The organism is Chitinimonas sp. BJYL2 (assembly GCF_027257935.1).
GTDB lineage: Bacteria > Pseudomonadota > Gammaproteobacteria > Burkholderiales > Chitinimonadaceae > Chitinimonas.
This window is the reverse complement of sequence record NZ_JANZKW010000003.1, coordinates 284,101-399,443: the sequence shown is the minus strand read 5'-3', so window position 1 is coordinate 399,443 and position 115,343 is coordinate 284,101. Positions and strand designations below refer to the sequence as shown.

Sequence of the window (115,343 nt, the reverse complement as noted above, 5' to 3'; positions counted from 1 at the left end):
CCTGCAACAGCTGTTCGACGCCACACCGGGACTGGTGCGGCAATTCCGGCGGCTCATGGCCGGGTTCGGCTTCGTACGCTGCAGCGATGCGCTACGTGCTTATCAGCGCGCCCTCGGCAAACTGGGGCCCAGCCGGCTTGCCGCTGTACTGGCTACCCTAGGCGATGTGCATGCCTCACCGACACTGGCCATCGCCTTTGATGGCCAGACCTGCTGGCCGGAGGAAGCCAGCGGTGAGCACTGGCGCCCGCTAGCCAGCCTGGCGCAGCTCGATCGCGAGCTGCTGGCGCTGGCCGGTGCCAGCCACCGCGCGCCCGAACCCGGCCTGCCGCTTAGTACCGCCCTCGACCCGCATCGCGCTCGCTTCGACAAGCTCAATCCACGCTGATCCGCCAAGCGCCCGGCTTTGTTAAACTGGTGGTCTTTCTCCCCTACTGATTCGAGACACCATGGCCCAGTACGTCATGTCCATGCTCCGCGTGAGCAAGATCGTTCCGCCCAAGCGGCAGATCATCAAGGATATTTCCCTCAGCTTCTTCCCTGGCGCCAAGATCGGCCTCCTGGGTCTGAACGGTTCGGGTAAATCGACCGTGCTGAAAATCATGGCCGGCGTGGAAAAGGAATACGAAGGCGAAGTCCAGTGGCTCCCCGGCATCAAGATCGGCTATCTGGCACAGGAGCCCGAACTCGATGCTGCCAAGACCGTGCGTGAGGAAGTCGAAAGCGGCATGGGTGAAGTCATGGCGGCGCAAAAGCGCCTCGAAGAGGTCTATGCCGCTTATGCCGAACCCGATGCCGATTTCGACAAGCTGGCGGAAGAACAGGCCAAACTCGAAGCCATCATCGCTGCCGGCGCCAACGACAATGTCGAACACCAGCTCGAACTGGCTGCCGATGCGCTGCGCCTGCCGCCTTGGGATGCCGTGATCGGCCACCTCTCTGGCGGTGAAAAGCGCCGTGTCGCGCTCTGCAAGTTGCTCCTGAGCAAGCCCGACATGCTGCTGCTCGACGAACCTACCAACCACCTGGATGCCGAATCGGTGGAATGGCTGGAACAGTTCCTTGTGCGCTTCCCCGGCACCGTGGTGGCCGTTACCCACGACCGCTACTTCCTCGACAACGCCGCCGAGTGGATTCTGGAACTGGACCGCGGCCAGGGCATTCCCTGGAAGGGCAACTATTCCAGCTGGCTGGAGCAGAAGGACGAGCGCCTGAGCCAGGAAGGCAAGTCCGAAGCCGCGCGCCAGAAGGCGATGAAGCAGGAACTCGAGTGGGTGCGCCAGAACCCCAAGGGCCGCCAAGCCAAATCCAAGGCGCGTATCGCCCGCTTCGAGGAACTGAGCTCCTTCGAACACCAGAAGCGCAATGAAACCCAAGAAATTTTCATCCCCGTTGGCGAGCGCCTCGGTAATGAAGTGATCGAATTCGATGGCGTGTCCAAAGGCTTTGGCGACCGCCTGCTGATCGACAACCTGAGCTTCAAGGCGCCTCCCGGTGCCATCGTCGGCATCATCGGCCCCAACGGCGCCGGTAAATCGACGCTGTTCAAGATGATCGCGGGCAAGGAACAACCGGATAGCGGCACGGTGAAGATCGGCCAGACGGTGCAGATGGCCTTTGTGGAACAAAGCCGCGAAGGGCTCGAAGGCAACAAAACGGTATTCGACGATGTGGCCGGTGGCCACGAGATGATCACCGTGGGCAAGTTCGAGATGAGCAGCCGCGCCTATCTGGGCCGCTTCAACTTCAAGGGCGGCGACCAGCAAAAGCAGGTCGGTACGCTATCGGGCGGCGAACGCGGCCGCCTGCACCTAGCCAAGACCCTACTCAAGGGCGGCAACGTACTGCTGCTCGATGAACCGTCCAACGACCTTGATGTGGAAACCCTGCGAGCCCTCGAAGACGCGCTGCTGGAATTTGCCGGCACCGTGTTCGTGATCTCCCACGATCGCTGGTTCCTTGACCGGATCGCCACCCATATCCTGGCGGCCGAAGGCGATTCGCAGTGGGTGTTCTTTGACGGCAACTATCAGGAATACGAAGCCGACAAGAAGAAGCGCCTGGGTGAAGAAGGTGCGAAGCCGAAGCGGATTCGTTACAAGCCGATCAGCCGTTAATCAGCCCTTTGGCGATGCCGGTCGGAGTCTCCGGTATCGCCAACATATAACCATATGAAGTCTTGGAGGAAAGCTTTGAATCGAATTGCACTAATTGCGCTCATAAGCGTCGGTTTTCTAAGTGGCTGCGCATCTGGCCCCAAAATGGCGGAAATCAAAGACAAGATTCCACCAATTGCAACCGGCAAGGGGCGCATCTATTTCTATCGCGACAACAATATGGTCGGTGCAGCTGTCCAGCCGAATATCAGGGTTAACGAAGAGGTTGTGGGGAGTTCCAAACCCGGTGGCTTCTTTTTTGTGGATAGACAGCCCGGCAACTACACGGTAGCCACTTCAACTGAAGTGACCCGAAGCACACATGTCGCACTGGAAGCAGGCAAGAAAAAGTACATCAAAACAAGCATCTCTATGGGCTTATTCGTCGGACACGTTACACCAAATGAAATTACCGAAGCTCAGGGTGAATTGGATCTGAATGGCCTTGCCTATACAGGTGACCCGACGCTACTGCTTGCGCCGAATCAGACGCCGATACAGAGCAAGGCTATAGCTTCGGCGGAACTCATTGTGAACACCCAGCAGGCCAGCCGCATGCCCGTTGCACCACAGGCAGAAATGCCGGCACCGTCCACCGTGGCAACTCTTACCCCTTTGGATGCGGCGCCACGTAGCGAACCTGCTCCACCACCGGTGGTGTCGTACTCCATCAAGGACCGGAAACTGGGTACTTGGTCCTATGAGGCGGAACAGTTCGCCAACAGCAAAGGCTGCAAAAGCGGCAGTTCTGGTGCTTGGTTGATCGGCAAGGCTGATTACGTTGAGCACTATCAAGTAGCTTGCATCGATGGCAACAAATTCACGGCGGTTTGCGACCAAGTTGCGTGCCAAGCAGGTTAGGCAGGGCAGAGGGAGCCTACGGTTAGTTACACGCAGGCTCGCTTCTAAGCTAGCTGATTGCCACGTTATTCACTTTCCCTCGGACTCGACGATCCTTCGGATAAAGCCACCAGCCCGCGCCTGCTCTCAAAACAACGCGCCTCCCCCGTATAAGGGTCCTTGAACGCCAAAGTACGAGCCAGCAGCTGCAAAGGCCGGCTGAAATCATCCCCTTTATCCGGCAGCAGTACCGGATACCAGGGGTCGTGAAGAATCGGGATGCCCAAAGCCGCCATGTGCGCGCGCAACTGGTGTTTTCGCCCGGTATGGGGCGAGAGCCGATAGTGGGCCAGTTCACCATGCCGGGCGATCAGTTCAACCAGCGTCTCGCTATTAGGCTCCCCGTCCACCTCCTGCATGGAAAAAAAACCTTGGCCTTCTTCAAGCCGGCTACGGTGGACGAGTGGCAATGCCAGCGCCTCACGCCAAGGCGCAACGGCCTCGTATACCTTGCTCACTGCACGGGCTTCGAACAGCTTCTGATAGGCGCCACGGCTAGGGGGATGCAGGCAAAACATGGCGACCCCCGCTGTTTCCCGATCCAGCCGATGACAGGGCGTCAACTCAGGGAGGTCGAGCTGATGCCGCAGCCGCGATAACAGCGTCTCGCGCAGGTGCCGCCCTGCAGGAATCATGCTCAGGAAATGCGGCTTATCAACCACCAGCAAACGCTCATCACGGTGCAGGATGTGCGCTTCGAATGGCACGGGCGTCTCATCCGGTACTTCGCGGTAGTACCAGATGCGGCTACCCGCCACATAAGGCGCATCGAGCCCCTGCGGCCGCCCTGTCTCGTCCACCAGTTCGCCGCGCTGCAGGCGTGCGCGGAGGATCTCTTCTCCCACATGGGGGAACCGGGCGATCAGGTAGGTCAGCAGATCAGGCCAGGACTCGCAGGGTAGCCACAAGAAGCTGGGCGCGACACCGTCGCGGTGAGGAAGTGGCGAACTCACGCCCTTGCTCCGTCTCTCGTCAACAAGGCCGCGAGTTTACCGTTTGCGCGATCCAGGCGGCGGGCGTTTCGCCGCGTGGTGATGGTCAATCACACGATGAAACGCCCGTCGCTTGCCGGATGCTCAGTAAGGTAGCCCGGTCAGCTGGGTAAAGCGCGCCCGCGCTGCCGCATCAGCCTGATGGTCTTTGAGCAGATGGTGCTCAAGCAGCATGTATTGCTCAAGGCGCAAGCCCAGGTCGGCAAATACCGGGCGCAGATCGTAGGGGGCGGGTTGATTGATGATCCGCTCCAGCAGCGCGGTGGCGTCATACCCTGTGGTGCTGCGGATAACCCGAAGCAGGTCGGCAAAGTCATAGCGCTTGCCGGCTTGACCGAACTCGGCATGCATCGCCCGCATCACATCCGGCAGCCCTTGCTTGCCCTGCGTGGCCTTGCGTAACTCCACATCCAGCGCCAGCGCAGCAATGCTGCCACCGCCATACACCAGCAGCCAGTTACGATGCTTGTCGGCTGCGGCCGCACTGATGGGCATGGTCAGTCCCTGTGCCTGGCGGGCCACGCTCTGGCCGCGGCTGAGGTTCTCGAACCACTGCATGAGCGCCTGCCGACTGATCAACTCGTTGCGAGCCATGGACGTGAGCGTCAGATAGTCCGTGACACCCTCCTTGAACCACTCCTCGTGCCCATCCTTGGGAACGAGCGTCAAGCCGTTCCAGAAGTGCAGGAGCTCATGGGCCATCACGCGGCCCCAGATCGGCAGGGTTTGCCTTTCGGCAGTGCCATTGATCAACTGGCTGAAACTGCCCGAAAAGGCACCACCATCGCCACTCGCACCGGCGTTGACCACCACCAGATAGCGCTTGGACTGTGGCGGCCCGCCGAACAGGGCAAGATAGCTGTCCAACTGCTTCTGGAACAACTCACGGAACAGCGAGCGAGCTGGCCAATAGGGCTTGCCCAGCACCATCTGCACCTCCATCCCGCCGGACTTCAGCGTTTCGGTGCGTGCCGTGCCCATGAAAATCACGTTATTGGCCAGTGCCTTGCGGGTTTCGGCGATAAAGACATCGGGGCTGGCTGTAGCCTGCCACGGGGTGTGCGCTTGCCACCCGGCAGGCAAGTCAAAGGTGACCCGCGTCTCGCCCAGCATCTTTTCCCCCGGCGCCAGGAACAAGGCGTACCCCGAGGCCAGAATGCCCTCATCGGTGCGGTACAGGACTTCCTCTACACCACCAGGCCATGCGTAACGATCATGCTCCAGGCGGATGTCGTAGCGATAACGCAGGCGGCGATCCCCCTGCAGGGCAAACTCGCCCTCACCCAGATTCTTGGTCGCCACCGGTTGCCCGGCGCCATCCACCACGGTCAGGTTCTCCATCAGGTCCGCCTGGCCGTTGGGCAGGTTCGGCAATGGCTCGACGCCAAAGAACATCAGGGTATGGCCTGCCACCCAGACATCCGCCTCGATATGCGCCTTTTGCGCCTTGGCATCGATTCTGACCTTGTAATGATTGGCCTGCTGATCCCACGCCCACACCGGTTGGGATAGCAGCAGACCCACGAGTGCTGCAGCAATGTGGTGATACATCGGAACTCCTGATGACGGTAACAGGCGCCCAAGCGGCCCCTGTCTGTGAATGAGTCCTATAAACATACCAATAAGTATGCTTATTGAGCAAGGCCGTCCATCATCCGTGCACAGCGCATTGTGCGCTGGCGTAAGTACAACATTCACCAGTCAAGCGCATGCTTGGCTTGTGAATTAGCGCAATTACTCTAGGATTCCGTCGCAACCGGAACATACCGGTCTTGTTTTCCTTGCCAACGGCAAGGAATGCGTCGGGCAGCACAGGGGAGTTGTTCCAGTCGGGCCAGAGGAAACTGCCGGAACCATGCGGCAGCGAAGACGGCGTCATGCCGTCTTATGCCCATCTCTGTGAAATGCCTGCTTCGTCTCACCCACCCACAAGGAGCGTGCAGCATGTTGCAGCGTTATCGCCTTATCCTCGTTGGCCTGCTGGCCAGCCTGGCCTTGCCGGCCTTTGCCGCCAATTACACCCTCTGGATCAACGGTCGTACCGGGGGCGGCCAGATCGGCAACTACGACAGCTTTACCTATTGGGGCCCGGCCAGCACGGCCGCAGGCGTCAACAAGAAGGCCGTGAACTGGGATGGTCGCAGCCGGATTGCCGACCAGAACCACCTCGTGCGTAACGCACTCGACTGTTTCTGCACCGGCGGCAACTGGTGTTACGTGGCTGTGCACAGTGCCGGTGACCTGATGATGGGTTACACCATGGCCAACTACGGTGGGTCGACCCGGACCAAGATGACACCGAGCCCGAACGCCTCCGGCGTGTGCAGTGCCTCGGGTGCCGGTACGCAAACCGGCTGGAACATCAAGTGGGTCAACGTGGCCTCCGGCGCGGCTGGCGGTTCGGAACTCTCCGATGTGGGTTCTTGGGCCGTATCGGAACCGCTGGTACAGGATCTGAAAACCACGACGGCACGTGCGATGTACAACCACAACACCACGCGAGGTGTCTGGTTCTACATGTTTGCCGGCGCCAAGGGCACACTGTATTCCAGCATTCTCCCGGGTCAGGATGACGAAGCGGTGGCCTATCACTCCACCGGTGGCGTGTCCGGTACTTCGGGCGCAGGTTTTTGCAATCCGTCCGACTGGTTCTGCAATGATCTGACCTTGGGCACCGCAGCCAATGAAGGTGGTCGCACCAAGTGGAGTTACCACTCGGTGAAGTTCCGCGATAACAACGAAGCCTACAACCACTACGCCAACGGTAACTGGGGCGGCATCATCTCGGTGGTTCGTAGTGACGTTGTCACCAATGCCCAATAAACCACCGAGCGGCCCGGCAGGATCGGGCCGCCTCGCCACGGTGTCCAGCCTGATGCTGGCCGCCGTGGCGGTGGCGGGGCTGATCTGGCTGATCTGGCCGGCAGATACCTCACCGCCTCCGCAGGCGAGCCATAGCACCGCCACTGGTTCAGCCAAGGACAGCATGGAGATGCTGAGCGCAGCCCCCAGCGCCGCCACGATTGCCGCGATGACCCCTGCAGAGCGCGCCGCTGCACTTGCTCATTGGCGCGAACGGCTCGAACGCGCCCAAGCCACCTTGGACAGCTATCGCCAGACCACGCAGTATCCTTTTGACTCCCGCCCCGCCAGCGAGCATGAGGATCAACTCCAGCCCAACCGTCCCGTCGAGGAAGAGCAGGCGCTCCACGACGGCAACGGCAATGTTGACCCGACTGTACAGATCATCACCAGCCAAAGCCGCGTCTATGTCGCCAGTGGCGAAGCCGTGCTGTTCACCATCACAGCCCGCCAGCGAGATGGGCAAACCCTGCCATTGGCCGTAACCGAAGCCACCGCCCGTGCCATGCCGCATGCCGGCAGCGGTGCCTTGCCAGCCATGGTCGTCGCCTTCAACGATCAGGGGCAGGCAGGCGACCTGCGTAGCGGGGATGGCATAGCCTCGGCCCTGCTGGTGCCAGCGCAAAGTCCGCTCGCGCAGTTCGACGGCACCATCCGCCTTCAGCTGGCGTATCAGGCCGGTGACCGTAACGGGCGCCATGCTTTCGACATCATCTACACGCCCCAGGTGCCCGCTGTCTGGGCGGGTAGCTTCAAGGACACCATCGAGGCTGGCTCCCTGGTCTTGCGCATCCCTGTCGATGTCCGGCAGGCGGGACGTTTCATCATCAACGCACGGATTGACGACGCAGACGGCAAACCGTTGGCCTTGCTGACCTTCAACGACATGCTCGATAGCGGGCCCCAGCAGTTGAAGCTGTCCCTGTTCGGCAAGCTGATCCGTGATCTCAAGCCCCGCTTCCCCCTAAGCGTAAGGGATGTGGATGGCTATCTGCTGCGAGATACAGGCTTTCCTGACCGAGTCCTCATGCCGAGATTAACGGGGCGCGTTCATCAGACCGCCAGCCATGCCCTGACGAGCTTTGCCAGCAGCGAATGGCAAAGCGAAGAGCGTGACCGCTACCTCAAGGAGTACGGCAAGGATGTTGCCGAGGCGCAGACTCAGGTGGAGGCCCTGAGCCAGATCGACTGCCAGGACGAGCGTAACAAGGATGACCCGGCCTGCCGGCGTGCCTGAGCGTACCGCCAAATAAAACGGGGAGCCTCAGCTCCCCGTTTTTGATGGATGCTCGCGCTGTATCAGGCGGCCTGTTGAATACCAGCAACCACCCAGCCACTCTTGCCCGACTTGCTCAAGTGCCAGGTTTCCTCGAATCGTTCGGCGCTGGCATCGGCAGACTCGCGAATCAAGCCATGGAAACGTACGCTGGCGATTTCGCGGTTGCTCTCACGGGCGTAATCCACCAGCTCCGCATCCAGCTGAACCACATCGGTCACATTGGCGCTGGAGCCGCGTTCTGCCAGCTGCATCTTGATTTCCGCAAACATCTCGGGCGAGGTGAACTCGCGCAAATCATCCAGATCAGCCGCATCATAAGCTGCCTGCAAACGCACGAAGTTGACCTTGGCGACGCGGACAAACGCCTCCACATCCAGCTCTGGCGGAAATGCGGTGAGTGCATCGGCACTGAACGCACCCGTGTCATTCACCGAACCATACTGCTGGCGATAATCCTGCTGGCGATAGTCTGCCGGGGCGACCGGCGCATTACCGGCACCAGCCGGCGCATATTGAGCCGGCGCTGCGGCGGCAGGACGCATGCGCGCCATCACGAAGCGGATCAGGAAGAAGGCGCCCACGGCCAGCAGGGCCATCATGGCGAAATTGGCCATGCCTTCACCCATGCCCAGGTGCGAGAACAAGGCGGCAAGGCCAATACCGGCAGCCAGACCCGCCAGCGGGCCCATCCAGCTGCGCTTCTGTGCGGGCGCAGCTTGCTGGCCCTGCTGCTGACGCTGCATGGGCTGATCAGCCTGACGCTGCGGCGCGCTACGCTGCATGCCCGACGATTTGCCACCGCCGAAGCGCTTGGCCTCCACTTCGACGCTCATCACGCCAAAGCTGACAAAGAAGGCAAACAGGAATACGAGAACACGTTTCATGATGGGCACAGGCTCCAGTTGGTTTCGTGCGTTTAGATCAGGTCAAATCCCGTAAAGTTCAAGCCATGCCAGACAAATTACCGCTTACGCCCTCGCCATCCACCCGGCAGCTTCTGTTCGGCGTGGACTTTACCAGTCGCCCCGGCCGCGGCAAACAGATCACGGTGGCACAAGGCGACCTGACCGATGCCGGCGTACGGCTCGACAGCACCTCGCGGCTCGACAGTTTTGCTGCCTTCGAGGCGATGCTGGCCACGCCCGGCCCATGGACAGGCGGCTTCGACTTCCCCTTCGGCCTGCCGCGCGAATTCGTCGAACAACAGGGCTGGCCCACCTGCTGGCCCGATCTGATCCGCCATTACGCGAGTCATGGCCGATCCGACCTGACCTCACTGTTCCGCAACTTCTGCAACGCGCGTCCCGCAGGTAACAAGTTTGCGCACCGCGCAGTAGACCGGCTCGCGCGCTCCAGCCCTTCGATGAAATGGATCAACCCGCCAGTTGCATGGATGCTGCTCGAAGGGGCGCCGAGGCTGCTCGCCGCTGGCGTGAGCCTGCCCGGATTGCATGCCGGTGACCCGGCGCGGATCGCACTCGAAGCCTACCCGGCCCTGCTCGCGCGGCAGATCATCGGCAACGCCAGTTACAAGAACGACGACCCGGCCAAACAGACGCCTGCCCGCGCAGAGCACCGCCTCGCCATCGTCAATGCGCTGTGTGGTGATGTACCGCCACTGGGACAAAAACTGCTGCTCACCCATAGTCAGCGCACAGCCATCATCGACGATGCCAGTGGCGATCTGCTCGACGCCGTGCTTTGCCTGCTGCAAGCCGCTTGGGCCGCTACACAGGTCACCTACGGACTGCCGGCGCAGATCGACCCGGTGGAGGGCTGGATCATTACGGTGCCTGCCGCGTCAGTTTGAGCCGCTCTAGGTCAAAACCTTGCTGTTGCGCGATGGCACGCGCTGCAGCCCAATCGGCCGGCGGCAACTGCGGTGTGCGCGACAGGATCCACAGATAGTCGCGATTCGGGTTGCCAACTACAGCCCAGCGGTAGTCCGGATCGAGCCCGATCACCCAGTAAGGGGCAGAGAACGGCCAGAAGAAACTGACCTTGAGCTGCGCATTGCCGGTGCCGGCCACTACGCCGGCCTTGCCTGTCACCTCCGAAAAACTGCCATCCTCCTTGCGGCAGCGATTGCGCACTGAAACCCGGCCGTCCTCCAGCAAGCCATATTCAGCCGTGGTATCAGCCACGCACATGCGCTGGAAAAACATGGGATAGCTGGCAACTTCGTACCAGGTGCCCAGATACCGTTTGAGATCCAGCAAGGCGACAGACTGGACAGGCGCAGCCAGCACCGATGCCTGCAGGCCATGGCAAGCAAGTAGTAAGAGCAGCAAACGTTTCATGATGGTTGCAAACAGCCCGGTGGAGAAAGCGACCAGCTTACCCCCTGCGACCGCCAAGCGGCTGGCCTAGCGTTTGTTCAGGCCCGTGCTTGCATTGGTGCCGCTTCGGCCAAGGCCAACCTGGCGCGGTACACCTCGCCGATCAGCAAAATGGCCGGACCGGCCAGTTGCCAGCTCGCGGCCAGGGGCAACTCGGCCAGCGTCATCGCCCACTCGCGCGATTGCGGCAGCGAGGCGTTCTCGATAATCAGCAAGGGGGTATCGGCGCGCAGGCCGCCGGCCAGCAAGGCCGCAGCCACTTCGGCGGCCTGCTTCACGCCCATGTAGAGCACGGCGGTATCGGCAGCGACCACCGGGCGAACCCAGTCGCTCGGATCTTCGCCATGGCCCACACGGGCGGTGGCGAACAATACATTGCGCGCCAGACCGCGGCTGGTCAGCGAGATGCCGGCATCGGCACTGGCAGCCAAGGCCGCGGTGATACCCGGCACCACTTCATAGGCAATGCCGGCTTCATCCAGCGCGTGCAACTCTTCCTGCGCCCGACCGAACAGCATCGGGTCGCCCCCCTTGAGGCGCACCACGCGCTGATATTTATGCGCCGCATCCACCAGCATCTTGTTGATGAACTTCTGCTGCATCGAGGCCTGGTCGCAACGCTTGCCCACATCAATCAAGGTGGCTTGCGGGCAATAGGCCAGCATCTCGGGCTGGACCAGCGCGTCGTACAGCACGCAGTCGGCCGCTTGCAGCAGACGCATACCGCGCACCGTGATCAGGTCGGCCGCGCCGGGACCGGCGCCAATGAGCCAGACCTTGCCCGAAGTCATCTCAGGCACTCCGGCGGCGGAACAGCGGCAGCGGCTGATCCGCCGCGCCCTGGTAATACTCGGTGAAGTCGTCGAGGCCCTTGGCGGCTTCTTCGACATCCTTGTCGGCACGCACTTCAAACGCATCGAAACCGCAGCGCTTCAGATAGAGCATGGTGTCCTTGAACACATCACCGACGGCACGCAGCTCGCCGGTAAAGCCATAACGCTCACGCAGCAAACGGCCGATACTGAAGCCGCGACCGTCGGTAAACGCAGGGAACTCGACAGCGATGATGGCGAGCTGGGCCGCATCCGAGCCCAAAGCTTCGGGTTCGTCGTCCGGCGCGAACCAGATACCGACATCGGCTCGGCCAATCAGCTCGTCGCGACGTTCGAGCCATTCCTTGAGCGGCAGCAGGCTGTGCGGCGGAACGGCATCGTCGGCCGCCTCGGCCAGTCGCAGCCAGTGGTTGGCAATGATCTGGCGCTGGCCCGTGGCGCGATCCAGTTTAACGATATGGGGCGCCTTAACCATGGGCACGCTCCTTGGCATAGATACGGGTCTTGAAGGGCTCCATGCCCACGCGATCGAATACATCGAGGAAGCGTTCGTCATCCTGACGATGCTCCACGTATACGTCGATGATCTGCTTGACCACACCCGGTACATCGTCCTGCGCAAAGCTCGGGCCGATCACCTTGCCCAAGCTGGCGTCGTGGCCCTGACGGCCGCCGAGCGAGACCTGGTACCACTCGGAACCGCTCTTATCCACGCCCAGGATGCCGATATGGCCCACATGGTGATGGCCGCAACTGTTCATGCAGCCGGAGATATTGAGGTCGATCTCGCCCAGGTCGAACAGGTAGTCCTGATCGTCGAACACGCGCTGGATGCCCTCGGCAATCGGAATCGACTTGGCATTGGCCAGGTCGCAGAAGTCGCCGCCGGGGCAGCAGACGATATCGGTAATCAGGCCGATGTTGGGCGTGGCAAAACCGAGCTTCTTGGCGGCTTCCCACACAGCAAACAGATCAGACTGCTTCACATCGGCCAGGATCAGGTTCTGCTCGTGGCTGACGCGGATTTCACCGAAAGCGTACTGGTCGGCCAGATCGGCCACGGCATCGAGCTGTGCGTCGGTCGCATCGCCCGGTGCCACGCCAGTGGCCTTGAGCGACAGGGTGACGGCCGCATATCCGGGCACCTTGTGCTTGAACACATTGCGCTCTACCCAGCGGGCGAAGGCCTTGTTCTCGCTGCGTAGCTGGGCAAAGCCGGCGTCCTCAGCCGGCAGGGTTTCGTAAGCCGGGGCGGTGAAGAAGGCAGCATTGCGGTCGATTTCGGCCTGAGTCAGCGTCATCGGGCCATCCTTGAGATGTGCCCATTCGGCTTCGACCTTGGCGGCAAACGCGGCGGGCGTCATCGCCTTGACGAGGATCTTGATGCGCGCCTTGTACTTGTTATCACGACGGCCATAGCGGTTGTAAACGCGCAGCACGGCGTCCAGATAGCTGAGCAGGTGCTGCTGTGGCAGAAACTCTCGAATCACGGCACCGACAATGGGCGTACGGCCCAAGCCACCACCGACGATGACCTTGAAGCCGACTTCGCCGGCCTCGTTGTGCACCACATGCACGCCGATATCGTGCACCCAGGTCGCAGCGCGGTCTTCGACCGAACCGCAAACGGCGATCTTGAACTTGCGCGGCAGGTGGGCGAATTCAGGGTGGAAGGTAGACCACTGGCGGATGATTTCGCACCAGGGACGCGGGTCGATGATCTCGTCATGGGCCACGCCGGCAAACTGGTCGGTGGTGGTGTTGCGCACGCAGTTGCCACTGGTCTGCACCGCGTGCATCTGGACAGTGGCCAGATCCGCGAGGATATCGGGCACATCTTCCAGCTTGGGCCAGTTGTACTGGATGTTCTGGCGCGTGGTGAAGTGACCATAGCCCCGGTCGTACTTGCGGGCAATGTGCGCCAGCATGCGTACCTGCTTGCTGGTGAGATGGCCATAAGGCACCGCCACCCGCAGCATGGGTGCATGGCGCTGGATATAAAGGCCGTTCTGCAGGCGCAGCGGGCGAAACTCTTCGCCGGTCAGCTCGCCCGATAGAAAACGGCGGGTCTGGTCGCGGAACTGGGCGACGCGCTGGTCAACGATGCGCTGGTCGTAATCGTCGTAGATATACATGGGAAGCCATCTGGTTTGCCGGCACTGCGGGCGCAGTACCAGCCATGATCAAGGCAGGCAGATTAGCAGCGCGGGTGGGCGCAAAGAACAATTCTTTGCATCTATTCATATCGCGCCGCCCGCATATAACCCGATCATCCATAAGCATTGACGAGCATTCGCGTTTACTTCTGCAAAGTGCCTCAAAACAGGTAGCGGTTTATAATTGCGCGTTTACCCCATTCCGGACTACGCGGGCCGCAGCGATCCTGCCTCTCTCCCGCGCGATAGAAAGCACCATGGCCAAGCTCGACGTCAACACCCCCCAGCCCATCCAGCTCAAGGATTACACGCCCCCCGCCTTCCTGGTCGACAAGGTCGACCTGACTTTTGATCTGGAGGAGACGGGCACGCGGGTGACCTCGCGCTTGGTGCTGCACCGCAACCCCGCACATCCCGATGCGCGCGCACCGCTGAGCCTGCACGGTCGCGAGCTGGAGCTCGAATCGATCAAGCTCGATGGCGAATCGCTCGACGGTAGCCGCTATGAGCTTGATGGCGAAGAACTGACCGTGTCGGCCATGCCCGACAACGCCATCCTCGAAATCGTCACCCTGATCCATCCCGAAACGAATACCAGCCTCAACGGCCTGTACCGCTCGGGTGCCAACTTCTACAGCCAGTGCGAGGCCGAAGGCTTCCGCAAGATCACCTATTACCTTGATCGCCCAGATGTGATGGCACGTTTCACCACCACCATCGTCGCCGACAAGAGCAAGTGGCCGGTGCTGCTCAGCAATGGCAACAAGGTCGGCGAAGGCCAGCTTGACCGCAACCGCCACTGGGTCAAGTGGGTCGATCCGTTCAAGAAACCGGCTTATCTGTTTGCGCTCGTCGCCGGCAAGCTCTCGCTGCTGGCCGACAAATACACGACCGCATCGGGCCGTGAAGTGGCACTGGAAATCTTTGTCGAGCCGCAAGACCTCGACAAGTGCGCCCATGCCATGGAGTCGCTGAAAAAGTCGATGCGCTGGGACGAGCAGCGCTTTGGCCTGGAATATGACCTCGATACCTACATGATCGTCGCCGTGGGCGACTTCAACATGGGTGCGATGGAGAACAAGGGCCTCAACATCTTCAACACCAAGTTCGTGCTGGCTCGCCCCGATACCGCCACCGATGTGGACTTCGACGGCATTGAGGCCGTGATCGCGCACGAGTACTTCCATAACTGGACCGGCAACCGCGTGACCTGCCGCGACTGGTTCCAGCTCTCGCTCAAGGAAGGCCTCACGGTTTTCCGCGATCAGGAATTCTCGGCCGATATGGGCAGTCCCGAGGTGTGCCGCATCGAGGCCGTACGCGCATTGCGCACCCACCAGTTTGCCGAAGATGCCGGCCCGATGGCGCACCCGGTACGCCCCGAGAGCTATATCGAAATCAACAACTTCTACACCGTTACCGTGTACGAAAAGGGTGCCGAAGTCGTGCGCATGTACCAGACCCTGCTGGGCCGCGATGGCTTCCGCAAGGGTATGGACCTGTACTTCAAGCGCCACGATGGCCAAGCCGTGACCTGCGACGACTTCCGCGCCGCGATGGCCGACGCCAATGATTACGATCTGAGCCAGTTCGAGCGCTGGTATCAGCAGGCCGGCACACCGGTGCTCAACGTTCGCGGCCAGTACGACGCCGCCGCGCGCCGCTACACATTGACCGTCTCGCAAAGCTGCCCCGCCACACCGGGCCAGACTGAAAAGCTGCCCTTCCATATCCCGCTGGCACTGGGCCTGGTCGGCCCCGATGGCAGTGATCTGCCACTGCGCCTGCAGGGTGAAAGCGAAGCCATCAACGGCACGCGCGTGCTATCCGTCAAGGCGGCGAGCGAGACGTTCGTGTTCGAGGATGTGGCCGTCGAGCCCGTGCCTTCGCTGCTGCGCAATTTCTCGGCCCCGGTGAAGCTGGACTTCCCGTGGACGCGCGCCCATCTGGTGCACCTGCTGGCCCACGACAGCGATGCCTTCTGCCGCTGGGAAGCCGGACAGACGCTGATGCTGCAAGACCTGCAAGGCCTGATCGACGCTGCCCGCAACGGTGGCGCACTGACGCTCAACGACGATTTTGTCGAAGCCCTGCGCGCCCTGCTGGCCGACGACACGCTGGACCCGGCACTCGTGGCCCTGATGCTGACCCTGCCGGCAGAAACCTATCTGGCCGATCAGCAGACCGAAATTGATCCCGATGCGATCCGTGCAGCCCGCGAAGCCATGCGTCTGGGTCTGGCGCGTGCCCTGCGCAACGAGTTCAAGGCGGTCTATGCCCGCCTGCAAGACAGCAGTCCCTACACCTTCGACGCCGCCGCCGTAGCCCGCCGTTCACTGCGTAACACGGCGCTAAGCTATCTGGCCGAGCTGGACGAACCCACCCTGCTGGAACTGGCCGAAAAGCAGTACGCAAGCGCCGACAACATGACCGATGCCCAAGCCGCCCTGATGGCCTTGGTCAACTGGCCTGAAGGCGATGCCGCGCTCGATGCCTTTGCCGCCAAGTGGGCCAATGAAGCGCTGGTCATGGACAAGTGGTTCGCCCTGCAAGCCATGAGCCGCCGTCTGGGTACGGTGCAACACGTTAACGCCCTGATGCAGCATCCGGCGTTCTCGATGGCCAACCCCAACAAGGTACGCTCGCTGATCGGCAGCTTCGTGCACAACAATCTGGCAGGGTTCCATGCTGCCGATGGCAGCGGCTACGAGTTTGCCGCCGACGCTGTGCTCAAGCTCGACCAGCTCAACCCGCAGGTGGCAGCGCGCATCGTGGGGTGCTTCAACCGCTGGAAGAAGCTCGAACCCATACGCCGGGCTCGCATGCAGGCCGCGCTGGAACGCATTGCCGCGCAAGTCGGTTTGTCACGCGATGTGTACGAGATCGTTTCCAAGAACCTGCAGTAAGCCCGATCCACGCTCAAACCGTTGATCCGGGACCTGACCGGCCACACTCCGGCGGGTCAAATGCGAGGCTGCACTTGCCGTGCAGCCTCGCTGTAGTCTAGTGTTCAGGCGAATCAACCATGATCGGGCCACCTTGCCCGCCCCCGCCGAATGCAACCGCCCATCCTGCTGGTCGAAGACAACCCTGACGACGAAGCGCTCACGATTCGTGCCTTCAGCAAGAACGGCATCCAGAATCCGATCACCGTTGCGCGCGACGGGCAGGAAGCCGTCGATTATCTGTTTGGTCAGGGCTTGCACACCGGCAAGAGCAAGCACGATCGGCCCGTGTTGATCCTGCTGGATATCAAGCTCCCCAAGCTCAATGGTATCGAGGTCTTGCGGCAGATCCGCAGCCACGAACAGACCCGCCTGATTCCGGTTGTCGTCCTCACCACCTCCAAGGAGGAGGATGACCTCGTCAAAAGCTACAGCCTGGGCGCCAACAGCTATATCCGCAAGCCGGTCGACTTCATGCAGTTCATGGAAGTCGTGCGTCAGGTCGGTCTTTATTGGCTGATGCTCAACGAACCGGTCCAGAACTGAGCACCATGGATAGCGCGGCCCAGGTCAAACAAGCCCTGAGGGTGCTTGTTGTCGACGACTCCGAAGACGATGCACTGCTCAATATCCTGGCGCTGAGGCGCCAAGGATTCAGTGTGGATTTCCAGCGCGTCGATCGCGCCGATGCCATGCATGCAGCCTTGTCGGGACAGCACTGGGACCTGGTGCTGTCGGACTACTCCATGCCGCGTTTCTCGGCACAGGAAGCGCTGGCCATCTTCCAGCAGCATGGCCGCATCATCCCTTTCATTGTCGTTACCGGCACCATCGGCGAAGAGTCCGCCGTGGCGATGATGAAGGCCGGGGTCAACGATTTCATACTCAAATCCCACCTCAAGCGTCTGGCCAGCGTGGTGGAACGCGAGCTGCGCGAAACCGACAACCGCCGCGCCAAACGCCAGGCCGAACTGGCGCTCAGAGAAAGCCAGGAACGTTACGAGCTGGCCATTCGCGGCGCGAACGACGGGCTGTGGGACTGGAATATCCGCGAGGACACCCTCTACCTGTCGCCGCGCTGGAAGGCGATGCTCGGCTACCGTGAAGACGAGCTGGTCAATGCACCCACCGATATCTGGATGAGCCTGGTTCATCCGGATGAACGCGACAGCATGCGCGCGCGCTTGATCCAGCATTTGCGTGGCGAGACCCCGCACTTCGAGACCGAGCACCGCATGCAGCATCGTGACGGTAGCTGGATCTGGATGGCCACCCGTGGCATGGCCTTGATGGACAAGGAGTCGGGGCGCGCTTACCGGATGGCTGGTTCGCTCACCGACATCAATGAGCGCAAGCGGGCCGAAGAGCAGATGCTGTATGACGCCCTGCACGATACCCTGACCGGCTTGGCCAACCGCCCCATGTTCACGGATTTTCTGGGGTTTGCGCTGGGTCACTCCACCCGCGACCCCAACTATCTCTGCGCGGTGCTGTGCCTGAATCTGGAACGATTCCGGTATATCAACGACAGCTTCGGCCATGCCACCGGGGACCAGATTCTTCGTGTCACGGCCGAGCGACTCGTTCGCATACAACGCGCTGGCGATGTGGTTGCCCGCTTTGGCGGCGATGAATTCGCCATCCTGCTCGACAGCATCGACGATCCGACCGAAGCCCTGCGGCAGACGGAAGTGATACTCGCCGAGCTGGGCAAGCCGATTGACGTGGAAGGCCACGAAATCTACCCCGGCGCGCGGGTCGGCATTGCGCTATCCAGCGGCGGATATGCCCATCCCGAAGAAATGATCCGCGATGCGGATACCGCCATGCACCGCGCCAAGCAACGCGGTGCGGGCAAGTTCGAAGTCTTTGATCGCACCATGCAGGGCACCATGCTGCGGGCGCTCAAGATGGAACAGGAAATGCGCCGGGCGCTGGCGGCGCGCGAGTTCCGTCCATATTTCCAGCCCATCGTCGACCTGAACTCCGGCGAAATCGCGGCGTTCGAGGCCCTGGTGCGCTGGTTGCAGCCCGATGGCAAGCTGGTCAGCCCGGCCGAATTCATTCCGCTGGCCGAGGAAATCGGTCTGATCAACGCCATCGGCAAGCAAATGCTGGAAGATGCCACCCAGCAGATCGCCCGCTGGCAACAGGCCTTTCCTGATCGCGTACTGCGGGTCAGCGTCAATCTCTCGGGCAAGCAGTTCAATCAGCCCGATCTGGTCGCGCAGGTCGACAATGCCATTGCCCAAGCCGGCATCGAGCCGCACCTGCTGGAGCTGGAAATCACCGAGAGCATCTTGATGGACAGCACCGATGCCATCATCACGATGCTGCAATCCATCCGCGCCCGTGGCATGCAGATCCTGATGGATGATTTCGGCACCGGTTATTCATCGCTGTCCTACCTGCACCGTTTCCCCTCGAACGTGCTCAAGATCGACGGGTCTTTCGTGCGCCAGATCACCGAAGATCATTTCAGCCGCGAGATCGTCCGCGCCATCATCCTGCTGGCCCGCAACCTGGGTATGGGTGTGATTGCGGAAGGCGTCGAAACCGCCGAGCAACTACAGGTGCTACGGGATCTGGAATGCACCTTTGCCCAGGGTTTCTACTTTGCCCGGCCCTTGCCGGCCGAGGAAGCCACAGCCCTGATTGCCAGCGGCCGCAGCTGGTAAGGTGGGTCAAGCCGCCTGCAGCGCCGCCAGATGCGCTTGCAGGTGCAGTGCCTGTAGCCTGTCGTAATCTGCCGACGCCAGCACGCCATAGGCAAAATGCGGTGCCAGTGGCTTGCCCGCCCGTATCGCCGCCTCGAACGTCTCTATCGCCGCGAGCAAACGGGTGACCGCCCCGGCCAGTGCGACGCCCTCCACGATTACCGGCGCCCCGGGAATGGGCTCGTGCAAATCATGTGACACCCGGTTACGCCACAGGAACACCCGCGCCGCACTCTGCCCCAGCGTCTGCCGGAACCAGCGCGGCTTGAGGCGGGGGTAGCCCGTCAAGGCATACTCGATACTCTGCGCACAGTGCACCAGCGCCACCTGAGGCGACATTCCACCCGCCGTAGCGCGCAGGTTCTGCAAGGGCAAGGCCGCGAGTCTGGCCCGCATGTCTGCCAAGGTCAGCGGTGGGTCTGCTGCGTACACGGGCAAGGTGGCAAGCGCCATCGAGGCCATCCCCCAGCCCAGCAATCGACGCCGGGACAATCGGTATGTGCGCGGTGCCATCTCAGTACGCGATGCCCAGGCGGCGATAAATGAAACCCAGCAGCCAGGCCGGCCCGACAAGCAGGAACTTGATGTCATCAAAGAAAGAGGGTTTCTTGCCCTCGACCTTATGGCCCACAAATTGGCCCACCCAGGCCAGCACGAAAATCAGCACGCTGATTTCCAGCACATGCGGCATCTGGCTCAACACCACCAGCATGGCACCCGCCACCAGCAACATGCCTGCCGCAATGGGCAGGGAAAGCCGGATGTAATAGACCAGCGCAAACACGGCAAAACCCAGCGCCAGCCAAGGTGTGGCTGCCCAGAGCAGACCCAGCAGGCTGAAAGTGATCAGCGGCACGCACACCCAGTGCACCCGCTTGTTGAAGGCGTTTTGGTGGCTCTCGCCGTAACGATCGAACAGGGTTTGTATGGCGCTCATGGCGGTCTCCTCTTGGTTTGTGGAAACCACTGTAGCGCGCAAGGCAGGGCCACGCTTGAACGATTGTGCAGCGGATGGTGCGCGATCAGGCAACGATGGTAATGCGGCTCAGCGTAGAGGGAACAACGCCAAAGGTGGCATGAAACACCCTGCTCATATGGGCCAGATCGGCAAAACCAGCATGGTGTGCGGCCGTAGTCAGGTTGGCGCCGGTAGCCAGACGTGCCACCGCGTCGAGCAAGCGCATCCACAGCAGATAGCGACGCAGGGGTAAACCCGTGTGCAGGCTGAACAACTGACTGAAGCGGCGTTGCGACAGCCCCAGCTCGGTAGCCGTGCTGGCAGCGTCGCGCTCGGGATCAGCCGCCAGCCACGCCAGCGCCTGAGCGATCCGGGCATCATGCGCGGGTGCGCGCTCGAAACCCGGCAACCAGCCTTGCTGCCATTGCTGCACCAATGGCTCGCACAAGTCCAAGGCACGCGGGATCTGCCAGGCATCGGTCAATGCCTCGCAGAGGCCGGGATCAATCACGGGTTCGGGCGGGCGTTGGCGCCAAGGCTCCAGAATGCGCTGCGCCGGATCAATGAACAAATGCGCGATCAGCGCACCATTGGCGGCAATCTTGTGCTGCTGGCCGGGCCACAGGATGGCCGCACGGCAGGGCTTGAGTTCTGCCCCGTCGCGGGCCAGCCGGAACTCGCCTTCCAGCGCCACGCTCAGCTGAATCGCATGGTGCGCATGCGGTGTGGAATCGGTATCCACGCCCAGCACCAGCGCCCTGCCCCGCCACAGATACATCCGTCCCTGTCTCATGACTTCAGTATAGAAGCCCCACCACAACGGCAATACGGGAATGCGCGGACCTCGCCGAGGAACCCGTTGATGCCTTGGGTCGGCTAGACCTGCCCAAGAAACCAGTTGACGATATAGAAGTGGTCCTCGAACAGCTGCTCTTCCATGCGGTTGAACTCGAACAAGGGCACCCACTTGGCCTGATCGGCGTCATCACTGCCGCGCACGCGCGGCAGGCCGTCACTGGTGGGCGCCAGCTCGATCAGGAAAGCATGGGTAATCGTGCGGCCACGCAAGGATCGCTGCGGATGATCGAACACGCGGCTGCTGCGCACCGAACCAGCCAGCACCGGTGCAGGCACCTTGAGGCGGGTTTCTTCCTTGAGCTCACGGATCACCGCATCCTTGACGCGCTCGTCCGGGTTCACGAAACCACCGGGCAAGGCCCACAAGCCCTTGCCCGGCTGCGAGCGACGCCGCACCAGCAGCACATGGCCCGAGTGGATCACCACGGCATCCACCGTGACAAACGTGGGCGGATACGGTGCAGCGGCCCAGCTTTGCCGGTAACGCTTCACGAACAGGTATTCATCCTGCAGCTTGGCGAATGTCTCGCTGGCACGGAAGGTATTGAGCCAGCCGAACACGGGCTCGGGCACCAGTGCCGCGCAGGCCGGCCAGCCACCTTCACGTTCGGGATCGAAAAACGCATGGCGGATGCGCGAGGCGTGCACATCGGGCAGCTCGGGCGCCTCAACGCGTGCCCATTGCGGGAACAGTTCCAGGTATTCGGCATTCCCCTTGCTGGCACCCCGCGGCGGCCCGACGATGCCGATACGGAACTGCGCCTGACGGCTGCCCACATCGGACGTATCCACCGCAATCACCCGGTCTACCAGGTTCTGCACCTCGATCAGCCACTGCTGATCGTTGTACATGCGGTCCGAAATACCGACCACGAACACGCGCGATTGCTGCTCCTCGCTGAGCGCCAAGCGCACCATGGCCTCGCGGTCTTCCACCGTGAACGGATGCATGGGGTTGCGTGCCTGCCGTGCCGAGCCACACAGCACAACAACCTTGTCAGCGCGCTCCAGCGCGTGTTGCAGGGTCCACAAATGGCCATTGTGGAACGGCTGGAAGCGGCCGATGAAAATCAGGTAGTCGAATTCGCGCATGGGTATTCCGGGCCTCGCCCAGTGGATTCGGCGGCCGCAGGCCGCCTGATCGAAGAGGCGAAGTGTAGTTCAGGCCAAGTGCCGCTTCATCTGCTTAGTTTGGTGGCAAGGCAGCCAAGGCGGCATCGAAATCATACTGACCCACCGCAGCGCCCAGGCGCTCGAACACGTCGGCGGGCAGGGCCGCACGCAGGCAGTCCGCCTGGCTATCCCAGTACTCCAGCGCCTCACCGTCGCAATCCTCCAGCAAACGCCTGAGCTTCTGCAGCACTTCGCCGGCCCCGGCACTGGCTGTCACCGGTTTGTCCTGCAAGGGCAGCAAGGCGGTGATCGCCGTCACGGTCTCGGCCAGCGCGGTACACACGGCCGTATAGGCCGCCCCAGTCGCCCTCCGCGCCTGCACCAGCGTTTCTGCTTGGCCTGCCGCATCGTAAAGCGCCAGCGCGCCAATATTGCCGGACACGCCCTTGAGCGTATGCAGCAAAGCAAAAGCTGCGTCGAAATCCTCGGCGGCCAGATGCCGCTGCAAGTCAGCACCGGCGTCCGCATAGCGTGAGGCAAAGCTTTGCAGGACCGCTCGATAGCGCTCGATCTTGCCGCCTGTACGGCGCAACCCGTCAGCCATATCCAGCCCCGCTAACGGAGTGGGCGGCATAGCCATCGGAACAACCGCGCCCAGTGGTGCGGCGTCCGGCATGGATTCGGACGCCGACCCCTCGATACCCAGCTGTTCACGCCAGCGAGCCAGCGTACCGATGAACACGGACGGATCAATCGGCTTGGTCACATGGTCATTCATGCCGGCCGCTTCGCAGCGCTGCTTTTCTTCCTCCATCGCGTGCGCGGTCATGGCAATGATGGGGATATCAGTCCAGCGTGGGTCGGTGCGCAGTTGGGTGGTCGCTTCGATACCGTCCATGACCGGCATCTGTACATCCATCAGTAGCAGATGCACCGCGCCCGTTTCGGCGGCCTGCATATGGTTGATCGCCTCTTGGCCATTACCGGCGACCACGACGCTGGCACCGGCCTCCTGCATCAGTTCAACGGCGATCTGCTGGTTGATTTCGTTGTCTTCCACCAACAGAACCCGCAAGCCAGCCAGTAGCGTACCGGCACGCTGAATCGTAGCGCCCGTGACCAGCGTACCGCCGCCCAGACCAACCAAAGCATCCACCAGTGAAGACTGGGTAACCGGCTTGCTGATGAAGCCATCGAGCTGCAACGGGCCGATTTCGGCGCGCACATCATCACCGCCAAAGGCGCTCACCATCACGATATGGGGCGCACCCTCCGCCGGGGTGCGCAGGCGCAACTGGCGAGCCAGTTCAATACCGTTGATGCCCGGCATCTTGCAGTCGATCAACAACAAGGGATAAGGCGTGATCGCGGTATTAACAGCCTGCAAGGCTGCGGCCGCCGAATCCACCGCATCGGCCTCGATAGCCAGCCCTGCCAGCATATCGACCAGCACCTGGCGGGCCAGAGCGTTATCGTCCACCACCAGCGCACGCTGGATGGGCAGGTGGTTATCGATGGGCTGTGGCTGTGGCGCGGCGTCGGCAATATCCAGCGTGGCGGTGAAGTAGAAGACCGAGCCTTTGCCCGGCTGCGAGCGCACGCCGATTTCCCCGCCCATGGCCTCGACGATGCGCTTGCTGATGGTCAGGCCCAGACCCGTGCCGCCGTACTTGCGCGTGGTCGAACCGTCGGCCTGGGTAAACGGTTGGAACAGCTTGGCGCACTGGGCTTCGGTCATGCCGATACCCGAATCGCGGATGGCGAAGTACAGCGTGACCGTCTTGTCTTGGCGCGACTGCACACTGACCGATACATCAATCTCGCCCTGCTCGGTGAACTTGACCGCGTTATTGACCAGGTTGATCAACACCTGGCCCAAGCGCAGCGGGTCGCCATTGAGCCACTGCGGCACATCAGGTGCCGCGCGCAGCAGATATTCCAGGCCCTTGTCATTGGCGCGGCCCACGGTCACCGTGGACACCTTGCTGAACACCTCGTCGAGCAGGAAGGGCGTGTTCTCCAGCTCCATCTTGCCGGCTTCCACCTTCGAGAAATCGAGGATGTCATTGATGATGCGCAGGAGCGAGGTCGCGGCACCGTGGACCTTGTCGATATAGTCACGCTGCTTGGCGTCCAGCGCGGTTTTCAGCGCCAGATACGACAGGCCGATGATGGCATTCATGGGGGTACGGATCTCATGGCTCATATTGGCCAGGAATTCACCCTTGGCCCGTGTTGCCGCTTCAGCGCGCTCCTTGGCCAGACGCAGTTCCTCTTCAGCCAGATCGCGGCTTTCGTTCGCCAGCACGATCCACCAGGTCACAATGCTGGCCAGCACCGCAAAGCCAAAAAACGCCCGCAAGACATAGGTCTGGAACAAAGCCTGCATGGCGGGATCAGCCAGCTTCGATAGCGCAGGCAAAGTCATCCACAGGGTCGCGGCCGACAACACCAGCATCACCGTCCAGATCAGCCCGAAATTGGCCACACGCAGCACGCTGCGCTGCGACAACTCGCCCCGCCACAGCCAGCGCAGGCCTCGCCCCACGGCTTCATGGTAATGGTCACGCAGGCTCTTCACTTGCGGCTTGCACTGGTCCTTGCACTGGCTCTCCAGGGTGCAGCACAGCGAGCAGATGGTGGCTTCATGGAAGGGACAATAGGTCGCGTCGTGCTCGGGGTAATGCTGCGTACACACGCCACAGGCAACCGGGGTTTCCGACTTCAGCCGGTAAAAGGCTGGGCGGGCGATGTAGTACTTGCCATCCGTCCACCAGGCCACCAGCGGCGACAATACAAAGGCAACCACAGCAGCCACGAGCCAGGAATAGGCCTCGGCATACGCACCCAGCAAACCGCTGAACGCGACAATGGAGGCGAGCGAGGCAAGGCACATGCTGACCACGCCCACCGGGTTGAAGTTGTACAGATGGGCGCGCTTGAACTCGACAATCGGCGGGCTAAGGCCAAGCGGCTTGTTGATGGCGAGATCGGCGACCACCGCACATATCCAGGCGACCGCGATATTCGAGTACAGCCCGAGTACGCTGTTGACCGCGGCAAACAGGTCCAGCTCCATCAACAGCAAGGCAATCGCACTGTTGAACAGCAACCAGACCACCCGCCCCGGGTGCGAATGGGTGACGCGCGAAAAAAAGTTCGACCAGGACAGCGAGCCCGAATATGCGTTGGTGACATTCACCTTCATTTCAGACACCACCACGAACAGCGTGGTCAGCAGCAGTGCCAGCGAGGGATTGGCTACCACGTACTGGTAGGCGGTATTGAAGAACTGCACCGGCTCCTTGGCGTCGGCAATGGCCATGCCGGACATGACCGCCAGGGCTGCCAGCATGGCCCCGCCCAGCTGCTTGATATAGGCCATGGCAATCCAGCCAGGGCCACCGAGCAACATGTTTGCCCACCAGCTGACGCGGTTCTCGCGGGTGCGCTCGGGCATGAAGCGCAGGTAGTCCACCTGCTCGCCTATCTGGGCAATCAGCGAGAAAGCGATGCCGGCGGCAATGCCGAAGTGGTACCAGTCGAACGCATTGCTATGTGAGACCTGGCCCTTCACGCCGGACATCGCACTGATCGCGGTGGGCTCATGCCACAGGACGTAGGCAAAGGGCAGCGCCAGCAGCACCAGCCAGAGCGGCTGTGTCCATTTGTGAAAACGATTGATGGAGGTCACCCCGTAGAACACGATGGGCAACACGACCAAGGAGCAGACGATATACCCCAGCCACAGCGGCATGCCGAAACACAGCTTCAGCGCCTGCGCCATGATGGCCGATTCAAAGGCCAGGAAGATAAAGCAGAACGAGGCGTAAATCAGCGAGGTAAAGGTGGACCCCACATAGCCGAATCCCGCGGCGCGGGTCAGCAGGTCCATGTCGATATTGTGGCGGGTGGCGTAGCGACAGATCGGGAAACTGACCCCGAATAACACGATGGCGGTCAGGAACAGCGCCCACATTGCATTCTGGAAGCCGAAGTCCAGCAGCAGCAAGGCACCAATCGCCTCGTAAGACAGCGCCGAGTTGGTGCCTATCATGGTCACCCCCAAGACGGCAGGCGACCACTTGCGAAAACTCGCCGGCGAGTAGCGCAAGGCGTAGTCCTCGATGGACTCGGTCGCGACCCACTGGTTGTACTGGCGGCGGACTTTCTCGACGGAAGCAGCTTGCGACATGGCGCATCTTTCGCATTCAGGTATGCCATTGTCGGCACGCCCGTCACGATGTGATGGCCTTTTCGCACCGGCGTCGCCAGAGTGTTGCGGTAAAGCCGCGCCAGCATTCATGCCGCTTAGGGACAAGGCAGCTCAAGCCATCTGCCACAAGCCGTTCTCGCCGGATATCTACTCTCAACGCACAGGTCTGCTGGATCACAACCACCAACAGATCATGCTTTGCGCCCAAAGCCCATGAAAAAGGGCAGTCATTGACTGCCCCCTGGATTCAACCCGGCCCGCTTCAAGCAGGCACGGGTACCGGCTGCGCCAACTTGGCCGCCTGCATCTGCGCCTCGCTGAACGCCAGCATGCGCTCGATCGGCTGACGCGCGGCATCCATCTGCTCGGTTGTCAGGTAATCGATCACCGTGCCCTCGCCGGCCTGTGCACGCTGCACGCGCTCGACATTGTTCATCTTCATGTACGGGCACTGGTTGCACTGGCAACCGGCGTAGATCGGCGCCTGCACGATCTTCAGGTCGGGCCGGGCCAGGCCCATGTTGTAGAGGATGCCGTCTTCGGTGGCCACGAAGATCGTGGCATCGGGTTCGCGGTCAAACGCCTTCACCCAGTTGAGCATGCCGCTGGTCGAGCCCACGTAATCGGCCTTCTTCAGCACAGGCAGCGGGCTTTCGGGGTGGGCAATCAGGTACTTGGCGCCAGCCACGGCGGCCATGCCTTCATTGAGGGCGGATTCGTTGAATTTGTCGTGCACCTCGCACACAGCCGACCACAGCGGCATGTCATAGCCATACTGGAAGTTCAGGTAGGCGCCCATATTGCGGTCAGGCGAGAAGATGACCTTTTTACCCTGGGCATACAGGTGGGCAATGATGTCGTCCACATTGCGGCTGGTCACGATCCAGTCGCTCAGCGCCTTGTGTTCGGCCGAGCTGTTGATGTAGCTCACATGCACATGGTCGGCATGCTTGGCACGCCAGGCGGCAAGGCGTTTGATATCGGTTTGCGTGACCAGCGAGCAGGTCGAACCCGCATCGGGCAGGATCACCGTGGCGTTCGGATTCAGGATCTTGGCGGTCTCGGCCATGAAGCGCACACCGGCAAAGACGATGATGTCGGCCTGGGCATCGCGGGCATAGAGCGAGAGTTCGAGGGAGTCGCCGACCTTGTCGGCCATTTGCTGGATTTCCGGCGCGGTGTAGTAATGCGCCAGCGTGACGACACGCTTGGACATGGCTGTTCCTTCCATGCGGAACCCTGGGGTTCCGGACGCCACCTCTGTGGTGGCCAACTGAGCCCGCAATCCGCGGGCGGTGGGTGCATCGCCGGCGGAATCCCCGCCTTGTTGCAGCGCGACACAGCGCCACCATAGCAAAATCAAGGACTTTTGACCATCCACCGGCCGACGGATCGCCGCACGGTACCCGACTGGTGTAGGGTAAGTGTCAAAGCAAAACGGTGAACCACCATGTCCCTGCTCTCTTTTGACGACGCCCTCACACAACTGCTGAACCGTGCGCACAGCGTCACGGGCGAAACCAGCGTGGCCTTGAGCCACTGCGACGGCCGCGTCCTCGCACACGATGTGATCGCCCCGCTGGCCGTGCCCGGCTTCGATAACAGCGCCATGGACGGCTACGCGCTGAACCTGCGCGATCCGGCCCAGCCACCGGCCAGCCTGCCCGTGGTCCAGCGCATCGCCGCCGGCCAGACGGGTACCGCGCTGGCACCCGACACGGCGGCACGTATCTTTACTGGCGCCCCGGTACCACCAGGTTGCAATGTGGTGGTGCCGCAGGAGGAAACCGCTACCGAAGGCGATACCGTGCAGCTGCTGGCACCCGTGCGCCTGCACCAGCACATCCGCCGTCGCGGTGAAGACATCGCCGAAGGCAGCGTGGTGCTGAAAGCCGGCACCCGCCTTGGACCGGCACAACTCGCGCTGTCCGCCTCGCTGGGCATCGCCACCCTGCCCGTACGCCCCGCCTTGCGCGTGGGCTTGCTGTGCACCGGCGACGAACTGACCGAACCCGGCCAGCCGCTGCCCGAAGGCGGCATCTACAACAGTAACCGCTACGCCATCGGCACCCTGCTGCGCCGCCTGGGCGTGCAACTGCACGACTACGGCACGGTGGCCGACCGTGCCGACGCCACGCGCGCGGCGCTAGGCCGCGCTGCCGATGAGTGCGATGTGGTGATCAGCTGCGGCGGCGTATCGGTGGGCGCGGAAGACCACGTCAAGGCTGCCGTGCTGGCGCTGGGTGAACTCGACCTCTGGCGCATCGCTATCAAACCCGGCAAGCCCCTGGCCTTTGGGCGCGTGGGCAAAGCTGACTTCATCGGCTTGCCCGGCAATCCGGTCAGCGCCTTTCTGACCTTTTTGCTACTGGCGCGCCCTTTCCTGCTTGCCCGTATGGGCGCCGCCGCCTCGCCGGTTCAGGCACTGCCGGTACGTGCGGCGTTCACCCGCGCCAAGGCCGAGAGCCGGCGCGAATTCCTGCGCGCACAGCTGGCCATGAACGCAGATGGCACGACCGAGGCCGTGCTTTACCGCGACCAAGGCTCGGCCGTGATGAGTGGCCTCGCTTGGGCAGATGGCTTGATCGACGTACTACCGGGCCAGACCGTTGCCCCCGGCGATCTGGTGCGTTTCCTGCCACTGCCCGCGCTGCTGGACTGACACCGATCGAGCCGCGTGCGGTTGAGCCTGTCATTCCTGGCTCGCTCCGCGCGATAATGCCAAGCAAGACCAGAACGAGTTTCAAGACCACCACCATGCAAGTCCAGCTGCGTTACTTTGCCCGCCTGCGCGAGCGTTTCGGCCTCGCCGAAGAATCCCTGACCCTGCCTGAAGGCATCGAAACCGTGGCGGGTCTGCTCGCCCATCTGGCCCTGCGCGGGGAAGCCTGGGCCGAGGAACTGGCATCGCATCGCGTATTCCGCGTGGCGCTCGACCAGGAGCTGGTGGGCTTTGAGGCGCCGCTGCATGCCGGTGTCGAGGTCGCCATCTTCCCACCCGTGACCGGAGGCTGAATGAGCCCGCTCAGCGATACCCGTATCAGCGTCGTCGTCACCGAGGCGGATATCGATGTCGGCCGGGAAACCGATACCTGCGCAGCAGGCGATCGCAGCGTGGGTGCCGTCGTCAGCTTTGTGGGGCTGGTGCGCGATCTGAATCTCGCCGCCGATGTCGTGGCACTGGAACTGGAGCACTACCCCGGCATGACCGAAAAGGCCCTGCAGCAGATCGGCGAAGAAGCCGCACTGCGCTGGCCACTGAATGCCGTACGCATCGTCCACCGCGTAGGCAAACTGCATCCCGGTGACCGCATCGTCATGGTGCTGACGGCCAGCGCGCACCGGCAAGCAGCGTTCGAGTCATGCAACTTCGTGATGGATTACCTGAAAACCCGCGCGCCGTTCTGGAAGAAAGAATGGAACAAAGATGGAGCGAAATGGGTCGAAGCTCGCGAAAGTGATACAACCGCAGCAGAAAGATGGCACCAGTTAGTGGCAGAGCACTTCGGCAACCTTGACCACGACTAATTAAGTCTTTACAGACTCCTTGACACCGACCATGAGACCAAGCATGAATAAATCAGTATTTTTTGTAGCCGCATTAATCACCTCCAACGCAATTGCCTCGGATTTCCTATCTCCCGGAGTCTGGTTCAACACTCCAACACTTACCTTAAGATCACCAAATGCCGATGGCTGGGTCAAGTCAAAAGCCTCCTCCAGCAGCATTGTATTTAACAAGCGCATAGGCAAGTCGAACGACTATTACACAGCCGGTGTCGCCCTATTTAAAATAAAAGGCAATGCCACGACAGAAGAGATGAGTGTCGAACTTGAACGGTTGTGGCAAAAAAACTTCCCTTCAGAAAAATTTGTGACCACTTCCTCGGAGGTAAAAAATTCCGACCGCAAAGACATGAACTGCTTATTAAAACAGAGTCAATTAACCGACGCATCCACCCAAGAGAAGCCAAATAGCAAGGTTATACACACCGTTCGTTCGCTATACTGCAAGCATCCTGTAAGCATCAATACCGGCTTTGTCGTCAATTATATGCATAGTGGTTTAGAAGTTGACACAACCTTCGAAGAGCAATCAAATTGGTTCTTTGACGCAGTGCAGATACCGAAACCCCAAGAACCGGAATCATCATCCATGACTGAGTCGAGCAACATTAAGTCTAGTGATAAATAAACCCTAGTCTGAATTGCTCGCAAGTCACTGACAATATGGTTACTCACTTTAATGCCTTGGGCCATGCCCATATGGTGGATGTCGGCGCCAAACCGGAGACCCGCCGGGTCGCGATTGCCGAGGGGCATATCGTCATGGCGCCAGCCACCTTTGCCCGCTTGCAAGCCGGCCAAGCCGACAAAGGCGATGTGCTGGGCGTGGCCAGGCTGGCCGGCATCATGGCGGCCAAGCGCACAGGCGACTTGATACCCCTGTGCCACCCCATCCCGCTCACCCATGTGAGTGTGGAATTCAGCCTCGATCCCGCACAGGCCACGGTGCACTGCACAGCCACCACCGAAACCGTAGGGCGGACCGGCGTGGAGATGGAAGCGCTCACGGCGGTGTCGGTGACCTTGCTGACGATCTACGACATGCTCAAGGCCGTGGATAAAGGCATGGAGATCGGCGCGGTGCGGCTGCGTGAGAAGCGTGGCGGCAAGTCCGGCCACTGGCTGCGCGATCCGGCCCAGCCAGTCCCGCCCGATGCGACGACATGAATGACAGCAAGCAATTCGATTGGCAAGCCTCTAGAATGACCGGCAACCCACAGATTGCACCGGTTCACCTTATGCGCTGGTACACCCGTCTTGCTGCGCTCGCTTTGTTTCTGGCCTTGGCTGCCCCCGGCTTTGCTGCGCAGGTCGTCAAGGTCGGGGTCGTGCTGTTCCCGCCTTATATCAACAAGCAGGCCGGTAGCGACAGGCTGCATGTAGAACTGCTGGATCTGATGAACAGCTTCCAGCAGCGCTATCGCTTTGTGCCGGTGAATACGGGGCCGGTACGGCGCTTCCGCGATTTCGATCTGGGTCGCTACGATATGTCGACCTTCGACAATCTGGCCTGGGGCTGGAAGGACAGGCCGGTCGATGCCTCCCGTGTCTACCTGGGCGGTGGCGAAGTCTATGTCGCGTTAAAGCAGGCCGACCGGGATCAGCGCTATTTTGATCACTTTGCCGATAAGCGCATGATCGGCATGCGCGGCTACCACTATGGCTTTGCCGGCTTCAACACCAACGAAGACTATCTGCGCCATCACTTCCAGATGGTGTTCACCAGCGATAACGAGGCCACCATCAAGCATTTGCTGATGGGCAGTGGTGATATCGCCGTGGTGACAGAGGCCTATCTGGCTGGCTATCTGGAGCGGAACCCGCAAGACCGCGACAAGCTGCTGATCTCCACCAAAAAGGACCAGCACTACCAGCTCACGTTCGTGATTCGTCGTGGCGTGCGCCCCAGCGCGGCCGAGCTCAATGCCTTGCTTGATGCCATGGAGCAGGCCGGCATACTGCGGCCGCTGTGGCAAAAGTACGGGGCGGAAATCAACCGCCCCTGAGCGCGTGCTGTCTCAGTCGGGATCGGCGAACACAAAGCGCATCGACAGATCGATCGCACGCACATCCTTGGTGAGCTTGCCGATGGAGATGCGGTCTACACCGGTTTCTGCAATCGCCCTCACGGTTGTCAGATCCACGCCGCCACTGGCCTCCAGCACCGCCTTGCCGGCACTCCGGCGTACCGCTTCACGCATATCGTCCAGGCTCATATTGTCGAGCAAGACCGATTGCGCACCGGCGGCGAGGGCTTCGTCCAGTTCCTGCAGGTTTTCCACTTCGATCTGGATACTGACATCGGCCGGCGCCAGCGCCTGCGCCGATCGCAGCACGGCGGTGATGCTGCCGGCAGCGGCGATATGGTTTTCCTTGATCAGGATGCCATCGTATAGGCCGATGCGCTGATTCTCCCCCCCGCCCACGGTCACGGCGTATTTCTGCGCCAGCCGCAGGCCCGGCAGGGTCTTGCGGGTATCGTGGATCTTCGCACGCGTACCCGCCACCACGGCCACGTAGCGCCGGGTTTCGGTTGCCACCGCGGAGAGTGTCTGCAGGAAATTGAGGGCCGAGCGCTCTGCCGTGAGCAAGGCTCGCGCCGGACCATCGATCTCGCACAGCAGTTGACCCGCTTCTAGCTGCGCCCCTTCGGCCACATGCCAGTGCACGCGAACGGCCGGATCCACCTGGCGGAAACACTCGTCAAACCATGCCTGACCACACAGCACGGCCGCCTCGCGTACCAATACGCGCGCCTTGCCGCCCCGATCGGCAGGCACCAGTTGCGCGGTCCAGTCCTGACGGCCGATATCCTCGGCGAGCGCAGCAGCCACCTGGGTGGCAATCTGATGGGGTAGCGGCAAAAGCGGCATGGCAGCAACACGGCGGGATGGCGGAACCGGCATTCTAGCGCGGATCAGGCCGCGCCCACGCTCATGGCAGTGCGTAGCGGATGGTCTGGATTGCACGGGGCGGAATCTGCAGGCTGGCTTCCACCTGACCGATATGCAGCCGGTATTCCGCCGCGACATCCTGCTCGTTCATCACCAGTACCACCACCTGCCCCTGTGCATCGGCAAACGCCGTGGTCAGCAAGGTGCTGCGGCTGCTGACCGTGCTGACCCGCCGCATGCCGGGGCGGACAAAGCGCGAAAAATGCGCCAGGTAGTAATACGAGGGGGTAAGGATCAGTTCGCCGGTGCGCGTATCGGCATGGATGGGCGCAAAGCAATAATTGCCGACATGGTTGGGGCCGCCGCGCTCGTCGAGCAGCAGGTTCCAGTCGGTCCAGCCCACTGCACCGGCGTTGAAATCTGCAATGATCTGGCGACCGTAGCGTTCGGCATTGGGCCACCACTGCAGCCGCGCGGGGTCGTAGCCTTCCACTGTGGCCTCGGTCAGCAGCAGGTTGACCTGCGGATAGGCCTCGCGCACCGCCGCGACATTGCCGTGCATGGGCGCACCGCCAGCCCAGGTTTCGTACCAGTGGAAGCCCACGCCCCACACATATTGGGCGGCTTCGGGATCAGACAGGATGGTATCAGCGCGATGCAGGATCAGATCGCGGTTATGGTCCCAGACAATGATCTTGCGATCCCCCAAACCCTCCCGCTTGAGCGTGGGGCCGAGATGATCGCGCAGGAAATCGCGTTCTTCTTCGGCGCTGTAGATCATCGATTCCCACGTTTGCTTGGCCATCGGTTCGTTCTGAACGGTGATCCCCCAGATCGGCACCCCCTCAGCCTCGTACGCCCGGATGAAACGCGCGTAGTAGCGCGCCCAGGCATCGCGATACGCGGGCAGCAGGCGACCACCCTTGAGCATGCTGTTGTTGTCTTTCATCCAGGCCGGCGCGCTCCAGGGGCTGGCATAAACAGTGGCTTTTTCGCCATGACTCGCAATGGTGGCCAGGGCACGCTTGATCATGGGCAAGCGATGGCGGCGATCGGGTTCGATATCGAAGCTATCGAGCCGCGTATCGCCGGGCGCCACATAGGTGTAGCTGGCGCTGCTGAAATCGGCGCTGTGGATGGTGGTGCGCAGCAATGTGTAACCCGCACCGCGCACCGGATCGAAATACGCTTGCAGCAGCGCTTGCTGCTTGTCGGCCGATAGGCCGGCGAAGACCTCGGCCGTGGCATCGGTAATGGCGCCGCCAATACCGAACACCGTCTGGAATGCGTGGGCCGGGTTCACAAAGATCGATAGCTGGTTTTCAGGCGGCTGTACGCTGGCCTGCGTGGTCACGGTACCGCTCTGGGCAAGACGCAGGTCGGTATCACGGGCGGTGGTGTACACCTGCATGACGGCGGGTGGGTTGGGCATGGTCGCCTCGGGCAAGGGTGCCGCGTCCACTGGGGCGACCAGCACGGCGCCGCTGAGGGCCAGCACCAGCGCGGGCAGGGACAAGGCAGGGTTCATGTCAGCATCCGGGTTGTCGGGCGTGGCTGGTCTTGGGCCAGCCACGGACCGGAAGCACATCATGCCAGAATTATGAAAGCGATTTCAAAGCGCATGCTCGATGGTGCCGCGCCGGGCCCGGAAAAGAAAAAGCCGACCCGGATCAGGGGGTCGGCAAATCAACTGCCTCAGGGGAGATGAGCGTTGTGAGCATCACCTTAACCAGCCGGGCTTGTCATGGCGCGGGGTTTACGACGAAACGCGCAGGCCGGCGGACAAACCGTGCCATGCGGCGACAAACGGCACGGGCTTAATCAAACAGCACGGCCGCCATCACGCGGCGATCTTCGGCCACCAGGATATTGAAGGTACGGCAGAGCGCCGATACATCCATGGCATCCACCCCGATCTGCGCCTCATGCAGCGCCCGGCTCAGGCTCGGATGCGGGAAGCGCAGACGGCGACCGGTGCCCAGCAGGATGACCTCAGGCTCATAGGCCAGCAAAGCAGCAAAGTCCTCTTCCACCAAGGCATCAAAGCCCTTGGCCTGCCAAGGGGTGACACTGGTCGGCATCACGATCAGGCTGCCGGTGTGGCGCTGCGCGTTGACCATGACGAAGTCGTCACCATAGCCGGTAAACACGTTCAGATGGGTGGGTTGATCAGCGTGGAGTTTCATGAGCTTGGCCTGCGGAAGACAGCCGCCATTGTACTGTCCTCCTCCGGGAATAAGGCGCATCGGGAAAGCGCATATTGCAGTGCAAAATTCTTTGCTACCATCGAACGCTCCCCTAACCGTCCCTGCCAGATCAACACGATGCGCCAGATCAAGAAATCGCAAAAGCTCGATAACGTCTGCTACGAGATTCGTGGCCCGGCGCTGGCGCGTGCCAAGCAGATGGAAGAGGACGGCCACAAGATCATCAAGCTCAATATCGGCAATCTGGCCGTGTTCGGCTTTGACCCGCCCGATGAAATCGTTGCCGACGTGATCCACAACCTGCCGCAAGCCGGTGGCTATGCGGATAGCAAGGGGATTTTCCCGGCGCGCAAGGCGGTGATGCACTACGCCCAGCAAAAGGGCATCAAGGGCGTTACGGTAGAGGATATCTACATCGGCAACGGCGTGTCCGAGCTGATCCTGCTGAGCATGAACGCCCTGCTCGACAACGGCGACGAAGTGCTTGTGCCCGCGCCCGATTACCCGCTGTGGACCGCCGCCGTATCGCTATCGGGTGGCACGGCGCGCCATTATGTGTGCGACGAAGCCAATGGCTGGCTGCCGGATCTGGACGATATCCGCGCCAAGATCACCGACACCACGCGCGCCATTGTGGTCATCAACCCCAACAACCCGACCGGCGCGCTGTACCCCGACGACATCCTCAAGGGCATCCTGCAGATTGCGCGCGAGCATGGCCTGATCGTCTACGCCGACGAAATCTACGACAAGACCCTGTTCGACGGCGCCACCCACACGGCGATTGCCTCGCTGGCCGAAGACGTGTTCTGCGTGAGCTTTGGCGGCCTCTCCAAGAACTACCGCGCCTGCGGCTACCGCGCCGGCTGGATGATCCTGTCAGGTGATCGCCGCCACGCGCAGGACTATATCGACGGCCTCAATATCGTCGCCTCGATGCGCCTGTGCGCCAACGTGCCTTCGCAACACGCGATCCAGACCGCACTGGGCGGCTATCAGAGCATCAATGAACTGGTCGGCCCCAATGGCCGCCTCACCCGCCAGCGCGATCTGGCCTGGGAGCGCCTGACCGCCATTCCGGGCGTGAGCTGCGTCAAGCCCAAGGGCGCGCTGTATCTGTTCCCGCGCCTCGATCCCAAGGTCTACCCGATAGCCGACGACCAGGCGTTCATTACCGAGCTGCTCGAAGAAGAGCGCGTGCTGCTGGTGCAGGGCACGGGCTTTAACTGGCCCACGCCCGATCACCTGCGCGTGGTGTTCCTGCCGCATATGGATGAGCTCGAAGAAGCCCTGAACCGGATCGAGCGCTTTCTCGCCGCCTACCGAAAACGTCACGCCGTATAAACGCGACTTATGCCCCACATCCTGCGCATCACCAACGAACAACGCCACCTGATCGACCCCGCGTGGCTCGCTCGTGCTGAAGCCGTGCACCGCGAGCTGCGTCCGCAGCTGGATGCTGACTACAGCGGACAGATGCAGGGCATCTTCGACGATGGCGGCGAGATGGTGGTGGCCGTGGATGGCGAGAACGTACTCGGTGTGGCAGTCTATCGGGTCTACCGGGACACCTTCTCCGGCACCAAGTGTTACGTGGACGACCTCGTAACCACCTCCTCCCAGCGCTCACAAGGCGTCGGCAAATTGCTGCTCGACTGGCTCCAACAGGAAGCCACCCGGCGCGGCGCCGTGAATTTCATGCTCGACTCGGGCACCCACCGCGTGGATGCGCATCGCTTCTACCATCGCGAGGGCCTGGTCATTGCATCGTTCAATTTCCGTAAACCGCTCAATACCTAGTGTTTGCCCTTGCAGGCAGGCGCACGAACGCATTCACCCAAGATTCAAGACAGGCTCACCAGCATGAAACCCATCCAAGTTGGTCTTCTCGGCTTCGGCACCGTCGGTAGCGGTGTCGCCAAGGTACTCGCCCGCAACGCTGAAGAAATCGGTCGCCGTGCCGGTCGCGCCATCCAGGTCAGCCGTGTGGCAGTGCGCAATATCGACAAGGCCCGCGCCGCTGCGCCGGCCGCCGTGACCGAAGGCCTGGCCTTTACCAACGATTTCCACGCCATCGTCGACGACCCGAATATCGATGTGGTGTGCGAGCTGATGGGTGGCGCCACGCTGGCCCGCGAGCTGATGCTGCGCGCCATTGCCAACGGCAAGCATGTGGTCACCGCCAACAAGGCCCTGCTGGCCCTGCATGGCAATGAAATCTTCGCGGCGGCGCACGCCAAGGGCGTCACAGTGGCCTTTGAAGCTGCAGTGGCCGGTGGCATCCCCATCATCAAGGCGCTGCGCGAAGGCTTGGCCGCCAACCGTATTGAATGGATCGCCGGCATCATCAACGGCACCTCGAACTTCATCCTCACCGAGATGCGCGACAAAGGCGCCGCCTTTGCCGATGTGCTCGCCGAGGCGCAAAAGCTCGGTTACGCCGAAGCCGACCCGACCTTCGACATTGAAGGCCACGACGCCGCCCACAAGCTGACGATTCTGGCCGCCCTCGCCTTCGGTATCCCCATGCAGTTCGAGAAGGCCTACCTCGAAGGCATCAGCAAGCTCACGCGTGAAGACATCGCCTACGCCGAACAACTGGGCTACCGCATCAAGCTGCTGGGCATTGCCCGCCGCCGTGCCGAAGGCATCGAACTGCGTGTACATCCGACGCTGATTCCCTACAAGCGCATCATCGCCAATGTGGATGGCGTGATGAACGCCGTGGTCGTGCAGGGCGACGCCGTGGGCCAGACCCTGTATTCGGGTCGTGGTGCCGGCTCTGAACCGACCGCCTCGGCCGTGGTGGCCGATCTGGTCGATGTGACCCGTACGCTGACCGCCGACCCCGGCCACCGCGTACCGCACTTTGCCTTCCAGCCTGATCAGCTGTCTGATCTGCCGATTTTGCCGATCAGCGAAGTCGAAACCAGCTACTACCTGCGCCTGCGTGCCCATGACCGCCCCGGCGTCATGGCCGACATCACCCGCATCCTCGCCAGCGGCGGCATCTCGATCGATGCCATGCTGCAGAAGGAGCCGGCCGAGGGCGAGCAGATTGTGGACATCATCATCCTGACCCATGTGGCCAAGGAAGCGCGTGTGAACGACGCCCTGGCCCAGATCGAGCAACTGCCGACCATCTCGGGCAAGGTCACCAAGCTGCGCCTCGAAAATCTGGACAAATAAGGACGCCGCCATGCAATACATCAGCACCCGCGGCGGCATGGCCCCGCAAGGCTTCTCGGACATCCTGCTCGGCGGCCTCGCCTCCGATGGCGGCCTGGTGGTCGCCGACAGTTACCCGCAGATCGATGCCGCCACGCTCGAAAGCTGGCGTGCACTGAGCTACCCGCAACTGGCCTTCGAGATCATCTCCCGCTTCGCCACCGATATTCCGGCTGCCGATCTCAAGCGTCTGGTGGACGGCGCCTACACCAAGACGGCCTTCGGCACGGACGAGATCACCCCGCTGACTGAACTGGAACCCGGCCTGCACCTGCTGCACTTGTCCAACGGCCCCACGCTGGCCTTCAAGGACATTGCCATGCAGTTGCTGGGGCAGGTGTTCGAATACGTGCTGGCCCGCCGTGGCGAAAGCATCAACATCATCGGCGCGACCTCGGGCGATACCGGCTCGGCCGCTGAATACGCCATGCGCGGCAAAAAGGGCGTGAATGTGTTCATGCTCAGCCCGCACGGCCGCATGAGCCCGTTCCAGCGCGCGCAGATGTTCAGCCTGCAGGACGCCAATATCCATAACCTGGCCGTGGAAGGCACGTTCGACGACTGTCAGGACATCGTCAAGGCCATCAACAACGACGCCGCCTACAAAGCCCAGTACAAGATCGGTGCCGTCAATTCGATCAACTGGGGCCGTGTGGTCGCGCAGATCGTTTACTACTTCCGCGCCTACCTCAAAGTGGCCAAGCGCCTGGGTGAGGAAGTGGACTTTGTGGTGCCATCGGGCAACTTCGGCAATATCTGCGCAGGCCATATTGCCCGCCAGATGGGCTTGCCGGTGGGCAAGCTGGTGGTCGCCACCAACGAGAACGATGTGCTCGACGAGTTCTTCCGCACCGGCAAGTACACCGTGCGCGGCTCGAGCGATACGCACGCCACGTCCAGCCCGTCGATGGATATCTCCAAGGCCTCCAACCTGGAGCGCTTTGTGTTCGACCTGATCGACCGTGATACCGCCAAGCTCAAGCAACTGTGGCACGAGGTGGATACCACGGGCGGCTTTGATCTGGGCAGCACGCCTTACTTTGCCCGCATGGTGGGGGAGTTCGGTTTCAGCTCCGGCCGCAGCACCCATGCCGACCGGCTGCAAACCATCCGCGATGCCAAGGCCCGCTGGAACGTGATCGTGGACCCGCACACCGCCGACGGTATCAAGGTCGCCCTCGAATCACGCCGCGATGGCGTGGCCATGGTGACCCTGGAAACCGCCTTGCCGGCCAAGTTCGAAGCCACCATCGTCGAGGCCCTGGGCATCACCCCGCCCCGCCCTGCCGACCTGGCTGATCTGGAAAACCGGCCGCAGCGTTCGACCGTGTTGCCGAACGATGCGAACCGGGTGAAGCAATATGTGGCGACGGCGCTGTCCTGATTGAGGCCGTTACCCCGCATGCAAAGGGCGCCGCAAGGCGCCCTTTGACTTGGTGCGTTCCGCTGCACTCACCGCAGCCGAACTAGCCCGCGACGACCGACTCCGCCCCCTGCCCGGCCCAAGCCGCCACAATGGCTGCCGCCGCAGCCACGATATCGTTGCGGGCCGTGGCATCCGCCTGGCGTTGCGTGAGGTAGATCGCCAGCGCAATCGGCGGCTGCTTGGGCCGCCAGATCACGCCCACATCGTTGGTGCTGCCGTAATCGCCCGTGCCGGTCTTGTCGCCCACCGTCCAGTCTGCCGGCATCCCGGCACGGATGCGCGTGCCCCCTGTGGTGTTGCCGCGCAGCCAGTCTTGCAACTGGGTGCGTTGCGCAGCTGGCAGCACATCGCCCAGTACCAGCGCATGAAGGCTGTGCGCCATGGCAGCCGGGGTAGTGGTATCGCGCTCATCGCCCGGTAAGGCGCTGTTGAGTTCGGTCTCCCAACGATCCAGCCGGAACACCGCATCCCCCACCGTACGCGCCCAGGCCGTGAGCCCGGCCGGGCCGTTGACCCATTCGAGTAGCAGGTTGGCAGCGGCGTTGTCGCTGTATTGCACGGTGGCCGCGCACAGCTCGGCAATGGTCATGCCTTTGCTGAGGTGTTTTTCGGTGATGGGCGAGTAGGTGACGAGATCGTCTTTCTCGTAACGGATACGTTTGGCCAGCAGATCGGGCTGGTGCACGCTGCGGTGCAGAATGGCCGCGGCCAGCGTGAACTTGAAGGTGCTGCACAGGGGGAAGCGCTCATCGGCGCGGTGGGCCAGTTTGGCACCCGTGCCGGTGTGGATGGCGAGTACGCCAAGTCGACCGTCGAACTGCTGTTCCAGCGCGGCGAGGGCTTGTTCGGGGGTGGTGTTGGCGGGGTTGGCCCTGGTAAGGCTGGCGAGGGGCAGCGCGCTGGCGGCGAGCAGGAGGGTGCGGCGGGTGAGCGGCATGGTCACAAAGGAGTGGCGGTGGATGGCGACACTATAGCGTGTGCAACTTGCTCGCCGTAATGCCCCCAGGGCGAGCTACTCGGCGGCTTATCAGAGCCAGCCCAAGCCGCCATCCGCCACTTTGCGGCAGTAGGGGGCAGCATGCCGGGCAGGAGGTAGCCAATGTGGGGCTTGGCTCAAAGCCCCTCGCCCGCGCGCGGGAGAGGGGTTGGGGTGAGGGCTGCTTCTACGAAGAGCTGACCTCGCAGACTCTAACTAACGGTTCAGCGGCGTTGCCGCATGATGCGCTGCGCGCGTTAGGTGCGGGAGTGCGCCCCGCAGCCGCCTCACTTTCTTTGCTTCGCCAAAGAAAGTAGGCAAAGAAAGGCGACCCGACGAAGCCCGCCCCTTCGGGGTCCCCTCACATCCTCAAAGCGCGCGGCCGGGCTGAAAACTCGCCAGCCTTTGGCTGGCTCAAACATTCATCCCGGACTACCCCGCGCACTTCTCCGGTGTTCGGCGGCCTCCAACGGGATTAGGGTGGCACCCCACGAGCAGCGCCTTTAAGCCCCTCTCCCCCTGGGAGAGGGGTTGGGGTGAGGGACAACGGTGGCAGCAAGACACAAAAAACCAAGCACATAAACGGTGGCAAACCACCCAACCCCCGTCGAAGCACGCTGAGCACCGGAAACCGGCGTGGGGCAGTCCGGCGCAGCATGTCTGAGCCTTGCCGCAGGCAAGGCGAGTTCTGCGCCGGCCACGTCGGTTGAGGACTGCGTGGTTGTCGGCAGCTTTGCTGCCTTACAACCACGGCGTACCCCTTGCGGGTGTCGCAAGGAACCCTGCGCAGCAGGGCGGCTTCGTCGGGTCGCCTTTCTTTGCTTACTTTCTCTTGTGCCCTCTGGGTATTGGCGAAGCAAAGAAAGTGAGGCGGCTGCGGGACGCACTCCCGCTCTAAACATACGCGCCGAAGGCGCCAACATAACCAGGAAAACGTTGGGCTTCGTTTCCCTCAGCCCAACCTACGAGCTAACTTTTCTCAAGCCACAGAACCTGCGGGGATTTTTTTCATCTCGTTAATTGCATAGAGAAGTCGAATCGTTGCATCCCCATCCAGAGTTTCTCCGCTATATCTAACCTCATATAGTCCTTGCAAGTTAGACGGCAGCTTAACACCATCTTTTACAAGAAGAATGAACCTTTTCCCATAAAGTGCCATAGCGGCACCTATTTCAATCAGGACATTGGGATTGAGTACGACGTGTTCCTGCGTATCCGGCGCAATAAGGCGAAGCTCATCCTCGACATGTATAATTGCGGCTCCGCACGATCGCATATCCGTCATTACCTTTTCTGGCACGGGCTGGGATACGGATTGCTTCTCTACGGAAACAATCGGCTCTAGCTCACCGAAAGAAAGTAATTTTTTTATCGGCTCAACGAAGTCTTTGTTTTTTCCGTGCGTTACAAAAACCCGTCTATTTACCTCAGCTGTCTTCGGGACAATGGCCCCAACAGACTTAAGAACCGAAGTGTACTCGTCACGAATACTTTCTGTTATTTCGCCCGAGTCTTCAATTCCAGGCGACTCGAGAAAAACCTCAGCAGATCCACCGCCCTCAGCATCGCCGCCGGCGGAAATGTCAATATAGAGCTTCCCCTTAATGTCGCGAAGTAAATTAAGAGATTTGGCGCCATCGACAATCGAAGAAAAAATTGAATCGCACCTATCAGATGGCACACCTAGGTCCTCTAGAACATTTTTGGCAATTTGTTCCTTGGGTAACTGGCTGCCGTCGTATTTGGATAAAAATTCCTTAATAATGCGCGGTCGCAAGAATGCCTCAACCATTGCGTTGCGATCATCACCTTCCACTATCGGCTTTACAATCCTACGCCCCAGCTGGGTCACTAAAATTTCACTGGCATTGTATCCCCCCTCCGTTAGGCCATAGGCAATTGCGGCCCCGGTTAGCATACGAAAGCTACTCGAGGTCGGCGCCATTTCCATCGCCTGCGCAACACGAAGAGGGGTTGTCGGCTTTAATGCATAGTTGTCCGCAATAGCATTCAAAACACGTAGGGCCTGGCTCAGTGAGTATGCAGGAACGTCGGATTGACTGATCTTTGCCCGCTTCTCCAAGGAAATGTCAATCGTCGATGCGGTGCTATTGTTCTTTACTGCTGTTTTTCGCTGCCCCATGACTACCCCCTTATATTCAATAGAGAAGTGTGAGCGCCGCAAGCAACTACGGCACTCATTGATTTATCAATCCCAGCTCAACGCCCCACCACTCTGATACTCAATCACCCGAGTCTCAAAGAAGTTCTTCTCTTTCTTCAGATCGATCATCTCGCTCATCCACGGGAACGGATTGGTCGCGCCCGGGAACATCGGTTCCAGACCGATCTGCTGCATGCGGCGGTTACAAATGAAGCGCAGGTAATCCTTGAACATGCTGGCATTCAGACCCAGCACACCGCGCGGCATGGTGTCTTCGGCGTAGGCGTATTCCAGTTCCACGGCCTTCTGGAACAGGCTGGTCAGGCTGGCCTTGAATTCCTCGGTCCACAGCTGCGGGTTTTCCAGCTTGATCGTGTTGATCAGGTCGATACCGAAGTTACAGTGCATCGACTCATCGCGCAGGATGTACTGGTACTGCTCGGCTGCGCCGGTCATCTTGTTCTGGCGGCCCAGCGACAGGATCTGCACAAAGCCCACATAGAAGAAGATGCCTTCCATGATGCAGGCAAACACGATCAGCGACTTCAGCAGCGCTTGGTCGGCCTCGGGCGTGCCAGTCTTGAAGTGCGGGTTGGTCAGCGTGTCGATGAACGGGATCAGGAAATCGTCCTTGTCGCGGATCGACTTGATCTCGTGATACGCGTTAAAGATTTCTGCTTCGTCCAGGCCCAAGCTTTCCACGATGTACTGGTAGGCGTGGGTGTGGATGGCTTCTTCAAACGCCTGGCGCAGCAGGAACTGGCGGCATTCGGGGGCCGTGATGTGGCGATAGGTGCCCAGCACGATGTTGTTGGCGGCCAAGCTGTCGGCCGTGACAAAGAAACCCAGGTTGCGCTTGACGATGCGGCGTTCGTCCTCAGTCAAGCCATTGGGGTTCTTCCACAGCTCGATATCGCGCTGCATGTTGATTTCTTGCGGCATCCAGTGGTTGGCACAGGTAGCCAGATACTTTTCCCACGCCCACTTGTACTTGAACGGCACGAGCTGGTTGACGTCGGTACCACCATTGATGATGCGCTTGTCCACAGCCTGGATGCGGTTGGCACTGGGGGCCTGCACGCTGGCGGTGTTGTAGTCGGCCACGGCAGGCGCGGACTCGAAGCTGTACTGGGGCGCAGCCGGGGTTTGCGGCTGAGGGGCGGCGGCCGGTTTGGCGGCGGCGGGTTGTGCGGGGGTATCGTCCCAGGACAGCATGTGGTGTTCTCCTAGTGTCTACAGTGGGTACTGCTGTTATGTACTTCGGCCAATCGATGGTCGATCAACCGTAAATCTTGGTGCGGGCGCCCAGACTCCCGTCGGAACCGCCGAGCACCGCAGAAGCGCGCGGGGTAGTCCGGGGCAAGTGTCTGAGCCAGCCTTGGCTGGCGAGTTTTGCCCCGGCCGCGCGCTTCGAGGAGCGCAGGGCACCCCGCAAAGCGGGGCGGTTTCGTCGGGTCGTCTTTCTTTGCTTACTTTCTTTGGCGAAGCAAAGAAAGTGAGGCGGCTGCGGGACGCACTCCCGCTCTAAAACATACGCGGCAACGCCGCTAACGCTTATGTGCAGCAAGGTGGGTTACAGCCCATGGCCGAACCCACCCTACGGGCCTGTCTTACTGGCAAGCCTCACACTCTTCAAAGCCAGGATCACCCGGACGCATCGTGCACACCGCACCTTCGGGCTCCGGCATCACCGGCACAGCCGCCACCGGTGCCGCCACTGCCGCAGCTTGCGACACACCGCCGGCCACAGGCACTGCATTCAGCTCACCACCACGGCCCGTCGACTTCTCGGCGCTCGATGCCGACAGCGTGCGCAGGTAGTAAGTGGTCTTGAGGCCACGTACCCAAGCGAGCTTGTACAGATCGTCCATCTTCTTGCCCGAGGCACCGGCCATGTAGATGTTCAGGCTCTGTGCCTGATCGATCCACTTCTGACGACGCGACGCACATTCGACCAGCCACTGGGCTTCCACTTCAAAGGCCGTGGCGTACAGCGCCTTCAGGTCGGCCGGCACGCGGTCGATGCGGGTCAGCGAACCGTCGAAGTACTTGATGTCGCCGATCATCACGTCGTCCCACAGACCACGTTCTTTCAGATCGTGGACCAGGTGCTCGTTGATGACGGTGAACTCGCCCGACAGGTTCGATTTCACGAAGATGTTCTGGTAGTTCGGCTCGATCGAAGCCGACACACCCACGATGTTCGCAATGGTCGCCGTCGGGGCAATGGCCAGGCAGTTGCTGTTACGCATGCCGTAGCTGGCAATGCGGCTACGCAGCTCGGTCCAGTCCAGCTTCGCGCTACGGTCCACTTCCAGATAACCGCCACGGGCTTCGCCCAAGAGATCGATGCTGTCTTGCGGCAGGATGCCCTTGCTCCACAGGCTGCCTGCGTAGCTGGGGTAGCGGCCACGTTCCTGGGCCAGCTCGGTGCTGGCGTAGTAGGCGTGGTAGGCCACGACTTCCATCGACTCGTCGGCAAACTGCACGGCACCTTCCGATGCATACGGGGTGCGCAGCAGGTGCAGGCAATCCTGGAAGCCCATGATGCCCAGGCCCACCGGACGGTGCTTGAGGTTGGAGTTGCGCGCCTTCTTGACCGGGTAGTAGTTGATGTCGATCACGTTGTCGAGCATGCGCATGGCGGTCTTGACCGTGCGCTTCACCTTCTCGCCATCGAGCGTGTAGTTGCCATCGGCACCTTGCACCATGTGGTTGACCAGGTTCACGGAACCCAGGTTACACACGGCGATTTCGCTGTCGTTGGTGTTCAGCGTGATTTCGGTACACAGGTTGGAGCTGTGCACCACGCCCACGTGCTGCTGCGGGCTACGCAGGTTGCACGGGTCCTTGAAGGTGAACCAGGGGTGGCCGGTTTCGAACAGCATGGTCAGCATCTTGCGCCACAGGTCCAGCGCCTTGATGCGCTTGAACACACGCAGCTCGCCGCGTTCACCCTTGGCTTCATAGGCCAGATAGGCTTTTTCGAAATCCTTGCCGTACAGGTCGTGCAGATCGGGCGCCTCGCTGGGCGACAGCAGCGACCACTCACCGCCTTCCATCACGCGCTTCATGAACAGATCGGGAATCCAGTTCGCGGTGTTCATGTCGTGGGTGCGGCGGCGGTCATCGCCGGTGTTCTTGCGCAGTTCGAGGAATTCTTCGATGTCGGCGTGCCAGGTTTCCAGGTAGGCACAGACCGCGCCCTTGCGCTTGCCACCCTGGTTCACGGCCACGGCGGTGTCGTTGACGACCTTGAGGAACGGCACCACGCCCTGCGATTTGCCGTTGGTGCCCTTGATGTGGCTGCCCAGTGCACGCACGGGCGTCCAGTCGTTACCCAAGCCGCCGGCAAACTTGCTCAGCAGCGCGTTTTCCTTGAGGCCTTCGTAGATGCCGTCGAGATCATCGGCAATCGTGGTCAGGTAGCAGGACGACAGTTGCGAGCGCAGCGTGCCCGAGTTGAACAGCGTCGGGGTCGAGGACATGAAGTCGAAGGTCGACAGCACGTTGTAGAACTCGATGGCGCGGGCTTCGCGGTCGATTTCACGCAGGGCCAGACCCATGGCCACGCGCATGAAGAACGCTTGCGGCAGCTCGATGCGATGGCCGTGGATATGCAGGAAGTAGCGATCGAACAGCGTTTGAAGGCCGAGGTAATCGAACTGGTAATCACGCTCGTACTTCATGGCAGCGCCCAGGCGGGCCAGATCGAACTGGGCCAGTTCCGGGTCCAGCAGCTCGGCTTCGATACCTTGCTTGATGAACTTGGGGAAGTATTCGGCGTAGCGCGTCGCCATTTCTTCGTGGGTGACTTCTTCTTCCAGAACTTCGCGGCGCAGGCTGTGCATCAGCAGGCGGGCGGTCACGCGCGAGTAGGCGGGTTCCTTCTCGATCAGCTGGCGGGCGCTGAGGATGGCGGACTTGCGCACTTCTTCAGCGGGCACGCCGTCGTACAGGTTCTTGAGGGTTTCGCCGACGATGTGTTCGACATCGGTCACGCTCTCGTAACCCGAGCAGGCCGATTGCACCAGCGCGCGCAGCTTGGCAACGTCGAGCGGCTTGCTCACGCCTTCGTCGTTGATATTGATGCCGGAGGCCACGGGGGCCTGCTCGGCCTCGCCCTTGGCCAGACGTTCCTGATGGCGCTTTTCGCGGTACAGCACGTAGGCGCGGGCCACATCGTGCTCGCCCGAACGCATCAAGGAGAGTTCAACCTGATCCTGCACGTCTTCGATATGCAGGGCGCCGCCTTCGGGCTTGCGGCGCATCAGCGCGCTGACCACGGCATCGGTAATGCGCTGCACGGTTTCACGCACGGCGGCCGACTGGGCAGCGGCACCGCCATTCACAGCGAGGAAGGCCTTGGTCACGGCCACCGAGATCTTCATCGGCTCGAACGGGCCCACGGAACCGTTGCGGCGGATGATCTTGTACTCGGCCACTTGCTGGCCGGTGGCGGCAGTCACGCTCTCGCTGCCCGAGGTGTAGGGCGCACGCGTGCTGCTGGCGGATTCGGTGGTGGCGTACATGGTCAGGCTTTCCCCTTCTTGATCTGTTTGTCTGGGTTGCGGCGCAAAAAATGCATCGCAAGGGTGGGTATTCGGGTGTCGGGAGCGGTGGATAAGTCGCGGTGTTTTGATACACCCTGACCCCCTCCGGCCCAGACGGCACACGGCGAAAGCGCTGGTCCGGCAGGCCCGGACGACGTGTGCATAACTCTGTGCAAAATCTGTGGAGAAACACTACATCTAGTGTTTTTCCTTTGTTCTGACCACTAATTCTAGTGATTGACCTCATGCACCGCAAGGCTTGCGGATGTCATGAAATGTGTGCTGGCAACAATGCAACACCGCCCGTTTTGCCCGCCTTGCGCAGGCTTGCGCCCGTGGCATCGGGGTGTGGGCGTGCCGGCTTGGGCGCCTTGTTGCACGCAGGTCGGGCGACGCTTTTCCGATGGGCGGCAAACGCCTGTTGCGGGGAGAGTGTGGTCCCGATCACAACACACCGTGAGAGCTGGCCGCGTGCTCCGATTGGCCGCCCCCCGGTGAATGGTCGATACTGAACCACCTGGTCCTCAAGCACGCCAGCCGGCGCTGACCGCACCACCAACCACCCGATAGGGAGTAGCCCGTCTGAACACCTTGCCCACACCATGTCGCCGGATACGCGGCTTGACCTTGGGTCGCCTTCTGGGCGGGGTGCTGGCTGCTGTCTGCCTGTCGTTGCAGGCTGCGCCGCCGGAACAGATACCGCTCTATACGTACTACGCGGATCCGCCTTATTCGCCTGCGAGTCCGGATAACCTCACCAGCAAGCTGGCGCAGGCACTGACTGCCCGATCCGGGGGGCGCTATCAGTTCGTTGCCACGCTGCTGCCGCGGCGGCGGCTTGATGAAACCCTCAGCCATCCCGATTGGCCAGGCATGGTGGCCTGGGCCAACCCACGCTGGTTTGGCGATGCGCCAATGCGCCGCTATCTGTGGTCGCGCCCGCTGATGCAGGACGCCGATCTGGTGATTTCCCGCAAGCGGCAGCCCGTTGAATACAAGCAGCCCGAGTCGCTGATCGGGCTGCGCGTGGGTGGCATTACCGGGCACCGTTATGTGGATCTGGAAGCCCTGATCCAGCAGAACAAGGTGATCCGCGACGACGCCAATACCGAGCACGCCAGCCTGCTCAAGCTCAAGTACGAGCGGGTGGACGTGGCGTTTGTGATGGCAAGTTCCTTGCCCTATCTTGAGAAGACATTGCCAGACCTGCGTAGCTGGATGCATATCGCCAGCGAGCCCCGGCAACGCTATGCACGGCATCTGTTCACCCATCCTCGCCAGGCGGCGCTGATGGCTTATGCCGACCGTGTACTGGCGCAACTGGCAGAAGACCCCGAATGGCGCGAGATACTGGCCAATCGGCATGCGTCAGCACGGTGATCCCGGCTGTTGCCATGCCAGCATCACTGGCCAAGACAACAATAAGGAGCAAGCATGTTCAGTAACTGGTCGGTCCAGAAAAAGATCCTGGTCAGCGTTGCGCTGATCCTGCTCGCCTCCCTGCTGACGGTGGGCCTTGTGTCCGCCCGGCTCTTCAAGACCGCCCTGACCGAGCGGCTGGAGCAATACGAGCTGGTGCGTACGGTCGAGGCCATACGCAACGAGCTGGACAAATCGGTGTCGGTACCGCTGAGCCAGGCACAGCAGCTGGCTGCCAATACCTTCGTACTGGACTGGATGGCCGCGGGCGAACCGGCCGAGGGGGTGCCGCTCTGGCAGCGCTATGCCAAACGGCTGAAGGAACAATCCGGCGCGGCCATGGTGTCGTGGACCTCCGAAACCACCCGCAACTATTACAACGATGAAAAAGGCGTGGCACGGCAAGTTGATCCGGATGGTGCGGACGGCTGGTTCAAGGCTTTTCTGGCCAGCGGCCAGTCCCATGGATTCAACCTGGGTGCCGAGCCCGGCAAACCCAATGTGATGATGTTCATCAACACCCTGGCCAAAGACGATAAAGGCCAGCGTGCCGTCGCCAGCCTCGGAATCGACGTGACCGCCATGGCCGACCGTGTGCGCCAGATGGCCATCGGCAAGAGCGGTCAGGTATTCGTGGTGGATGAGGCCGGCAAGATCCAGATTCACCGCGACCCGGCGCTGGTAAAGGTGGATAACAAGGTCGATCTGGCCAGCCTGCCGGGCATGACCGAGGTGGCACCCACCCTGCTCAACAAAGGCAACTTCAACCTGGGCCATTACCGCAGTCCGAACGGACCCATGGTGGTCGTTTCCAGCCATCTGCCCACGGCGGGCTGGTTTGTGGTGGTAGAGATCGCCGAGGCTGAGGTCTATGGCCCGGTGACCCGCACCATGCAATGGATGGTGGTGATTGATCTGGTCATCCTGCTGGTCTCGCTGGCGCTGATCTTTTATGTCACCACCACCATTACTCAGCCGCTCGGCAAGCTGCGCGATGCCATGCGCTCACTCACATCGGGCCAAGGCGACCTGACCGTGCGGCTCAATGCCAGCAGCGGCGACGAGATCGGTGAAATCGCCAAGAGCTTCAACCAGTTCATGGAGCAGCTGCGCAGCATGTTCCTGCGCGTACGGGATCAGACCCATCACCTCAACAGCAGCGTGGAGCAACTGGGGCAGATGACCGATCACCTGTCTGAGGGCTCTCGCGATAGCGCCTCGCTTGCCGAGGCCACCGCAGCCACCATTGAGCAGATCACCGTGAGCGTGGCCCATATTGCCGACAACACGCGCGCTGCCGCCCACACGGTGGAACAGGCCGGCGCCCTGTCGGCAGATAGCGCCGAATCGGTTGGTCGGGTATCCGGCGAGATCAGTCATGTCTCGCAATCCATGGATGTGCTGGCCGGGGTGATGAGTGATCTGGAGGCCCGTTCAGGTCAGGTCAGCTCGATTGCCAGCGTGATCAAGGAAATTGCCGACCAGACCAATCTGCTGGCGCTCAACGCGGCCATCGAAGCCGCCCGGGCTGGGGAGCAGGGGCGCGGCTTTGCGGTGGTGGCCGACGAGGTACGCAAGCTGGCCGAACGCACCGGGCAGGCCACGCTGGAAATCGACAAGATGGTCGGCTCGATGCGGCAGGCCACGGAGCAAGCGCTCAGCAAGGTCGGCCAGACCCACGATTCGGTGCGTAGCGGCGTCGATCTGGTGGATGTGGCGCTGGCCCATATCGCCAAGATCCAGGTCAACATGGCCGAGGTGATTACCAAAACCACCGAGATCCGCGATGCCGCCACCGAGCAATCGCGCGCCACCGAGGAAATGGCGAGGGCGGCAGAACGCATGTCGGCACGGGCGCAGGAAGGCGATGCCGAACTGCATCGCACCAGTCAGGTGATCGATCAGCTGGAGCAGCTCTCGGTAGAGCTGAATCAGGTGGTGGACAGCTTCCGCCTCTAAGGCCGCCACAGCCCTCGATGGGCGCGGGGTCCTGCGCCTGAAAACAAAAAACCGTGCACTTGCACGGTTTTTTGTTGGGCAAGCCACCCAGGGGCAACTCAGGCGGCGCCAAACACCCGTTCACGCAGCTTGTGAAGCTGATCGCGCAGTTCCGCCGCCTTCTCGAACTCTAGGTTCTTGGCGGCATCCAGCATGGCTTTCTCGATAGCCTTGAGTTCCTTGGCGAGGGCTTTTTCATCCAGCTCGTCGAGCACCAGCTGGCGCTTGCGTTCCAGCCGGGTGGCGCGGGCCTCGTCCTCGTCATACACGCCGTCGATAATGTCCTTGATGCGCTTTTGCACCCCGCGCGGCGTAATGCCGTTAGCCTCGTTGAACGCCACCTGCTTGGCGCGGCGCCGCTCGGTTTCGTCGATGGCACGCTTCATCGAATCGGTAATCCGGTCGCCATAAAGAATGGCCGTACCGTTGAGGTTACGCGCGGCGCGGCCGATGGTCTGGATCAGGCTGCGCTCGCTACGGAGGAAGCCTTCCTTGTCGGCATCCAGTATCGCCACCAGCGAGACTTCAGGAATATCGAGCCCCTCCCGCAGGAGGTTGATACCGATGAGCACATCGAACTCGCCCAGGCGCAGATCGCGGAGGATCTCCACGCGCTCCACCGTATCCACGTCGGAGTGCAAGTAGCGCACCTTGATGCCGTGCTCGGTGAGGTAATCAGTGAGCTGCTCGGCCATGCGTTTGGTCAGCGTGGTCACCAGCACGCGCTCGCCCACGGCGGTGCGCTTGCGGATCTCGCTCATCAGATCATCCACCTGCGTGGCCACCGGACGCACATGGATGATGGGGTCCACCAGGCCCGTCGGCCGCACCAGCTGTTCCACCACCTTGCCCTGTTTCTCCGCCTCGTACTTGGCGGGTGTAGCCGAGACAAACACGGTTTGCGGCAACATGTGCTCGAACTCTTCGAACTTGAGCGGACGGTTATCGAGCGCGCTGGGCAGACGGAAGCCATAGTCGACGAGGTTTTCCTTGCGGGAACGGTCGCCTTTGTACATGGCGCCCACCTGCCCGATCATCACGTGGCTTTCATCCAGGAACATGAGTGCGCCGCGCGGCAGGTAGTCGATCAGCGTGGGGGGCGGTGCGCCCGGCGGCTTGCCGGAAAAGTGCCGCGAGTAGTTCTCGATGCCCTTGCAGAAACCCATCTCTTGCAGCATTTCCAGATCGAACTTGGTGCGCTGGTCCAGCCGCTGCGCCTCCACCACTTTGTGTTCCTTATGAAAGAACGCCAGCCGGTCACGCAGTTCATCCTTGATGGTTTCCATGGCACGCAGCACGGTGGCGCGCGGCGTCACGTAATGGCTGGACGGGAATACGGTAAAGCGGCCCAGACGCTGGCGTACATGGCCGGTGAGCGGATCGAAGAGCTGGATCTGCTCGATCTCGTCGTCGAACATGCCGATACGCACGGCCAGATCGGCGTTTTCGGCCGGGAACACGTCGATCACATCGCCGCGTACGCGGAAGGTACCGCGGCTGAAGTCGATTTCATTGCGCTCGTACTGCATCTGCACCAGCCGCGTGACCAGCTCGGACTGAGGCATCTTTTCGCCCTCTTTCACGTGCAGGATCATCTTGTGGTAATCGGACGGGTCGCCGATACCGTAGATCGCCGATACGGTCGCCACGATGATGCAGTCGGGCCGCTCCAGCATGGCCTTGGTGGCACTCAGACGCATCTGCTCGATGTGCTCGTTGATCTGCGAATCCTTTTCAATGAACAGGTCGCGGCTCGGCACATAGGCTTCGGGCTGGTAGTAATCGTAATAAGAAACAAAATATTCGACCGCATTCTCGGGGAAGAACTCGCGGAATTCGGCATACAGCTGCGCGGCCAGCGTTTTGTTGGGCGCCATCACGATGGCCGGACGGCCAGTGCGCGCAATCACGTTGGCCATGGTGTAGGTCTTGCCCGAACCGGTCACGCCCAGCAGGGTCTGGAAGCGCAAGCCATCTTCGAGCCCTTCGACCAGTTCGTTGATGGCCGTGGGCTGGTCGCCCGCAGGCGGAAACGGTTGGTGCAAACGGAACGGACTGTTCGGGAAGGTAACGATCATGGCCATCTCTCGGTAAGTGGCCGATTGTACTCCGCCGCCCGGTGCGCGCTGCGCCTGTTCCACAACGCAGATCCTGCCTGCCGTCATTAGAATCGGCTAAAGTAATCTGAGACAGTGACGAAACCCTTGCTCATGCTGGTCAACGACCAAACCTGCCTATTGCTTGAAGCCCTGCAACGCAGCGCCAATGACGCCTTGCTGATTTTTGACGCAGGCCTGATCTGCCGCTTCGTGAACAGTGCCGCCTGCGCGCTGACAGGATCGAGCAAGGAAGGGATGATGGATTACCCGGCCAGCAGCCTGTTCCAGCCCGAATCCTTTTACGCCCAGCTGCGCCCCGCACTCGAACAGGCACTGGGCGGCGCCAGTGCCCGGCTCAAAGTCATGCGCCAGCATGCCGACGGCCGATGGCTCAATTACAGCACCAGCATTGAGCCGATCAGCGATACCAGCGGCCGCATTGATGGCGTGGTAGTCAGCGCGCACGACATCACCGAAGCACTGCAGCAAGCCGAACGCGCCCGGCTGGCCGTGCTGATGTTCGAGCACAGCACCGAAGGCCTGATGATCATTGCTGCCGACCAGCGCATCCGTCTGATCAACCCGGCCTTTACCGCGCTGACCGGCTTTGCCGCCGAGGATATCGTTGGCCAGTATCCGCAGACATTGACCCCCAACGACGCCGCCGGCCACCGCTACACCGATATCTGGCACGCGCTCGATTACAGCAACAGCTGGCAGGGTGACGTGGTTTACCGCTGTCGTGATGGCCGTTTGCTGGCGACTTGGCAATCGGTGATACGGGTCACGGATCAGGAGGGTGCCGTTGAGCACTATCTGGCCGTGATCACCGACCTGACCGAACGCCAGCGCTACGAAGAACAGATGGAAAAGCTGGTCTACTATGACCTGCTGACCAACCTGCCCAATCGCTCCCTGCTGGCAGACCGCATGACCCAGGCTATGGCTCGTGCCGAACGCAGCGGTGATCCGGTGGGTGTGGTGTTTGTAGATCTGGATCGCTTCAAGGCCATCAACGATACCCTGGGCCCGAATCAAGGCGACCAGGTCTTGCGCGCCGTGGCCCAGCGCCTGCTTGACCTGGTGCCAGCCGGCGCGACGGTGAGCCGCTATGGGGCCGATCAGTTCGTGCTGCTGCTGCCTGATCTCGATACGCCTGAAGACCTGGCACCGTTATGCCAACAATATCTGCAGGCCCTGGCCAAGCCGCATCAGGTGGGCACAGAGGCCCTGACCGTAACCGCCAGTATCGGGATTGCCGTCTACCCCTATGACGACAATGCCCACGAGAGCCTGACCCAGCGTGCCGAGACCGCCATGCAGGCCGCCAAGAAGGCTGGCCGCAATGCCTTCCGCTTTTTCACCCAGGACATGAACCAGCGCAGCACCGAATTGCTGCTGCTGGACAATATGCTGCGCCGGGCGCTCAGCGAGCAGCAGTTGCTGCTCTATTACCAGCCGCAGATTGATATCCGGACCCGTCAGATCATCGGCATGGAAGCCCTGATGCGCTGGCAGCATCCCGATCTGGGGCTGGTGCCACCCAACCGCTTCATTCCCGTGGCCGAGGAGTCCGGCCTGATCGTGCCCATGGGCCAGTGGGCCGTCGAGGAAGCCTGTCGCCAGAACAAGGCTTGGCAGGATGCCGGGCTGCTGTTTGCCCCGGTGGCCGTCAACGTATCGGCGCGCCAGTTCGCTGAGCAGTTGCAAGCGGTAACCGCCAATGCGCTGGCCAGCGCAGGTCTTGCGGCAGAATGGCTGGAACTGGAAGTGACCGAGAGCACCCTGATGGATGATGTGGAAGGCGCCATCCTGACGCTCAACTCACTCAAGCAAATGGGTGTGCGCCTCTCGATCGATGACTTTGGTACGGGTTACTCCTCACTGGGCTACCTCAAGCGTTTCCCGCTGGACAAACTCAAGGTGGATCGCTCCTTCGTCATCGACATCCTCACCGACAGCGACGATGCCGCGATTGCGGCCGCCATCATCAGTCTGGCCAAGAACCTGCGCCTGCAGGTAATTGCCGAGGGTGTGGAAACCGCCGAACAGCTCGCCTTCCTGGCCGATCTGGGCTGTGAAGAAATGCAGGGTTATCTGGTCGCCGCGCCACTCCCTCCCGACGAGGTACCGGGTTTCATCGCACGCTGGCAGGCCAGCTGATCCATATCTTCCACTCAGGTCATCGATGGAATCCACACAACAAAAAAACCGGCACTGCGCCGGTTTTTTTGTTGTGTTTCTTGTTCGACTGTCAGCCGTGAGGTCAGCTCAGGAAACAATCGTTACGTTCTTACCGTTGATCTCCTGCTTGGCTGGCTGCCCATGCACGGTAATCTCACCCGAGCCGGTCGCCGTTGCCTTGATCGCCTGACTGGCCGAAATCGCCACATCACCCGAGCCCAGCACGCTCACCTCGGCCGTTTCGGATTTGAGCGCGTCCAGCTGCAAGTCGCCAGAGCCCATCACGCTACCCACCAGCTGCTTGGCGATCCCCTTGGCCGTTACGCTGCCCGAGCCCTTGATGCTGGCCTCGAAGCGCTCCACCGTCACGCTGCCGAGCAGTACATCGCCCGAGCCGGTGAGGTCTACTTTGACATTGGCTGGCATCAGCGACTCCCCGCTGAAGTCACCCGAACCGATCATGCGCAAACCCAGCGAAGCCACTTTGCCTGCCACGCGCGTTTCGCCCGAGCCGGTGGATTCCACGTCCAGATCACCTTCCTTGAGGCCATCCACACTCACATCTCCCGAGCCGGTGTGCTTGACGCGTGACAGCGAAGGCGTCGTCACCACGACCTTGAGTGGCTGGTCAGTCGAGAACGACTTGCGGGTACGGATGGTGAGGCGATCACCCGATACTTCGGTCTCGATCAGCGGCAGCAGGTTCTCGTCACCACTCACCACCAGGCCCGGCGTATCACCGATGCGGATGTCCACATCCACCGAGCCGGTGGACTCCACTTCCTTGACCGCAGCCATGGTGCGGTTCTCGGTCGCCGCCTTGCCATTGCCCTTTACGCCGCCAAGGCTGCCGATGGAGACGTGCACATTGCGCACATCACCGGTTTTCTCGTCGGTATCCACATGGATGCTACAGGCAGTGAGCATCAGGCCCAGCGCGGGGATCAGCAGCAGTTTCATGTTGGCTCTCCTTTTCCATTCATCTCAAGTAAACATTCTTATCGGTATGTTATATCAGAAACGTGAAATGTAAAGCCCGCCTATCGCACATCTGCATTGGGCGGTCCAAAAATGGTCATTTACCCTGGTTATGCCAGAGAGGCTGATTGGCATTGGAGGGAATCATCTGTGTCAACCATGTTGAGTGAGTTCCAACCGCACGCGGTCGGGTCCGGTCGGGCGCCACACCAAACCAACACAGGGTGAGACAACATGAATCATCAGATGGCACTTTCCGGATGCATGGCACTGCTGGCAATCGTCACCCATGCGGCCTGCCCGACCGGCAGCACCTTTGACAGCACACTCGGCTTCTGTGCGGATACCACATATGTTTATGGCCCATTCACGCAAAGCATGACCAGTGCCTGTGTCAGCAAAGGTAGCGGCGCAATATGCACTGCCACAGCACCCTATAGCGTGAATGGCACCACGCTCAGTCTGCCTCGCTGGACCCGCACACTGGTTACCAGCGTCCGAGGCAAGAAGGCTTGCCCGGCGGGAACACTGGTTAGCAGCAGTCATGACAATCTGTGCGTGGAAACACTCGGCAGCATTACCCAAGTCTATGCCAACTTCTCCACGAGCCTGACCCAACGATGCACCACCCTGGGTGGCGGCAACGCCTGCCTCTATACGCGCTGGGAAGGCGGGTTGTACAACCGCGCGGCATTTCAACAACGCTTGCAAACCAACTTGAACAGCGCTTGGGACCGCAGCGGGCTCCCAAGTGTGGCAGTGTCAGTCGTGACGCCAGATCAGGGCCTGGTCAATGCCTCGACCGGTGTTGCTGCGCCGACGACGCAAGCTGTAGACCCATCTCTGCATCGATACCGCTTCGGCAGTGTCAGCAAGAACGTCACCGCAACGTTGATCATGAAGCTTCAGGAAGCGGGCAGGCTGAACATCGATGATCGTCTGGATCAGCACATCCAGATACCTGGTTTGCCCAACGGCAACACGATGACCATTCGCCAGCTGCTGAACCACTCGGCCGGCGTGGGAGATTACCTGAACGAGAGCAGCGCCTTTCTCAGCTCAACCAGCGACAGCGGGCACCTCTATACCGATTCCGAAATCGTGGGCTATATCAATGCGCTGGGCGCTCAGTTCGCGGCCGGCAGCAGCTACGCTTACAGCAATGGCAATTTCTACCTGCTGAGCATGCTGGCGGAGCAAAAAACCGGGATGCCCTTGGATGAGGCGGTGCGTCAATGGGTTACCCAACCGCTGGGACTGGGCAATCTTTTCATGGACCTGAACAGCACCAGCACACAACGTATCAGCAATCTAGTCGAGAGCAGCCGGGCCTATGCGTACTCAACCAGCAGTGTCAAAGGTGCAGGTGCACTGGTAGGCACGCCGGCGGAGGTGGCGCAGTACATCAAATCGACCTTCCATGGCGGCTTCCTGAATACCGCATCGGTCAATGCCATGCAAAGCGCGCAAACCAACAGTACTGGCTATGGGCTGGGCACCATCCGTTTCACGTCAGCCAGCGGCATCCCCTACTTCGGCCATACAGGCACCCTGCTGAACTACAAGTCTCTGATGTATTACATTCCCAGCATGGGCGCCTCGGTAGCGATGAGTACGAATGACTACCCCAGCACATCGACATGGGACAGGATACGCGACGCCGTTTTCAACACGGTTGCCGCCCAATATAGCGGCTACTGCAGCAGCAACGGCTGCTAAGGCGGCATGATAAATACCGCTGCGCCCAGCGCAGCGGTAAAAACTTAATCCGCCTCGTCCTTGGCCAGTGCCTTCTCCACCACCTTGCGGCTCAGGTGCGGCGCAAAGCGCTCAATGAAAGCAAAGGTGTAACCGCGCAGGTAGGCATCGCGCCGGATACCGATATGCGTGGTAGAGGGCTCGAACAGGTGTGAGGCATCAATGGCGAACAAGCCGGTATCGCGGCGCGCATCAAACGCCATGCTGGCAATGATGCCGATCCCCAGACCCAAACCGACATAGGTCTTGATCACATCGGTATCAATCGCCGTCAGCACCACATTGGGTGTAATGCCCTTGGACTCGAACGCGCGGTTGATCTTGGAGCGGCCTGCAAAGGCAAAGTCGTAGGTAATGATCGGGTACTTGGCCACTTCCTCCAGCGGCAGCGGGCCCTTCCAATCAAGCAAGGGATGATCGTCCGGCACGATGATGCTGCGATTCCATTCATAGCAATCGAGTTTGGCCAGCTCAGGGAACTGGTCTATCCCCTCGGTAGCCACCACCACATCGGCCGAGCCTTCGAGCACGTATTCACAAATCTGTGTGGGACTACCCTGCTTGATCTGCAGCTTCACGCCCGGATAGCGCTGCATGAAATCCTGGATGGTAGGCGGCAAGGCATACCGCGCCTGAGTGTGCGTGGTCGCCACGACCAGGCTGCCTTCCTGCTCATTGACGAACTCTTCTGCCACGCGCTTGAGGTTCTTGGCTTCCCGCAAAATACGCTCGGAAATCTTCAGGATTTCCTTGCCCGGAGCGGTGACATCCACAACGCGCTTGCCGTTGCGCACGAACACCTGCACACCGAGCTCGTCCTCCAGCAGGCGGATCTGCTTGGAAATACCGGGCTGGGAGGTATGCAGCGCCTCGGCAGCATCCGACACATTGAGGCCTTGCTTGGCGACCTCGACCAGGTAACGCAGTTGCTGAAGCTTCATGGCTGGCCCGTAGTCTGGGGAGATTGGGAAGTCTGTCGACCGATAATAACCGGCTCTTATAAAATCTTAACACACGCGTCTTTATTGCTTATTAGCCCAAGCGACTACCATGCCCCTCTTTTGTGGAGATCGGCACGCGCATGGAAGTCGCCTTTATTGTTGCCGGTTTTGCGGTAGGCCTGATTGTCGGTCTTACCGGTATCGGCGGCGGCTCGCTCATGACGCCTATCCTGCTGTGGTTTGGCGTACCGCCCGCCACGGCCGTAGGCAGCGACCTGCTCTATGCCGCCATCACCAAGGGTGGTGGTGTGCTGGTACACCAACGAGCCGGCAATGTGGACTGGCGCATCGTGCGCTGGCTGGCCGGCGGCAGCGTACCGGCCACCGTGCTCACGCTGATTGCGTTGCATATCTGGCGGCCCGATCTCGAAACCCTCAACAACCTCATCAAGCATGCGCTGGGCATTGCCTTGCTGCTGACGGCGCTGGCCATCCTGCTCAAAACCAAGCTGCTGCAGTGGACCCGTGGCGTCAACGCCCCACCGCCACCCAAGCATTCCCCCAGCCGTGATATCAATACGCTAGCCACCGGCGCACTGCTGGGTGTACTGGTGACGCTGACCTCGATTGGCGCAGGCGCAGTTGGCACGGTGGCCCTGTTCCTGTTGTACCCGTTGATTCCCACAGCGCGGCTGGTGGGCACCGAAATCGCCCACGCCGTACCGCTGACCCTGGTTGCGGGTCTGGGCCATGCCGGCATGGGGCATATCGACTGGGGCATGTTGGGCCTGCTGCTGTGTGGTTCCTTGCCCGGCATCTGGATCGGCAGCCATATGGCAGGCAAAGTGCCCGACGGCATACTGCGTCCGATTCTGGCGATCATGCTGGCGGTGGTCGGCACCAAACTCGTCTGGTAAATACCCTCTCATCGCACCGCTTCCCGGCCGTGCCCCACGGAGTGCTCCGCAATGACACAAGCCCTCAGCCCCGAACTCGACGCCAAGCTCGCTGCCACCCTGGCCTTGCTGCAAACCATTGCCGCCGAGCACAGCCCAGCCGTGTTCGCCAACTCGCTCGGCGCCGAAGACATGGTCATCACCGACCTGATTGCCCGCCACAATATTGATATCGGTATCTTCAGCCTCGATACCGGCCGGCTGCCCGCCGAGACTTACACCCTGCTGCAAGAGACCGGGACGCGCTATCCAAGCTTTCCGATCAAGGTCTACTTCCCCCGGGCGGAATCGGTAGAAGCCTATGTTGCCGAACATGGCATCAACGGTTTCTACGATAGCATCGACAATCGCAAGGCCTGCTGCCGCATCCGCAAACTGGAACCACTGGCCCGTGCCCTGGCCGGCAAGACAGCTTGGGTCACCGGTCTGCGCCGCGAACAATCGACCACGCGGACCGACATGCAGGCGCAGGAGTGGGATGCCGGCAACAATCTGACCAAGTTCAACCCGCTGATCGAGTGGACCGAGAAAGACGTGTGGGCCTATATCAAGGCGTTTGAAGTACCCTACAACGCCCTGCATGACCGCCACTATCCCAGCATAGGCTGCGCGCCCTGCACACGCGCCATTGCCGTCGGCGAAGATATCCGCGCCGGCCGCTGGTGGTGGGAGAATCCGGACAGCAAGGAATGCGGCCTGCACGCCAAGGTCAGCGGCCTCACTCGCCCCACCAACACGTGACCTTGCCGCCAGATTGCGGAGCCCTGCACCTTCGGGCATAATGCGCGGCCTTCTGGAGAGGTGGATGAGCGGTTTAAGTCGCACGCCTGGAAAGCGTGTTTAGGATAATATCCTAACGAGGGTTCGAATCCCTCCCTCTCCGCCAGAACAAGAAAAGCCCCGACCTGATGGTCGGGGCTTTTGCTTTTCTTGCTCCCGCCCATCAAAGGAAAAGGTCGGCGCGATTCGTTTATTACTAAGCACGCAAAGTTCCCTGCCCGGCGTCGACAGACCGTCGATTTATCGCTATCTTGCGGCCGCCGCCGTCAAGAACGACGGCTGATTCGAAAACAACGCCGAGGCGCCAGCAACCCGGAAGAGTTCCGGCTAAATGAGTGCCTCGCTTTGCGGGAGGTTCCATCTTGTCAGTATTCAATTCTGGCCCCAGCCGACGCAGTCGGCCGGCCGGCTTCGCCGTGTCTATTCTCTTTTCACTCTTGCTCACCGCGTGCGGCGGCGGAGGCGGTGGTGGCAGCAACGAGCCTCAGGCAGTAGCTGCATCAGCGCAGGTGCAAGTGCCCGCACGCGCTGACATTGCCAAGGCAGTGAAATTCAAAGCCAATATCAGCAACCCATCCAACCTGAGCATTCAATATCTCTGGGAGTTTGGCGACGGCCAGAGCAGCACACTGGCTGAACCTGAGCACCTGTACCAGAGCGCCGGTGACTTCACCGTTACCCTCACCTTGACGAGCTCTGCCGGCAAGACTACACAAACTGGCAAAGTACAGATCGGGCATTTTGCCGGGCTGGAAGGGTTCTCCTGCTCCGGATCAGAAGCCCTGTCCGGGTGGTGCAAGCAAGGCTATCTGCCCACGGTTCATTCGCTCACCAATGTGAAATTGGTGAACGCCAAGGTGGGCTGGGCAGTTGGTATCAATGGCACGATTTTGAATACGGTGGACGGTGGCCTTAACTGGTCGGAACGACCACTGGGTTTGACCACTTACCATTCGGTTTCTGGTGTGGATGCTATTGATGAAAATACAGCCTGGGTGGTCGGTGGTAACGGGCTCATCGCAAAAACAGTTAATGCTGGCAAAACCTGGGAGATCCAGAAGTCCGGCACTACCGAGTCACTTACTCGCATCGTCGCTGTGGATGCCAAGACGCTGTGGGCTAGCAGCTACTACACACTACTACGCAGCGACGATGGCGGCACCACATGGGCCAAATCGACAGTAGGCAGCAACTACTACCCATCCATCAGTCACATTGTCAGCGCACCCAGTGCCAATGTTGCTTGGGTGACCACAGCCTACAGCGGCACCTACCGAACCGAAGATGGCGGCAAGTCCTGGAAGTCGATGCCGAACGCCAATGGCAGAGCCGTGAAAGCCATCGATGCCCAGACGGCTTGGCTAATTGACAGCAATTCAAGCAGCAATCTGAAAAAGACCGTGGATGGCGGCGTGACTTGGACAAGCCTGCCCATCAAGGTCCCGGGCCGTGCCTACTCTTGGGGGAGCTATGTCGAGCTTCATGCGCTCGATGCCAGCAATCTCTATCTTCTGGACAATTCCGGGTATGTCATACGATCGCAAGACGGCGGCGTGACATGGACGGACTGGTCCCCGCCGGAGTTGTGCTCCTACTGCCGTAAAGCACTCAGCTCGCTATCCGTGCTGAATGCCGACTCAGCCATCGTCGTCGGGAGCAGCGGTACCGTATTCGCGATGCACAATGGCAAGACTTGGGTGAGTGCCAACCGTGGCGTTCTCAGCCAATACGCGGGCAGTACGCACCCCATAGCAGCGCTAAACGCCGACGAAGCGTTGATGCCCCTGAGCTACGAACTGCATAGCACGAAAGATGGTGGGCTGACTTGGACGAAGAGAACCGACGTTTGTGTTCGCAATCTGCAAAAAGTTAGCAGCACCACGCTGATCGGGCTTGGCTGCAGCTCAAACTCATTTGTGAAGAGCGCTGATAAGGGCGTGACTTGGACCACACTCACAGTAAGTGGCCAGCAATCATGGGCGCCTTCAGGTATCACTGTAGTCAGTGAAACTGTTGTTTGGACGATTGGCTCGGCCTATGTATCCGGACAATATATCCATACGGCCGGACGCAGCCTTGATGGGGGCGTGACCTGGGAACTCTCTACCCCCATTTCATCCTCCGCATACTCATCATCCACACCACCGGTTATTACGGCCGTTGACGACAAAACCGCTTGGGTTAGCGGTGATAATGGCGCCATATACGGGACGATAGACGGCGGCAAAACCTGGAATCTGCAGGCGACTGGAGCGGCCGGTACCAGAATCACATCTTTGAAAGCCTATAACGCAACGACGGCCTGGGCGACCAGCTCGACCAAGTCCGTGCTGGGAACAAAGGATGGCGGCGCTACCTGGGTCGTTCAGGACACCAGCGCCTCGAATGTCATGCTTGCTGTGAATACGCTGGATGGCAAAGTGGTATGGGCGGTTGGCGCCAAAGGCCGGATTCTGCGCAGCACGGATGGCGGTGCCACATGGGCGGAACAGAAGTCTGGGGTATCTGAGGACCTTCGCAGTATCACACTGATCGACAACAATACCGCTTGGGTTACCGGTGACTACGGAACCATCATAAAAACCGCTACTGCAGGCAAATGACCAAGCTTTTGCTCGGACAACACTGAGAATACGCTGTCCGGACAGTCTTCAAAGCCCCCATCCTAGGATGGGGGCTTTGACTGGATTCCATAAGCCGAAACTGGCGAATCGACCCGTTTGATGGCGCTTGTGAAAAACCGGAGTACCTCAGGCACGTAGCGCAACACGATTCCGCCCCTGCAACTTCGCTTCGTACAAGGCATGGTCCGCACGCGAGAACAGCGTATCGAAACGCTGGTCGGTATCGACTAGGCTGGCGACGCCAAAGCTGGCACTGATACGCAGCTCGGGGAAGGCTGCGCTGACTTCGCGGCTTGCGATCAGCTGGCGCATGCGCTCGGCCACCTCCATGGCTGTGGTGCTGGGCGTGCTGGGCAAGAGGATGGCAAATTCTTCGCCACCGGTCCGGCCCAGCATGTCTTCGTTACGCAGTGCGATGCGACAGCATGCAGCAACATCCTGCAAGACGGCGTCACCGACCGGGTGGCCGTACTCATCATTGATGCGCTTGAAGTGATCGACATCAATGGCAATCACCGACAATGGAAATGCGTGCCTGCGGCTACGCGTGTATTCGCGCTCGGCATGTTCGTAAAAACTGCGTCGGTTGGCGATGCCGGTCAGGCTGTCGGTGCTGGCTTGGCGCTCCAGTTCTTCCTTGAGCTCGTGCAGCTCGGTGATATCGGTGCTGAAACCGATCAGACCCGGCAAGCCGCTGGCCGTTGGCCAGGGGACCTTGATGGTCCAGTAGTGACGTACCCGTCCTTTGCGGTCGGTAAAGGATTCCTCGCCGACATGGCGCTGCCCGGTACTGAAGACTTTCTGATCCAACGCCCAGAAGCTGTCTGCAATCTCGCGGCTCAGCAACTCGCCATCGGTGCGGCCTATCATCCGTTCGACCGGGTGCCCATACAGATCGGCCAGCTTCTGGTTAGCGTACAGGCAGGTGCGGTTCACATCCTTCATGTACACATAGGCATCGATGTTATCGAGTATGGTATCGAGCAGTACTTTCTGCTCACGCACCTGATTTTCCAGGCGCTTGTGTTCGGTGATGTCGGAGGAGATGCCGCACAGGCCGATGATATGGCCCTCCGCATCACGCATCGGCTTCTTGATGGACCAGTAAACCCGCGTCTCACCCGTGGCACGGATGACGTTGGTTTCCTCGCTCTCGGTGACCTCACCGGTCTGCATCACGCGCAGGTCATTCTGACGTAGCTGCTGCGAGAGATCGAGATCGAAAAAGTCGCGGTCGTCCTTGCCGAGCACCTGATCGCGGGTCACCCCGAACAGCTCCAGCACCCGACGGTTCACATAGGTGTAGCGGCCATCCAGATCCTTGGTGAACACATAGGCGCCGATCTCGTCGAGCACGGCGCGCAACGATTCCAGCTCAATCGCCAGGCTTTGCAGATCCGGATCCGGTTTGGGCATGGTTCCCGCTTCCATTCCGGCACGCGCAATGCGCACCGGCCATTCCGGATTCTAGACAGCCATGCCGGTTTTGCCCGGCTGGCTGTCCTTGATACAACAGCTACGGCTTAATAAGGGCCCAGATAATCGCGCTTGCCGATCTCGACCCCGTTATGGCGCAGGATGGCGTAAGCCGTGGTGATGTGGAAATACAGATTGGGCAGCACAAAGTCGAGCAGATAGGGCTGGCCCTGGAACTGGGTCTCCTCGCCGCGCAGCTTGAGCGTGACGGTCTTGTCTTCGGTACCGTCGATTTGTGCAGGCGTAAACGTTTGCAGGAAAGCCACCGTCCTGGCGATGCGGGCCTTGAGTTCGTCGATGGTGGTCTCGGTATCGGCATAACTGGGAATCTCGACCCCTGCCAGACGCGCAGCGCAGCCCTTCACGCCATCGGTGGCGATCTGGATCTGCCGCGACAACGGGAACATATCGGGCGCCAGACGGCCGTTCACCAGGATGGTCGGATCGAACTTCTTGGCCTCGGCGTGGGCCAAGGCCTTGTCGAGCAGGTTGCTGAGATTGCCCAGCATGCGGATGAACACGGGGATCGAGGCTTGGTACATCGAAAGGCTCATGGCATTTCCTTGGTGGGTTGTGCGGGATGGCAAACCAGCAATTGGGGACGACTCAGTGGGACCACAAGGGCGGTTCAGCCATCTGTGCAATCTGCTCGCGCAGTTGCAGCAGATGCTGCTGCCAGTAATGCGCGGTGCCGAACCAGGTAAAGGCAGCCGGGAAGGCCGGGTCCGTCCAGCGCCGCGCCAGCCAGGCGGCGTAATGGATGATGCGCAAAGTGCGCAGCGCTTCGACCAGATGCAGCTCGCGCGTGTTGAACTCGCAGAAGTCTTCGTAACCGGCGAGCAGATCGCCCAGATGGCGCGATTGCTCTTCGCGCTCGCCACCGAGCAGCATCCACAAGTCCTGCACGGCAGGGCCGGTGCGGGCATCGTCAAAATCCACGAAGTGCGGGCCGGCGTCGGTCCAGAGAATATTGCCGAGGTGGCAATCGCCATGCAGACGCAGCGTCGCCACATTGCCGGCCCGATCAAACGCACGGCGCACGCCGTCGAGCGCCAGTTGCGTCTGGGCACGGTAGTCGTCGCGCAGCTCGGTGGGGATGAAATCGCTGTCCAGCAGCCAGGCCACCGGCTCCTCGCCAAAGGTGTGGATATCGATAGCCGGGCGGTGCACAAAGGGCTCGGTCTGGCCGATGGCGTGGATGCGGCCCAGAAAGCGGCCTATCCATTCCAGCACATCGGGCTGGCCGATCTCGGGGCAGCGGCCGCCACGGCGGGCAAACACGGCGAGCTTGTAGCCAGCGTGGCTGTGCAGCGTGTTGCCGTTGACCACCATCGGTGCAATCACGGGGATTTCAGCGGCGGCCAATTGCTGGGTATAGGTGTGCTCTTCCTGTATCTGCGCGTCAGTCCAGCGATCAGGGCGGTAGATCTTGGCGATGATGGGCGGAGCGTCATCGATGCCCACCTGATACACGCGGTTCTCGTAACTGTTGAGGGCCAGCAGGCTGCCGCTGGCAGGCAGACCCAGCGCGTCGATCGCGTCGAGCAGGGTATCGGGGGTGAGGTCGGCAAACGGGGGCTTTTGATCCATGCCGGCAGTGTAACCGCTATCCTTGCGGCTTCACCGCTTACGGCCCGATACCGTGCCCATGCCATTGCGCTTCCTGATCCTCCTGTTGCTGCTGAGTGGCTGTGCCACCACCGTCACCCCGTTGTCGCCACCCGTGGCACCCGAAGCGATCCCCGCCGATCCTGTCGCGCCGCCCTCGCCTGCCGTGCCCGGAACGATGCCACCCATGGTTGCCGCCCCCACCGCCCCCCTGCCGAATCCAGCACCCGTGCCACCGCCACGCTGGACGGACCCGCGTGCCGGCAAGGCGCTGCTCGATCAGGTCTTGCCCCGGCAGATTCCCGACCGTGCTGGCTGGTCAGCCGATATCTTCAAGGCCTTCACGGCACTGAAAATCCCGTATACCGCTGAATACTTCTGTGCGACCAGCGCGGTAATCGAGCAGGAATCGTTGTGGAAGGCCGATCCGCCCGTGCCGGGCCTGGGCAAGATGGTGTGGAAGCAGATCGAAGCCAAAGCCAATGCCAAACATATTCCCATGCCCTTGGTACGCGCTGCCCTGCAGATTAAAAGCCGCAATGGCCTGAGCTACGCCAAGCGGATCGATACACTCAGGACCGAGCGGCAGATGAATGCGCTGTTCGAGGAAATGGCCGCAGAAGCCCGTGCAATGGGCTTGCCGGTATCGATACCGAATCCCATCCGCACCGGCGGACCCATGCAGGTCAGCGTGGCGTTCGCCGAGGGGCATACCCAGGCTTGGCCCTATCCGTATGCCTATGAGGGCAGCGTGCGCAACGAGGTGTTCACCCGCCGTGGCGGCGTGTACTTCGGCATCGCCATCCTCCTGCATTACCGCGCACCCTATCGGGATATGCGTTACCGCTTTGCCGATTACAACGCTGGCCGTTATGCCAGCCGTAACGCGGCTTTCCAGGCGGCGCTGAGCCGCTTGTCCGGCCGCAAACTCGCACTGGATGGCGACCTGCTGCGTTACGAAGCCGGCCGCCCTGCCCGCACGCGCAGCGAGACCCAGCTCGCCTTGGCCAAACTGGCCACACAGCTCAAGTTAAGCCAGGCCGAGATCGACCGCGACTTGCGCCAGGAAAAAGCCAGCGAGTTCGATCAATCGACGCTGTACCAGCGTCTATTCACCCTGGCCGACGCCAAGGCCGGCAAGCCCATGCCGCGCGCCGTATTCCCGCAAATCCGCCTGATCAGCCCCAAGATCACCCGCAAGCTGACGACCGAGTGGTTCGCCAAGCGGGTGGATGGCCGCTATCGGGCCTGTCTGGCGCGGGCGCAATGACGCAGGCGCTCATTTCCATTTGTCATATTTGTTCAGTTTCGATTCAGGCCGTCCGCACATAATGGGCCTCAAGCGCCGGACAAGACCGGCAAACGCAGGAGCCGCGAAATGAACAAGTCAATGATGATGGGTGCCATGATCGGTGGTGCCGCCGTACTGTCCTTTGGTGCGGTGGCCGGCTACCAGACGCTCAAAGGGCCGGACTACGCCGAGGTGCTCAGCGTTACTGCCGCGCACAAAGAGGTCAAAACGCCCGAGCAGCAATGCGAGCAGGTTCAGGTGGTGCAAAAAGCCCCGGTCAAGGACGAGCATCGCGTTGCGGGCACGGTGATCGGTGGACTGGTCGGTGGACTGCTGGGCAACCAGGTAGGCGGTGGTAACGGCAAGAAGCTGGCCACGGCGGCCGGCGTGGCTGGTGGTGCCTACGCGGGCAACCAGATGCAGAAGAACCTGCAGAACAAGGATACGGTCACGCGCACCGAGCAACGCTGCAAAACCGTTACCCGTACCCGCGAGGAACTCGTGGGCTACGACGTGCGCTACCGGCTTGATGGCAAGGAAGCCACGGTCCGCATGGATCTGCCACCCACCAGCGACCGCATCCCGGTCAAGGATGGCCAACTGGAACTCAGCGCAGTCACACCGGCCAAACCGCAGGCCTGATCGAATACGTCTCCCTTATTGGGCGCCGCGAGGCGCCCTTTTTTGCGTTCCGGTCATCGCTGCAGGGGGCAATCAGGTCCAAGGCTGCATTGGACCCTGCGACAAACCTGGGCTACCCCTACCCTGCCGCTACCGCTTCGTTGATACTCACGCTTCCGCCTGCCCGGTCCGTGCAGGCCCACGCTGCCATCAGGAAACGCCATGACACAGCCCTTGCTGATCGCCAAATCCGCCACGCAGGCTCTGCATCTCCTCCCTGCCCTTGCCAACCGCCACGGCCTGATTACCGGGGCCACCGGTACGGGCAAGACTGTCACCTTGCAGCGTCTGGCGCAGTCATTCAGTCAGATCGGTGTGCCGGTGTTCCTGGCCGATGTGAAGGGAGATCTATCGGGTATCGGTGCCGCGGGCGCCTCATCGCCCAAGCTGCAGGCACGTCTGGACCAGCTGGGTGAGACGCTCGACTACGCCGCCTGCCCCGTCGCGTTCTGGGATGTGTTCGGCAAGAGCGGCCACCCCGCCCGAGCGACCATCTCCGATATGGGCCCGCTGCTGCTGGCGCGGCTGCTGAATCTGAACGAAGTGCAGGCCGGCGTGCTGCAACTGGTGTTCAAGATCGCCGACGACAATGGCCTGCTGCTGCTTGATCTCAAAGACCTGCGCGCCATGGTCCAGTACACCGGGGACAACGCCAAGCAGTTCACCACCGAATACGGCAACATCTCGGCCGCCAGCATCGGCGCCATCCAGCGCGGCCTACTGAGCCTGGAACAGGAAGGCGGAGCGAGCTTCTTTGGCGAGCCCATGCTCGACATCAACGACCTGATGCAGACCGATGCCAACGGCCATGGCGTGGTCAATGTGCTCGCCGCCGACCAGCTCTACCAGCGCCCCAAGCTGTATGCGACCTTCCTGCTGTGGCTGCTGGCTGAGCTGTTCGAGCAACTGCCCGAAGTGGGCGACCGAGACAAACCCAAGCTGGTGTTCTTTTTCGACGAAGCCCACCTGCTGTTCGCCGATGCGCCCGACGCGCTGGTTGAGAAGGTCGAACAGGTCGTCCGCCTGATCCGCTCCAAGGGCGTAGGCGTGTACTTCGTGACCCAGAATCCGCTCGATATCCCCGAGTCCATCCTCGGCCAGCTCGGCAACCGCGTGCAGCACGCGCTGCGGGCATTCACCCCGCGCGACCAGAAGGCCGTCAAGGTAGCCGCCGAAACGCTGCGCGCCAATCCGGCCTTCAATGCCGAAGCCGCGATCATGGAACTGGGCGTGGGTGAAGCACTGGTCTCGTTTCTGGATGAGCGCGGCAGCCCGGACGTGGTCGAGCGCGCCTTCATCCTGCCGCCCGGATCGCGCCTTGGTCCGCTGAGCCCCGATGAGCGCCGTGCGCAGATCGAGGGCTCGGCCATTTATGGCCATTACGAAAAAATCGAAGACCGCGAATCCGCTTACGAGAAGCTGCGCGGCGCGCCAGCCGCCGCGGGTGGCGCACCTGCACCGCTTGCTACACCGGCAGGTACACCCGCTCCGCAGGCAGAAGACGGCGGTAGCGGCATAGGCGGCGTGCTCGGCGAATTCCTGTTCGGCCGCACCGGCCCGCGCGGCGGCAAGCACGACGGTGTCGTCCAGACAGCCGCCAAAAGCATGGCGCGCACGGTGGCCAACGAGGTCGGGCGACAGATCCTGCGGGGTGTGCTGGGCTCCATCATGGGTGGGCGCAAGCGCTAAGCCAGGTAAGTTCACAACGCATCAGAAAGCGATCAACACATGAACAAGCGTCAATTCCTGCAAACCAGTGCGCTAGGCCTTGCCGCCACCAGTCTCCCCGTCGCTGCCGCCGGCCGCCGCACACCCGGCCCGGTACTGCTGACACTGACCGGCCAGATCGGCAAATCCAACCGCGGCGCATTCGACCCGGCGTTTGACCAGATGCTGGGCAAGCACAAGGCCAACTTCAGCAAGGCCTACACGTTCGACTACGCCGCACTGGCCGCCCTGCCCGCCATCACCATCAAACCCACGCTCGAATACGATGGCAAGGTCCACACGCTCAGCGGCCCACTGCTCACCCATGTGCTGGCCATGGCCGGCGTCAAGGACGGCAACCCGCGCATCCTGCTGCAGGCACTGGACGGCTACACCGTGGCCCCTACGCTCGATGAAATCCGTAACTACCGCTTCATCATTGCCACCCACCGCGATGGTGTGGCCCTGCCTTTGGGTGGGATCGGCCCGCTCTGGGCCGTGTATGACGCCGACCGCTACCCCGATATGGCAGCAAAACCGCTGAAGGAGCGCTTTGCCCTATGCCCTTGGGGGATCTACCACATCAACGTACAGGCAGCGTGAACCCATGCCGGCATGTGCGCACCGGTCAAGCCGGACGAGCCGGCTAAGCAACTGATTTAACTAGATAAGAATTTATTGATAAGGAATATATTCCTATCGAAAAGTGATGAAAAACACACCCGAATAGTGATTCGGACTTCCCGCAAATCGTTCTAGACTCGCCCCGGATTTAAGTCCACTTGAATGCCTGTTCAACACAGGCATTCGTGGGGCAGCCGAACGATGTGTACAGCGCAGCTGCTTGCACACGTGGCAGGCCGGCCGCCAAGCGCCGGCCATGGGATGTTCGTTTTGATCTAAAAGGGACCCAGTCATGACCCAGCAGTACCCGCAGGAGGAACCACTCTATAACAGGCTGACCGATGCCGAATTCGCCGTCATGACCCTGGTTGTTCAAGGGCTGACCTCGGCACAGATTGCGTCGGCACGCGGTAAAAGCACCCACACCGTCAATTCGCAGATCCGCGCCGCCTTTTCCAAGCTAGGCGTTTGCCGCCGTGGTCAGGCTGCCATCGAGTTCAGCAAACTCGTTGACCCTCGCCACACCCTTCTGGCCGCCTGACAGACCGATCTCCGACTCAGGCCGCCAACAAGGCGCCAGCCCGCCTCACCGGCTCCGACCCGGAAGCCCGGTTCGCAACACACCCTATCCTCGCGCCCGACCTACCCCGCGTCGGGCCGTCCTCTCCGGGCAAACCGGCTTACTCGCCAGAGTACTTCCGATGCATGGCCCAGCTAAGCTAGAGTGCAGTTCATACCACTCTGGCACAACCCGGATCCGCCATGAACTTGTTGCCCCGCCTGCTCCTGCTTGCCCTTGCCCTGCCGACGCTGGCCGCCAAGCCGCTGGTGATTTGCGCGGACGCCGATCCCGATGGCTTCGACCCGGCGCAAAGCGCCAATGATGCAAGCCACAAGGCCTCCGCGTTCAAGCTCTACAACAATCTGATCGAGTATGAGCCCGGCCCGTTCGCATTCAAGCCTGCGCTGGCTGAGCGCTGGACCATCTCGCCTGATGGCCTAGTCTATACGCTGCACCTGCGCCGCAATGTGGCCTGGCATCAAACCGAAGCATTCCGCCCCACTCGTACCTTCAACGCGGATGACGTGTTGTGGACCCTGCAACGGCAGATCGACCCTGGCCACCCGGGTGCCAAGGCCGCACCTGCGGGCTTCCCCTATGCCAATGCCGGTGACTGGAAAAACCTGTTCAAGGCGATCGACAAGCTCGATGCACACACCGTGCGCATTACCCTGAGCAAGCCTTATGCGCCCTTGCTGGAACGGCTGGCGCATCCGGCATTAGCGGTCGTCTCTGCCGAGTATGGCCAACAGCTCGACAAGGCTGGCATGCCAACGCTGATCAGCAGCCAGCCCGTGGGCACAGGTCCTTACCTGTTGCGCAAGTTCGACAAGGGTGGCGCCGCACGCTATGAAGCACATCCCCGTTATTGGCGCCAACAGCCAGCGATCGACCGGCTGATCCTGCTGACCGTGCCCGATCCGGCGGTTCGCGCGCAAAAGTTGCTGGCAGGGGAATGCCAACTGGCCGACAACATCAAGCCACAGGATCTGCCTCGTGTACTGGCCAGCCCCCGGCTTGCCAGCAAGCCACTGCGTGTGCAGTCCAGCGCCCAGCTGTTCTTCAATGTGAGCAAGCCTCCGTTCAGCGACAAGCGCGTGCGTCAGGCACTGGCCATGGCCATCGACCGCGAGGCCATCGTCAAGAGTGTGTTCGACGGCAGGGCCGAAGTGGCTACCGCGCCCTACTCGCCACGCAGCTTGTGGGGCGTGACTGCCGGCAAGCCCGCCAAACCCGACCTGATCCGTGCGCGCAAACTGCTCGCGGATGCCGGTCATGCGCAGGGCCTGGAGGCGGAGTTATGGGTGCGGCCGGGTGGCTCGGGCACCAATCCGAACTTCCGCCTGACGGCCGAACTGATACAGGCAGACTGGGCCAAGCTGGGGGTGCGCCTCAAGCTGAACCAGATCGAATGGGTAGAACTGATCAAGCGCGCCCGTGCAGGCGAAGCACCGGCCCTGCTGAGTGGCTGGAGCGGTGCACTGGACCCGGATGGGTTTTACAGCAATCAGGCGAGCTGCGATGCCGCGAAGAACGGCTACAACTTTGCACAATGGTGCCACACCAAGGCCGAGGCCGCGCTGGACGCCGCCCGCGTGAACCCCAGCCAGCCCGAGCGCAGCCGGCACTATCTGGACCTGCAAAAGCTGCTCGCCGATGAAATGCCGTTCACGACCCTGAGTTGGGGCATGCCGCTGGTGGTTTATGATCGCCGCCTTGATGGCGTGGAGCCAACGGTCAACGACAGCTTCAAGCCGGAGCGCCTGCGCTGGCGCTAAGACGGCAGTGGCAATCTCCACGCGGCGCCGGGTGGCGCCGGTACTGAAGGGCGACAGACAGGGGACAGCCATGCAAAAGGCATGCGGCAGAATACCGACAGAGTTGCTATACCGGAGCATGAGGAATACAGCCTGCCTCGCACTGCTGCTCTGCCTGATCTGGCCGGTTTCGGCAGCGACCATCGTGGCGCCCACCGATGTGATCCGCGATTACCAGAGCATGGTCGGCACCACCCCGCCCGAGCTTTATGAACTGCGTCGCAATGCTTACAGCCGGCGCGATGCGGTGGAATTACTGCTGACCTGCCAGGCGCTGCGTCTGGGAGGTTACACAGCGCCGATCCGTTTTGTCGCCATCGACCCCTATCCGCGCCGACTCGCAGAATTGCAGACAGGGCGCGCCACGCTCACTGGCAATACCTCGTGGCTGGCTGACCTGCAGGGCCGGCCGCTGGATGTGAGCCCGGCACTGATCGAATCCGGGCAGTTCGAAGCCGCGCTATTTACCGCACCCGATAACCACCGCGCCCTGCGTAGCCAGACACTGGCTGATATCCAGCAGCTGTCCGCTGTTTCCCACCGGACCTGGACGGCCGACTGGCAGGTCTTGCAAAGCCTGCGGCTGGCCCGGCTAGATGCAGCGCCCCAGTGGGTGTCGATGGTGCGCATGGTGGCCAGCAAGCGGACAGACTTCCTGCTCGCTCCGTTCCAGCCCAGCGAGGATGGCAGCCTCAGCGAGGAGGGTCGCCGGCTGGTCCCGATCAGCGGGATCAAACTGGTGCTGCCAGGCAGTCGCCATCTGGCCATCTCGCGCACCGCGCCTGATGCCAGCGCTGCGCGTCAGGCGCTGGAGAAAGGGCTGGCGCTCATGCATGCCAGCAAGCTGATCAGCCGGGCCTATCAGGTATCCGGCTTTTTCCTGCCGCAGGGTGATCGCCGGGTCCGTATCAACCCTTGAGTCGCGCGCGGCCTGCCGCGAGCACCGCATCCAGCAGCAGATCAATATCGCTGGCTCTGGTGCGGTGGTTAACAAACGCCACGCGAATCGCCATCTGTCCCTGCACCACCGTGGTCGATGGCACGGCCACGCCCGATTCCTGCACATCGGCAACAATATCCGCCTGCAAGGCATCGATCTGGTCAGCCGGCGCACGCAGGCGGAAGCAGACAATATTGAGCGCCACCGGCGCCAGTCGTTCCAGTTCGGGCTCGGCATCGACACGGCGTGCCAACTCGGCAGCCAGTACACAACAGTGAGCCACGACCTCACCCAGCTTGTCGGTGCCATACGTCTTGAGTGTCATCCACACCTTGAGGGCGCGGAAGCCACGGGAGAGATCCGGTCCGAAATCGGTAGGCCAAGGATGGTTCCCCGCCAGGCCGCGGGGTTCGCGGCGCAGATAGGCGGGCTGGCTGGCGAAGGTTGCCGCGTGGATCGCTGCATCGCGCACGAGGATACAACCGGCGTCATAAGGGATTTGCGCCCATTTATGGAAATCGAAAGCGACGGAGTCTGCCTCGCTCAAACCCTGCAACAGCGGCCGCTGCGCAAGGGAGAGCATGGCCAGGGCACCGAATGCGCCATCAATATGGAACCAGAGGCCTTCATGCCGGCAGAGCACCGACAAGGCGGCCAGATCATCCACCGCTCCCACGTCCACGGTGCCCGCGCTGCCCACCACCATAAAGGGTTGCCTGCCGGCGGCGCGATCCTCCGCGATGGCGGCGGCCAGCAGATCCAGGCGCATGCGGTGATCGGCGTCACAGCCAATCAAGCGCAAGGACTGCTTGCCCAATCCGGCCATGTCAACGGCACGGGCCACGCAGTCGTGCGCTTCGGTGGAGGTGTAGGCCACCAGTTGATGATCACCCAGGCCCGACTCTCTCACAGCAGGGCCAAGGGCCCGTGTGCGCGCCACCAGTACGGCGATGAAATTGGCGAGCGAGGTGCCCGTCACCAGTACGCCGCTGGCATCGGCCGGGAAGCCCAGCATCTGGGCTGACCAGCGGATCACCAATCGTTCGACTTCAATCGGCGCATGATCGCGACCGCCCAGATTGGCGTCGAGTGCACCAGCCAGCAACTCGGCCAGCATGCCGACAGGATTACCCCCCCCCTGCACCCAGCCCAGAAAACGCGGATGGATATTGCCGGCAATATACGGCGCCACCTGCGACTGGAACTCGTCATAGACTGAAGCCAGCTCGCCAGGGGCCTGCGGCAATGAGGCAGTACGCCAGTGGTGGCGGACCTCGGCAGGCATGGCTTGCCAGACCGGCCGGTCGCGTACGCCGGCAAGCAAATCAACCATGTCGTCCAGCATCTGGTGTCCGAGCGTGCGCAGTGCTTGCCAGTCTGCCGGATCGAGGCTGTCAGGCGCGGCGGCAAACCCCGGTACGGGGGCGGAAGGCGGGGTATCGGCTTGGGGCATGGTCAATCGGGCGGCCATGAAAAAATGAGGCGCAAGTCTACCGCAGTTGTGTCGCCGGCAAGGCCGGTCGACCCCGGGCTGGCAAGCTGCTAGGCCTCGTTGCGGGGCAAGGTGCCGAGCGCTGCAATCAGCGCCAGCCCGGACTCGATCAGGGCCATGCGCAAGGCCGCAGCCTCCGTACCTGCGCGGACGGCATGTTCCAGTGCCTGCGCTTGTCCAGCCAGCTGATCCGCGCCCAGATTGGCCGCCATGCCCGCAATGTTGTGCGCCAGTCGGGCGACTTCTGTGTCATTGCCCTGGTCGGCCTGCTGCTGAATCTCGGCGAGCAAGCCTTCGAGCGTAGCAGGCAGGCGCTGCAAGAGTCGCAGATACAAAGCCTGCTGCCCGCCCATGCGTGCAATGGCCGCCTCGGCGTTGAGGGCATCAATGCGGCTCAGTGCTGTGTCGGCATCGCTGGGGGCGGGTGCGGCGACCGGACCCGTGGGTGTGGGCGGCCATGCCGGGTCACGGTGGCGTTGCCATTGCGCCACCGCGGCCTGGAAGCGGGCAGGATCCATCGGCTTGGTGAGCGAATCCTGCATGCCCAGAGCCAGGCAGCGGTCGCGCTCCTCCGGTAAGGCATGGGCAGTGAGCGCAATGATGGGCAGCCCGGCATACCGTGGATTGGCGCGGATCGCGGCCGTAGCTGCAAAGCCATCCATCAGGGGCATCTGCATATCCATCAGTACCAGGCAGTAGTGGTCCGCCGCGTGCGCGGCCAGCAGCGCCAAGGCTTCCTCACCATTGGCAGCCACATCGGCGCTGTAAGCCATGCTTGCCAGCAGCTCGGTCACGATCTGCTGATTGATCTCGTTATCCTCGGCCAGCAGGACATGTCCCTTGATCCGCTCAGGGTCAGGCGATGCCGGGGGGGGCTGTTCCACCATCGGGGGGGCATTGTCGCGCACGGGGACATCCGGGTTCTCCAGCGCGAGTCCGAGGGCTTCGATGACACTGCTGCGGACAAAGGGACGGAATAACCAGGCATGGGCCACCGCCTCGCGACCGGGCAGATCACCCAGTGCCGAGATAAGGACCAGTCGCATGCCCTCACGTGCCAGTTTCTTGCTGGCACCCGCCTGCCTGACATCACAGAACAGGAAATCGGGCGAGGCCCCTGCCTGCAGACTTTGCTGCGCATGATCGCCATCCACCGCTTCCACAACTTGCAAGCCCAGCTCAGCCAGCAAAGCGGCCAGCAGCTGTCGGGTAGGCGCGTGGGCACAGAGCACTAGGGCCGCGCGGCCCTGGCATGCTGGTGGTGAGGCCGGCAGATCAGCTTGCACCGGCACAAAACCCAGCCGCAGGCGGAACTGCGAACCCTGTCCCGCTTCGCTTTCCACGCTGATGCCACCCCCCATGCGATCGGCCAGCTGCTTGCAGATCGCCAGGCCCAATCCCGTGCCGCCGTACTTACGGGTGGTTGAGCCATCTGCCTGAGCAAATGGCTGGAACAGACGCGCCGCCTGCGCTTCGCTCATGCCGATACCGGTATCGCATACCTCGAACAGCAGCATCGCCCGCTCACCTGCCATGCCCTCATGCCGTACCCGGATACTGACCTCGCCACGCTCGGTGAACTTGATGGCGTTGTTGGCCAGGTTCACCAGTATCTGCCCAAGCCTGAGCGGGTCACCAAGGAGCTGGGCGGGTACCGTCTTGGCGACATCGAACCAGTAATCCAGACCCTTTTCCTCGGCGCGCTGCCCGGTGAGCGTGGCCACATGGACCAGCACGTCATCCAGCGCGAACGGTACCGTCTCGATATCAAGCTTGCCGGCTTCGATCTTGCTGAAATCCAGCAAATCGTTGATGACTTGCAGCAAAGCCAGGGCCGAGCGATGGATCTTGCCCACATAGTCGCGCTGCCGCACCGACAGCCCGCTGCGCAGGGCCAGATGCGCCATGCCGATCACGGCGTTCATGGGGGTACGGATTTCGTGGCTCATATTGGCCAGGAACTCGGATTTCAGACGATTGGCCTGCTCGGCCGATTCCACCGCCTGACGCAGTGCGGCATCCTGAGCCTCCAGGCGCGCATTGGCCGCGCTGAGTTCGCGCGTGCGCATGCTGACCCGCGCTTCCAGATCACGCTCCGATAGCTGGAGTGCATCGACCAGTTGCTGATGGCTGGCCAGGGCCTGCGCCTGCGCCTGTTCCTTTTCCAGCCGCAGGGCATTGAAACGGGCAGCCAATGCAAACGCCAGCAACAGCATCTCCAGCGCGGAGCCGATCTGCATGCCATTGATGGTGAAGAAATTGGTGGGCACCAGACCAAGGCTGCGCAAGGCGGTCAGGCTCGCAGCCAGGGCCAGCACCAGAAAGGCCAGCAGGAAGTACGCCGCACCGCGCTGCCGCCGGCTTAAACAAACCACGGCGGTCAGCAGAAGCATGACCATGGTAAGGCCATCAAGGGCAATGGCAGGCTTGATGCTGGCCTGGAACGAGATCAGGAAGCCAACGATCTGCACGCCGTGCAGCACCATCAGCAGGCGCAACACCTTATCCAGACCGGGCACGGAAAGGGCTGTTTCCAGCAAGCGGCGCAGGAAGGCCAGCAGGAACAGACAGGTCAGCGCAAAGCTGATCATGGTGGAGATCTTGGCCCACGCCGGGGAGTCGGGCCAGAGGAACTCGTAGGCCAAACCGTTGTAGCAAGCCAGCGACAAGGCAGCACTGATGCCGAAGGCCACATAGAGCAGGAAGTTGCTGTCGCGCAGCGCCACGAACAGCAGCAGGTTATAGAGCACCATGGCCATCACGAGGCCGAAGTACCACGCCTGTGCCATGTAATCGGCCCGTTCGTGGCGGGCAAATGCCTCCGGGGTCCAGAGCCGGGCGGGCACATCCATCGAGCTGTCGGACACGATGCGCAGGTAGTAGCTGTGCTGCTCGCCTGCCGGCAGGGTCAGGGGAAACACGAAGTAGCGGTTGGCGACGGGGCGCTGGGCAAAGGGCAGTTCGCCACCGCTTTTGATCTGGGTGCGGGTTTCCGGCTGATAGAGGGCGATCTGCTCATGGTGGGCATAGCTGATCTCCAGCAGACGCTGGACCGCGTGCGGTGCATCGTTGCGCACGGTAAAGCGCAGCCACCATGCCGAGCGGGTCAGGCCCATATTCAGTGAATCGCCCTGCCAGCCACCCCGGAAGCGCGCTTGCATCTGCGGGCTGAGTACATCGTCGAGGCTCAGCGTGCGATCCGGGTCTTCGAGCACGCTGAAATGCTCGATCAGCGAAACCTGCGCCTGAGCAGGCTGCAATCGAAGCGGCTGCGCCGGTGACGCCAGCACGGTGGCGCACAGGACAAACGAGGCCGCCAGACGGACCAGCCAGAGGAAGGGGTGTCGGAAATGCACGGACAAGGCTTGGGCTTGCAGTCAATACCGCATGCTAGCCCAAAGGGCGGCGGCTTACCCGGACTGTGCGGCAATCAGTGCCAGTTTGGCGGGGCGATCAAGCCGCTTGATGGCGGCCTCGCGCTGCGATGCAGCCGAGCGGTCGGCACAGGCTTCGGCCCACACCAGGGTTACCGGCAGGCGGCTGCGGGTGTAGCGGGCACCGCTACCCGCATTATGGGTTTGCACCCGGCGCAGCAGCTGATTGCTGATACCGCAATAAAGGCTGCCATCCGCGCAGCTGAGCAGATAGACGCACCAGCCTTCTGGCCAGGCTGCCGAATCCGCCATGCTCAGAACACCCCCAAGGCAAGTCCGCTGGCCAGCGCAGCACCCAGCTCCCGTGCGGCCAGCCAGTCGGCCTCGGTCGGCGCGCCCTGCCAGATCGACGGCGGTGCGACTGCCTTGAAGGGATAGCCGGCAACAATCCGCTCGACTGCCGTGACTGCACCGCGGCCATCATTCCCGGCGACCACGATCAGGGCATAGGGCAAACCTGCCACTTTGCCTTGCGCGGGATAGAAGGTCCGGTCGAAAAAATCCTTGAGCAGGCCGGCCATGTAGCCAAATTTTTCCGGGGTAACCAAGAGCAGGGCTTGAGCCGCCAGCAAGTCCTCGATACCCGCTTCAGCGGCACGCAGCATGATCACGTCCGCCTCCCCGGTCGCCGCTGCGCCATCACGGGCTGCCAACGCAACGCGGGCAGCGAGGCCGTCATCATGCTGGCCGGCGTGCAGGATCAGGAGTCGTGGACGATTCATGGGAGGAGGCAGGGGGCCGATGCCGCGATTGTAGCGCCCTGTACGATGGAGCACGCTAAAGTAAGGACATCGCCACGGATCGTACCGCCATGTATTACACCGTCTCCCAGCTCCGCGACATGGAACAACGCGCCACGCATGAAGGCCTGTCGCTGATGCCGCTTGCTGGCGCTGCGGCAGCCCGGTTCATCTGCGCCCGTTTCGGCCCCGCCGCCCACGTGCTGTGCCTGGCCGGCCCCGGCAACAACGGCGGCGATGCGTTGGTCTGTGCCCGCCTGCTCAAACAGCGCGGCATGGCGGTCGAGGTGCTGTTGCCTGTCGGACCTGCAGGCTTGCCTGCCGATGCCGCCGCAGCCCATGCCGCCTGGCTGGACGCGGGCGGTACCTGCAGTACCAAGCTGGTGGATGCCGGCTGGCAAGTCGTGGTGGATGGCCTGTTCGGCATCGGCCTGAACCGCGCGCTCGATGACACTTGGCAGACGCTGGTCGATCAGATCAATGCGATGGGGAAACCGGTGCTGGCGCTGGATGTACCCAGCGGCCTGCATGCCGATAGCGGTGCGGCGCTGGGGCGACCCATCCTCGCCCGCTGGACCCTGAGCATGATGGCGCCCGTGCGTGGGCTGCTGACCGGTGCCGGCCCGGATCACGCCGGTGAGCGGCACACCGATACGCTAGGACTGGATGCCCGCTATTTCCCCATGCCTGCCGTCTGCGATTGCCATGGCATCACCCTGCCCCGACGCGTGCGGGATAGCCACAAAGGCCGCTTCGGCAGCGTGCTGATCGTGGGCGGCGCACCCGGCATGGCCGGTGCTGCCTTGCTTGCGGGCCGAGCGGCGGCCCATGCAGGCGCAGGCAAGGTGCATATCGGCCTGCTCGACCACCGCGTCGCGCTTGATCCTCTACAGCCCGAGCTGATGCTGGCTGCTGCCGATGCCCGGCAGATGGCCGCAGCCAATGTGATGGTCATCGGCCCCGGTCTGGGCACGGACCCCGCCGCCCTTGTCTTGCTGGACGCCGCACTGCACAGCGCTTGTCCCTTGGTAGTGGATGCCGATGCACTGAACCTGATTGCCCGTGATGCCGCTCTGCGCGCAGCGTTGTACGCGCGGGGTGTGCCGACCGTGATCACCCCTCACCCCGCGGAGGCCGCACGACTACTGGGTTGCACCACCGAGGCCATCCAGGCAAAGCGCTATGACGCCGCGCGGGCCTTGGCCAATGGCCTGGGGGTGACCGCCATCCTCAAGGGACAAGGTAGCGTGATCGACAACGGTAGCCACACGGCGGTGAACGACACCGGCAGTGCCGCCTTGGCCAATGGCGGCCAGGGCGATGTACTCAGTGGCTTGCTTGCCGCATTGCTGGCACAGGGCATGAGCCCTTGGGACGCGGCGCGCCTGGCGTGTCAGGTACACGGTGCCGCCAGCGATGCCTTGCAAGCCGCCACCGGTCAGTGGGTCACGCTGGCCAGCGAGGTAGCGGTGGCGGCCGGTGTGCAACTGGGCCGACACCGCGCACACGGCTGAACCCGGTCAGGGCATGGCCGGCGCTGCCTTGGGGCGGGTCGGCACCGTCATATTGCAGATATTGGTATGACCAGCACTGTAGACATACCAGTCGCTGGTGCCGCGACGACGGGCCTCGACCAGTTGCTGCCAGGTCTTGCTCTCGGTACGCAGCACTTCCAGCGCGGGACGCTCGGCCTCGGGTAGCTGGCTCAGCAAACGCGCCTGCCGGATCGGCACATACTGCTCGGGCTTCTCGTAAAAGCCCATCGCGCCTGTTCCTCGTGGCAATGCCGACAGCGCTTCCATGCCCTTGATGACGCGGCCCACGACAGTGATGTTCAGGTCCAGCGTACGAGGCGCATGGCCGATGATCGCGTACAGACTGGCACCGGTGCTGCTGTCCACTTCGTTACCCCGTCCCGCCCCTACCACGCCATAGCAGTGGGCAATCCAGGCGCGATTGCGCTTGGGGTCTGCCGCAACCGGAAACCCGTCCACAAATCCCGATACCGGCGCAAAGCCGTCCGCATCGCCCAGCTTGCTAATCGGTAGTCCTTTGTAGGCGATCGAGAATTCAGCCGGCAGCTTCTTGTCGGCACTGCCCAGGGTTTTCGCCGGGGACTTGGTGTCATCATCGTCTGCCGGGTCGCCCCACTGGCTCACAAAGTTATCCTGTACCCGGATCACCGCTAGACCGTCGAAATAGCCTTCGCGTGTGAGGGTACGGATGTTGGCGGCATGGCGTGGCGCAAACCGCGGTGCCAGCTCCATGATTACATCGGTACCGTTCACGTTCATCAGCACCGTGTTGTCAGGGTCCAGCCCGCGCCAGTCGCTGGCCGGCGATTGCTTGATGATCTCGGCCGGGGTAGGCCGCTTGGCCTCCGCAGCACAAAGCGGCAAGGCCACGAAGGGGGTCAGCAGGGTAAGGGTTAGGCGACGCAAGGTTGGCTCCTGATCAGGCGGTCCTGCCGGCTGCTTGCCCCCGCGCGGATCGCGCACCGGGATACGGGCCTGCGCCGACACAGACAAGCCCGAAACGCTTTGTTAAGCTGGAAGCATGCAGCTTGTCAAACTCACCTTGCTGACTGTCATCGCGGCCTGCAGCTTGCTGGCTGAGGCGGAAGGCCGCCTGCGCGTCCTGGCGTGGCCCGGCTATGCCGATCCGGATGTGGTGAGCGCGTTCGAGCAGCAGACCGGCGCCAAGGTTGATGTCACCTTTGTGGATACCGACGACGCCCTGTGGGAAAAGGTTCGCCTCCATGATGGCCAGGATTTCGATGTCGTCGCAGTCAATACGGCCGAATTGCAACGACTGATCGATTTCGAACTAGTACAGGCTTTGCCGCTGGCGCAGATCCCGAATATCCAGCAGCAGCTCAAACGCTTTCATCAGGTCAAAGGCATCAGCCGCGCCGGCTCACGCTATGCCGTGCCGTTCACGTTTTCGGAAATGGGTCTGATCTACAACAAACGGCTGATCAGTACGCCCCCCACCTCCATGGCAGCGCTGTGGGACAAGCAATACCAGGGACGCATCGCCCTGCATGAGGGCAGCCCCCATAACTTCAGCCTCACCGCGCTGGTCATGGGTACGGGCAATCCTTTCCAGATCAGTCAGGCGCAATTTCCCCGGGTGGTGAACCGGCTGGTGGCGCTACGTGCCAATCGGCCCCATTTTTATAGCTCGCCCGATGATGCCGTTACCTTGTTCCGGAATCACGACATTGCCCTGATGTTCGGAAACTTCGGCAGCCAGCAGGTACGGCTGCTCAAGAAGGCCGGGTTCGATGTCGGCTATGTGATACCGAAGGAAGGGGCGCTCGCCTGGCTCGATTGCTGGGCCATGTTGCGTGGCGCCAGTGACCGCAATCTGGCCGCTGCGTGGATCAACCATATGAGCAGCGTCGAGGTGGGCCATATCCTGACCGAGCGTCAGGGGCTCGCCAATACGCAGGAGCCTTGGCCAGGGATACGCGATAAAGACCGGATTGTCTGGCTGCAACCGGTAGAGAACAGCGAGCAACGCAATCGTTACTGGGCGCGCATTCTTTCCGGCTCCCGCAAGGGCATGTTCTAGCCCGGCGGGATCAGGCCTGCTGGCCTAGTCTTCCTGGGCACGCCATTGCTGGATGCCCTCCTTGAGCAAAGCTTCGATCACGTTCTCTTGCGCAAGCTTGTGCATCGCCCGGGCAATCTTGCCGCGCAAGGCGCCCGTGTTGCAGCGCGAGTTGTGGGAGAAGGTCAGGAACAGGTCTTCCTGGCTCACTGGCACCTGTGCCGCCACCAGACCCTTGAGATTGAGGCGGGCTGCAAACGCCTTGCCGGGCTCTTCCTCGTAGATCACATAGTCACCGCGATTGATCGAGAGCATGCGCAAGGCGCTCTCCAGACGGGCCACTTTCTCGATCTTGAGGTGCTTTTCGGCATAGCGATCAAACGCTTCGCCAAAGCTGTTGTTGATGACGGTGAGTCCACGGTGACCTACCAGATCTCGCCACTTCGTATAATGGATCTTGCGACCCTGCTGGCTCCAGATCACCGTACGGGTGCGGGTGATGGCAGGCTGGAAGTAATCCATGTAATCCAGCCGCGGCAAGGTGAAGAACGCCCCCGCAATCAAATCCACCCTGCCTGCCCGCGTTTCTTCCTGCACACGCCCCCAAGGCCCGGCGTACTTGACCAGAATCGGTATCCCGATTTCATCGGACAGCCGCGCCATCAGCTTGGCGTTGGCACCGATCAAGCGGTTCTCATCCAGTGGATCACGCCAGAGATAAGGGGGGTATTCCGGATTGCCCGATGCAATCAGCTGCGTGCACGGCCCCTCGCCCGCCACACCCAGCACGGCGAGTCCTAGCCATACGCAACGCTGCAGCAGCAAGCTCGCCCGGCAAGCACTCATCCTCTCTACCCTCGGCCGACTAATCCCCAGACAGTGTAGGAGACAGTAGGCCGTGCGCCAATAGCGGATCGCCCGTGTGCAGGCGGTTAAGGCTGCCGCGGCCAGGCGGGTCAGCCAACGCGGGTCCCCTGCCCGGCATCCACCGTTACCCGCCATGGCCATGGGGTAGATGGCAAGGCGCACGGCGGACAGCTATACCTAGGGACATCAATCGTGACGCTCGCAGCATAGGCGGGCAGACCTGAAAGGACGCGCATTGAAGCTCATCCCACCCCTGCTGCTGATGGCATGCCTGGTTTTCCTGCCTGGCATAAGGGTCGGGGCTGCCGAACCCTCGCCACGCATCGTGGCTTTCGAGATGCCGGGGCTGGCCGATACCAGCAGGATTCGCCCTTATGACCGGATCCTGCAGCGCGCCGGCGAGCAGGCCGGTATCCCGGTCCGGTTCGAGTACATGCCGCCGGAGCGGGCCAAACAATTGTTCCTGCGCGGACGTGTAGGGTGCTACTTCCCTTTTGATCCTGCACTCTTCGCCGAGGTCGACGAAGCCTCCTTGCTGATGTCGCATACCTTCAACCTCGCCAAGTCCTATGTGTTCAGCCGCAAGGGAGAGCGCACCTTCAGCCGCCTGGAAGACACGGCAGGCCTGCGCATCGGTGCGCGCTACGGGCTGACATACGGGGCACATTACGAACGAATCAAACAGGATCCGGCCTGGCAGATTGAACGGGTGCAGGAAGACCGGGTGAACTTCCGCAAACTGGCAACGGGACGGCTGGATGTGATGCTGGCCTACCTGCCTGATCTGTTCGCCGACTTCAACGAGACCATGCTGGCCCAGCTGGATTACCAGCGCGAACACCCTTTGACCGTGCACCGGGACGCGATTGCGTGCCACCCCAATCCGGCCAACCGCCAGTTCATGACGGCGTTCAATCAAGGCATGAAGCAGCTGGAGACCAGTGGCGAGCTGCGCCGGTTGCTGGGGCCGCTCTATATCGCGCCCTGAATACAGGGTCACGACGCAAGCGGAGCCGTGCCGTGCATCGATTTGCACGGCACGGCTCCGCCGAGGACCTGCTGCAATTACTTCATCGTGGGCATCACGAACTCGGCACCCGCGCGGATCGATTGCGGCCAGCGGGCCGTTACCGTCTTGAGGCGGGTATAGAAGCGGAAGGCCTCGGCACCATAGGTGTGGTGATCGCCGAACAGTGATTGCTTCCAGCCACCAAAGCTCATGAAGGCCATGGGCACCGGAATTGGCACGTTCACGCCCACCATGCCCACCTGGATGCGGCTGACGAAATCACGCGCGGCATCGCCATCGCGGGTGAAGATGGCGGTGCCGTTGCCATAGGCATGTTCGTTGGTGATACGCACAGCTTCGTCATACGAGTCCACGCGCACCACGCACAGCACCGGGCCGAAGATTTCCTCCTGGTAGATCTTCATGTCGGTGCGCACGCCGTCGAACAGCGAGCCGCCCAGGAAGAAGCCGCTCTCGCAGCCGGCCACCACATGGTTGCGGCCATCCACCACCAGCTTCGCGCCTTCGGCAATGCCGGTTTCAACGTAACCCGCCACCTTGTCGCGGTGCTGGCGTGTCACCAGCGGGCCCATTTCCACATCGGCGCTGCTGTCCCAGCTACCGATCTTGAGCGCACGCACCTTGGGCGCGAGCTTCTCGATCAGCGCGTCGGCTACGGCATCACCCACGGCCACCGCCACCGAGATCGCCATGCAGCGCTCGCCGGCCGAGCCGTAGGCGGCGCCCATCAGCGCATCCACTGTCTGGTCGAGGTCGGCATCGGGCATCACCACCATATGGTTCTTGGCGCCGCCGAGCGCTTGCACGCGCTTGCCGTGGGCCGTGCCGGTCGAATAGATGTACTGCGCAATCGGCGTAGAGCCGACAAAGCTCACCGCCTGGATATCCGGGTGATGCAGGATCGCATCCACGGCCACCTTGTCGCCCTGGACGATGTTGAACACGCCATCGGGCAGGCCGGCTTCCTTGAGCAGCTTGGCCAGCAGCAGCGATACCGATGGATCGCGCTCACTGGGCTTGAGGATGAAGGTGTTACCGGCCACGATGGCCAGCGGGAACATCCACATTGGCACCATGGCCGGGAAATTGAACGGGGTGATGCCGGCCACCACGCCCAGCGGCTGACGCAGGCTATAGCTATCGACGCCCGTGCCCACATTCTCGGCAAACTCGCCCTTGAGCAGATGCGGTGCCCCACAGGCAAATTCCACAATCTCCAGCCCGCGGATCAGTTCGCCGTGGGCATCGGCCTTGACCTTGCCGTGCTCGATGGCAATCGCTTCGACCAGCGCATCGGCATGCTTTTCGATCAACTCCTTGAACTTGAACATCACCCGCGCCCGGCGCAGCGGAGGCGTGGCCGACCAGGCCGGCAGCGCGGCTTTGGCCGCTTCAACCGCCGTGTGCAGCTCATCGGGCGTGGCCAAGCCTACGCGGGCGATGACTTCGCCTTGGGCGGGGTTGAACACATCGCTGTAGCGGCCCGAGGTGCTAGGTACTTCAGCGCCGTTGATCCAATGGTGCAGGGTCTTGCTCATGTTTGTTGCTCCAGTTTTTAACCCGCAGCGCGGATGGATTCACCCAGCACGGCAGTCATATGGCCGATCTCTTCCGGGGTAGAAACAAAAGTCGGCCCCATGGCGATGATGTCGCCCGTGAACCGGAACAGTACGCCACGCTTGAGCGCTTCTTCAAATACACGGATCGCGCGCATGCCCGGCTTGCCTTCCATGGGGGCCAGTTCCACCGCTGCCGCCAGCTGGCAGTTGCGGATATCGATCACATTGGCTTCGCCCTTGAGGCTGTGCACGCTCTCCTGCAGCAACGGGCTCAAGGCGTTGACGCGGGCATAGATGTCTTCGTCGGCAATCACATCCAGCGCCGCATGGGCCGCGGCTACGGCCAGTGCGTGGCCCGAGTAGGTGTAACCATGGAAGAACTCGACCATATGGTCGGGACCAGTCATGAAGGTGTTGTAGATCTGCTTGCTGGCAATGACGCCACCCATGGGCACGAGACCATTGTTCACGCCCTTGGCAAAGGTGATCAGGTCGGGTGTTACATCCCAGTACTGTGAGGCGAACGGGGTGCCCATGCGGCCAAAGCCACAGATCACTTCGTCAAAAATCAACAGGATGCCGTGCTTGCTGCACAGCTCGCGCAGACGCTTGAGATAACCCTTGGGCGGCACGATCACGCCGGCCGAGCCCTGCATGGGCTCAACGATCACGGCGGCGATCGTGGAGGCATCGTGCAAGGCCACGATACGCTCGAGCTCATCGGCCAGATGCGTGCCCCAGTCGGGTTCGCCCTGGCTGAAGGCCATTTCCTTGAGATTGTGCGTATGCGGCAGGTGGTCCACGCCTTGCAGCATGCCGGCAGCAAACATCTTGCGATTGGCGACCATACCGCCGACCGAGATACCGCCAAAGCCCACGCCGTGGTAACCCTTCTCGCGGCCGATAAAACGGGTACGGTGCGCCTCGCCACGGGCACGGTGGTAGGCCAGCGCCATTTTCAGCGCGGTATCCACGGCCTCGGAACCCGAATTGCAGAAGAAGACATGATCGAGCCCGGCCGGTGCCTGATCGGCAATACGCTCGGCCAGCTGGAAGACTTGCGGCGTACCCATCTGGAAGGCTGTGCCGTAATCGAGCACATCCAGCTGCTGCTTGACCGCCTCGACCAGCTTGGGATGGCGATGCCCCAGACCGCAGCACCACAGCCCCGACAGCGCGTCGTAAAGCTTGTGGCCCTCGGTCGTCCAGTAGTAACTACCCTCGGCCTTGGCCAGCATGCGGTGCGCGCGGTGAGCGGCATCCTGCTTGTAATAGCGGTTGTGGCTGAACGGCATCCAGTAAGGATCCAGGTTCAGTTGCGTAGTATCGGTCATGGCAGGCTCCGCTGTTTACTGTATTGAAAACCGTACTGGCATGGGCTACGCAGCACGGATTGCACATGCGTCGATACTCTTATAAATCAATGAGAATAAACAGATACATTGGCTGCCTCTAGCCACATATCTGTACCGACACCAAGATCAGTACAGAACCAAGCCCATCGTTCCCCAGCCGATTTGGAAAACGTTGCAGCCATCCGGTTTTGGTTAATCCTTTACATGGGCATAAATGTGCCCGTATGCTTCACTCATGGAAAATAAAGAAGCCGTTGCTGCCTGTCTAGTTGCACTAGATGGCGCCCTGTTCAAGGCGCTAGCGGAGCCTGCGCGCATCGATATCTTGCGGGTCCTCATCCTGCATGGTCGTCAAGATGTCGGGTCCGTTGCAGCCCAGGTGCCGCAGGATCGCTCAGTCGTTGCCCGTCACCTTCGCACGCTGGAACTGGCAGGGTTGCTACGGGCAAGCTCGGAAGGACGCCATACCTTTTATGAAATTGATGGCGCGGGTGTTGTACGTCAGCTGGAATCACTGTTAGCCCTATTCCGGCAACTTGCCCCAAGCTGCTGCCCCTAGTTCAGATTCGGCTATGCCGTCGCCAGTTCGACGGCATTTATTTAGCTCAATATGTGCATTTGGGTGCACAAATGCACCTCTATTCACTGCTTCCGCACCCGTTGCACCCAGATTCCAGACACCTATACCCCCTCAGGAGAAAGTCATGACCGTTACCCAAGCAATGCATACGCTTGCAACATTGCTCGTGCCCACCGCATTTGCTCTGATGTGGCTACTGGAAAGAACCCGCGCCGCGCGTAGCTATGTATCCATCCCGCACTGGAACGCGCTGGGAATCGGATTCTTCATACTGACAGCCATCGTCGGTTCGCTGATGCCGCCGTTGTTGGCCGCAACAGGCTTTTCCTCGATGCGACTGTTGAATCTGAGCGGAATTGGATGGTGGGGCTTGCCTATCGGTCTGCTGACCACATCACTGGTGCATTATTGGTGGCATCGCGCAGAACATCGTTTCAACCTGTTTTGGCGCCTCGGCCATCAGCTTCATCACAGCGCAAGGCGTATCGATGTGGCAGGCGCTTTCGTGGTTCATCCGGTCGAAGTGGTCATCAAGACCGCTATTGGGGTGACGGTGGGCTCGGTGCTGCTCGGACTGGCATCCGAGGTAGCTGCAATGGTTACCGCGCTACTCGCCGTCATCAGCATTTTTCAGCACTGGAATATCTCCACCCCGCGCTGGCTGGGCTGGATCATTCCCCGGCCCGAAATGCATGGCCTGCACCATGAATTCGACATCCATGCTCGAAACTACGGTGACTTGGCCATCTGGGACATCCTGTTTGGCACGTATGCGAATCCGGCGCATTTCGACAGCCCCGTCGGCTTCACTGAAACCGCCTCCCGCCGATGGTTGGCGATGCTTTTGATGCGAGATGTGAATGCTGCCGGCGACGAGTTAATCTGATTCAGGCATAGGTAACCGCCTTACCCGGCTCTTTGTCTTTTGCATGCAACGCCCGCGTCACCATGACATACAGGCATGCGACAGCGAATTTCAATTTCCTGCCAAAAACGTCGTTTTGACATATTTCCATGTCTCACCCCCTGATCCGCCCCGAACGAAATCGCTAGCATGGGTTCGTCGCCCAACACGCCAAGGTCGCGATGCATCACAGAGCGTGAAACGCGACGGCGGATGCCGCAGCCAGCGGCCTACATCACCAAAAGAATCAAAGGGGTAGACATGAAACACAGCCACATCAAGCTGTTGGCCGCGAGCCTGAGCATTGCCCTCTGCGCGCCGGTCATTGCCGGCAAGAATCTGGTCCTGATCGGTGGCGGCAACAGTGCCTGCGCCAGCGATGGCAGCAGCAGCTGTACGAGCACGGTGACCTGGTCGGCCAACGCCCGCAAGGAAGATCTGTTCAAGCTGACCGACACGCAATACAACGCACTGCGCGCCCGCACCGATCTGTTCACCTCGGCCCAGATCACCAAGTTCGCCAGTCTCACCCGCAACACCCAGTACAACTTCACCGACTTTGACGACATGCTCTACAGCAAGCTCGGCGCGACGGTGTATGACAGCCTGAGCAACGATCAGTACTACGCAGTGCTCAACTACTCTGAAGTGGCGCAACTGGCCAACGGCAATACCATCGAAGTGAACTACAGCGCCACCAATGCGCACAACGTGGCCTACACCAATCGCTTCATCCAGCTGGCCGAAAGCAATGTGGGCACAGGCAACGCGGTGATCGGCGTGGTCACTGCCTCCACGGCCGATGGCTACTTCTCGTACAAGTTCAACGAGAAGTTCTACAAGGCCGCCGGCGCCAAGGAAGTGGTGTGGATTCCCGTTGATACCGCCTGGCGCAAAGCCTTGGGCAATTGCGGCACCCTGCAGGCCAAGGTGGAGACCGAATACGGCAACTTTGACGTGGCGCGTCGCTACACCGATCTCTTCAACAAGCAGATGGCAGCCTGCCAGAGCCCCGCCACCACCGTACAGGCTGATCTGAACCGGATTACCGGCATCCACTTCGTCGGTGGCAACCAGGCCAAGCACAAGGAAGCCTTCATCAACGCCAACGGCACCGATACGGCCGAAATGGCCATTCTGCGCACCCGCGTCAATAACGGCAGCGTGGTGTATTCCGGCACCTCGGCCGGGACCGCCGTAGCGGCGAATGTGCCGATGATTACCGGTGGCGATTCCTACAACGCGCTGGTCTACGGCACGGTTGCCGCGCCGGGCACCGGATTGCGGGCTTTTGACCTGACCGTGGATAACGGCGGCGGTCTCAAGCTGTTCAACTATGGCGCCATCGATACCCACTTCGGCCAGCGCGGCCGTCAGGGCCGTATCGTGCGGCAAGCGCTCGATGCCGGGCAGAACTTTGCCTATGGAGTGGACGAAAACACTGCGCTGGTCGTCACCAATGCCGACACCAGCAGTGCGCTGATGACTGCCATTGGCGAGGGAGGCGTCTATCTCTTCGACCTGCGCAACAAGATCGTCAGCACCGACAGCACCACCGGCCGCAAGAAGATCCTCGATGTACTGGCCAGCTACCTGACCAAGGGCGATACCTACGCGCCCTACACCGAGGTATTCACCAAGGCGAGCAACAAAACGCTGCTCAACGGCGTGGAGTACTACAGCAGCGCCATGTCGGCGACCAAGGATATCTTCTCCAGCCCCAATAACACCGCACCGTATGCCGTGGCTTACACCAAGCGTGCGCAGGACTTCTGCAACAGCCGTGTGACCACCGTGAACGACACCACCTGGGAGAGCAAGGCTCGCGCAACAACCGCCATGCCCTATCCGGTGCAGTACCAGATCTACTTCGACAAGATCACTGCCACCAAGTGCTACAACGTCAGCGGTGCTGGCCGCAATGCGGATGCCGCGTCTTACTTCAAGATGTCGGTTGATTTCATCCCGCGCAACCAATAAACCACGCGACGCAGCAACCCTCGCCCCGCACTGCCCTGTGCGGGGCTTTTTTATGCCCGCGGCAGCACATGCCATTGTCGTAACTAATGCCGACCATACCGGTATCAATCAGGGCTGGCCGGTGGGGTAAGATGGCCGCTCACTTTTTCATCTGGCTTACACCGCTATGAAACTCACCCTGGCATTGCTGACGGGCCTGTCCCTTCTTTCGCTCAATGGCTGCAAGCAAAGCGGCATCGAAACCGGTAACGCCGGTGGGCTGGTGACGGGAGCGGCCGGACAGAACGGCAGCAAGGGTGAGACGCGGTCCATCGAAAAGTGCGATGCACCGATTGCCACCCTGGGGGTGATGGAGAATCCCAACGGCTATACCTACACGGCCGGCGCAGGACGCCTGCCTGAGTCGCCCGTGCCGCTGGTCCGGCTGATGCTGCAACAGAGCGGCTGCTTCCGCGTGGTGGACCGCAATCTGGGTCTCAAAGGCACCAAGCAGGAGCTGGACTTGCAGGAAAGCGGCCTGACCCGCAAGGAGACCACCGTGAACCCTCGTGGCAATGTGCTGGAAGCCCAGTACGTGCTCACGCCGACCCTGGTGTTCTCGGAACAGAACGCCGGCGGCGAGCTGGAAGGCATCCTGGCGCGGATTCCGGTCATTGGCCAGTTCGCTGGCCTGGCCGACAAGGTCAAGTTCAAGGAAGCGCAGGTGGTGCTGACCCTGACCGATACCCAGACCACCGAACAATTGGTCAGCGCCGAAGGCTCAGCCAAAGCCACCGATCTGGGGGCCGCCGGCCTGATCGTCGGTCTTTCCGGCGGTGCCGGCATGGCCGGCTGGACCAATACCAACGAGGGCAAAGTCATCTCGGCGGCCTTCCTCGACTCGGTCAACAAACTCATCCCGCATGTGCGCGAACTGGAAGCCAAGGCCATGCCGGCACGCGCCGCGACCCGGCCCGCGACCTGATGCACGACCAGTGACCAAAGCTCTGCGCCACACCTGACTGTACTGACATCCACCACCACAGGCCGATACACTGGCAGACATACCGTATTGGATGTCTGCCATGCTGCCACTGGATCCTGCCGCCCCCACCCCGCTGACCGAACAGATCGTACAGGGGCTGATCGCCAAGATTGAACGCGGCATCCTGGCCGAGAATGCGCGCCTGCCCTCGGTTCGCGGCTTGGCACGCACGCTCGCCGTCAGCCCTTTCACGGTGGCCGAAGCCTACAACCGGCTGGTCGCTGCCGGCTGGATTCATGCCGAGCGCGCTCGCGGCTATTTTGTATCGGCCCGGCACGCCGCTGGCGCACGCGCACCGGCTCGCGCGCCGGTGGATGATGCCTGGCTACTCAGCCGGGTCTATGAAGACCAAGCCCTGGATCTACCGGCGGGAAGCGGCTGGTTGCCGCCAGACTGGCTATTCGAGGATGGCGTACGCAGTGCCCTGCGGCAGTTGGCCAAGGCGCCCGGTGAACAGCTGACCCGCTACGGACATCCGCAAGGGCTACCCGAGTTGCGCCAGCAACTGCAATGGCGGCTCGCGCTCAGGGGAATCGAGGCACCTGCCGAGCAGATTGTGCTGACCCACGGCGCCAGCCAGGGGCTGGATCTGGCAATCCGCCTGCTGGTCAAACCCGGTCATACCGTGCTCGTCGATGCCCCCGGCTACTCCACCTTGCTGGCCGCACTGCAAAGCCACGGGGCGCTGATCCGCGGGGTGCCGCGCACCGCCAACGGCCCGGACATTGCAGCGCTGGCCGAGCTGGCCAGCCGTCATCGTCCGGTTGCCTTCTTTACCAACAGCGCCCTGCACAACCCTACCGGCACCAGCACAACGGCTCAGACTGCACATCAGATACTCAAGCTGGCAGAACGCCATGATTTCCATGTGGTGGAAGACGACCCGTTTGCCGATCTGCTGGCCAGCCCATCGCCCACACTGGCCAGCCTGGATGGCCTGGACCGGGTGATCTATCTGGGGAGTTTTTCCAAAACCCTGTCACCTGCCTTGCGTCTGGGCTACCTGGCCGCGAGCCCGGCCCTGAGCGCGCGCGCCACCCAGTTACGCATGGCCGCCGGGCTCACCGGCTCCGAAATCCTCGATGCCTGTGTACTCGCCATGCTGAGTGATGGCCACCACCGCGCTCACCTCGAGCGGCTGCGGGAACGGTTGAGCGAGGCGCAGCAACGGGTAGGCAAACGCCTTGGCGAACTGGGCTGGTCACTGTTCCATCAACCCGGAGGCGGCTTGTTCCTGTGGGCAGAAGCCCCGGCCGGCCTGGACCCCGCCAAACTGACCCGCACCGCCGCCGCCGCAGGCATCGCGCTGGCGCCGGGCCGGTTCTATCTGCCCGATGGCGAAGACAGCCGGCACTTCCGCTTCAACGTAGCCTGGAGCGACAACAGCCGGCTCTATGGCTGGCTGGCAGCGCAGCAGGCGGCCTGAGCCACCAGTCGGCGCTTGGCTTGGCATTCCCCCGCCGTTCGTCGCAGACGGGATTTTTAACAGCGGATTTTCACCCAAACGGTGGACGACAAGCTGGCTTGAGCAGGCGTACCGTGCGCATTCAGGAGGAATTGCGCATGACGACCCAGCTGCCAATACACCAGAGTCCCGCCGTATCACTTCCCCTGTCCGGATCGCGGGAGCGCCACTGGACTGGACAAGGTCACGCCGCACTGATGATTGTGGATGCGGATTGCCGGATCGTGCACACCAATGTCGCGGCCAGCCTGTTGCTGCATGGCGGGAGCGGCATGGTCATGCGCGACCAGCGGCTTGCCGTTGCCGACCTGGGCACGGCGCTGGGTGTGGCAGTGGCCAATGCCAGCGGCCGGCTGGGCCCCATGCACCCAAGCAGTCTGCGTCTCAGCCAACTCCATGCCCGACTGATCTGCCTGCCGCTGCCACCAACCTGGCGCGAACAGGCCTCCTGTACCGGGCAACACGCCCTCCTGCTGGTACTTGGGCAAAACCATGCGAGCCCGGATATCCTCTGGCGGCAGGTTTACGGATTCAACGATATGGAATGCCGGCTTGCAAACTGGCTGCTGAGCCACCATGGCAGCAGCGCCATCCAATATGAATGGCTCACTGGTTGCCTGCGCGTGCTGCAACAGAAAACAGGCTCGCTCGATGCCGACAGCCTGATCACCGAACTGCGCCTCTGTAGCGGCATGCCTCCCATGAACTAAGGGATCACAAGGATGCCTGACCGGGCGCTCTCATTGCAGTCAGGCTGGGTAAAGGACGCGCATATCCCGGTTGGGCTATCAGCTCGGAGATTGCTCCAAGAAGAATCTAAGCATCTCCTCACTGGCATCGGGTCCTTGTGCGTCGGTAAAACTGCCTTTGCGGCTCCCGCCCGACCAAGCGTGTCCGGCACCATGTATGAGCCAATGCTCGATCATCGGGCGGCCATCCGCATGAGGGTAAACCGTGACCGTATAGCGGTGTCCATGCCTCACTTTGCCTTGCCGGCGTGAAGTGGGCGGGTAATCGATGGGTACCTTGGCTTTGGCCCGCAAGGCTGACTCGGCCTGTTTGGCGAGTTTTTCACCATTCACAGGATGCACCGTCTTGTCCTGATCGCCATGAAACACGATGGTTGGTCGTCCTTTCCAGCCTTGTAAGCACGCCCCTTGGTGACTTTTACCGTGGTGCATGGCGTGCAGTGCGGACGTCATATCGCTCGCTGCAGCATAAGGCAGGCCGGAATGCACGCCAACGGCTGCAAACAGATCGGGATAAGTGGTCCCCATGATGACGGCCATGGCACCGCCCGCGGACAAACCGGCTACAAAAACCCGGCGCGAATCAATCTGGTATTGGCGCACGATATCTTGCGTCATCCCCGCCAGAATGGCGGGTTCGCCACTGTCCCTCATCTGGTCTGCCTCCTTGAACCAGTTCCAGCAACGGTGGCTATTAGCCTCGCCGGACTGAGCGGGATAGAGCACGAAACATGAATGCTTCTCTGCGAGCCCATTCATCTGCGTACCGGCAGCAAAGTCATCAGGCTGCTGAGTGCACCCGTGCAGCATCACGATCAAAGGCAAGGACTGACCCTGATAGCCACCGGGAACATAGAGCTTGTAACTACGACTACCTGCTGCACAACGGTAAGTACCGTCGATAAAGCCAGGCACCTCATGCACGGGGAAAGTGCCGCGCGCACGTCTGTAAGGTGGTGTGTCAACCAACACCTCGCCTCGCAGCACGGTGTCGGTATCAACCACATGAAAAACGCCTTCGATCGGTGCCGCCCCGTCAAGCGACGCGACCTTTGCGGCAATCACAGGCGGGTCCTTACGCAGGGCCCGCTGTATCAGCGCCGTTGCCTCCATCACACTGCCCTGAGCTGTTAGTCGGGTTGCTTCCTGCAGCCTGTTTAGCCAACGTTCGTCCATCTCGCGCCTTTCCCTCTCATTGACGGCAATACAGCCTAAAGTCCGGTTCAAACAGGAAAGTCATCCGGACTGCGTTCGGCAAACAGGGCTTTCTTGCGCTCGGCAATTTCCGCTCCCAGTTTGGTCATATCCAGATTGGTGGACTTGGCCTTGGGAAACATTTCGTTCTGCTCTTCCTTGACGTGATGCTTCACGTACTCACCCAACACCTTGATCTTGGCATCGAACATTTCACCATCAGGCTCCACGCCTTCTACCTCTGCGATCAGCGCCCTGAGAGTGGCGTGCTCTACCGTAGCCTCGGGAACCAGCTCCTTGTCATGCAAGGCTCGTTTGACGGCGGGATAGAAGATTTCCTCCTCAACTTGGGCGTGTACGCTGAGCTCGGCACAGATCTGCGCAACCAGTTGCTTCTTCTTGACGGGCGAGGGCTTTTTTTCATAGTCGGCAAAAAGACCGCTGACCAAGGTGTGGTCTGCCCGCAATAGCACGGTAGCGTCTTGTGCTTTGGGCAGGCTATCGAGCTTGCTAGGTTTGCTGGTGACAGTTGTCATGGCTTTTTCCATTGTATTGAGTGAAAGATTAACCGCGATCACCGAAAGAACAGGGCAATCAGGATGATGATGGGGATGGGAACACCCAGGAAAAACAGCAGTAGCGAGCGCACGGCGACCTCCTTTACGAATGAGTGGAAGGGTGATCAGTGATCACGTTGACGACCACCAAGCGTCGCTGCCAAGCTGGCAAAAAATGCGCCTATCAGCAGCGAGATGAAGAGCCACAGAGCTGCGTTGGCTGCAGCCTTTCGTGCACGGTCAGTGGCATCCCGGGCCGTGGTTTCTGCGGCGCCCAGAGTCGCTTGCAGGCGTGCGAACGTCTCGCCCACCCGTTTCTCAGCCGCTTGCTGGTTCAGACCCGTGTGTATTGCGACCACCTGACCCAAGTAGCTGAGGTCTTCCGGGGCTAGGCTGCCCGCCTGCAGGGCGGTCATCACGATGCGGGTGATTTCATAGTTAACGGCTGTGGAAAGCGGTGCCAGCGGAGTAAGGGATACCGCATCGTTGCTATTGACGGCATTCGTGCCGGCGGTCGGCGTACGCTCCTGGCGAAACAAGCTATCCACAAAATAGGGCAACACCGCAGCTTCGCCCTCCGCTCGGGCCGTGCCCGAACCCAACGTAGCCGTCATTGCCGCGGAGGTCGCCTCCTTGGCAAGTGCTCCGCCTGCCTGGGCGCCACCACTGACCACGGCACCCACCGCAGAGGTCAGCAACGAAGCCGTGACCAGCGAAGCGATTGCCCAGGCAAGAAAGCCATGCGCCGTATCACGAAAGTAGACTTCGTCGGTACGGACATCGACCCAGCTGTTTCTCAGTCGGCCCGCCAGATAGCCGCCAACGCCCGATGCCAGCAGTTGGGTGAAGGCTAGCCAGAGAATGGTAGAAACCCCGAGGGTCGTTGCGCTTACGCCGCGATTTACCCAGGGAGAAACCGACGACAAGCCAAGGCCCACGCCCAGCAGCAGCAAAATCAAGGACAAGGCCGCGGCAGCCGCAGCGCCTGCCAGTATTGCCCCCCATGACATGGTGCTGGCGGTCAGTTGTGCTGCATTCAGGGTATCGGTCATCGTGTAAGGCACACTTAATTCACCGGGTTTGTTCATGATCACCTCCTAGGTGGGCCTGCAACCGGAGACGCAGCTTGCAAGCGGGCGAGCGGCCCCCGTTACACCGGGGCATAACGGGGAACAACACTACTTGGCCTGTTGATTGGTAGCAGGCTTGGGACTCGTCTTGGCGCTACTGGACGACTGTTTGGCTGAATCGGTTTTTGAATCCGACTTGGTGCTCGGGGCAGCGGTCTTGCCTGCTTCGGTGGGGGTGTTCTTTTGGGTAGACATATTCATGACCTCTCAGCGATTCCTGCTGCCGCGGGATGCGGCACGTCAGGATGGGTACGACGCGTCGACAATCGGCCTGATTAAAGCCACTGTCGGTACGCTAACGAACCCTGCGCAGCCCTGGGCCCCACCTGCCCCGCCTGCTGCGAGATAGCGGTACGGCAGGACATGAAAAGGCCCCGCAAACTACCGGCCTCCTGGTTGGATGACGAGTAGATGGCAGGGCCTAACCTTATTGCCGCATCGGTATCAGAGCGGCCAGGAAAAGACGGCAATACCTAGGTGCGCGAGTTCTGCGAGCGGGTATCGCTACGCCCGCTGTCTGCCCTTGCGCGTTGCGCATAAGGCATAGCCGATGAGCGACGTGCGGCATCCTGGTCGTCCTCGTCATCATGTCCAAGATGGGTAAGCTCGTCCCGGAATGCATCCAGATAGGCATTGATCGCGTAGCAATAGCGCTGTGTGTTGCGTTCAATGGTCGTGAAGTACCGCTGAATCACGTCACTGGTTGCCAGGGTGATCAATTGCGAATACCCGAGGAATTGTTCGGTTCCCTGTTTGACGGCGCGCGTTGTACGGGCCGTTTCCTGGTGTACGGCGTCGGTGGTCGACTCATCTTTCACCGGTCCTTTAATCGGCGGGGTATCGGTCGGTTCCGTTAGCGGCTGCTTCGGCCCGGGCACCGATGCCGGCTCATACGGGTTAGGGTTGGGTATGGCTTTGTGTTCGCCAGTTTTCGGATCGATGCCATCGGTTTTGCTGGCGCCGTGATGGGTGTTGGATTCGCTGTGTTTGTTCATGGTGACCTCTGAGTAAATCCTGCGACTGGAAAAAATTGCAGGGTTCTGGGATCAGAACGCATGAACCTTGGAGAATTGGAGAGCTGATGTCCGTACGCCAACGCGCTTAGCTACGGGAGTTGCCAAGTCTGGTGGTATTCACTGGAACTATCCTGTTCGAGCGAATAGGTAACGGTCTATGCCATTGACCAAGCGCACATTAAGGCACACCACCCGCACTCGCCAGAAAAGGACAAGCTACTGATTTATCAGGGAAGCACTCACGTACTTATAGAAAGACTGTGTACGGCCCCAAGGATATGGAATGCCTGCTCGCCAACTGGCTGCGGAGCCATCACGGCAGCAGTGCCGTCCAGTACGAGTGGCTCAGTGACTACCTGCGCGTACTGCAGCAGAAAACCGGCTCGCCGCAAATAGTCTGATCACCAAACTACGCCTGAGCGGCGGCATGACCACGCTCAACTGAGCGCACCTGCACACCCTGCCACCAGCGCGCGTAGAGGGCGCTGGCCATCTGCTGACTGAGCGCAACGCTGGCCGGCAGATCCGGCAACAGGGCACCCGCCTGCTGCACTGCGGGCGAGGTACTGTGAATCAGTTCGTCATGCCCCAGTACCAGCCAACGACGCACCTTGTCTTCGGTAACTTCGCAATGGAACTGCATGCCGAGGTGAATATCGTCATACACGAATGCCTGATTGGCGCAGTAATCGCCGGTCATGATGCGCTGCGCGCCAAGCGGGATCGAGAAGCTCTCGCCATGCCACTGGAAAAAACGTGCAGCCGCCGCGCCGGCCAGCCAGGCGTTACCGCCCGCCTCAACCCGCAAATCACTCCAGCCTATCTCCACGTTTTCAGAGGCACTGACGGTACCGCCCAGCACGCGGCTGATGATCTGCCCGCCCAGGCAGTGGCCAATCAAGGGAATACGCAAGTCCACCGCTTCACGTAGCCGCGCAAACAGTAGCGGGTAGTAAGGCAGCGCATCGTTGGCACTCATCGGCCCGCCAAGCACGCACCAGCCGGCATGGTCAGCGGCATGCGCCGGCAGGTCATCGCCCTGATCCATACGGAAAACCTGGTAGGCGTGGCCTTGCTGTTCAAGCCAGGTGGCGAAGTAGGCTGGGCCGTCGTCGGCGACGTGCTGGATGATGGCAATGGGCTGCATGAGATTAGCGCTTGGTAAACGACGAACAATCGAGTTGCGCATTCTACCCGCAGCAGCAAGCTGCTGATTTGACAGGAAAGCACGACCCAGCCTGAAAAAAGATTTTGACAAGGCGCGCGGCGCCGATTATCGTGCGCGTCCTTTCCCCGATAGCTCAGTCGGTAGAGCGCCGGACTGTTAATCCGTAGGTCCCTGGTTCGAGCCCAGGTCGGGGAGCCAAATATCAGCAGGGGTGGTCCTTTAGGGGGCCACCCCTGTTTGTTTTTGTGCGTCGCCCGGTGCGCGTGTCAAGCGCCGCTGGTGGGCCAGTGCAAAGCTCCCGCCCCCAAGCCCGCCATCAGTTTTTCTACCTGCGGGTTCGCCACACGGGCGGGTGCCGCAATCGCGTAGTACTCCTCACGAATGCTCGGCACCTCGACCAGCAGCTGCACACCGTATTGCGTTGCCAGCATGCCTTGCAACACCGTGGCCGCCGGAAAGTAGCCCGCGCCGTGGCTGCCGAACGTGGTCAGCAAGGCGCTGTCGTCAAACTCCCCCACCACCAGCGGCCGCAGACCCTCCGCCTCCAGCCACAGTTCCAGCCGCGCGCGTAACGAACTACGGCGGCTAGGCAGCAGCAGTGGTGCGCCCTGCAAGGCAGCACTGCCACTGGCAGCCTGGCGGTCCGCCAGCAGCGTGCGGCTGGCAAAGATACCGATGGGGCTGGTGGCTAGCCGCCGCGCCATCAGCTGGCGCTGCTGGCCTTGCGAAAGGTCGCGATCCGACAGCACCACATCCAGCTTGTGCCGCGACAAACCCGATATCAGCTCATCGAAGTCGCCTTCGTGGCAACTGAGACGCAGATTCCCCGTCAGCAAAGGTGCCAAGAGTTGATAGGCCACCAGCTTGGGCACTGAATCGGCGAGGCCGATATTGAGCCGGGCGGCCATGCCCAGTTGCGGATCGGCCAGCGTATCCTGCAGGCGCTCCCCCAGCAGGAAAATCTCGTCGGCAATCTGCATGGCCTCGCGTCCCGCTTCGGTCAGTGCCAGACGCCGCCCTTCCTGGCGGAACAATGCGCGGCCCAGTTCACGCTCCAGCTTGCCGAGCTGGCCGCTGATCGTCTGTGGGCTGATGCCGAGTCGATCAGCCGCCCGCGCCACGCCACCTTCCTTAGCCACCATCCAGAAGTAATGCAGATGCTTATAGTTGAGTTCAGGCTTGGGCATGCTCAATCCATCGAAAAAACCGAGTTATTCATCAGAATGAACTCGATTTTACAGAATGATCGATCGCGTACACTGCGACCGTTCGTTGAATCTCTACGGTCGGGCCCCTATCTTGGGCGCATCCTGTTCCGTTTTCTGGAGGACGCTTTCATGAAACGTATCGTCTTGTTTTTGATGACCAACATCGCGGTGATGCTGGTGCTGTCCGTCAGCGCCCGCATCCTCGGTGTGGACCGGTTCCTGACCGCCAATGGTCTGAACCTGGGCATGTTGCTGGCCTTTTCGGCACTGATCGGCTTTGGTGGCTCGATCATTTCGCTGATGATGTCCAAGACCATGGCCAAGTGGAGCACCGGCGCGCAGGTAATTGAACAGCCGCGCAATGCCGATGAAGCCTGGCTGGTGGAAACCGTGCACCGCCTGGCCAAGGCAGCCGGCCTGCCCAACCCGGAAGTCGCCATCTACGAAGGTGCACCGAACGCCTTTGCCACCGGCCCGAGCAAGTCCAACTCGCTGGTGGCGGTGTCGACCGGCCTGCTGCAAAGCATGCGCCGCCGTGAAGTCGAAGCGGTACTGGCACACGAAGTGGCCCACATTGCCAATGGCGATATGGTGACGCTGACGCTGATCCAGGGCGTGGTGAATACCTTCGTGGTCTTCCTCTCGCGCGTGGCAGGTTATCTGGTGGACAGCTTCCTGCGTCGTAACGATGAAGAAAGCAGCGGCCCCGGCATTGGCTACTTCATTGCCAGCATGGTGTTCGAGGTGATCTTCGGCATTCTGGCCAGCGTCATCGTCATGTACTTCTCGCGTCAGCGTGAGTACCGCGCCGATGCGGGTGCCGCCAAGCTGCTGGGCAGCACCGCGCCGATGATCGATGCCCTGCAGGTGCTGGGTGGCCGTGAAGCTGGTGAGCTGCCCAAGGGCATGGCGGCGTCGGGCATTACCGGTGGTCTGGGTAGCCTGTTCGCCACCCACCCCTCGATTGAATCGCGTATCGAAGCCTTGCGTCAGGTTCGCTGACAACCCGCCCGGGCAGGGTCCACGCCCTGCCCGGGCTTTTGATCTGGAAATAACATGACTTATCCGATTTGGATGTGGGCGACCTTTGCTGCGGTCGTCATCGTGCTACTCGTGCTGGACTTGGGCGTACTCAACAAGAAAGACCACGAAATCAGCGTAAAGGAGAGCCTCAAGCTCTCCGCGTTCTATATCAGCGCCGGCCTGCTGTTTGGTGGATGGGTCTGGTTCGAACTCGGCCCCAAGGCCGGCATGGATTACCTGACCGGCTTCCTCGTCGAGAAGAGCCTGTCGATGGACAATGTGTTCGTCATCTCGCTGATCTTCACCTACTTTGCCGTGCCGCGCGTGTACCAGCACCGCGTGCTTTTCTGGGGCATTCTGGGTGCCATCGTCATGCGCGGCGTGATGATCGGCCTGGGTGCGGCACTGATCCATGAGTTCGCCTGGATCCTGTACGTGTTCGGTGCCTTCCTGGTGTTCACCGGTATCAAGATGCTGTTCATGCACGACGACGAAACCGATGTAGCCAGCAACCCACTGATCAAGTGGCTGCGCGGTCACTTCCGCTTCACCGAGCAACTGCACGGTCGCGCCTTCTTCGTGAAGCAGGCTGACCCGAAAGACAGCAGCAAGCTGGTCTGGTGGGCCACGCCGCTGTTCCTGGCACTGATCATGGTCGAGATTACCGACCTGGTATTTGCAGTTGATAGCGTGCCGGCGATCTTTGCGATCACCACCGACCCGTTCATCGTGTTCACTTCGAACATCTTCGCGATTCTGGGTCTGCGTGCGCTGTATTTTGCCCTGGCCGCAATGGTGCACCGCTTCCACTACCTCAAGTACGCGCTGGCTGTGGTGCTCGTGTTCATCGGCATCAAGATCTTCCTCGTCAATTTCGCTATCAAGATTCCCTCGCCGGTGTCGCTGGGCGTGACCTTCGGCCTGCTGGCGGCGGGCGTGGGCTACTCGCTGTGGAAGACACGAGGCGAGCCGATCCCGGAAACCGGTACGAATTGACCGCCGCAGGGTGCAATCAGGCCAAGGCCGCATTGCACCTGCCCAGCCCGTGAAGGAGCCAATCCAATGAAACGGAACGACAAGCCATCGAACGGTATCAAGATGGCAGTGTGCATGCTGATCCTCAGTGGACTCGCAGGCTGGGTCGGCAGGGATTTCTGGCCAGGTATACAGCCTGCGCAGGCTTGGGCTTACAGCGCAGCCCTAGTATTGGGCGGGCTGCTGGCCGTCAGCCTTGCTGCGCTTGCCTCGCTGACGCTCTGGCAGTGGGTACTGCGCAAGGGAGGCACCGACACCCAGTGGCTCTGGTTTGCCCGTGATCCTGCAGGCCTGCAGGCACAGCGCAAGCGCTAGTGTTGCTACCCAACAAAAAGCCCGGCGGTGTGCCGGGCTTTTTGTTGGGTACCGCCGGTCTTCACACGCATCAGGTGCGTAACAGGGACAGCACCTGCCGGGAGTTGGCATTCGCCTGTGCCTGCACGGCCAGCCCTGCCTCCGAACGGATACGTTCGGCTGCATTGCGCGCTGTGGTGGCAGCGTAATCGGTATCCGCCATTCGGCTGCGCGCCGCCGAGAGGTTTTCCGCATTGCTGCGCAAGCTGTTGATGCCGGCTTCAAACCGGTTAGTCAGCGCCCCCAGTTCGGCACGCGCACCGCTGACCGAACGCAAATCGCTATCGATCTTCTCCAGTGAGGCACTGGCCGCCGCTGCGTTCGACAAATCCAGCCCGCCGGCGCTGCCAGCAAGGGCGGATGCCGACACACCCGCAAACGATACGGATAGCTGGTCTCCGGCGTTGGGGCCAGCCTGGAAGGTTTTGCTGCCCCCGTCAAAGAGCGACTGTCCGTTGAAACTGGCCTGACTGAGCGTACTGGCATTCGCCTGCCCCAGCGCACTCACCTCTTCCTGAATGGCCTGCCGGTCCTGCGCACTCAAGGTGCTGTTACCTGCTTGCACCGTCAACTCCCGGATGCGCAAGGTATTGTCGGTTACGCTGCTCAACGCGCCTTCGGCAACCTGTGCCTGCGAGATGCCGTCATTAAGATTGCGGGCCGCTTGATTGCTGCCCACGATCTGGGCGGCAAACTGCTCCACAATGGCGCTGGCGGCCACATCGTCCGCTGCGCTGTTGATCCGCTTGCCGCTGGACAATTGCTGCAGGCTACGCGCCTGCGCCTCGCGGTTGCTGTCGAGCGTACGCAGGCCCAGGCCTGTACCATTACTGCCTATCGGATTGATCACACTGGCCTCCTGTCGTGGCCTTACGGTACCGTCTGCACCATGCAGCGATGCCTGTTTGGGTTGATTGTAGTCACGAGAGTTCACTCGCCGGCAGGACTGCCGACCAACGGACCGCCGCGCCACAAGCGGCATCAACAGAACAAGGGATACCCGATGACGCTTGACCCCACGCCTCGTCAGCTGGCCCTGCTTTCCATTGCCGCAGCCTGTGCCACGCTGGGGTTGAAGTTTGCTGCTTACTGGATCTCCGGCTCGGTCGGCTTCTACTCCGACGCCATGGAGTCCTTCGTCAACCTGGCAGCGGCCATCGTGGCCTTGTGGGCCTTGACGATCTCCGCCTGGCCCGCCGACCGGAACCACCCTTGGGGGCATGAAAAAGCAGAGTACTTCTCCAGCGGGCTGGAAGGCGGCTTGATTCTTTTGGCGGCCCTGCTGATCGGCATTGAGGCGGTTCAGCGACTCATCGAACCCACCCCGCTGACCCATCTGGGGCCGGGCATGCTGCTCTCCTTGGTCGCCACCGCCATCAATGGCGGTGTGGCCACGCTGATGCTGCGAGCAGCCCGCAAGCACGACAGCATTGCACTCGAAGCCGACGCCCATCACCTGATGACCGACGTATGGACCTCCGTGGGCGTGGTGGCCGGTCTGGGGCTGCTGCTGGTGCTGCCGCCGGGCTGGGAGCGGCTCGACCCCCTGATCGCACTAGCGGTTGCCGGCAATATCGTCTTTACCGGCTGGCATCTGTTACGCCGGTCGGCCGATGGGCTGATGGATGCGGCACTACCGCCAGAAGAGATCGCGCAGATCGAGTCCATCCTTGCCGCCCGGATCGCGCCGCCGCTGGATTACATCGACCTGCTGACGCGCAAGGCCGGGAACGTGCGTCACATCCAGTTCACCCTGCGGGTGCCCGGCACCATGCCGGTCAGCACCAGCCATGATCACTGCGATGCGCTTGAAATGGCCATTGGCGAGGTGCTGTCAAAAGCCCGCGTCACCATTCATGTCGAGCCGCTGCCCTAGCCAAGGCCTTGCGGCATTAGGGCTCAGTGCTCGGACATCTCGTAGCTCATCTTGAGAATACCGACGAGCAGGGTCAGCAGTACCGATGCCACGGTCGCACCGCCCAGATAGGTCCAGTAGGGCAGCACTGGCGTTACCAGTCGGTCGGGCAGGATATCGACGTTGGCAAGCATGAAGATGATGAAGAAAGCGATATCGGCAAACACCAGCAGCAAGGTCAGCTGCAGCAGCCGTCCCGCCCAGCGGTCGGCTTTTTGCGAGGCGGTGATTTCCTGTTCGATCAGTCCTGCCAGCGGGTCGTGGGTTTTGGCCATGGTTATCCGGTCGGTTAAGTTGGCAGGACAGGTATAGACCAAGTCAGCGCAAGCCGACACAGCCATATCCCTCTGCGTGATGCCCTCAGGCCATCCGTACCTGATTGCGGCCAGCATGCTTGGCCGCGTAAAGCGCATGATCGGCTTTCCCGATCAAGGCATCGAGATCATCGCCATCCGACGGGGCGGTGGCAACACCGGCCGAAAAAGTCACCGAGAGCCGGCCCCACTCGGTCTCCATGACCGTGGCAGCCATGGCGGTGCGCAGTCTGTCTGCACGCTCGAATGCCGCCAGCTTGTCCACACCGGGCAAGAGCAGCAGCATTTCCTCGCCACCGAAGCGGAATGCCAGATCGGACTCCCTTACCCCAGCCCGCAGCTGGGCGGCAACCTCACGCAGCACCTGATCACCCGCCAGATGGCCATAGTCATCGTTGAGCCGCTTGAAGTGGTCCAGATCAATCATCACCACGGAGAGCGGATTGCCCTCGCGTTTTGCGCGCGCCTGTTCACGGGGAAACAGGGTTTCGAGGTAGCGGCGGTTGTAAAGGCCGGTCAACGGGTCGCGGATAGCCTGCTCGCGCAGCTCATCCTGTAGCCGGGCAGTGGTCTCCAGTTGGGCCTCCAGGGCGAGGAGGGCGGCAGACAGCTTGCGCTCGCTCATCACCCGCGCCGTCACATCGCGGAGCAGCAGCAGCCGCCCCAGGGTGTGACCATGCTGCTGCAAGTCCACCTGCTGGATCTCGTAGCACCCGGCCGGATCGGTAAATTCGATGATGTGCCCTGTGTCACCCGTCTTGCTCAGGGCCGCGAGTTCCGTACCCACCCGCGGCCAGGCAGACAGGGGTTCACCGATCAGGCCGTCCGCATCCCCTGCCAGCTGCCGCGCCGCCTGATTGATCTGGGTCACCCGGCCGGTCAGATCGGTCACCAGGACCGGGTCCGGCAGTTGCTCCAGCAAGACATGCTGGGCGATGGGGCTCAGATCAAAGAGCCGCCGGCGGCCGATCAGCCAGGTGAAACCCAGGGCGGTCAGCAAGAAGCAGAACGGCGTAGGATCGAACCCGAACAAGGTCCAGCCACCGACCACATAGGCCGAGTTGGCAATCCAAGGTAGCAGGGTGATCAACAGGAAACCCAGATAGTGCCGCCGATACAGGCCCGGCGATGCCCGCCAGGAGCGCCAGGCGGTGTAAACGCTGATGCTCATGAACACATACACATAGACCGCCACTGCATAGAACAGGGGGCCGTGGATGTAGCGCACCGGCGCGTGGGGGTCGGCACTGATCGGGGCCGTGCCAGCCCGATAGAGCCAGCCATGTTCATCATTGTGCAGCGCCAGCGCCCAGACCAGCACAGGTACAAGCGTCACCACGCAAATCTGCCAGCGCTGCAAGGCATATTGGCCGTGGTGGATGTAGGTCAGCAGGAAAATGGCCCACAAGGTGGGTGTGGCGACGATGCCGGGCCATGCCATGGCGGCCCAGAAAACCTTGCAGCCGGTACCGGCTACCATCAATTCCAGCGCTGCGGCGCTCGTCCACCAGAGTATGGCCACATGCAGACAGACAAACAGGCCCCGGCCACTCAGATCTCGGCGCGTACCCACCCAGAGTGCAACAAACAGGGATACCAACGAGCCGGCCAGCAGGGCCAGTACGGGAGGAGATGCTGACCAAGCGGAGGGGCTGCAAGCAAGCACGCGCGTCAGTATGAATCAGTGTGTGCGGTGATTTCAGTGTAGCCCGGTTTCGCCAAAACAGCCGGCCAAGCCATGGCACACCCACAGGTATTCCGGTCAGACCGGTATGCCACAGAGCAAGGCCAGCTGGCGCCAGACACCATGGCCCAGCGCAAAAACAGACGCCGCTGCGAGCCCGACACCCGCGAGCCGCACCGACCAGCGCATGCCGCGCTGCGGATCGCGTGCCTGCCCCAGCAGACGCAGCAGTAACAGCGGCCCCAGCCACAGCCCCAAGGCCGAAGTCGTTGCAAACGCCGCCATGATCAACGCCCCTTGTGCCGGGCCGGACGATACGGCTGCCAACACGAGGGCCGACTGCAGCAAGCCACAGGGCCAAGCGACCCAGGCCAGGCCGGCAAGGCCCGCCCTGCCGATCTGGCGACGAGCCATCGCCACGCCACTCGTCGCGAGCGCATCTGCCTGCAATACCTGCATGCGCATCGAGCCTTGGCCCACCGCTTCTAGCCAGCGTGGCTGCCGCCCCTGCCAGATCAGGTAGAAGCCCAGACCCAGTGCCGCCAGATGGATGAGTACCCAGAACGGCCGCAATAGCGCAAAGGACTCACCAAGCCGGGCCAGCGAACCGACACTGGCCGCCGCCAGCGCTCCGCCGGCGGCGTAACTGAGCAGGCGCCCCAGCTGCAAGGTGACCAGCGCCTTGTGGCGCACCGGCCCAGCGCTCAGTGCCGAGCAGCTCGCACCGCACATCGCCACGCAATGGGGCGAGCCGGCGATGCCCATGAGCAGGGCAGAAGTGATCAGTGCAAGGTCCATGCCGCCTATGCTAACGCAGCTGCTAGATCACCCGCGAGAAGCGCTCGCGATTGCGGTCTGCCTGCAGATAGCGGTCAAACACCATGGCAATACCCCGCACGAAGTACCAGCCTTGCGCCGTCACCTGGATCGCCCGCGGTTCAATATCGATCAACCCCATGTCTGCCATGGGCTTGAGTGTTTCCAGCTCGCTGGCAAAGTAACTGGGAATCTCGATCAGGTGTGCCAGTTCGATGGATTCGTACTCCACCCGGCCCTGACACATCAAGGCCATGATCATGGCGCGGCGGACCAGATCGTCCCGGTTCAGGGACAAACCACGTGCCACCGGCAACTGACCATGACGCAGGGCGTCGTAGTACTCGGGCAGAGTTTTGGCGTGCTGGACATAACTCGCGCCGACCCGGCCGATGGCCGATACGCCCAAACCGATCAAATCACAATCGGGCTGGGTGCTGTAACCCTGGAAGTTGCGGTGCAGACGGCCCTGACGCTTGGCAATCGCGAGCGGGTCATCGGGCAGGGCAAAGTGGTCCATGCCGATATAGCTGTAGCCATGACCCAGAAAGCCGCTCAGCGCACTGGCCAGCATGCCGAGCTTGTCGGCTCCTTGTGGCAGCAGGGCGGCATCGATCCGCCGCTGCGGTTTGAATCGCTGTGGCAGGTGCGCGTAGGCATACAGGGCAATGCGGTCCGGGCGCAACTGCGCCACGCGAGCCACCGTGCGGGCAAACGAGGCGCGCGTTTGCTGCGGCAGACCGTAAATCAGGTCGACATTGGTCGAGGCAAAGCCGAGTTCACGCGCTGCCACCATCAGCGCCTCCACCATTTCCTCACTCTGCACGCGATGCACCGCCTTCTGCACATCGGGATCGAAGTCCTGCACCCCGAAGCTCAGACGGTTGAAACCCAGATCGCGCAGATGGCGAAGTCGCCCCGCATCCACCGTGCGCGGGTCGACTTCGATGGAGACCTCGGCACTGGGCAGCAGGCGGAAATGCGCCCGCAGATCGGCCATCAGGCTCGTCAGTTCCTCGTCGCTGAGGAACGTGGGGGAGCCGCCCCCCAGATGCAGTTGGGAAACCGGCTCATTGCCGCCCAGGTGCGCGCTGGTAAGGTCCATCTCGTGACGCAGCGCCTGCAAGTATTCGGCGGCCCGCTCGTGGTGCTTGGTGATCACCTTGTTGCACGCGCAGTAGTAGCAGACCGATTCGCAGAACGGGATGTGTACATACACCGACAAGGGTGCCGCGCCCCCCACCAGACCACTCTGGCGGCGCTGGGCCAGCGCCTGCTTGTAATGGTCGGCGGTATAGGCTTCGACAAAGCGGTCGGCCGTAGGGTACGAGGTGTAGCGAGGGCCGCTGACGTCGAAGCGACGCAGGATGTCTTCGCTGATGCCGTCAATGGTGGGGGTGTGAGTAGCGTGCATGGCGCTCACTTTGCCATGGACGACGATTGTCCCCATTGACATGGGTCAAGCCGCCAGCTTAGTTTGGGAGCGACAATTGGCGCAGTCACGAGGGCCCACCATGTTCCAAGCTCCCACCGCCGAAACCGACTGCGTCACGCCGACCCGCATCCACCCTGTACAGGCCATGACCGCAGCCAATCCGATTCCTTCCGCCACGTTCAAAGTTGCCTGTTCTAACTGCAATCTGCGCGAGCTCTGCTTGCCCGTCGGTTTGTCGGGCGACAGCCTCGACAAGCTCGATTCCCTGGTCGCCAAGCGCCGCTCGGTGGCCCGCGGCGAAGCCCTGTTCCGTGCCGACGATCCCTTCCAGGCGCTCTACGCCGTGCGTACCGGTTTCTTCAAGACCTGCGTCTCCGCTGAAGACGGCCGCGATCAGGTTACCGGTTTCCAGATGGCAGGCGAGCTGCTGGGCCTCGATGGCATCAGCACCGACCGCCATAGCTGCGATGCCGTGGCGCTCGAAGACTCGCAGGTTTGCGTGATTCCCTACAGCCAGTTCGAGGAACTCTCGCGCGTGTTCACCGAGCTGCAGCACCATTTCCACAAGATCATGAGCCGCGAGATCGTCCGCGATCATGGCGTGATGCTGTTGCTGGGTTCGATGCGTGCGGAAGAGCGCCTGGCGGCCTTCTTGCTGAACCTGACCCAGCGTTTGCAGGCACGCGGCTTCTCGTCGGTGGAAGTCGTGCTGCGGATGACCCGCGAAGAAATCGGCAGCTATCTGGGTCTCAAGCTCGAAACCGTGAGCCGCACCTTCTCCAAGTTCCAGGACGACGGCCTGCTGGAAGTGAAGCAACGGCAGATCCGCATCCTCAATCCGGCCGGTCTCAAGCAGCTCGTCAATCATTCGAGCTGCTGATACGCCCAAGCTCGGGCAACTTCCACGGAAGTTTCCGTAGGGTGCAATGCGCTGCGCTTATTGCCCCCTACTTGCCCAGACTGGGCCGGATGCCTGTCTGGCTTTGCGCGAACCACAAGGTCAGCGCCGACGACGCCGCGATGACCGCCCACATGACAAAAAAGCTCATCGTGTAGATGGCTTGCCGTGGCAGATCCATCGGCTGCATGCCGAACCAGGTCAGGTCACTCGGGTCCACCACCGCGAAGACCAGCGCGTCCATTACCCCCGCCATCACGAACGATGGCCACAACACATACATCAGCCACACCGTGCGCGGCTTGGGTTCGTGTGCGTCGATCACGTCGTCGATGTCATAGGGGCGGTCGCTCATTACTTCTCCTCGCCCTCGCGGGCGGTCGCAGCATGGTTGCGGGCTCTTACGGCGGGCGTCCATTGATCAGGCTGCACATCGCCGTCGGCGCTTTGGGCGCGCGAGGTATCAAGCACCGGGTCGGGATGACGGATCGCCAGCGACAGGGTGATGAAACTAGCCACCACCACCAGTGCTGGTCCGCCGACCACCAGCCACATCATCGATTCTCGCCACCAGGGTCTGGCCGTTTGCTGTACCGGGGTTTGCATGAGACTTCTGCTTTCTGCCGCACTCAGCGCGGCACAATAAACGTAGATTTCTCGACCAGACGACGAGCCGCTTCCTGCTGATCGGGCAATCGTTCAATCACGAACCGTATTGGCTTGGCTCCCGCACCCATTGCCTGCGCAGCGTCGGGCGACAACTTGGCCGCCAGCGAAATCCAGCGCGCTTCGGCGGGACCTAGCGTGAGCACCGGCGGCGTTTCGCTCAGAGCAAGACCATCGAGCCCCTCGACCTGCACGGTATAACGTTGCGGCGTTTCGGTCGCATTCATGATCTGCAGGCGGTAGACGTTTTCAATGTAGCCATCGTCCACCAGTCGAGCCAGCGAGGCCCGATCGCGCACCACATCCACCTTGAACGGCGTGCGCAGCGCAATCGACAACACCAGGGCCGCACTTACCACGATCAGAATGGCGGTGTACACCATCACACGTGGCCGCAGCATGCGCATGAACATCTGCTTGCGCGTGAGCTTTTGCGCCATGGCGTGCTGTGTGTCGTAACGGATAAGGCCACGTTCGTAGCCCATCTTGTCCATCACGCCATCGCATACATCGATACACGCGGCACAGCCGATACACTCGTACTGCAAGCCGTTACGGATATCGATGCCGGTCGGGCAGACCTGCACACACAAGGTGCAATCGATACATGACCCCAGGCCCGCCACCTTGGGGTCCGCCTTGCGCGAACGGCTGCCACGCGGCTCGCCGCGCTCGGTGTCGTAGGTGATGATCAGCGTGTCCTTGTCGAACATTGCGCTCTGGAAGCGCGCGTAAGGACACATGTACTTGCACACCTGCTCGCGCATATAGCCGGCGTTGCCATAGGTGGCAAAGCCGTAGAACAGCACCCAGAACCATTCCCAGGGGCCGAACGACAAGGTCATGGCCTCGGCCAGCAGGGTTTTGATCGGGGTGAAGTAGCCCACAAAGGTCAGGCCGGTCCACAGACCGATGGCAATCCAGACGAATTGCTTGCCACCCTTGCGCCAGAGCTTCTCGAACGACCAGGGTGCAGCATCGAGCTTCATGCGCGCGGCGCGGTCGCCCTCGAACTTCTGTTCCACCCACATGTAGATTTCGGTGTAGACGGTTTGCGGGCAGGCATAGCCGCACCACAGACGCCCGGCCACCGCAGTGAACAGGAACAGGGCATAGGCCGAGATCAGTAACAGGGCCGTGAGGTAGATGAAATCCTGTGGGTACAGCACCAGCTCGAAGATATAAAACCGGCGCGAACCCAGATCAAACAATACCGACTGACGCCCGTTCCAGCTGAGCCAGGGCATGCCGTAGAACACCAGCTGCGTGAGCCAGATCAGCGCCCAGCGCCAGTTGCGGAACCAGCCCGATACCGCGCGCGGGTAGATTTTCTTCTCGGCCTTGTAGAGCGAGATGACTTCTACCTTGGCGTCATCCACCGCCATGGTGCTGGCAGCGGGTTTATCGGTAGCGGACGGGTTCACGCGATATCACTTTCCAGAGCAGGCTTAATTGGTGGCAGCAGCGCCGCGTGGCGACAGGTTCCACACATAGGCGGCGAGCACATGGATCTGCTCGGCGCTCAGGCGGCTGGCATGGGCTGGCATCACGTTGTTCTTGCCCTTGGTGATCATCGCCACGATCGCCTGCTCGCCCGCGCCATGCAGCCAGACCTTGTCGGTCAGGTTCGGGGCACCCAGTGCCTGCATGCCCTTACCATCGGCACCATGGCAAGCTGCGCAGACCGCAAACTTGGGCTGACCTTCGGCCGCCGCCTTGGGGTCATGGACGGCACCCGACAGGCTCAACACATAGTTGGCCAGATTGCGCACATCGTCCGCCGAACCCACCGCGGCTGCGAGCGCGGGCATGGCCCCCTGCCGCCCCTCAACAATCGTCTTCACGATGGTGGGGTGATCACCGCCATACAGCCAGTCGGTGTCGGTCAGATTGGGGAAGCCCTTGGAGCCTTTGGCATCCGAGCCGTGGCAGCCCGCGCAGTTGTTGGCAAACAGGCGCTCACCTATGCCCATGGCTTTGGCATCTTTGGCCAGCACTTCGACCGGCTGCTTGGCAAAGTCGGCATACACCGTATCAAGTGCCTGCTTGGCCTTGGCCTGTTCGGCCTCGTACTGACCCTGGCTACTCCACTTGAGCGAACCGGCATGCGTACCCAAGCCCGGATACAGGAACAGGTACAGCGCGGCGAACACGATGGTGAGTACAAACAGGCCCATCCACCAGCGCGGCAGCGGGTTGTTCAGTTCCTTCAGGTCTTCGTCCCAGACGTGGCCGGTGGTGTTGTCATTGGCCATGACCTTGCGACGGCTGGCGATCAGCAGGATCACCACGCAGAACACCAGCCCGAGTATGGTGGCGGCGGCAACAAACAAGGCCCAGCCGCTGGAGATAAAGTCGCTCATAGCGAGCCCCCGGATTGCGGATTATTCGGTGGCGGTGCGTCGTCATCGAGTACGGCACGGCCGATTTCTTCGAGCTTGTCGCGGTTCCGGCGCGAATAGACGCGGAACACGATGGCCATGAAGGCCACGAACGACAGCACGGTCACGATGGAGCGCAAGATATTGATGTCCATGGTGGCTCCTTACTTGATCGAGGTGCCCAGCACCTGCAGGTAGGCAATCACCGCGTCCATCTCGGTCTTGCCTGCCAGCTCGGCCGGCGCCTTGGCGATTTCCTCATCGCTGTAGGGCGCACCCAGCGTGCGCAGTGCCTGCATCTTGGGAATGATCTCGTCGGTGGCAACCCACTGCTTTTCCAGCCAGGGGTAAGCCGGCATGTTCGACTCGGGCACCAGATCACGCGGGTTGATCAGGTGGATGCGATGCCACTCGTCGCTGTACTTGCCGCCCACGCGATGCAGATCGGGGCCGGTACGCTTGGAACCCCACTGGAACGGACGGTCGTAAACGAACTCGCCCGCCACCGAGTAGTGGCCATAGCGCAATGTTTCGGCACGGAACGGACGGATCATCTGCGAGTGGCAGTTGTAGCAGCCTTCACGTACGTACACATCACGGCCAGCTACTTGCAGGGCCGTATAGGGTTTGAGCCCGGCAACCGGCTGGGTGGTCGAGCGCTGGAAGAACAGCGGCACGATTTCCACAGCGCCGCCAACCACAATGGTCAGCAGCACCAGCACGATCATCAGGAAATTACTGGTCTCGATCTTCTCGTGACCTTTGGGGTGATGGTTGTCAGCCATGTCTATTCTCCGTCGGGTCTATCAAGCGTGGGCCGGTGCGGCGGCAGGAATGGCGTCGTCCACGGCACGGCCTGCGCGCACGGTCATCACCACGTTCCAGGCCATGATCAGCATGCCGCCGAGATACAGCAGGCCGCCGAGCAGACGGATCACATAGAAGGGGAAGGTTGCCTTCACGCTTTCGACGAAGGTGTAGACCAAGGTGCCGTCCGGGTTCACCGCGCGCCACATCAGGCCCTGCATCACACCGGCAATCCACATCGCGGCGATGTACAGCACGATACCCAGCGTGGCGATCCAGAAGTGCAGCTCGATGGCACGCTTGGAGAACATCTCGGTGCGACCGTACAGACGCGGGATCAGGTAGTACATCGAGCCCATCGAGATCAGACCCACCCAACCCAGGGCACCCGAATGCACATGGCCCACGGTCCAGTCGGTGTAGTGGCTCAAGGCGTTGACGGTCTTGATCGACATCATCGGCCCTTCGAAGGTGCTCATGCCGTAGAACGACAGCGACACGATCAGGAACTTGAGGATCGGGTCGTCGCGCAGCTTATGCCAGGCGCCCGAAAGGGTCATGATGCCGTTGATCATGCCGCCCCAGCTCGGTGCCAGCAGCACCAGCGAGAAGATCATGCCCACGCTCTGCGCCCAGTCCGGCAGTGCCGTGTAGTGCAGATGGTGAGGGCCAGCCCACATATAGGTGAAGATCAGCGCCCAGAAGTGGACGATGGACAGGCGATACGAATACACCGGGCGACCGGCCTGCTTGGGGATGTAGTAGTACATCATCCCGAGGAAGCCGGCAGTAAGGAAGAAGCCCACGGCGTTATGGCCGTACCACCACTGCACCATCGCATCCTGCACGCCCGCGTAAGCCGAGTAGCTCTTCCAGAAGCTCACCGGTAACGCCGCGCTGTTGACCAGATGCAGCAGGGCCACGGCCAGGATGAAGGCACCGAAGAACCAGTTGGCCACATAGATATGGCGCACCTTGCGGGTGCCGATAGTGCCGAAGAACACCACCGCGAACGATACCCAGACCAAAGTGATCAGCACGTCGATCGGCCACTCCAGCTCGGCGTACTCCTTGCCGCTGGTAATGCCCAGCGGCAGGGTGATGGCCGCCAGCACGATCACCAGCTGCCAGCCCCAGAAGGTGAACCAGGCCAGTCCCGGCATGAACAGCCGTGTCTGGCAGGTACGCTGAACCACATGGTAGGCCGTGGCAAACAGCGCACAGCC

The 115,343-nt window shown here is 61.4% G+C and carries 101 protein-coding genes and 2 tRNA genes (2 of these 103 only partly in view); 50 read left to right on the top strand and 53 right to left on the bottom strand.

Annotated features, from left to right (window positions below):
• The 3 genes from O9X62_RS11700 to O9X62_RS11690 form a co-directional block, all read left to right on the top strand.
• A protein-coding gene (locus O9X62_RS11700) for a hypothetical protein (RefSeq protein ID WP_269533046.1) crosses the window boundary here: on the top strand, window positions 1-388 show its 3' portion. 377 nt of this gene lie to the left of the window's left edge; the window shows 388 of its 765 coding nt (coding positions 378-765); its start codon lies off the left edge, out of view; it ends in the stop codon at window positions 386-388.
• A 61-nt stretch (window positions 389-449) separates the two neighbouring features.
• Entirely contained in the window at window positions 450-2,117 is a 1,668-nt protein-coding gene (gene ettA, locus O9X62_RS11695; RefSeq protein ID WP_269533045.1) for an energy-dependent translational throttle protein EttA, read from the top strand.
• Window positions 2,118-2,192: 75 nt separating this feature from the next.
• Window positions 2,193-3,017, top strand: a complete 825-nt coding sequence (locus tag O9X62_RS11690) for a DUF2846 domain-containing protein (RefSeq protein ID WP_269533044.1) — start codon at window positions 2,193-2,195, stop codon at window positions 3,015-3,017.
• Between the two features lie 65 nt (window positions 3,018-3,082).
• Here the strand turns inward: O9X62_RS11690 and O9X62_RS11685 are convergent, their stop codons facing one another.
• Together O9X62_RS11685 and O9X62_RS11680 are read right to left on the bottom strand one after the other, a co-directional pair.
• Complete coding sequence (locus O9X62_RS11685; protein WP_269533043.1) at window positions 3,083-4,009, bottom strand: RluA family pseudouridine synthase; 927 nt, start codon at window positions 4,007-4,009, stop codon at window positions 3,083-3,085.
• Between the two features lie 123 nt (window positions 4,010-4,132).
• Window positions 4,133-5,599 (bottom strand): hypothetical protein, encoded by a 1,467-nt coding sequence (locus O9X62_RS11680; protein ID WP_269533042.1) that lies wholly within the window; start codon window positions 5,597-5,599, stop codon window positions 4,133-4,135.
• A 393-nt stretch (window positions 5,600-5,992) separates the two neighbouring features.
• Between O9X62_RS11680 and O9X62_RS11675 the strand changes: the two genes are divergently transcribed.
• Window positions 5,993-6,871 carry a hypothetical protein gene (locus tag O9X62_RS11675; RefSeq protein ID WP_269533041.1) on the top strand — a complete coding sequence of 293 codons (879 nt, stop codon included), beginning with the start codon at window positions 5,993-5,995 and terminating at the stop codon, window positions 6,869-6,871.
• Window positions 6,861-8,147 (top strand): hypothetical protein, encoded by a 1,287-nt coding sequence (locus O9X62_RS11670; protein WP_269533039.1) that lies wholly within the window; start codon window positions 6,861-6,863, stop codon window positions 8,145-8,147. The genes O9X62_RS11675 and O9X62_RS11670 overlap by 11 nt, the downstream gene beginning before the upstream one ends.
• A gap of 62 nt (window positions 8,148-8,209) precedes the next feature.
• On the opposite strand, the gene O9X62_RS11665 is transcribed toward O9X62_RS11670, so the two are convergent.
• Window positions 8,210-9,073, bottom strand: coding sequence for a Tim44 domain-containing protein (locus O9X62_RS11665; protein ID WP_269533038.1), 864 nt, complete (start codon window positions 9,071-9,073; stop codon window positions 8,210-8,212).
• A gap of 65 nt (window positions 9,074-9,138) precedes the next feature.
• On the opposite strand from O9X62_RS11665, the gene O9X62_RS11660 reads away from it, so the two are divergent.
• Window positions 9,139-9,999, top strand: a complete 861-nt coding sequence (locus tag O9X62_RS11660) for a DUF429 domain-containing protein (RefSeq protein WP_269533037.1) — start codon at window positions 9,139-9,141, stop codon at window positions 9,997-9,999.
• Here O9X62_RS11660 and O9X62_RS11655 read toward each other — a convergent pair.
• The 4 genes from O9X62_RS11655 to O9X62_RS11640 form a co-directional block, all read right to left on the bottom strand.
• On the bottom strand, window positions 9,974-10,489 hold the full coding sequence (locus O9X62_RS11655) for a lipocalin family protein (RefSeq protein WP_269533036.1): 516 nt from the start codon (window positions 10,487-10,489) through the stop codon (window positions 9,974-9,976). The genes O9X62_RS11660 and O9X62_RS11655 overlap by 26 nt on opposite strands.
• Window positions 10,490-10,566: 77 nt before the next feature.
• Entirely contained in the window at window positions 10,567-11,319 is a 753-nt protein-coding gene (cobA, locus tag O9X62_RS11650) for a uroporphyrinogen-III C-methyltransferase (protein WP_269533035.1), read from the bottom strand.
• A 1-nt stretch (window position 11,320) separates the two neighbouring features.
• Window positions 11,321-11,836, bottom strand: a complete 516-nt coding sequence (locus O9X62_RS11645; protein WP_269533034.1) for a DUF934 domain-containing protein — start codon at window positions 11,834-11,836, stop codon at window positions 11,321-11,323.
• Entirely contained in the window at window positions 11,829-13,496 is a 1,668-nt protein-coding gene (locus tag O9X62_RS11640; RefSeq protein ID WP_269533033.1) for a nitrite/sulfite reductase, read from the bottom strand. The genes O9X62_RS11645 and O9X62_RS11640 overlap by 8 nt, the downstream gene beginning before the upstream one ends.
• 278 nt (window positions 13,497-13,774) lie before the next feature.
• On the opposite strand from O9X62_RS11640, the gene pepN reads away from it, so the two are divergent.
• The 3 genes from pepN (at window position 13,775) to O9X62_RS11625 (ending at window position 19,140) form a co-directional block, all read left to right on the top strand.
• A complete protein-coding gene (pepN, locus tag O9X62_RS11635) occupies window positions 13,775-16,423 on the top strand; it encodes an aminopeptidase N (RefSeq protein ID WP_269533032.1) in 2,649 nt (882 codons plus the stop codon).
• Between the two features lie 150 nt (window positions 16,424-16,573).
• A complete protein-coding gene (locus tag O9X62_RS11630; protein ID WP_269533031.1) occupies window positions 16,574-17,008 on the top strand; it encodes a response regulator in 435 nt (144 codons plus the stop codon).
• A 5-nt stretch (window positions 17,009-17,013) separates the two neighbouring features.
• A complete protein-coding gene (locus tag O9X62_RS11625) occupies window positions 17,014-19,140 on the top strand; it encodes a bifunctional diguanylate cyclase/phosphodiesterase (protein WP_269533030.1) in 2,127 nt (708 codons plus the stop codon).
• A 6-nt stretch (window positions 19,141-19,146) separates the two neighbouring features.
• Here the strand turns inward: O9X62_RS11625 and O9X62_RS11620 are convergent, their stop codons facing one another.
• The 6 genes from O9X62_RS11620 to nadA form a co-directional block, all read right to left on the bottom strand.
• On the bottom strand, window positions 19,147-19,632 hold the full coding sequence (locus O9X62_RS11620) for a DUF1569 domain-containing protein (protein ID WP_269533029.1): 486 nt from the start codon (window positions 19,630-19,632) through the stop codon (window positions 19,147-19,149).
• 61 nt (window positions 19,633-19,693) lie between these two features.
• Window positions 19,694-20,116 carry a DUF962 domain-containing protein gene (locus O9X62_RS11615; RefSeq protein WP_269533028.1) on the bottom strand — a complete coding sequence of 141 codons (423 nt, stop codon included), beginning with the start codon at window positions 20,114-20,116 and terminating at the stop codon, window positions 19,694-19,696.
• Between the two features lie 85 nt (window positions 20,117-20,201).
• Window positions 20,202-20,915: a helix-turn-helix domain-containing protein gene (locus O9X62_RS11610; RefSeq protein ID WP_269533027.1), complete on the bottom strand. Its 714-nt coding sequence runs from the start codon at window positions 20,913-20,915 to the stop codon at window positions 20,202-20,204.
• Between the two features lie 98 nt (window positions 20,916-21,013).
• Entirely contained in the window at window positions 21,014-22,087 is a 1,074-nt protein-coding gene (locus O9X62_RS11605) for a bifunctional nicotinamide-nucleotide adenylyltransferase/Nudix hydroxylase (RefSeq protein ID WP_269533026.1), read from the bottom strand.
• A gap of 94 nt (window positions 22,088-22,181) precedes the next feature.
• Window positions 22,182-26,303, bottom strand: coding sequence for a response regulator (locus tag O9X62_RS11600; RefSeq protein WP_269533025.1), 4,122 nt, complete (start codon window positions 26,301-26,303; stop codon window positions 22,182-22,184).
• A 283-nt stretch (window positions 26,304-26,586) separates the two neighbouring features.
• The gene (gene nadA, locus O9X62_RS11595) at window positions 26,587-27,540 is read right to left on the bottom strand and encodes a quinolinate synthase NadA (protein ID WP_269533024.1); all 954 of its coding nucleotides are present in this window, start codon (window positions 27,538-27,540) and stop codon (window positions 26,587-26,589) included.
• Between the two features lie 234 nt (window positions 27,541-27,774).
• Between nadA and glp the strand changes: the two genes are divergently transcribed.
• From glp to O9X62_RS11565, 6 genes are all read left to right on the top strand, one after another.
• On the top strand, window positions 27,775-28,986 hold the full coding sequence (glp, locus tag O9X62_RS11590; protein ID WP_269533023.1) for a gephyrin-like molybdotransferase Glp: 1,212 nt from the start codon (window positions 27,775-27,777) through the stop codon (window positions 28,984-28,986).
• A 95-nt stretch (window positions 28,987-29,081) separates the two neighbouring features.
• A complete protein-coding gene (moaD, locus tag O9X62_RS11585) occupies window positions 29,082-29,339 on the top strand; it encodes a molybdopterin converting factor subunit 1 (RefSeq protein WP_269533022.1) in 258 nt (85 codons plus the stop codon).
• Window positions 29,340-29,852 (top strand): molybdopterin synthase catalytic subunit MoaE, encoded by a 513-nt coding sequence (gene moaE / locus O9X62_RS11580; protein ID WP_269533021.1) that lies wholly within the window; start codon window positions 29,340-29,342, stop codon window positions 29,850-29,852.
• A 43-nt stretch (window positions 29,853-29,895) separates the two neighbouring features.
• Window positions 29,896-30,519, top strand: a complete 624-nt coding sequence (locus O9X62_RS11575) for a hypothetical protein (RefSeq protein ID WP_269533020.1) — start codon at window positions 29,896-29,898, stop codon at window positions 30,517-30,519.
• A gap of 35 nt (window positions 30,520-30,554) precedes the next feature.
• On the top strand, window positions 30,555-31,058 hold the full coding sequence (gene moaC, locus O9X62_RS11570; RefSeq protein WP_269533019.1) for a cyclic pyranopterin monophosphate synthase MoaC: 504 nt from the start codon (window positions 30,555-30,557) through the stop codon (window positions 31,056-31,058).
• Between the two features lie 71 nt (window positions 31,059-31,129).
• Window positions 31,130-31,897, top strand: a complete 768-nt coding sequence (locus tag O9X62_RS11565) for an ABC transporter substrate-binding protein (protein ID WP_269533018.1) — start codon at window positions 31,130-31,132, stop codon at window positions 31,895-31,897.
• Between the two features lie 12 nt (window positions 31,898-31,909).
• Here O9X62_RS11565 and nadC read toward each other — a convergent pair whose 3' ends face one another.
• The 3 genes from nadC to O9X62_RS11550 form a co-directional block, all read right to left on the bottom strand.
• Entirely contained in the window at window positions 31,910-32,764 is an 855-nt protein-coding gene (gene nadC, locus O9X62_RS11560; RefSeq protein WP_269533017.1) for a carboxylating nicotinate-nucleotide diphosphorylase, read from the bottom strand.
• 61 nt (window positions 32,765-32,825) lie between these two features.
• Window positions 32,826-34,313: a glycoside hydrolase family 30 protein gene (locus tag O9X62_RS11555; RefSeq protein WP_269533016.1), complete on the bottom strand. Its 1,488-nt coding sequence runs from the start codon at window positions 34,311-34,313 to the stop codon at window positions 32,826-32,828.
• A gap of 289 nt (window positions 34,314-34,602) precedes the next feature.
• Window positions 34,603-34,971 carry an Mth938-like domain-containing protein gene (locus O9X62_RS11550; protein ID WP_269533015.1) on the bottom strand — a complete coding sequence of 123 codons (369 nt, stop codon included), beginning with the start codon at window positions 34,969-34,971 and terminating at the stop codon, window positions 34,603-34,605.
• A gap of 138 nt (window positions 34,972-35,109) precedes the next feature.
• On the opposite strand from O9X62_RS11550, the gene O9X62_RS11545 reads away from it, so the two are divergent.
• The 4 genes from O9X62_RS11545 to thrC all read left to right on the top strand — a co-directional run bounded on the left by O9X62_RS11545 (window position 35,110) and on the right by thrC (window position 39,604).
• Window positions 35,110-36,336, top strand: a complete 1,227-nt coding sequence (locus O9X62_RS11545; RefSeq protein WP_269533014.1) for a pyridoxal phosphate-dependent aminotransferase — start codon at window positions 35,110-35,112, stop codon at window positions 36,334-36,336.
• Window positions 36,337-36,345: 9 nt separating this feature from the next.
• Window positions 36,346-36,792: a GNAT family N-acetyltransferase gene (locus O9X62_RS11540; RefSeq protein WP_269533013.1), complete on the top strand. Its 447-nt coding sequence runs from the start codon at window positions 36,346-36,348 to the stop codon at window positions 36,790-36,792.
• Between the two features lie 63 nt (window positions 36,793-36,855).
• Window positions 36,856-38,181, top strand: a complete 1,326-nt coding sequence (locus O9X62_RS11535) for a homoserine dehydrogenase (RefSeq protein ID WP_269533012.1) — start codon at window positions 36,856-36,858, stop codon at window positions 38,179-38,181.
• Window positions 38,182-38,191: 10 nt separating this feature from the next.
• Complete coding sequence (gene thrC, locus O9X62_RS11530; RefSeq protein ID WP_269533011.1) at window positions 38,192-39,604, top strand: threonine synthase; 1,413 nt, start codon at window positions 38,192-38,194, stop codon at window positions 39,602-39,604.
• Between the two features lie 82 nt (window positions 39,605-39,686).
• On the opposite strand, the gene bla is transcribed toward thrC, so the two are convergent.
• From bla to O9X62_RS11510, 4 genes are all read right to left on the bottom strand, one after another.
• Complete coding sequence (gene bla, locus O9X62_RS11525) at window positions 39,687-40,583, bottom strand: class A beta-lactamase (RefSeq protein ID WP_269533010.1); 897 nt, start codon at window positions 40,581-40,583, stop codon at window positions 39,687-39,689.
• A 1,018-nt stretch (window positions 40,584-41,601) separates the two neighbouring features.
• The gene (locus tag O9X62_RS11520) at window positions 41,602-42,765 is read right to left on the bottom strand and encodes a TIR domain-containing protein (RefSeq protein ID WP_269533009.1); all 1,164 of its coding nucleotides are present in this window, start codon (window positions 42,763-42,765) and stop codon (window positions 41,602-41,604) included.
• 66 nt (window positions 42,766-42,831) lie between these two features.
• The gene (locus O9X62_RS11515) at window positions 42,832-44,001 is read right to left on the bottom strand and encodes a ribonucleotide-diphosphate reductase subunit beta (protein WP_269533007.1); all 1,170 of its coding nucleotides are present in this window, start codon (window positions 43,999-44,001) and stop codon (window positions 42,832-42,834) included.
• Window positions 44,002-44,396: 395 nt separating this feature from the next.
• A complete protein-coding gene (locus O9X62_RS11510; protein ID WP_269533006.1) occupies window positions 44,397-47,318 on the bottom strand; it encodes a ribonucleoside-diphosphate reductase subunit alpha in 2,922 nt (973 codons plus the stop codon).
• Between the two features lie 642 nt (window positions 47,319-47,960).
• On the opposite strand from O9X62_RS11510, the gene O9X62_RS11505 reads away from it, so the two are divergent.
• The gene (locus O9X62_RS11505; RefSeq protein ID WP_269533005.1) at window positions 47,961-48,719 is read left to right on the top strand and encodes an ABC transporter substrate-binding protein; all 759 of its coding nucleotides are present in this window, start codon (window positions 47,961-47,963) and stop codon (window positions 48,717-48,719) included.
• 54 nt (window positions 48,720-48,773) lie between these two features.
• Window positions 48,774-50,717: a methyl-accepting chemotaxis protein gene (locus tag O9X62_RS11500; RefSeq protein ID WP_269533004.1), complete on the top strand. Its 1,944-nt coding sequence runs from the start codon at window positions 48,774-48,776 to the stop codon at window positions 50,715-50,717.
• Between the two features lie 98 nt (window positions 50,718-50,815).
• Here O9X62_RS11500 and uvrB read toward each other — a convergent pair whose 3' ends face one another.
• Window positions 50,816-52,834, bottom strand: a complete 2,019-nt coding sequence (uvrB, locus tag O9X62_RS11495; protein WP_269533002.1) for an excinuclease ABC subunit UvrB — start codon at window positions 52,832-52,834, stop codon at window positions 50,816-50,818.
• 132 nt (window positions 52,835-52,966) lie between these two features.
• Here uvrB and O9X62_RS11490 point away from each other — a divergent pair, with 132 nt between their 5' ends.
• Window positions 52,967-55,018 (top strand): bifunctional diguanylate cyclase/phosphodiesterase, encoded by a 2,052-nt coding sequence (locus O9X62_RS11490; protein ID WP_269533001.1) that lies wholly within the window; start codon window positions 52,967-52,969, stop codon window positions 55,016-55,018.
• Between the two features lie 108 nt (window positions 55,019-55,126).
• On the opposite strand, the gene O9X62_RS11485 is transcribed toward O9X62_RS11490, so the two are convergent.
• The gene (locus O9X62_RS11485; RefSeq protein WP_269533000.1) at window positions 55,127-55,999 is read right to left on the bottom strand and encodes a head GIN domain-containing protein; all 873 of its coding nucleotides are present in this window, start codon (window positions 55,997-55,999) and stop codon (window positions 55,127-55,129) included.
• A gap of 252 nt (window positions 56,000-56,251) precedes the next feature.
• On the opposite strand from O9X62_RS11485, the gene O9X62_RS11480 reads away from it, so the two are divergent.
• A complete protein-coding gene (locus O9X62_RS11480) occupies window positions 56,252-57,736 on the top strand; it encodes a serine hydrolase (protein ID WP_269532999.1) in 1,485 nt (494 codons plus the stop codon).
• Between the two features lie 44 nt (window positions 57,737-57,780).
• On the opposite strand, the gene cysB is transcribed toward O9X62_RS11480, so the two are convergent.
• Window positions 57,781-58,716, bottom strand: coding sequence for an HTH-type transcriptional regulator CysB (cysB, locus tag O9X62_RS11475; RefSeq protein ID WP_269532998.1), 936 nt, complete (start codon window positions 58,714-58,716; stop codon window positions 57,781-57,783).
• A 140-nt stretch (window positions 58,717-58,856) separates the two neighbouring features.
• Between cysB and O9X62_RS11470 the strand changes: the two genes are divergently transcribed.
• From O9X62_RS11470 to O9X62_RS11455, 4 genes are all read left to right on the top strand, one after another.
• Window positions 58,857-59,633, top strand: coding sequence for a sulfite exporter TauE/SafE family protein (locus O9X62_RS11470; RefSeq protein WP_269532997.1), 777 nt, complete (start codon window positions 58,857-58,859; stop codon window positions 59,631-59,633).
• A gap of 51 nt (window positions 59,634-59,684) precedes the next feature.
• On the top strand, window positions 59,685-60,413 hold the full coding sequence (locus O9X62_RS11465) for a phosphoadenylyl-sulfate reductase (protein WP_269532996.1): 729 nt from the start codon (window positions 59,685-59,687) through the stop codon (window positions 60,411-60,413).
• A 54-nt stretch (window positions 60,414-60,467) separates the two neighbouring features.
• Window positions 60,468-60,558 (top strand) — tRNA-Ser (locus tag O9X62_RS11460).
• Between the two features lie 310 nt (window positions 60,559-60,868).
• Entirely contained in the window at window positions 60,869-63,055 is a 2,187-nt protein-coding gene (locus O9X62_RS11455) for a YCF48-related protein (protein WP_269532995.1), read from the top strand.
• A gap of 147 nt (window positions 63,056-63,202) precedes the next feature.
• Here the strand turns inward: O9X62_RS11455 and O9X62_RS11450 are convergent, their stop codons facing one another.
• The 3 genes from O9X62_RS11450 to O9X62_RS11440 all read right to left on the bottom strand — a co-directional run bounded on the left by O9X62_RS11450 (window position 63,203) and on the right by O9X62_RS11440 (window position 66,142).
• Entirely contained in the window at window positions 63,203-64,492 is a 1,290-nt protein-coding gene (locus O9X62_RS11450) for a GGDEF domain-containing protein (protein ID WP_269532994.1), read from the bottom strand.
• Window positions 64,493-64,599: 107 nt separating this feature from the next.
• Entirely contained in the window at window positions 64,600-65,106 is a 507-nt protein-coding gene (locus tag O9X62_RS11445; RefSeq protein WP_269532993.1) for a DUF1993 family protein, read from the bottom strand.
• Between the two features lie 52 nt (window positions 65,107-65,158).
• Window positions 65,159-66,142 (bottom strand): serine/threonine protein kinase, encoded by a 984-nt coding sequence (locus O9X62_RS11440; protein ID WP_269532991.1) that lies wholly within the window; start codon window positions 66,140-66,142, stop codon window positions 65,159-65,161.
• Window positions 66,143-66,200: 58 nt separating this feature from the next.
• Between O9X62_RS11440 and O9X62_RS11435 the strand changes: the two genes are divergently transcribed.
• The 7 genes from O9X62_RS11435 to O9X62_RS11405 all read left to right on the top strand — a co-directional run bounded on the left by O9X62_RS11435 (window position 66,201) and on the right by O9X62_RS11405 (window position 73,761).
• Window positions 66,201-67,430 (top strand): DUF1615 domain-containing protein, encoded by a 1,230-nt coding sequence (locus tag O9X62_RS11435; protein WP_269532990.1) that lies wholly within the window; start codon window positions 66,201-66,203, stop codon window positions 67,428-67,430.
• A 108-nt stretch (window positions 67,431-67,538) separates the two neighbouring features.
• Window positions 67,539-68,093, top strand: coding sequence for a glycine zipper 2TM domain-containing protein (locus O9X62_RS11430; RefSeq protein WP_269532989.1), 555 nt, complete (start codon window positions 67,539-67,541; stop codon window positions 68,091-68,093).
• Between the two features lie 201 nt (window positions 68,094-68,294).
• Window positions 68,295-69,821 carry a helicase HerA-like domain-containing protein gene (locus tag O9X62_RS11425; RefSeq protein ID WP_269532988.1) on the top strand — a complete coding sequence of 509 codons (1,527 nt, stop codon included), beginning with the start codon at window positions 68,295-68,297 and terminating at the stop codon, window positions 69,819-69,821.
• A gap of 39 nt (window positions 69,822-69,860) precedes the next feature.
• Complete coding sequence (locus O9X62_RS11420) at window positions 69,861-70,442, top strand: molybdopterin-dependent oxidoreductase (RefSeq protein WP_269532987.1); 582 nt, start codon at window positions 69,861-69,863, stop codon at window positions 70,440-70,442.
• Window positions 70,443-70,755: 313 nt separating this feature from the next.
• Window positions 70,756-71,004, top strand: a complete 249-nt coding sequence (locus O9X62_RS11415) for a response regulator transcription factor (RefSeq protein ID WP_269532986.1) — start codon at window positions 70,756-70,758, stop codon at window positions 71,002-71,004.
• Window positions 71,005-71,225: 221 nt separating this feature from the next.
• The gene (locus tag O9X62_RS11410; protein WP_269532985.1) at window positions 71,226-72,803 is read left to right on the top strand and encodes an ABC transporter substrate-binding protein; all 1,578 of its coding nucleotides are present in this window, start codon (window positions 71,226-71,228) and stop codon (window positions 72,801-72,803) included.
• 118 nt (window positions 72,804-72,921) lie between these two features.
• Window positions 72,922-73,761: a hypothetical protein gene (locus O9X62_RS11405; RefSeq protein ID WP_269532984.1), complete on the top strand. Its 840-nt coding sequence runs from the start codon at window positions 72,922-72,924 to the stop codon at window positions 73,759-73,761.
• Here O9X62_RS11405 and O9X62_RS11400 read toward each other — a convergent pair.
• From O9X62_RS11400 to O9X62_RS11385, 4 genes are all read right to left on the bottom strand, one after another.
• A complete protein-coding gene (locus O9X62_RS11400; RefSeq protein ID WP_269532983.1) occupies window positions 73,751-75,235 on the bottom strand; it encodes a pyridoxal-dependent decarboxylase in 1,485 nt (494 codons plus the stop codon). The two genes, O9X62_RS11405 and O9X62_RS11400, sit on opposite strands and share 11 nt — an antisense overlap.
• Window positions 75,236-75,324: 89 nt before the next feature.
• A complete protein-coding gene (locus O9X62_RS11395) occupies window positions 75,325-78,630 on the bottom strand; it encodes a 7TM diverse intracellular signaling domain-containing protein (RefSeq protein WP_269532982.1) in 3,306 nt (1,101 codons plus the stop codon).
• A gap of 54 nt (window positions 78,631-78,684) precedes the next feature.
• A complete protein-coding gene (locus tag O9X62_RS11390) occupies window positions 78,685-78,960 on the bottom strand; it encodes a GIY-YIG nuclease family protein (protein WP_269532981.1) in 276 nt (91 codons plus the stop codon).
• A gap of 2 nt (window positions 78,961-78,962) precedes the next feature.
• Entirely contained in the window at window positions 78,963-79,430 is a 468-nt protein-coding gene (locus tag O9X62_RS11385; RefSeq protein ID WP_269532980.1) for an NAD(P)H-dependent oxidoreductase, read from the bottom strand.
• An 89-nt stretch (window positions 79,431-79,519) separates the two neighbouring features.
• Here O9X62_RS11385 and O9X62_RS11380 point away from each other — a divergent pair, with 89 nt between their 5' ends.
• Complete coding sequence (locus tag O9X62_RS11380; RefSeq protein WP_269532979.1) at window positions 79,520-80,962, top strand: NAD(P)H-hydrate dehydratase; 1,443 nt, start codon at window positions 79,520-79,522, stop codon at window positions 80,960-80,962.
• A gap of 6 nt (window positions 80,963-80,968) precedes the next feature.
• On the opposite strand, the gene O9X62_RS11375 is transcribed toward O9X62_RS11380, so the two are convergent.
• On the bottom strand, window positions 80,969-81,889 hold the full coding sequence (locus O9X62_RS11375) for a peptidylprolyl isomerase (protein WP_269532978.1): 921 nt from the start codon (window positions 81,887-81,889) through the stop codon (window positions 80,969-80,971).
• Between the two features lie 115 nt (window positions 81,890-82,004).
• On the opposite strand from O9X62_RS11375, the gene O9X62_RS11370 reads away from it, so the two are divergent.
• Window positions 82,005-83,024, top strand: coding sequence for an extracellular solute-binding protein (locus O9X62_RS11370; protein WP_269532977.1), 1,020 nt, complete (start codon window positions 82,005-82,007; stop codon window positions 83,022-83,024).
• A 24-nt stretch (window positions 83,025-83,048) separates the two neighbouring features.
• Here O9X62_RS11370 and O9X62_RS11365 read toward each other — a convergent pair whose 3' ends face one another.
• The gene (locus tag O9X62_RS11365) at window positions 83,049-83,849 is read right to left on the bottom strand and encodes an ABC transporter substrate-binding protein (RefSeq protein WP_269532976.1); all 801 of its coding nucleotides are present in this window, start codon (window positions 83,847-83,849) and stop codon (window positions 83,049-83,051) included.
• A gap of 256 nt (window positions 83,850-84,105) precedes the next feature.
• Between O9X62_RS11365 and O9X62_RS11360 the strand changes: the two genes are divergently transcribed.
• Window positions 84,106-84,858, top strand: coding sequence for an ABC transporter substrate-binding protein (locus tag O9X62_RS11360; protein WP_269532974.1), 753 nt, complete (start codon window positions 84,106-84,108; stop codon window positions 84,856-84,858).
• Between the two features lie 77 nt (window positions 84,859-84,935).
• On the opposite strand, the gene O9X62_RS11355 is transcribed toward O9X62_RS11360, so the two are convergent.
• Together O9X62_RS11355 and O9X62_RS11350 are read right to left on the bottom strand one after the other, a co-directional pair.
• Window positions 84,936-86,438 carry a CoA-acylating methylmalonate-semialdehyde dehydrogenase gene (locus tag O9X62_RS11355; protein ID WP_269532973.1) on the bottom strand — a complete coding sequence of 501 codons (1,503 nt, stop codon included), beginning with the start codon at window positions 86,436-86,438 and terminating at the stop codon, window positions 84,936-84,938.
• Window positions 86,439-86,455: 17 nt separating this feature from the next.
• The gene (locus O9X62_RS11350; RefSeq protein ID WP_269532972.1) at window positions 86,456-87,793 is read right to left on the bottom strand and encodes an aspartate aminotransferase family protein; all 1,338 of its coding nucleotides are present in this window, start codon (window positions 87,791-87,793) and stop codon (window positions 86,456-86,458) included.
• 256 nt (window positions 87,794-88,049) lie between these two features.
• On the opposite strand from O9X62_RS11350, the gene O9X62_RS11345 reads away from it, so the two are divergent.
• The 6 genes from O9X62_RS11345 to O9X62_RS11320 all read left to right on the top strand — a co-directional run bounded on the left by O9X62_RS11345 (window position 88,050) and on the right by O9X62_RS11320 (window position 94,477).
• Window positions 88,050-88,373: a helix-turn-helix transcriptional regulator gene (locus tag O9X62_RS11345; RefSeq protein ID WP_269532971.1), complete on the top strand. Its 324-nt coding sequence runs from the start codon at window positions 88,050-88,052 to the stop codon at window positions 88,371-88,373.
• Window positions 88,374-88,518: 145 nt separating this feature from the next.
• Window positions 88,519-89,280, top strand: coding sequence for a sterol desaturase family protein (locus O9X62_RS11340; RefSeq protein ID WP_269532970.1), 762 nt, complete (start codon window positions 88,519-88,521; stop codon window positions 89,278-89,280).
• 279 nt (window positions 89,281-89,559) lie between these two features.
• A complete protein-coding gene (locus O9X62_RS11335) occupies window positions 89,560-91,278 on the top strand; it encodes a cyanophycinase (protein ID WP_269532969.1) in 1,719 nt (572 codons plus the stop codon).
• Window positions 91,279-91,444: 166 nt separating this feature from the next.
• Window positions 91,445-92,242 carry a CsgG/HfaB family protein gene (locus tag O9X62_RS11330; protein ID WP_269532968.1) on the top strand — a complete coding sequence of 266 codons (798 nt, stop codon included), beginning with the start codon at window positions 91,445-91,447 and terminating at the stop codon, window positions 92,240-92,242.
• Between the two features lie 100 nt (window positions 92,243-92,342).
• Window positions 92,343-93,728 (top strand): PLP-dependent aminotransferase family protein, encoded by a 1,386-nt coding sequence (locus O9X62_RS11325; RefSeq protein ID WP_269532967.1) that lies wholly within the window; start codon window positions 92,343-92,345, stop codon window positions 93,726-93,728.
• 137 nt (window positions 93,729-93,865) lie between these two features.
• Window positions 93,866-94,477, top strand: a complete 612-nt coding sequence (locus tag O9X62_RS11320; protein ID WP_269532966.1) for a hypothetical protein — start codon at window positions 93,866-93,868, stop codon at window positions 94,475-94,477.
• 78 nt (window positions 94,478-94,555) lie between these two features.
• On the opposite strand, the gene O9X62_RS11315 is transcribed toward O9X62_RS11320, so the two are convergent.
• The 5 genes from O9X62_RS11315 to O9X62_RS11295 all read right to left on the bottom strand — a co-directional run bounded on the left by O9X62_RS11315 (window position 94,556) and on the right by O9X62_RS11295 (window position 98,392).
• Window positions 94,556-95,692: a PHB depolymerase family esterase gene (locus O9X62_RS11315; protein WP_269532965.1), complete on the bottom strand. Its 1,137-nt coding sequence runs from the start codon at window positions 95,690-95,692 to the stop codon at window positions 94,556-94,558.
• A gap of 47 nt (window positions 95,693-95,739) precedes the next feature.
• Window positions 95,740-96,246 carry a hemerythrin domain-containing protein gene (locus O9X62_RS11310; protein WP_269532963.1) on the bottom strand — a complete coding sequence of 169 codons (507 nt, stop codon included), beginning with the start codon at window positions 96,244-96,246 and terminating at the stop codon, window positions 95,740-95,742.
• A 146-nt stretch (window positions 96,247-96,392) separates the two neighbouring features.
• Window positions 96,393-97,355 carry a hypothetical protein gene (locus tag O9X62_RS11305; protein ID WP_269532961.1) on the bottom strand — a complete coding sequence of 321 codons (963 nt, stop codon included), beginning with the start codon at window positions 97,353-97,355 and terminating at the stop codon, window positions 96,393-96,395.
• A gap of 90 nt (window positions 97,356-97,445) precedes the next feature.
• Window positions 97,446-97,598 (bottom strand): hypothetical protein, encoded by a 153-nt coding sequence (locus O9X62_RS11300; protein WP_269532960.1) that lies wholly within the window; start codon window positions 97,596-97,598, stop codon window positions 97,446-97,448.
• A 272-nt stretch (window positions 97,599-97,870) separates the two neighbouring features.
• Window positions 97,871-98,392, bottom strand: a complete 522-nt coding sequence (locus O9X62_RS11295; protein WP_269532959.1) for a hypothetical protein — start codon at window positions 98,390-98,392, stop codon at window positions 97,871-97,873.
• A 281-nt stretch (window positions 98,393-98,673) separates the two neighbouring features.
• Between O9X62_RS11295 and O9X62_RS11290 the strand changes: the two genes are divergently transcribed.
• Window positions 98,674-98,814: a hypothetical protein gene (locus O9X62_RS11290; protein WP_269532958.1), complete on the top strand. Its 141-nt coding sequence runs from the start codon at window positions 98,674-98,676 to the stop codon at window positions 98,812-98,814.
• A gap of 8 nt (window positions 98,815-98,822) precedes the next feature.
• Here the strand turns inward: O9X62_RS11290 and O9X62_RS11285 are convergent, their stop codons facing one another.
• Window positions 98,823-99,560, bottom strand: a complete 738-nt coding sequence (locus tag O9X62_RS11285; RefSeq protein WP_269532957.1) for a type 1 glutamine amidotransferase — start codon at window positions 99,558-99,560, stop codon at window positions 98,823-98,825.
• 143 nt (window positions 99,561-99,703) lie between these two features.
• On the opposite strand from O9X62_RS11285, the gene O9X62_RS11280 reads away from it, so the two are divergent.
• A tRNA-Asn gene (locus tag O9X62_RS11280) sits at window positions 99,704-99,779 on the top strand.
• Window positions 99,780-99,847: 68 nt separating this feature from the next.
• On the opposite strand, the gene O9X62_RS11275 is transcribed toward O9X62_RS11280, so the two are convergent.
• Complete coding sequence (locus O9X62_RS11275) at window positions 99,848-100,768, bottom strand: LysR family transcriptional regulator (protein ID WP_269532956.1); 921 nt, start codon at window positions 100,766-100,768, stop codon at window positions 99,848-99,850.
• A gap of 150 nt (window positions 100,769-100,918) precedes the next feature.
• Here O9X62_RS11275 and htpX point away from each other — a divergent pair, with 150 nt between their 5' ends.
• From htpX to O9X62_RS11260, 3 genes are all read left to right on the top strand, one after another.
• Window positions 100,919-101,791: a protease HtpX gene (htpX, locus tag O9X62_RS11270; protein WP_269532955.1), complete on the top strand. Its 873-nt coding sequence runs from the start codon at window positions 100,919-100,921 to the stop codon at window positions 101,789-101,791.
• A gap of 54 nt (window positions 101,792-101,845) precedes the next feature.
• Entirely contained in the window at window positions 101,846-102,808 is a 963-nt protein-coding gene (locus O9X62_RS11265) for a TerC family protein (protein WP_269532954.1), read from the top strand.
• A 66-nt stretch (window positions 102,809-102,874) separates the two neighbouring features.
• Window positions 102,875-103,162 (top strand): hypothetical protein, encoded by a 288-nt coding sequence (locus O9X62_RS11260; protein WP_269532953.1) that lies wholly within the window; start codon window positions 102,875-102,877, stop codon window positions 103,160-103,162.
• Window positions 103,163-103,232: 70 nt separating this feature from the next.
• On the opposite strand, the gene O9X62_RS11255 is transcribed toward O9X62_RS11260, so the two are convergent.
• On the bottom strand, window positions 103,233-104,051 hold the full coding sequence (locus tag O9X62_RS11255; RefSeq protein WP_269532952.1) for a flagellin: 819 nt from the start codon (window positions 104,049-104,051) through the stop codon (window positions 103,233-103,235).
• 153 nt (window positions 104,052-104,204) lie between these two features.
• On the opposite strand from O9X62_RS11255, the gene O9X62_RS11250 reads away from it, so the two are divergent.
• Complete coding sequence (locus O9X62_RS11250; RefSeq protein WP_269532951.1) at window positions 104,205-105,077, top strand: cation diffusion facilitator family transporter; 873 nt, start codon at window positions 104,205-104,207, stop codon at window positions 105,075-105,077.
• Between the two features lie 23 nt (window positions 105,078-105,100).
• On the opposite strand, the gene O9X62_RS11245 is transcribed toward O9X62_RS11250, so the two are convergent.
• From O9X62_RS11245 to hemN, 4 genes are all read right to left on the bottom strand, one after another.
• Complete coding sequence (locus O9X62_RS11245) at window positions 105,101-105,391, bottom strand: hypothetical protein (RefSeq protein WP_269532950.1); 291 nt, start codon at window positions 105,389-105,391, stop codon at window positions 105,101-105,103.
• 85 nt (window positions 105,392-105,476) lie between these two features.
• Window positions 105,477-107,096 carry a diguanylate cyclase gene (locus O9X62_RS11240; protein WP_269532949.1) on the bottom strand — a complete coding sequence of 540 codons (1,620 nt, stop codon included), beginning with the start codon at window positions 107,094-107,096 and terminating at the stop codon, window positions 105,477-105,479.
• A gap of 96 nt (window positions 107,097-107,192) precedes the next feature.
• Window positions 107,193-107,912, bottom strand: coding sequence for a sulfite exporter TauE/SafE family protein (locus O9X62_RS11235; RefSeq protein ID WP_269532948.1), 720 nt, complete (start codon window positions 107,910-107,912; stop codon window positions 107,193-107,195).
• Between the two features lie 22 nt (window positions 107,913-107,934).
• Complete coding sequence (hemN, locus tag O9X62_RS11230) at window positions 107,935-109,344, bottom strand: oxygen-independent coproporphyrinogen III oxidase (RefSeq protein WP_269532947.1); 1,410 nt, start codon at window positions 109,342-109,344, stop codon at window positions 107,935-107,937.
• A 166-nt stretch (window positions 109,345-109,510) separates the two neighbouring features.
• Here hemN and fnr point away from each other — a divergent pair, with 166 nt between their 5' ends.
• Window positions 109,511-110,245 (top strand): fumarate/nitrate reduction transcriptional regulator Fnr, encoded by a 735-nt coding sequence (gene fnr / locus O9X62_RS11225; protein WP_269533139.1) that lies wholly within the window; start codon window positions 109,511-109,513, stop codon window positions 110,243-110,245.
• 67 nt (window positions 110,246-110,312) lie between these two features.
• Here fnr and O9X62_RS11220 read toward each other — a convergent pair whose 3' ends face one another.
• The 7 genes in view from O9X62_RS11220 to ccoN are tightly spaced (at most 24 nt apart) and all read right to left on the bottom strand, a layout consistent with a single transcriptional unit that may run on beyond the window.
• A complete protein-coding gene (locus tag O9X62_RS11220; protein ID WP_308446465.1) occupies window positions 110,313-110,618 on the bottom strand; it encodes a hypothetical protein in 306 nt (101 codons plus the stop codon).
• Window positions 110,618-110,869, bottom strand: a complete 252-nt coding sequence (locus O9X62_RS11215) for a hypothetical protein (RefSeq protein ID WP_269532946.1) — start codon at window positions 110,867-110,869, stop codon at window positions 110,618-110,620. Before O9X62_RS11215 ends, O9X62_RS11220 begins: the two co-directional genes overlap by 1 nt.
• 23 nt (window positions 110,870-110,892) lie before the next feature.
• Complete coding sequence (gene ccoG, locus O9X62_RS11210) at window positions 110,893-112,353, bottom strand: cytochrome c oxidase accessory protein CcoG (protein ID WP_308446464.1); 1,461 nt, start codon at window positions 112,351-112,353, stop codon at window positions 110,893-110,895.
• A gap of 24 nt (window positions 112,354-112,377) precedes the next feature.
• Complete coding sequence (ccoP, locus tag O9X62_RS11205; RefSeq protein WP_269532945.1) at window positions 112,378-113,292, bottom strand: cytochrome-c oxidase, cbb3-type subunit III; 915 nt, start codon at window positions 113,290-113,292, stop codon at window positions 112,378-112,380.
• On the bottom strand, window positions 113,289-113,465 hold the full coding sequence (locus O9X62_RS11200) for a CcoQ/FixQ family Cbb3-type cytochrome c oxidase assembly chaperone (RefSeq protein ID WP_269532944.1): 177 nt from the start codon (window positions 113,463-113,465) through the stop codon (window positions 113,289-113,291). Before O9X62_RS11200 ends, ccoP begins: the two co-directional genes overlap by 4 nt.
• 9 nt (window positions 113,466-113,474) lie before the next feature.
• Window positions 113,475-114,095 carry a cytochrome-c oxidase, cbb3-type subunit II gene (gene ccoO / locus O9X62_RS11195; RefSeq protein WP_269532943.1) on the bottom strand — a complete coding sequence of 207 codons (621 nt, stop codon included), beginning with the start codon at window positions 114,093-114,095 and terminating at the stop codon, window positions 113,475-113,477.
• 21 nt (window positions 114,096-114,116) lie between these two features.
• A protein-coding gene (gene ccoN / locus O9X62_RS11190) for a cytochrome-c oxidase, cbb3-type subunit I (RefSeq protein ID WP_269532942.1) crosses the window boundary here: on the bottom strand, window positions 114,117-115,343 show its 3' portion. The gene runs 216 nt beyond the window's last position; the window shows 1,227 of its 1,443 coding nt (coding positions 217-1,443); the start codon falls outside the window, past its right edge; it ends in the stop codon at window positions 114,117-114,119.

Coding starts and splice junctions, on each gene's coding strand:
- O9X62_RS11485 (WP_269533000.1), bottom strand. CDS start 55,999: ATGAAACTGCTGCTGATCCCCGCGCTGGGCCTGATGCTCACTGCCTGT.
- O9X62_RS11400 (WP_269532983.1), bottom strand. CDS start 75,235: ATGCCCCAAGCCGATACCCCGCCTTCCGCCCCCGTACCGGGGTTTGCC.
- O9X62_RS11555 (WP_269533016.1), bottom strand. CDS start 34,313: ATGAACCCTGCCTTGTCCCTGCCCGCGCTGGTGCTGGCCCTCAGCGGC.
- O9X62_RS11670 (WP_269533039.1), top strand. CDS start 6,861: ATGCCCAATAAACCACCGAGCGGCCCGGCAGGATCGGGCCGCCTCGCC.
- O9X62_RS11615 (WP_269533028.1), bottom strand. CDS start 20,116: ATGAGCGCCATACAAACCCTGTTCGATCGTTACGGCGAGAGCCACCAA.
- O9X62_RS11625 (WP_269533030.1), top strand. CDS start 17,014: ATGGATAGCGCGGCCCAGGTCAAACAAGCCCTGAGGGTGCTTGTTGTC.
- moaD (WP_269533022.1), top strand. CDS start 29,082: ATGCAAGTCCAGCTGCGTTACTTTGCCCGCCTGCGCGAGCGTTTCGGC.
- O9X62_RS11490 (WP_269533001.1), top strand. CDS start 52,967: ATGCTGGTCAACGACCAAACCTGCCTATTGCTTGAAGCCCTGCAACGC.
- O9X62_RS11535 (WP_269533012.1), top strand. CDS start 36,856: ATGAAACCCATCCAAGTTGGTCTTCTCGGCTTCGGCACCGTCGGTAGC.
- ccoP (WP_269532945.1), bottom strand. CDS start 113,292: ATGAGCGACTTTATCTCCAGCGGCTGGGCCTTGTTTGTTGCCGCCGCC.
- O9X62_RS11575 (WP_269533020.1), top strand. CDS start 29,896: ATGAATAAATCAGTATTTTTTGTAGCCGCATTAATCACCTCCAACGCA.
- thrC (WP_269533011.1), top strand. CDS start 38,192: ATGCAATACATCAGCACCCGCGGCGGCATGGCCCCGCAAGGCTTCTCG.
- O9X62_RS11300 (WP_269532960.1), bottom strand. CDS start 97,598: ATGAATATGTCTACCCAAAAGAACACCCCCACCGAAGCAGGCAAGACC.
- O9X62_RS11250 (WP_269532951.1), top strand. CDS start 104,205: ATGACGCTTGACCCCACGCCTCGTCAGCTGGCCCTGCTTTCCATTGCC.
- O9X62_RS11390 (WP_269532981.1), bottom strand. CDS start 78,960: ATGGCGGATTCGGCAGCCTGGCCAGAAGGCTGGTGCGTCTATCTGCTC.
- O9X62_RS11515 (WP_269533007.1), bottom strand. CDS start 44,001: ATGCTGTCCTGGGACGATACCCCCGCACAACCCGCCGCCGCCAAACCG.
- O9X62_RS11405 (WP_269532984.1), top strand. CDS start 72,922: ATGAGGAATACAGCCTGCCTCGCACTGCTGCTCTGCCTGATCTGGCCG.
- O9X62_RS11425 (WP_269532988.1), top strand. CDS start 68,295: ATGACACAGCCCTTGCTGATCGCCAAATCCGCCACGCAGGCTCTGCAT.
- O9X62_RS11310 (WP_269532963.1), bottom strand. CDS start 96,246: ATGACAACTGTCACCAGCAAACCTAGCAAGCTCGATAGCCTGCCCAAA.
- O9X62_RS11680 (WP_269533042.1), bottom strand. CDS start 5,599: ATGTATCACCACATTGCTGCAGCACTCGTGGGTCTGCTGCTATCCCAA.
- O9X62_RS11620 (WP_269533029.1), bottom strand. CDS start 19,632: ATGGCGCTTGCCACCTTGCCCGTGTACGCAGCAGACCCACCGCTGACC.
- O9X62_RS11640 (WP_269533033.1), bottom strand. CDS start 13,496: ATGTATATCTACGACGATTACGACCAGCGCATCGTTGACCAGCGCGTC.
- O9X62_RS11260 (WP_269532953.1), top strand. CDS start 102,875: ATGAAACGGAACGACAAGCCATCGAACGGTATCAAGATGGCAGTGTGC.
- htpX (WP_269532955.1), top strand. CDS start 100,919: ATGAAACGTATCGTCTTGTTTTTGATGACCAACATCGCGGTGATGCTG.
- O9X62_RS11355 (WP_269532973.1), bottom strand. CDS start 86,438: ATGAGCAAGACCCTGCACCATTGGATCAACGGCGCTGAAGTACCTAGC.
- O9X62_RS11330 (WP_269532968.1), top strand. CDS start 91,445: ATGAAACTCACCCTGGCATTGCTGACGGGCCTGTCCCTTCTTTCGCTC.
- O9X62_RS11520 (WP_269533009.1), bottom strand. CDS start 42,765: ATGGGGCAGCGAAAAACAGCAGTAAAGAACAATAGCACCGCATCGACG.
- O9X62_RS11545 (WP_269533014.1), top strand. CDS start 35,110: ATGCGCCAGATCAAGAAATCGCAAAAGCTCGATAACGTCTGCTACGAG.
- O9X62_RS11480 (WP_269532999.1), top strand. CDS start 56,252: ATGAATCATCAGATGGCACTTTCCGGATGCATGGCACTGCTGGCAATC.
- O9X62_RS11275 (WP_269532956.1), bottom strand. CDS start 100,768: ATGCCCAAGCCTGAACTCAACTATAAGCATCTGCATTACTTCTGGATG.
- O9X62_RS11610 (WP_269533027.1), bottom strand. CDS start 20,915: ATGTATCTGTGGCGGGGCAGGGCGCTGGTGCTGGGCGTGGATACCGAT.
- O9X62_RS11215 (WP_269532946.1), bottom strand. CDS start 110,869: ATGCAAACCCCGGTACAGCAAACGGCCAGACCCTGGTGGCGAGAATCG.
- O9X62_RS11235 (WP_269532948.1), bottom strand. CDS start 107,912: ATGGACCTTGCACTGATCACTTCTGCCCTGCTCATGGGCATCGCCGGC.
- O9X62_RS11465 (WP_269532996.1), top strand. CDS start 59,685: ATGACACAAGCCCTCAGCCCCGAACTCGACGCCAAGCTCGCTGCCACC.
- uvrB (WP_269533002.1), bottom strand. CDS start 52,834: ATGATCGTTACCTTCCCGAACAGTCCGTTCCGTTTGCACCAACCGTTT.
- O9X62_RS11420 (WP_269532987.1), top strand. CDS start 69,861: ATGAACAAGCGTCAATTCCTGCAAACCAGTGCGCTAGGCCTTGCCGCC.
- O9X62_RS11435 (WP_269532990.1), top strand. CDS start 66,201: ATGCCATTGCGCTTCCTGATCCTCCTGTTGCTGCTGAGTGGCTGTGCC.
- O9X62_RS11350 (WP_269532972.1), bottom strand. CDS start 87,793: ATGACCGATACTACGCAACTGAACCTGGATCCTTACTGGATGCCGTTC.
- O9X62_RS11285 (WP_269532957.1), bottom strand. CDS start 99,560: ATGCAGCCCATTGCCATCATCCAGCACGTCGCCGACGACGGCCCAGCC.
- O9X62_RS11415 (WP_269532986.1), top strand. CDS start 70,756: ATGACCCAGCAGTACCCGCAGGAGGAACCACTCTATAACAGGCTGACC.
- O9X62_RS11630 (WP_269533031.1), top strand. CDS start 16,574: ATGCAACCGCCCATCCTGCTGGTCGAAGACAACCCTGACGACGAAGCG.
- hemN (WP_269532947.1), bottom strand. CDS start 109,344: ATGCACGCTACTCACACCCCCACCATTGACGGCATCAGCGAAGACATC.
- O9X62_RS11410 (WP_269532985.1), top strand. CDS start 71,226: ATGAACTTGTTGCCCCGCCTGCTCCTGCTTGCCCTTGCCCTGCCGACG.
- moaE (WP_269533021.1), top strand. CDS start 29,340: ATGAGCCCGCTCAGCGATACCCGTATCAGCGTCGTCGTCACCGAGGCG.
- O9X62_RS11315 (WP_269532965.1), bottom strand. CDS start 95,692: ATGGACGAACGTTGGCTAAACAGGCTGCAGGAAGCAACCCGACTAACA.
- O9X62_RS11430 (WP_269532989.1), top strand. CDS start 67,539: ATGAACAAGTCAATGATGATGGGTGCCATGATCGGTGGTGCCGCCGTA.
- O9X62_RS11370 (WP_269532977.1), top strand. CDS start 82,005: ATGCAGCTTGTCAAACTCACCTTGCTGACTGTCATCGCGGCCTGCAGC.
- fnr (WP_269533139.1), top strand. CDS start 109,511: ATGACCGCAGCCAATCCGATTCCTTCCGCCACGTTCAAAGTTGCCTGT.
- O9X62_RS11200 (WP_269532944.1), bottom strand. CDS start 113,465: ATGGACATCAATATCTTGCGCTCCATCGTGACCGTGCTGTCGTTCGTG.
- O9X62_RS11500 (WP_269533004.1), top strand. CDS start 48,774: ATGTTCAGTAACTGGTCGGTCCAGAAAAAGATCCTGGTCAGCGTTGCG.
- O9X62_RS11550 (WP_269533015.1), bottom strand. CDS start 34,971: ATGAAACTCCACGCTGATCAACCCACCCATCTGAACGTGTTTACCGGC.
- O9X62_RS11665 (WP_269533038.1), bottom strand. CDS start 9,073: ATGAAACGTGTTCTCGTATTCCTGTTTGCCTTCTTTGTCAGCTTTGGC.
- O9X62_RS11320 (WP_269532966.1), top strand. CDS start 93,866: ATGACGACCCAGCTGCCAATACACCAGAGTCCCGCCGTATCACTTCCC.
- O9X62_RS11540 (WP_269533013.1), top strand. CDS start 36,346: ATGCCCCACATCCTGCGCATCACCAACGAACAACGCCACCTGATCGAC.
- O9X62_RS11245 (WP_269532950.1), bottom strand. CDS start 105,391: ATGGCCAAAACCCACGACCCGCTGGCAGGACTGATCGAACAGGAAATC.
- O9X62_RS11605 (WP_269533026.1), bottom strand. CDS start 22,087: ATGCGCGAATTCGACTACCTGATTTTCATCGGCCGCTTCCAGCCGTTC.
- O9X62_RS11655 (WP_269533036.1), bottom strand. CDS start 10,489: ATGAAACGTTTGCTGCTCTTACTACTTGCTTGCCATGGCCTGCAGGCA.
- O9X62_RS11295 (WP_269532959.1), bottom strand. CDS start 98,392: ATGAACAAACACAGCGAATCCAACACCCATCACGGCGCCAGCAAAACC.
- O9X62_RS11305 (WP_269532961.1), bottom strand. CDS start 97,355: ATGAACAAACCCGGTGAATTAAGTGTGCCTTACACGATGACCGATACC.
- bla (WP_269533010.1), bottom strand. CDS start 40,583: ATGCCGCTCACCCGCCGCACCCTCCTGCTCGCCGCCAGCGCGCTGCCC.
- O9X62_RS11450 (WP_269532994.1), bottom strand. CDS start 64,492: ATGCCCAAACCGGATCCGGATCTGCAAAGCCTGGCGATTGAGCTGGAA.
- ettA (WP_269533045.1), top strand. CDS start 450: ATGGCCCAGTACGTCATGTCCATGCTCCGCGTGAGCAAGATCGTTCCG.
- O9X62_RS11220 (WP_308446465.1), bottom strand. CDS start 110,618: ATGAGCGACCGCCCCTATGACATCGACGACGTGATCGACGCACACGAA.
- O9X62_RS11345 (WP_269532971.1), top strand. CDS start 88,050: ATGGAAAATAAAGAAGCCGTTGCTGCCTGTCTAGTTGCACTAGATGGC.
- ccoO (WP_269532943.1), bottom strand. CDS start 114,095: ATGGCTGACAACCATCACCCCAAAGGTCACGAGAAGATCGAGACCAGT.
- cobA (WP_269533035.1), bottom strand. CDS start 11,319: ATGACTTCGGGCAAGGTCTGGCTCATTGGCGCCGGTCCCGGCGCGGCC.
- O9X62_RS11335 (WP_269532969.1), top strand. CDS start 89,560: ATGAAACACAGCCACATCAAGCTGTTGGCCGCGAGCCTGAGCATTGCC.
- O9X62_RS11600 (WP_269533025.1), bottom strand. CDS start 26,303: ATGTCGCAAGCTGCTTCCGTCGAGAAAGTCCGCCGCCAGTACAACCAG.
- nadA (WP_269533024.1), bottom strand. CDS start 27,540: ATGTCCAAGCGTGTCGTCACGCTGGCGCATTACTACACCGCGCCGGAA.
- pepN (WP_269533032.1), top strand. CDS start 13,775: ATGGCCAAGCTCGACGTCAACACCCCCCAGCCCATCCAGCTCAAGGAT.
- O9X62_RS11565 (WP_269533018.1), top strand. CDS start 31,130: ATGCGCTGGTACACCCGTCTTGCTGCGCTCGCTTTGTTTCTGGCCTTG.
- O9X62_RS11385 (WP_269532980.1), bottom strand. CDS start 79,430: ATGAATCGTCCACGACTCCTGATCCTGCACGCCGGCCAGCATGATGAC.
- O9X62_RS11265 (WP_269532954.1), top strand. CDS start 101,846: ATGACTTATCCGATTTGGATGTGGGCGACCTTTGCTGCGGTCGTCATC.
- O9X62_RS11440 (WP_269532991.1), bottom strand. CDS start 66,142: ATGGATCAAAAGCCCCCGTTTGCCGACCTCACCCCCGATACCCTGCTC.
- cysB (WP_269532998.1), bottom strand. CDS start 58,716: ATGAAGCTTCAGCAACTGCGTTACCTGGTCGAGGTCGCCAAGCAAGGC.
- O9X62_RS11675 (WP_269533041.1), top strand. CDS start 5,993: ATGTTGCAGCGTTATCGCCTTATCCTCGTTGGCCTGCTGGCCAGCCTG.
- O9X62_RS11380 (WP_269532979.1), top strand. CDS start 79,520: ATGTATTACACCGTCTCCCAGCTCCGCGACATGGAACAACGCGCCACG.
- O9X62_RS11470 (WP_269532997.1), top strand. CDS start 58,857: ATGGAAGTCGCCTTTATTGTTGCCGGTTTTGCGGTAGGCCTGATTGTC.
- nadC (WP_269533017.1), bottom strand. CDS start 32,764: ATGCCGCTTTTGCCGCTACCCCATCAGATTGCCACCCAGGTGGCTGCT.
- O9X62_RS11365 (WP_269532976.1), bottom strand. CDS start 83,849: ATGAGTGCTTGCCGGGCGAGCTTGCTGCTGCAGCGTTGCGTATGGCTA.
- O9X62_RS11660 (WP_269533037.1), top strand. CDS start 9,139: ATGCCAGACAAATTACCGCTTACGCCCTCGCCATCCACCCGGCAGCTT.
- O9X62_RS11325 (WP_269532967.1), top strand. CDS start 92,343: ATGCTGCCACTGGATCCTGCCGCCCCCACCCCGCTGACCGAACAGATC.
- O9X62_RS11510 (WP_269533006.1), bottom strand. CDS start 47,318: ATGTACGCCACCACCGAATCCGCCAGCAGCACGCGTGCGCCCTACACC.
- O9X62_RS11340 (WP_269532970.1), top strand. CDS start 88,519: ATGACCGTTACCCAAGCAATGCATACGCTTGCAACATTGCTCGTGCCC.
- O9X62_RS11645 (WP_269533034.1), bottom strand. CDS start 11,836: ATGGTTAAGGCGCCCCATATCGTTAAACTGGATCGCGCCACGGGCCAG.
- moaC (WP_269533019.1), top strand. CDS start 30,555: ATGGTTACTCACTTTAATGCCTTGGGCCATGCCCATATGGTGGATGTC.
- O9X62_RS11445 (WP_269532993.1), bottom strand. CDS start 65,106: ATGAGCCTTTCGATGTACCAAGCCTCGATCCCCGTGTTCATCCGCATG.
- glp (WP_269533023.1), top strand. CDS start 27,775: ATGTCCCTGCTCTCTTTTGACGACGCCCTCACACAACTGCTGAACCGT.